The 115,343-nt window shown below is 66.1% G+C and carries 101 protein-coding genes and 1 tRNA gene (2 of these 102 running past the window's edge); 53 read left to right on the top strand and 49 right to left on the bottom strand.

Going from position 1 to position 115,343, the window contains the following annotated elements; all coding sequences use genetic code 11:
• Window positions 1-792: the 5' end (the start) of a DNA mismatch repair protein MutS gene (mutS, locus tag K9B35_RS03620; RefSeq protein ID WP_224920503.1), read on the bottom strand. Its footprint begins 1,785 nt before the window's first position; only the first 792 of its 2,577 coding nucleotides appear in the window; the start codon lies at window positions 790-792; the stop codon falls past the left edge of the window.
• A gap of 224 nt (window positions 793-1,016) precedes the next feature.
• Between mutS and K9B35_RS03615 the strand changes: the two genes are divergently transcribed.
• Both K9B35_RS03615 and K9B35_RS03610 read left to right on the top strand, forming a co-directional pair.
• On the top strand, window positions 1,017-2,504 hold the full coding sequence (locus K9B35_RS03615) for a hypothetical protein (protein WP_224920432.1): 1,488 nt from the start codon (window positions 1,017-1,019) through the stop codon (window positions 2,502-2,504).
• A 29-nt stretch (window positions 2,505-2,533) separates the two neighbouring features.
• Window positions 2,534-4,792, top strand: coding sequence for an NADP-dependent malic enzyme (locus tag K9B35_RS03610; protein WP_224920431.1), 2,259 nt, complete (start codon window positions 2,534-2,536; stop codon window positions 4,790-4,792).
• Window positions 4,793-4,799: 7 nt separating this feature from the next.
• Here K9B35_RS03610 and K9B35_RS03605 read toward each other — a convergent pair whose 3' ends face one another.
• Window positions 4,800-5,906: a lactonase family protein gene (locus K9B35_RS03605; RefSeq protein WP_224920430.1), complete on the bottom strand. Its 1,107-nt coding sequence runs from the start codon at window positions 5,904-5,906 to the stop codon at window positions 4,800-4,802.
• Between the two features lie 180 nt (window positions 5,907-6,086).
• Between K9B35_RS03605 and K9B35_RS03600 the strand changes: the two genes are divergently transcribed.
• Window positions 6,087-7,160: an AI-2E family transporter gene (locus tag K9B35_RS03600; protein ID WP_224920429.1), complete on the top strand. Its 1,074-nt coding sequence runs from the start codon at window positions 6,087-6,089 to the stop codon at window positions 7,158-7,160.
• Here the strand turns inward: K9B35_RS03600 and K9B35_RS03595 are convergent.
• The 3 genes from K9B35_RS03595 to K9B35_RS03585 form a co-directional block, all read right to left on the bottom strand.
• A complete protein-coding gene (locus tag K9B35_RS03595) occupies window positions 7,157-7,945 on the bottom strand; it encodes an SDR family oxidoreductase (RefSeq protein ID WP_224920428.1) in 789 nt (262 codons plus the stop codon). The two genes, K9B35_RS03600 and K9B35_RS03595, sit on opposite strands and share 4 nt — an antisense overlap.
• 14 nt (window positions 7,946-7,959) lie before the next feature.
• Window positions 7,960-9,105: an acyl-CoA dehydrogenase family protein gene (locus K9B35_RS03590; protein ID WP_224920427.1), complete on the bottom strand. Its 1,146-nt coding sequence runs from the start codon at window positions 9,103-9,105 to the stop codon at window positions 7,960-7,962.
• Between the two features lie 124 nt (window positions 9,106-9,229).
• Entirely contained in the window at window positions 9,230-9,388 is a 159-nt protein-coding gene (locus K9B35_RS03585; RefSeq protein ID WP_186456931.1) for a hypothetical protein, read from the bottom strand.
• Window positions 9,389-9,568: 180 nt separating this feature from the next.
• Between K9B35_RS03585 and K9B35_RS03580 the strand changes: the two genes are divergently transcribed.
• Window positions 9,569-10,951, top strand: a complete 1,383-nt coding sequence (locus tag K9B35_RS03580; protein WP_224920426.1) for a helix-turn-helix domain-containing protein — start codon at window positions 9,569-9,571, stop codon at window positions 10,949-10,951.
• Here the strand turns inward: K9B35_RS03580 and K9B35_RS03575 are convergent.
• Window positions 10,948-11,514: a hypothetical protein gene (locus K9B35_RS03575; protein WP_224920425.1), complete on the bottom strand. Its 567-nt coding sequence runs from the start codon at window positions 11,512-11,514 to the stop codon at window positions 10,948-10,950. The genes K9B35_RS03580 and K9B35_RS03575 overlap by 4 nt on opposite strands.
• 210 nt (window positions 11,515-11,724) lie before the next feature.
• Here K9B35_RS03575 and K9B35_RS03570 point away from each other — a divergent pair, with 210 nt between their 5' ends.
• The 6 genes from K9B35_RS03570 to K9B35_RS03545 all read left to right on the top strand — a co-directional run bounded on the left by K9B35_RS03570 (window position 11,725) and on the right by K9B35_RS03545 (window position 17,861).
• The gene (locus K9B35_RS03570; protein WP_224920424.1) at window positions 11,725-12,789 is read left to right on the top strand and encodes an efflux RND transporter periplasmic adaptor subunit; all 1,065 of its coding nucleotides are present in this window, start codon (window positions 11,725-11,727) and stop codon (window positions 12,787-12,789) included.
• Complete coding sequence (locus K9B35_RS03565) at window positions 12,789-15,890, top strand: efflux RND transporter permease subunit (RefSeq protein WP_224920423.1); 3,102 nt, start codon at window positions 12,789-12,791, stop codon at window positions 15,888-15,890. Before K9B35_RS03570 ends, K9B35_RS03565 begins: the two co-directional genes overlap by 1 nt.
• 29 nt (window positions 15,891-15,919) lie before the next feature.
• Entirely contained in the window at window positions 15,920-16,471 is a 552-nt protein-coding gene (locus K9B35_RS03560) for a TspO/MBR family protein (protein ID WP_224920422.1), read from the top strand.
• A 53-nt stretch (window positions 16,472-16,524) separates the two neighbouring features.
• Window positions 16,525-16,824, top strand: a complete 300-nt coding sequence (locus tag K9B35_RS03555; RefSeq protein ID WP_224920421.1) for an accessory factor UbiK family protein — start codon at window positions 16,525-16,527, stop codon at window positions 16,822-16,824.
• Between the two features lie 112 nt (window positions 16,825-16,936).
• Window positions 16,937-17,443 carry a YbjN domain-containing protein gene (locus tag K9B35_RS03550; RefSeq protein WP_224920420.1) on the top strand — a complete coding sequence of 169 codons (507 nt, stop codon included), beginning with the start codon at window positions 16,937-16,939 and terminating at the stop codon, window positions 17,441-17,443.
• Between the two features lie 52 nt (window positions 17,444-17,495).
• Window positions 17,496-17,861: a hypothetical protein gene (locus K9B35_RS03545; protein ID WP_224920419.1), complete on the top strand. Its 366-nt coding sequence runs from the start codon at window positions 17,496-17,498 to the stop codon at window positions 17,859-17,861.
• Window positions 17,862-17,915: 54 nt separating this feature from the next.
• Here K9B35_RS03545 and K9B35_RS03540 read toward each other — a convergent pair whose 3' ends face one another.
• Window positions 17,916-18,566 carry a hypothetical protein gene (locus K9B35_RS03540; protein WP_224920418.1) on the bottom strand — a complete coding sequence of 217 codons (651 nt, stop codon included), beginning with the start codon at window positions 18,564-18,566 and terminating at the stop codon, window positions 17,916-17,918.
• A 127-nt stretch (window positions 18,567-18,693) separates the two neighbouring features.
• Between K9B35_RS03540 and K9B35_RS03535 the strand changes: the two genes are divergently transcribed.
• Entirely contained in the window at window positions 18,694-19,503 is an 810-nt protein-coding gene (locus K9B35_RS03535; protein ID WP_412103433.1) for a pyrroline-5-carboxylate reductase family protein, read from the top strand.
• 60 nt (window positions 19,504-19,563) lie between these two features.
• A complete protein-coding gene (locus tag K9B35_RS03530; RefSeq protein WP_224920416.1) occupies window positions 19,564-20,187 on the top strand; it encodes a hemerythrin domain-containing protein in 624 nt (207 codons plus the stop codon).
• Between the two features lie 32 nt (window positions 20,188-20,219).
• Here K9B35_RS03530 and K9B35_RS03525 read toward each other — a convergent pair whose 3' ends face one another.
• Window positions 20,220-20,705 carry a MarR family winged helix-turn-helix transcriptional regulator gene (locus K9B35_RS03525; RefSeq protein ID WP_224920415.1) on the bottom strand — a complete coding sequence of 162 codons (486 nt, stop codon included), beginning with the start codon at window positions 20,703-20,705 and terminating at the stop codon, window positions 20,220-20,222.
• Between K9B35_RS03525 and K9B35_RS03520 the strand changes: the two genes are divergently transcribed.
• Window positions 20,704-21,852 (top strand): branched-chain amino acid aminotransferase, encoded by a 1,149-nt coding sequence (locus K9B35_RS03520; RefSeq protein ID WP_412103432.1) that lies wholly within the window; start codon window positions 20,704-20,706, stop codon window positions 21,850-21,852. The two genes, K9B35_RS03525 and K9B35_RS03520, sit on opposite strands and share 2 nt — an antisense overlap.
• Before the next feature lie 95 nt (window positions 21,853-21,947).
• Window positions 21,948-22,022: transfer RNA gene (locus tag K9B35_RS03515), tRNA-Gln, on the top strand.
• 24 nt (window positions 22,023-22,046) lie between these two features.
• On the opposite strand, the gene purU is transcribed toward K9B35_RS03515, so the two are convergent.
• From purU to K9B35_RS03485, 6 genes are all read right to left on the bottom strand, one after another.
• Window positions 22,047-22,904 (bottom strand): formyltetrahydrofolate deformylase, encoded by an 858-nt coding sequence (gene purU, locus K9B35_RS03510; RefSeq protein WP_224920413.1) that lies wholly within the window; start codon window positions 22,902-22,904, stop codon window positions 22,047-22,049.
• Complete coding sequence (locus K9B35_RS03505) at window positions 22,901-23,428, bottom strand: sarcosine oxidase subunit gamma (RefSeq protein ID WP_224920412.1); 528 nt, start codon at window positions 23,426-23,428, stop codon at window positions 22,901-22,903. Before K9B35_RS03505 ends, purU begins: the two co-directional genes overlap by 4 nt.
• A complete protein-coding gene (locus tag K9B35_RS03500; protein WP_224920411.1) occupies window positions 23,421-26,351 on the bottom strand; it encodes a sarcosine oxidase subunit alpha family protein in 2,931 nt (976 codons plus the stop codon). Before K9B35_RS03500 ends, K9B35_RS03505 begins: the two co-directional genes overlap by 8 nt.
• Complete coding sequence (locus K9B35_RS03495) at window positions 26,348-26,635, bottom strand: sarcosine oxidase subunit delta (protein ID WP_224920410.1); 288 nt, start codon at window positions 26,633-26,635, stop codon at window positions 26,348-26,350. The genes K9B35_RS03500 and K9B35_RS03495 overlap by 4 nt, the downstream gene beginning before the upstream one ends.
• Before the next feature lie 7 nt (window positions 26,636-26,642).
• A complete protein-coding gene (locus K9B35_RS03490; protein WP_224920409.1) occupies window positions 26,643-27,887 on the bottom strand; it encodes a sarcosine oxidase subunit beta family protein in 1,245 nt (414 codons plus the stop codon).
• 81 nt (window positions 27,888-27,968) lie between these two features.
• On the bottom strand, window positions 27,969-29,117 hold the full coding sequence (locus tag K9B35_RS03485) for an MFS transporter (protein WP_224920408.1): 1,149 nt from the start codon (window positions 29,115-29,117) through the stop codon (window positions 27,969-27,971).
• A 157-nt stretch (window positions 29,118-29,274) separates the two neighbouring features.
• Between K9B35_RS03485 and K9B35_RS03480 the strand changes: the two genes are divergently transcribed.
• The 11 genes from K9B35_RS03480 (at window position 29,275) to K9B35_RS03430 (ending at window position 43,310) form a co-directional block, all read left to right on the top strand.
• Window positions 29,275-29,907: a TetR/AcrR family transcriptional regulator gene (locus K9B35_RS03480; RefSeq protein ID WP_224920407.1), complete on the top strand. Its 633-nt coding sequence runs from the start codon at window positions 29,275-29,277 to the stop codon at window positions 29,905-29,907.
• Window positions 29,908-29,990: 83 nt separating this feature from the next.
• Entirely contained in the window at window positions 29,991-30,974 is a 984-nt protein-coding gene (gene pip / locus K9B35_RS03475) for a prolyl aminopeptidase (RefSeq protein ID WP_224920406.1), read from the top strand.
• A 3-nt stretch (window positions 30,975-30,977) separates the two neighbouring features.
• Window positions 30,978-32,357 (top strand): peptide MFS transporter, encoded by a 1,380-nt coding sequence (locus tag K9B35_RS03470; protein WP_224920405.1) that lies wholly within the window; start codon window positions 30,978-30,980, stop codon window positions 32,355-32,357.
• A gap of 212 nt (window positions 32,358-32,569) precedes the next feature.
• Complete coding sequence (locus K9B35_RS03465) at window positions 32,570-34,969, top strand: TonB-dependent receptor (protein WP_224920404.1); 2,400 nt, start codon at window positions 32,570-32,572, stop codon at window positions 34,967-34,969.
• A gap of 73 nt (window positions 34,970-35,042) precedes the next feature.
• Complete coding sequence (locus K9B35_RS03460; RefSeq protein WP_224920403.1) at window positions 35,043-37,448, top strand: S9 family peptidase; 2,406 nt, start codon at window positions 35,043-35,045, stop codon at window positions 37,446-37,448.
• 23 nt (window positions 37,449-37,471) lie between these two features.
• Window positions 37,472-38,590, top strand: a complete 1,119-nt coding sequence (locus K9B35_RS03455; RefSeq protein ID WP_224920402.1) for a dipeptidase — start codon at window positions 37,472-37,474, stop codon at window positions 38,588-38,590.
• Between the two features lie 9 nt (window positions 38,591-38,599).
• Window positions 38,600-39,070, top strand: coding sequence for an Lrp/AsnC family transcriptional regulator (locus K9B35_RS03450; protein ID WP_224920401.1), 471 nt, complete (start codon window positions 38,600-38,602; stop codon window positions 39,068-39,070).
• Window positions 39,071-39,177: 107 nt separating this feature from the next.
• A complete protein-coding gene (locus K9B35_RS03445) occupies window positions 39,178-40,194 on the top strand; it encodes a DUF1611 domain-containing protein (RefSeq protein ID WP_224920400.1) in 1,017 nt (338 codons plus the stop codon).
• Complete coding sequence (locus K9B35_RS03440; RefSeq protein ID WP_224920399.1) at window positions 40,187-41,191, top strand: dipeptide epimerase; 1,005 nt, start codon at window positions 40,187-40,189, stop codon at window positions 41,189-41,191. Before K9B35_RS03445 ends, K9B35_RS03440 begins: the two co-directional genes overlap by 8 nt.
• Entirely contained in the window at window positions 41,158-42,807 is a 1,650-nt protein-coding gene (locus tag K9B35_RS03435) for an N-acyl-D-amino-acid deacylase family protein (RefSeq protein WP_224920398.1), read from the top strand. The genes K9B35_RS03440 and K9B35_RS03435 overlap by 34 nt, the downstream gene beginning before the upstream one ends.
• Complete coding sequence (locus tag K9B35_RS03430) at window positions 42,795-43,310, top strand: Lrp/AsnC family transcriptional regulator (protein WP_224920397.1); 516 nt, start codon at window positions 42,795-42,797, stop codon at window positions 43,308-43,310. Before K9B35_RS03435 ends, K9B35_RS03430 begins: the two co-directional genes overlap by 13 nt.
• Before the next feature lie 39 nt (window positions 43,311-43,349).
• Here the strand turns inward: K9B35_RS03430 and K9B35_RS03425 are convergent, their stop codons facing one another.
• From K9B35_RS03425 to K9B35_RS03410, 4 genes are read right to left on the bottom strand one after another with little or no spacing between them, the layout of a single operon-like run.
• Complete coding sequence (locus K9B35_RS03425) at window positions 43,350-43,991, bottom strand: NrsF family protein (protein ID WP_224920396.1); 642 nt, start codon at window positions 43,989-43,991, stop codon at window positions 43,350-43,352.
• A gap of 2 nt (window positions 43,992-43,993) precedes the next feature.
• On the bottom strand, window positions 43,994-44,524 hold the full coding sequence (locus tag K9B35_RS03420; protein WP_224920395.1) for a sigma-70 family RNA polymerase sigma factor: 531 nt from the start codon (window positions 44,522-44,524) through the stop codon (window positions 43,994-43,996).
• 24 nt (window positions 44,525-44,548) lie between these two features.
• Window positions 44,549-45,013 carry a DoxX family protein gene (locus K9B35_RS03415; protein WP_224920394.1) on the bottom strand — a complete coding sequence of 155 codons (465 nt, stop codon included), beginning with the start codon at window positions 45,011-45,013 and terminating at the stop codon, window positions 44,549-44,551.
• A 27-nt stretch (window positions 45,014-45,040) separates the two neighbouring features.
• Entirely contained in the window at window positions 45,041-45,325 is a 285-nt protein-coding gene (locus K9B35_RS03410; protein WP_224920393.1) for a DUF2282 domain-containing protein, read from the bottom strand.
• Window positions 45,326-45,506: 181 nt separating this feature from the next.
• Between K9B35_RS03410 and K9B35_RS03405 the strand changes: the two genes are divergently transcribed.
• From K9B35_RS03405 to K9B35_RS03360, 10 genes are all read left to right on the top strand, one after another.
• Window positions 45,507-45,797: a hypothetical protein gene (locus tag K9B35_RS03405; RefSeq protein WP_224920392.1), complete on the top strand. Its 291-nt coding sequence runs from the start codon at window positions 45,507-45,509 to the stop codon at window positions 45,795-45,797.
• A gap of 76 nt (window positions 45,798-45,873) precedes the next feature.
• A complete protein-coding gene (locus K9B35_RS03400) occupies window positions 45,874-46,710 on the top strand; it encodes a DUF692 domain-containing protein (RefSeq protein WP_224920391.1) in 837 nt (278 codons plus the stop codon).
• The gene (locus tag K9B35_RS03395; RefSeq protein ID WP_224920390.1) at window positions 46,707-47,510 is read left to right on the top strand and encodes a DNA-binding domain-containing protein; all 804 of its coding nucleotides are present in this window, start codon (window positions 46,707-46,709) and stop codon (window positions 47,508-47,510) included. Before K9B35_RS03400 ends, K9B35_RS03395 begins: the two co-directional genes overlap by 4 nt.
• Before the next feature lie 154 nt (window positions 47,511-47,664).
• Window positions 47,665-49,968 carry a TonB-dependent receptor gene (locus tag K9B35_RS03390; RefSeq protein WP_224920389.1) on the top strand — a complete coding sequence of 768 codons (2,304 nt, stop codon included), beginning with the start codon at window positions 47,665-47,667 and terminating at the stop codon, window positions 49,966-49,968.
• Window positions 49,968-50,939 carry an MBL fold metallo-hydrolase gene (locus K9B35_RS03385; RefSeq protein ID WP_224920388.1) on the top strand — a complete coding sequence of 324 codons (972 nt, stop codon included), beginning with the start codon at window positions 49,968-49,970 and terminating at the stop codon, window positions 50,937-50,939. Before K9B35_RS03390 ends, K9B35_RS03385 begins: the two co-directional genes overlap by 1 nt.
• Before the next feature lie 10 nt (window positions 50,940-50,949).
• Window positions 50,950-52,065: an FAD-dependent oxidoreductase gene (locus K9B35_RS03380; protein WP_224920387.1), complete on the top strand. Its 1,116-nt coding sequence runs from the start codon at window positions 50,950-50,952 to the stop codon at window positions 52,063-52,065.
• Between the two features lie 10 nt (window positions 52,066-52,075).
• A complete protein-coding gene (locus tag K9B35_RS03375) occupies window positions 52,076-53,236 on the top strand; it encodes an MFS transporter (RefSeq protein ID WP_224920386.1) in 1,161 nt (386 codons plus the stop codon).
• A 2-nt stretch (window positions 53,237-53,238) separates the two neighbouring features.
• Window positions 53,239-53,805 carry a cupin domain-containing protein gene (locus K9B35_RS03370; protein ID WP_318245949.1) on the top strand — a complete coding sequence of 189 codons (567 nt, stop codon included), beginning with the start codon at window positions 53,239-53,241 and terminating at the stop codon, window positions 53,803-53,805.
• Window positions 53,805-54,698, top strand: a complete 894-nt coding sequence (locus K9B35_RS03365) for an NAD-dependent epimerase/dehydratase family protein (RefSeq protein ID WP_224920384.1) — start codon at window positions 53,805-53,807, stop codon at window positions 54,696-54,698. Before K9B35_RS03370 ends, K9B35_RS03365 begins: the two co-directional genes overlap by 1 nt.
• The gene (locus K9B35_RS03360) at window positions 54,685-55,458 is read left to right on the top strand and encodes an SDR family NAD(P)-dependent oxidoreductase (protein WP_224920383.1); all 774 of its coding nucleotides are present in this window, start codon (window positions 54,685-54,687) and stop codon (window positions 55,456-55,458) included. The genes K9B35_RS03365 and K9B35_RS03360 overlap by 14 nt, the downstream gene beginning before the upstream one ends.
• 179 nt (window positions 55,459-55,637) lie before the next feature.
• Here the strand turns inward: K9B35_RS03360 and K9B35_RS03355 are convergent, their stop codons facing one another.
• Genes K9B35_RS03355 through K9B35_RS03345 form a run of 3 tightly spaced genes read right to left on the bottom strand, consistent with a single transcriptional unit; the run spans window position 55,638 to window position 58,651 of the window.
• Window positions 55,638-56,588, bottom strand: coding sequence for a fumarylacetoacetate hydrolase family protein (locus K9B35_RS03355; RefSeq protein WP_224920382.1), 951 nt, complete (start codon window positions 56,586-56,588; stop codon window positions 55,638-55,640).
• The gene (locus K9B35_RS03350) at window positions 56,588-57,745 is read right to left on the bottom strand and encodes an alpha/beta hydrolase family protein (protein WP_224920381.1); all 1,158 of its coding nucleotides are present in this window, start codon (window positions 57,743-57,745) and stop codon (window positions 56,588-56,590) included. The genes K9B35_RS03355 and K9B35_RS03350 overlap by 1 nt, the downstream gene beginning before the upstream one ends.
• Window positions 57,746-57,748: 3 nt before the next feature.
• On the bottom strand, window positions 57,749-58,651 hold the full coding sequence (locus tag K9B35_RS03345) for a VOC family protein (RefSeq protein WP_224920380.1): 903 nt from the start codon (window positions 58,649-58,651) through the stop codon (window positions 57,749-57,751).
• Between the two features lie 104 nt (window positions 58,652-58,755).
• On the opposite strand from K9B35_RS03345, the gene K9B35_RS03340 reads away from it, so the two are divergent.
• Together K9B35_RS03340 and K9B35_RS03335 are read left to right on the top strand one after the other, a co-directional pair.
• The gene (locus tag K9B35_RS03340; protein ID WP_224920379.1) at window positions 58,756-59,655 is read left to right on the top strand and encodes a LysR family transcriptional regulator; all 900 of its coding nucleotides are present in this window, start codon (window positions 58,756-58,758) and stop codon (window positions 59,653-59,655) included.
• 217 nt (window positions 59,656-59,872) lie between these two features.
• On the top strand, window positions 59,873-61,780 hold the full coding sequence (locus tag K9B35_RS03335; protein ID WP_224920378.1) for a putative bifunctional diguanylate cyclase/phosphodiesterase: 1,908 nt from the start codon (window positions 59,873-59,875) through the stop codon (window positions 61,778-61,780).
• 27 nt (window positions 61,781-61,807) lie between these two features.
• Here K9B35_RS03335 and K9B35_RS03330 read toward each other — a convergent pair whose 3' ends face one another.
• Entirely contained in the window at window positions 61,808-63,016 is a 1,209-nt protein-coding gene (locus tag K9B35_RS03330; RefSeq protein ID WP_224920377.1) for a S1 family peptidase, read from the bottom strand.
• Window positions 63,017-63,276: 260 nt separating this feature from the next.
• Between K9B35_RS03330 and K9B35_RS03325 the strand changes: the two genes are divergently transcribed.
• The 5 genes from K9B35_RS03325 (at window position 63,277) to K9B35_RS03305 (ending at window position 70,456) form a co-directional block, all read left to right on the top strand.
• Window positions 63,277-64,578, top strand: a complete 1,302-nt coding sequence (locus K9B35_RS03325) for an SGNH/GDSL hydrolase family protein (RefSeq protein ID WP_224920376.1) — start codon at window positions 63,277-63,279, stop codon at window positions 64,576-64,578.
• Between the two features lie 78 nt (window positions 64,579-64,656).
• Window positions 64,657-65,661, top strand: a complete 1,005-nt coding sequence (locus K9B35_RS03320; protein ID WP_224920375.1) for a LacI family DNA-binding transcriptional regulator — start codon at window positions 64,657-64,659, stop codon at window positions 65,659-65,661.
• A gap of 119 nt (window positions 65,662-65,780) precedes the next feature.
• A complete protein-coding gene (locus tag K9B35_RS03315) occupies window positions 65,781-66,860 on the top strand; it encodes an alpha/beta hydrolase (RefSeq protein ID WP_224920374.1) in 1,080 nt (359 codons plus the stop codon).
• Window positions 66,861-67,023: 163 nt separating this feature from the next.
• A complete protein-coding gene (locus K9B35_RS03310; RefSeq protein ID WP_224920373.1) occupies window positions 67,024-69,135 on the top strand; it encodes a TonB-dependent receptor in 2,112 nt (703 codons plus the stop codon).
• Window positions 69,136-69,226: 91 nt separating this feature from the next.
• Window positions 69,227-70,456: an MFS transporter gene (locus K9B35_RS03305; RefSeq protein ID WP_224920372.1), complete on the top strand. Its 1,230-nt coding sequence runs from the start codon at window positions 69,227-69,229 to the stop codon at window positions 70,454-70,456.
• On the opposite strand, the gene K9B35_RS03300 is transcribed toward K9B35_RS03305, so the two are convergent.
• Complete coding sequence (locus tag K9B35_RS03300) at window positions 70,453-71,439, bottom strand: alpha/beta hydrolase (RefSeq protein WP_224920371.1); 987 nt, start codon at window positions 71,437-71,439, stop codon at window positions 70,453-70,455. The genes K9B35_RS03305 and K9B35_RS03300 overlap by 4 nt on opposite strands.
• A gap of 265 nt (window positions 71,440-71,704) precedes the next feature.
• Between K9B35_RS03300 and K9B35_RS03295 the strand changes: the two genes are divergently transcribed.
• A complete protein-coding gene (locus tag K9B35_RS03295; protein WP_224920370.1) occupies window positions 71,705-72,871 on the top strand; it encodes a glycoside hydrolase family 68 protein in 1,167 nt (388 codons plus the stop codon).
• On the top strand, window positions 72,871-73,755 hold the full coding sequence (locus K9B35_RS03290; RefSeq protein WP_224920369.1) for an ROK family protein: 885 nt from the start codon (window positions 72,871-72,873) through the stop codon (window positions 73,753-73,755). Before K9B35_RS03295 ends, K9B35_RS03290 begins: the two co-directional genes overlap by 1 nt.
• A gap of 18 nt (window positions 73,756-73,773) precedes the next feature.
• On the opposite strand, the gene K9B35_RS03285 is transcribed toward K9B35_RS03290, so the two are convergent.
• Both K9B35_RS03285 and K9B35_RS03280 read right to left on the bottom strand, forming a co-directional pair.
• Window positions 73,774-75,117 carry a neutral/alkaline non-lysosomal ceramidase N-terminal domain-containing protein gene (locus tag K9B35_RS03285; protein ID WP_224920368.1) on the bottom strand — a complete coding sequence of 448 codons (1,344 nt, stop codon included), beginning with the start codon at window positions 75,115-75,117 and terminating at the stop codon, window positions 73,774-73,776.
• 161 nt (window positions 75,118-75,278) lie between these two features.
• On the bottom strand, window positions 75,279-75,989 hold the full coding sequence (locus K9B35_RS03280; protein ID WP_224920367.1) for an arylesterase: 711 nt from the start codon (window positions 75,987-75,989) through the stop codon (window positions 75,279-75,281).
• A gap of 17 nt (window positions 75,990-76,006) precedes the next feature.
• On the opposite strand from K9B35_RS03280, the gene K9B35_RS03275 reads away from it, so the two are divergent.
• Entirely contained in the window at window positions 76,007-76,705 is a 699-nt protein-coding gene (locus K9B35_RS03275) for an ABC transporter ATP-binding protein (RefSeq protein WP_224920366.1), read from the top strand.
• Window positions 76,702-79,221 (top strand): ABC transporter permease, encoded by a 2,520-nt coding sequence (locus K9B35_RS03270; RefSeq protein WP_224920365.1) that lies wholly within the window; start codon window positions 76,702-76,704, stop codon window positions 79,219-79,221. The genes K9B35_RS03275 and K9B35_RS03270 overlap by 4 nt, the downstream gene beginning before the upstream one ends.
• Before the next feature lie 174 nt (window positions 79,222-79,395).
• Here the strand turns inward: K9B35_RS03270 and K9B35_RS03265 are convergent, their stop codons facing one another.
• Genes K9B35_RS03265 through K9B35_RS03255 form a run of 3 tightly spaced genes read right to left on the bottom strand, consistent with a single transcriptional unit; the run spans window position 79,396 to window position 82,623 of the window.
• Window positions 79,396-80,319: an alpha/beta hydrolase gene (locus K9B35_RS03265; protein WP_224920364.1), complete on the bottom strand. Its 924-nt coding sequence runs from the start codon at window positions 80,317-80,319 to the stop codon at window positions 79,396-79,398.
• 10 nt (window positions 80,320-80,329) lie between these two features.
• Entirely contained in the window at window positions 80,330-81,304 is a 975-nt protein-coding gene (locus K9B35_RS03260; protein ID WP_224920363.1) for a glycoside hydrolase family 43 protein, read from the bottom strand.
• Window positions 81,301-82,623 carry a sugar MFS transporter gene (locus tag K9B35_RS03255; RefSeq protein ID WP_224920362.1) on the bottom strand — a complete coding sequence of 441 codons (1,323 nt, stop codon included), beginning with the start codon at window positions 82,621-82,623 and terminating at the stop codon, window positions 81,301-81,303. Before K9B35_RS03255 ends, K9B35_RS03260 begins: the two co-directional genes overlap by 4 nt.
• 101 nt (window positions 82,624-82,724) lie before the next feature.
• On the opposite strand from K9B35_RS03255, the gene K9B35_RS03250 reads away from it, so the two are divergent.
• Genes K9B35_RS03250 through K9B35_RS03240 form a run of 3 tightly spaced genes read left to right on the top strand, consistent with a single transcriptional unit; the run spans window position 82,725 to window position 87,287 of the window.
• The gene (locus K9B35_RS03250; protein ID WP_224920361.1) at window positions 82,725-83,849 is read left to right on the top strand and encodes an aldose epimerase family protein; all 1,125 of its coding nucleotides are present in this window, start codon (window positions 82,725-82,727) and stop codon (window positions 83,847-83,849) included.
• An 8-nt stretch (window positions 83,850-83,857) separates the two neighbouring features.
• Entirely contained in the window at window positions 83,858-85,648 is a 1,791-nt protein-coding gene (locus tag K9B35_RS03245) for an IlvD/Edd family dehydratase (RefSeq protein ID WP_224920360.1), read from the top strand.
• A gap of 25 nt (window positions 85,649-85,673) precedes the next feature.
• Window positions 85,674-87,287 (top strand): alpha-N-arabinofuranosidase, encoded by a 1,614-nt coding sequence (locus tag K9B35_RS03240; RefSeq protein WP_224920359.1) that lies wholly within the window; start codon window positions 85,674-85,676, stop codon window positions 87,285-87,287.
• A 220-nt stretch (window positions 87,288-87,507) separates the two neighbouring features.
• On the opposite strand, the gene K9B35_RS03235 is transcribed toward K9B35_RS03240, so the two are convergent.
• The 4 genes from K9B35_RS03235 to araD1 form a co-directional block, all read right to left on the bottom strand.
• A complete protein-coding gene (locus K9B35_RS03235) occupies window positions 87,508-88,113 on the bottom strand; it encodes a DUF4291 domain-containing protein (protein ID WP_224920358.1) in 606 nt (201 codons plus the stop codon).
• Between the two features lie 81 nt (window positions 88,114-88,194).
• Window positions 88,195-88,629, bottom strand: a complete 435-nt coding sequence (locus K9B35_RS20330; protein WP_412103431.1) for a DUF6678 family protein — start codon at window positions 88,627-88,629, stop codon at window positions 88,195-88,197.
• Between the two features lie 110 nt (window positions 88,630-88,739).
• Entirely contained in the window at window positions 88,740-89,663 is a 924-nt protein-coding gene (locus K9B35_RS03230) for a Gfo/Idh/MocA family protein (RefSeq protein ID WP_224920357.1), read from the bottom strand.
• On the bottom strand, window positions 89,660-90,649 hold the full coding sequence (gene araD1 / locus K9B35_RS03225; RefSeq protein WP_224920356.1) for an AraD1 family protein: 990 nt from the start codon (window positions 90,647-90,649) through the stop codon (window positions 89,660-89,662). The genes K9B35_RS03230 and araD1 overlap by 4 nt, the downstream gene beginning before the upstream one ends.
• Window positions 90,650-90,771: 122 nt before the next feature.
• Between araD1 and K9B35_RS03220 the strand changes: the two genes are divergently transcribed.
• Window positions 90,772-91,518: a FadR/GntR family transcriptional regulator gene (locus K9B35_RS03220; protein ID WP_224920355.1), complete on the top strand. Its 747-nt coding sequence runs from the start codon at window positions 90,772-90,774 to the stop codon at window positions 91,516-91,518.
• On the opposite strand, the gene K9B35_RS03215 is transcribed toward K9B35_RS03220, so the two are convergent.
• From K9B35_RS03215 to K9B35_RS03175, 9 genes are read right to left on the bottom strand one after another with little or no spacing between them, the layout of a single operon-like run.
• Window positions 91,515-92,498, bottom strand: a complete 984-nt coding sequence (locus K9B35_RS03215) for an aldo/keto reductase (RefSeq protein ID WP_224920354.1) — start codon at window positions 92,496-92,498, stop codon at window positions 91,515-91,517. The two genes, K9B35_RS03220 and K9B35_RS03215, sit on opposite strands and share 4 nt — an antisense overlap.
• A 60-nt stretch (window positions 92,499-92,558) precedes the next feature.
• Window positions 92,559-94,865: a 2-hydroxyacyl-CoA dehydratase family protein gene (locus K9B35_RS03210; protein WP_224920353.1), complete on the bottom strand. Its 2,307-nt coding sequence runs from the start codon at window positions 94,863-94,865 to the stop codon at window positions 92,559-92,561.
• The gene (locus K9B35_RS03205; protein WP_224920352.1) at window positions 94,865-96,112 is read right to left on the bottom strand and encodes a CaiB/BaiF CoA transferase family protein; all 1,248 of its coding nucleotides are present in this window, start codon (window positions 96,110-96,112) and stop codon (window positions 94,865-94,867) included. Before K9B35_RS03205 ends, K9B35_RS03210 begins: the two co-directional genes overlap by 1 nt.
• A complete protein-coding gene (locus K9B35_RS03200) occupies window positions 96,109-97,290 on the bottom strand; it encodes a CaiB/BaiF CoA transferase family protein (protein WP_224920351.1) in 1,182 nt (393 codons plus the stop codon). The genes K9B35_RS03205 and K9B35_RS03200 overlap by 4 nt, the downstream gene beginning before the upstream one ends.
• Window positions 97,287-98,249 carry a CoA transferase gene (locus tag K9B35_RS03195; protein WP_224920350.1) on the bottom strand — a complete coding sequence of 321 codons (963 nt, stop codon included), beginning with the start codon at window positions 98,247-98,249 and terminating at the stop codon, window positions 97,287-97,289. The genes K9B35_RS03200 and K9B35_RS03195 overlap by 4 nt, the downstream gene beginning before the upstream one ends.
• Window positions 98,246-99,439: a CaiB/BaiF CoA transferase family protein gene (locus tag K9B35_RS03190; protein ID WP_224920349.1), complete on the bottom strand. Its 1,194-nt coding sequence runs from the start codon at window positions 99,437-99,439 to the stop codon at window positions 98,246-98,248. Before K9B35_RS03190 ends, K9B35_RS03195 begins: the two co-directional genes overlap by 4 nt.
• Complete coding sequence (gene dctP / locus K9B35_RS03185) at window positions 99,436-100,476, bottom strand: TRAP transporter substrate-binding protein DctP (RefSeq protein WP_224920348.1); 1,041 nt, start codon at window positions 100,474-100,476, stop codon at window positions 99,436-99,438. Before dctP ends, K9B35_RS03190 begins: the two co-directional genes overlap by 4 nt.
• A 3-nt stretch (window positions 100,477-100,479) precedes the next feature.
• Complete coding sequence (locus K9B35_RS03180) at window positions 100,480-101,784, bottom strand: TRAP transporter large permease (protein WP_224920347.1); 1,305 nt, start codon at window positions 101,782-101,784, stop codon at window positions 100,480-100,482.
• Window positions 101,774-102,310: a TRAP transporter small permease gene (locus K9B35_RS03175; protein WP_224920346.1), complete on the bottom strand. Its 537-nt coding sequence runs from the start codon at window positions 102,308-102,310 to the stop codon at window positions 101,774-101,776. The genes K9B35_RS03180 and K9B35_RS03175 overlap by 11 nt, the downstream gene beginning before the upstream one ends.
• Before the next feature lie 125 nt (window positions 102,311-102,435).
• On the opposite strand from K9B35_RS03175, the gene K9B35_RS03170 reads away from it, so the two are divergent.
• Window positions 102,436-102,918, top strand: coding sequence for a MarR family winged helix-turn-helix transcriptional regulator (locus tag K9B35_RS03170; RefSeq protein ID WP_224920345.1), 483 nt, complete (start codon window positions 102,436-102,438; stop codon window positions 102,916-102,918).
• Between the two features lie 43 nt (window positions 102,919-102,961).
• On the opposite strand, the gene K9B35_RS03165 is transcribed toward K9B35_RS03170, so the two are convergent.
• Window positions 102,962-105,661: a TonB-dependent receptor plug domain-containing protein gene (locus K9B35_RS03165; protein WP_224920344.1), complete on the bottom strand. Its 2,700-nt coding sequence runs from the start codon at window positions 105,659-105,661 to the stop codon at window positions 102,962-102,964.
• A gap of 134 nt (window positions 105,662-105,795) precedes the next feature.
• On the opposite strand from K9B35_RS03165, the gene K9B35_RS03160 reads away from it, so the two are divergent.
• Window positions 105,796-106,248, top strand: a complete 453-nt coding sequence (locus tag K9B35_RS03160) for a MarR family winged helix-turn-helix transcriptional regulator (protein WP_224920343.1) — start codon at window positions 105,796-105,798, stop codon at window positions 106,246-106,248.
• A gap of 37 nt (window positions 106,249-106,285) precedes the next feature.
• Here K9B35_RS03160 and K9B35_RS03155 read toward each other — a convergent pair whose 3' ends face one another.
• From K9B35_RS03155 to K9B35_RS03135, 5 genes are all read right to left on the bottom strand, one after another.
• Window positions 106,286-108,373 carry an acetate--CoA ligase family protein gene (locus K9B35_RS03155; RefSeq protein WP_224920342.1) on the bottom strand — a complete coding sequence of 696 codons (2,088 nt, stop codon included), beginning with the start codon at window positions 108,371-108,373 and terminating at the stop codon, window positions 106,286-106,288.
• Between the two features lie 131 nt (window positions 108,374-108,504).
• On the bottom strand, window positions 108,505-109,341 hold the full coding sequence (locus K9B35_RS03150) for a p-hydroxycinnamoyl CoA hydratase/lyase (protein ID WP_224920341.1): 837 nt from the start codon (window positions 109,339-109,341) through the stop codon (window positions 108,505-108,507).
• Window positions 109,342-109,371: 30 nt separating this feature from the next.
• Complete coding sequence (locus tag K9B35_RS03145; RefSeq protein ID WP_224920340.1) at window positions 109,372-109,899, bottom strand: DUF3237 domain-containing protein; 528 nt, start codon at window positions 109,897-109,899, stop codon at window positions 109,372-109,374.
• Window positions 109,900-109,903: 4 nt separating this feature from the next.
• On the bottom strand, window positions 109,904-111,328 hold the full coding sequence (locus tag K9B35_RS03140; RefSeq protein ID WP_224920339.1) for an aldehyde dehydrogenase: 1,425 nt from the start codon (window positions 111,326-111,328) through the stop codon (window positions 109,904-109,906).
• Window positions 111,329-111,361: 33 nt separating this feature from the next.
• Window positions 111,362-112,753: an MmgE/PrpD family protein gene (locus tag K9B35_RS03135; RefSeq protein ID WP_224920338.1), complete on the bottom strand. Its 1,392-nt coding sequence runs from the start codon at window positions 112,751-112,753 to the stop codon at window positions 111,362-111,364.
• Between the two features lie 58 nt (window positions 112,754-112,811).
• Between K9B35_RS03135 and K9B35_RS03130 the strand changes: the two genes are divergently transcribed.
• On the top strand, window positions 112,812-114,059 hold the full coding sequence (locus K9B35_RS03130) for an alpha/beta hydrolase family protein (RefSeq protein ID WP_224920337.1): 1,248 nt from the start codon (window positions 112,812-112,814) through the stop codon (window positions 114,057-114,059).
• Between the two features lie 136 nt (window positions 114,060-114,195).
• Here the strand turns inward: K9B35_RS03130 and K9B35_RS03125 are convergent, their stop codons facing one another.
• Window positions 114,196-115,176 (bottom strand): hypothetical protein, encoded by a 981-nt coding sequence (locus tag K9B35_RS03125; protein ID WP_224920336.1) that lies wholly within the window; start codon window positions 115,174-115,176, stop codon window positions 114,196-114,198.
• 63 nt (window positions 115,177-115,239) lie between these two features.
• Window positions 115,240-115,343: the final stretch of a LacI family DNA-binding transcriptional regulator gene (locus tag K9B35_RS03120; RefSeq protein WP_224920335.1), read on the bottom strand. It continues 889 nt past the right edge of the window; only the last 104 of its 993 coding nucleotides appear in the window; the start codon falls outside the window, past its right edge; it ends in the stop codon at window positions 115,240-115,242.

Genomic DNA, 115,343 nt, shown 5'->3' with positions numbered 1-115,343 from the left:
CAGGCTCTCGCGCGTCGCGGCGTCGATCGCCATGCACGCGCCCGACCGGGTGATCCGGGGCGGGCGCAGGAAGGGCAGGGCGCCCTTGGCGGTATGGTCGAGATAGGCGATCAGCCCACCCGCTGCGGCCAGTGCCGCGCGTCCGAACTGGCCGAACCCGTCGAGCGTCGCGACCCCGAACAGCGCCTTGATCCGCGCTTCGCCCCGGCTGCTGTCGAACTCGCCGCGTGGGCGTAACGTCGTCGCGAGCAGATCGGCGTCGCTGCCCTCCGCCACCACGATCTCGGCGGGATTGAGCTGGGCGAGCACCGCGCTTGCGGCCTCCGCGCTGCATTCCAGGATCTCGAACCGCCCGGTCGAAATGTCGGCCGCCGCGATCGCGACCTCGCCGCCAGCCTCACCGATCGCTGCACACCAATTGGCGCTGCGGCTGTCGAGCAGCGCCTCTTCGGTCAGCGTTCCGGCGGTGACGACGCGGACGATTGCGCGGGCGACCAAAGCCTTGGATCCGCCGCGCTTCTTGGCTTCCTCGGGCGTTTCGATCTGGTCGGCGATCGCGACGCGATGCCCGGCCTTGATTAGTCGCGCGAGATAGCCCTCTGCCGAATGCGCCGGCACGCCGCACATCGGAATCTTGTCGCCGCCATGCTCACCGCGCGAGGTGAGCGCGATGTCGAGGACATTGCTCGCAATCTTGGCATCGTCGAAGAACAGCTCGAAGAAGTCGCCCATGCGATAGAAAAGCAGGCAATCCTGCGATTCTGCCTTGAGCGCCAGATATTGCGCCATCATCGGGGTGGGGGGGGCGGTCATGCGTGACCGCTATCTCAAAATTCGCTGATTGCAATGGCTGTAACGGTGTGACGTGCCATGCGGTCTGAGCTAGTGGACGACGGATGCCGATGCCATTTCCACACTCCGTTCCGCCCGTATCCGGCATGCCTGAACATCGACCATCGGTCCTGCTCCGATGGCCGGCGGTGGCCATCATCTGCATCTTGTTTCTGCTACCTTGGTTGTTCGTTCGCATCCCACCGATCATCGATGTGCCGGGCCATATGGGCCGCATGGCGGTGGCGCTCGCGCCAAGCGACAGCGCGTTGCATCAGTTTTTTAGCTTTAACTGGGTTCCCGTCCTCAACCTCGGGAGCGATGCACTGATCGTAGCGCTTGCCCCGGTGCTGGGACTCATGGGCGCAACGTGGCTGGTTTGTGCGGCGACCCCCATAATCACCGCTCTCGGTGTCATCGCCATTGCCCGGACGCTTAATCCCCGGGGGGCTACGGGTCTGCCCTGGGCGCTGCTTTTCGTGATCAACTGGCCGTTCCTCTACGGCTTTCTCAACTATTCGCTGACCATCGGGTTCGCGTTATTGGCGGTAGCGCTGTGGTTCCGCCTTGAGCATCGGCTGGGTTTGCGGGCAGCACTGTTCCTGATTCTGCTTCCGTTGCTAATGGTGAGCCACGCGGTCGGTGGTGCGATGGCAACGATCGTCATTGCCGGCCAGGAAGCGGGGCGCCGTGCGGTGTGGCGGCGGGCCAAGTGGACGCTGGCGACGGCTAGAGATGTCGCAATTGTGCTGTGGCCGTTGTGCGGTGTCCTGGCTGGAGTGCTTGCCTGGATGTTCGTGGCACCGCCCAGCGGCGGCGAAACCCGCTGGCTGGTCAGTCTCAAAATCGATGCAGTGGTGATGGCGTTGCGCGACCAGAACATCATTCTGGACATGGGATCCATGGCAGCTGTCCTCGCTGTCCTTGTCATGGGAAGACGATGGGGTGCCCGATACCGAAACGGCACGCTGGTCCCGTTCCTGGCGGTTGCGAGCCTGGTCGTGCTTGCCCCGTCCGTGCTCAATTCCGCGCATCACATCGACACCCGGCTTGTCCCGATCGCGCTGATGCTCGCACTGGCGTTACAGGACTGGAGCGGGGTCGCGAGTAAGCGCCGCCGGTTCATCGCAGTGGCTGGGGCGATCGTACTCGTCGTTCGCTTGATCGTCACCACGGCGAGCTTCGTCGGCTACGAGCGAAGCTACGCCAGCGAGCTGTCCGCGCTCGATCAGGTTCGGCCCGGTTCCCGCATCCTCAGCTTCGTCGCAGTCGGGTGCAAACTGTCGGATTGGAAAAGGCACCGACTCGAACACATTTCCAATCTGGCTACGGTGACGCGACAATCCTGGGTCAATTCGCATTGGGAGATGGACGGCGTGAACATGCTGCAGGTCCGCTACCGCCCCGATCCGCTTTACTACAAGGACCCCTCTGAATTCGTGTTCCCTGAACGGTGCATCGACATGGAGGTGCCGATGGAACAGCGTAGTCGCCGGACATTGCGCGAGACATTGACGGTCGCGCCGGTCGACCGCGTTGACTATCTGTGGCTGGTCAACGCCCGCTTGCCGACTGATTATGCAGGCCCGCCGCTTGATAAGCTGTGGTCGAATGGACGCAGCGAAATCTATGCAGTGCGCCACCCGGTTCCCTTTCACGCCGACCGGCCCTAAAGAGCCAGCATATCGCTGCGGAGCCCCGAATGTCCGAAGAAGCCAATATCCAGTTTTCCGAGCGCGAGGCGCTGCTATTCCACTCGGAAGGCCGGCCCGGCAAGATCGAGATCATCGCGTCCAAACCGCTGACCACGCAGCGCGACCTGGCGCTTGCCTATTCCCCCGGCGTCGCTGTCCCTGTCCAGGCAATCGCCGACGATCCCGCGACGGCCTATGACTATACCGCCAAGGGCAACCTCGTCGCGGTCATCTCCAACGGCACGGCCATTTTGGGCATGGGCAATCTGGGGGCGTTGGCGTCCAAGCCCGTGATGGAGGGCAAGGCGGTGCTGTTCAAGCGCTTCGCCGACGTCGATTCGATCGATATCGAGCTGAAGACCGAGGATGTCGACCGCTTCATCGACGCGGTCGAGCTGATGGAGCCGAGCTTTGGCGGCATCAACCTTGAGGACATCAAGGCGCCCGAATGCTTCATCATCGAGCAGACGCTGCGCGAGCGCATGAATATCCCGGTGTTCCATGACGATCAGCATGGCACCGCGATCATTACCGCCGCCGGCCTGATCAACGCGTGCCTGCTCACCGGTCGCGTGCTCAGCGAGATCAAGGTGGTGGTGAACGGCGCGGGCGCTGCCGCAATCGCCTGCACCGAGTTGATGAAGGCGATGGGCGTGCGGCATGAAAATGTGCTGATGTGCGACCGTACCGGCGTCATCACCACCGATCGCGAAGGCGTGAACCAGTGGCAGTCGGCCCATGCCGCGACGACCGATCGCCGCACGCTGACCGAGGCACTGGTCGGGGCCGACGTGTTCCTGGGCCTGTCCGCCGCCGGCGCGCTCAAGCCCGAGATGGTCGTGGACATGGCCCCTGCGCCGATCATCTTCGCGATGGCCAACCCCGAGCCCGAGATCCGGCCGGAGCTGGCCAAGGCCGCGCGCCCCGATGCGATCATCGCGACCGGGCGGTCGGACTATCCCAATCAGGTCAACAACGTCCTTGGTTTCCCCTTCATCTTCCGCGGCGCGCTCGACGTGCGTGCGACTGCAGTGAACGAAGAAATGAAGATCGCCGCCGCCCGCGCCATTGCGGAGCTGGCGCGTGAGCAGGTACCGGAGGAAGTCGCGCTCGCCTATGGCAAGGCGCACAGCTTTGGCCCCGAATACATCATCCCCGCGCCGTTCGACCCGCGCCTGATGGAAGTCGTGTCGATGGCGGTCGCCAAGGCGGCGATGGATTCCGGCGTCGCGACCAAGCCGATCCTCGACATGGCGGCGTATCGCCACACATTGCGCGGTCGCCTCAATCCGACGACGTCGGTGCTCACCCTCGCGTACGAAGGCGCGCGCGCCCACCCCAAGCGGGTGATCTTTGCCGAGGGCGAAGAGGAAGTCGTGCTTCGCGCCGCGATCGCGTTCCGCGAGGGTGGCTATGGCACGCCGGTGCTGGTCGGCCGCGACGATGTTCCCGAACGCCTGCGCGCGCTCGGCGTCAGCGATCCCGATAGCTTCGAGCTGCACAACAGCCGCAATTCGCCGCTGGTGCCGGCGATGGTCGATTTCCTCTACAGCCGCCTGCAGCGGCGCGGCTATCTGCGCCGTGATTGCGAGCGGATGGTGAACCAGGATCGCAACATCTTTGGTTCGCTGCTGCTCCAGCTGGGCGAGGGTGATGTGATGATCACCGGCGTCACCCGCACCTATGCCCAGACGATGCGCGAAGTGCGCCGTGTGATCGATGTGGCAGAGGGGCGCACTGCGTTCGGCGTCCACATCATGGTCGGCCAGAGCCACACCGTGTTCATCGCGGACACGACAGTCAACGAGCGGCCGAATGCCGAGGAACTGGCGGACATTGCCGAACAGACCGCACAGGTCGCCCGCCGCATGGGCCATGAGCCGCGCGTCGCGTTCCTGAGCTATTCGACCTTCGGCAATCCCAAGGGCGCGTATCTCGAGAATATCCGCGATGCGGTGAAGGTGCTCGACGCGCGCGGCGTGGGCTTTGAATATGAAGGCGAAATGGCGCCAGACGTCGCGCTCAACCCGCGCCAGCTCGCCAACTACCCGTTCGCGCGCCTGTCCGGTCCCGCCAACATCCTGATCATGCCGGGTCTGCAATCGGCGCATATTTCCGCCAAGCTGCTGCGCGAGCTGGGCGGGGATGCGATGATCGGGCCGATGCTGGTCGGCATGGAAAAGCCGGTTCAGGTCGCCCCGATGACGAGCAGCGCGGGCGATCTGGTGACGCTGGCGGTCCTCGCGGCGGGTGGGATCGCGCGCTAAGGCCCGCCTATTCGGAGAGGAATACGACGCCGGGGATCGCCGGGCCGCGTGTCGGCTCGGCGAGGCGCCCGTCGGCCTGCACGCGCAGCACCGCGACATTGCCCGACCGTTCGTTGGCAACGAGCATCTCGCTGCGATCCTCTCGCAGCAGGAACAGCCGCGGCCAGTGCCCGCCGCAGCTGGCATGCTGCAACAGCCTAAGGCCGCCGGTGCGGTCGATGGCATAGACGGCGATGCTGTCATGGCCGCGATTGGACAGATACAGCCGCGTACCCGCGCGGTTGACTGCGATATGCGCGCCCGAAGACTGGCCTTCGAAACCGGCGGGGAGGGTGGAGAGCGTCTCTCCTCCGGTAAAGCTGCCATCGGGATTTGCGCCCAGCACCGTGACCGTGTTTGTCAGCTCCGCCAGCAAATACGCGACTGGCAGCTGCGGGTGCCAGGCGAGGTGGCGCGGCCCCGATCCGGGCGTGGCGCGATAGGCGATTGTGCTGCCCGTGATCCGTCCTGACGCAGGATCGACCCGATGGGCGAACACAGCGTCCGCGCCGAGATCGACAGCGTGGAGCATCCGCCCGTCCCGGCTGAACCCAACCCAATGGGCATGCGGTCCGGTCTGTCGGCGCTGGTTTGGTCCGCTGCCGCGATGCGCAACGCTCTGCGCCTCTCCGATAGGCAGCCCGGTTTTCCGGTCCAGCCGCCACAGCGTGACGTTGCCACTCGAATAGTTCGCCACGGCGAGGGTTCCCCCATCGGTGCTAAGCGCGGCATGGCATGGATCGGCTCCCAGCGTGGAGAACGTGCCGAGCCGGTTCAGTGCGCGGCCGTAGATTCCGAGCGCGCCTTCCTGTTGCTCCTCGAGCAGATAGCGCATGCGACCGTCGCGCGACGCCACGCCGAATGAGGCGTTGCGGATCGCAGCGAACGGGGTCCCCGCCGTCCAGCCTTCACCCGTGGCGGCCATCGGGACCACGCCCGGACCACCGCGGCTGGCATAGGTGCCGGCGATCAGGCGATCGGGTTCGCGGGTCAGGGCGACAGCAGGGGCGCCGACAAGGGCAAGGGTGCCAGCGACGAAGCTGCGGCGGGACGGCGCGAATGAGGAAGAGGTCATTGGCACTTGAAAGCCGTCCGCGCCCGCCGCGTCAACGGCGCTGTGGGTGGATGTAGGCATTCAGCGATTGGTGACGCAGGCGATACGGACCCGCTGGCGATGCAATGCGTTGCGCGTTACGACTGCGGCCACATGGCCTCGGTCCACCCCTCGCGCGAACTGCCTGGAGCACATCACCACATGACTACCCCAACGGACACGACCGCGAGCGATTTCCCGACAATCGGCCGGGTCGCGACGGTCACCGTCACGATTTTGGTGATCGTCGGCTTCGCATGGATGCTGCTCGAACTGTCGGGCTTTCTCATGCTGATCTTCGCGGCGCTGGTGCTGGCCGCGATTTTCGGGGTGATCACCCAGTCGGTCAGCCGCTTTACCGGGATGGGACGCGGCCCCGCGCTCGGGATTTCGGTGGTCCTGATCCTCGCGGTCTTCGGCGGCGCGTTTACGCTGTTCGGGTCGCAGCTCGCGGGGGAGTTCGACACGATTCAGGACAGCATCCCGCCGGCGATCGAACAGGTCCGCGCCTTCCTTGAGCGCGCCGGCCTGAGCGAGTCGGTGCGCAACATGGTCGAGCAGGGGAGCAGCGACGTGTCGCGCCTCGCCAGCCAGGCTGGGGGCTATGTCCTCACCGCCACGAACGGCATCGCCAATTTCGTGCTGGTGTTCGTCGCGGCGATCTTCCTCGCGAGCGATCCGGCGGTGTATCGGCGCGGCTTGCTGCTGCTGATGCCGCGCCGTGCCGAGCCGACGATGGCCGCGGCGCTCGACGATGCGTCGCGCGGCTTGCGCGGCTGGATGGTCGGGCAGGCGGTGTCGTCTCTCGTGGTCGCGGCGTTTACCTGGGCCGGGCTTGCGCTGCTCGGCGTGCCGGCGGCTGGTGGCCTTGGCCTGATCGCCGGGCTGCTCGACGTGATCCCGATGATCGGGCCGATCATCGCGGGGGTGCCGGCGGTGCTGCTCGCCTTTACCGTATCGCCGATGACCGCGCTGTGGACCGTCGTGCTGTTTCTGGTCATCCAGCAGATTCAGGGCAATTTCCTGCAGCCGATGATCCAGAAGCAGGCGGTCGATGTGCCCCCGGCGATCCTGCTGTTTGCCGTGGTCGCTGCGGGGCTGTTGTTCGGCTTCCTCGGCGTCCTCCTCGCCGCCCCGCTGACCGTCGTGGTGTTCGTGCTGGTCCAGCGCATCTATGTCAGGACCCTGCTGGGCCGGGAGATCAAGATCGCTGGCCAGAACGAGGCCGCGGACTAAGCGTCGATGCTCACCCCAAGCGATGCATTGACCAGCCCGCCGTCGACCACCAGCGTGTCGCCGACGACATAATCGCTCGCCCGGCTGGCGAGGAAGATCGCCGCGCCGGCCATGTCTTCGGGCGTGCCGACGCGGCGCATCGGGATGCGCTTGGCTACTTCGTCGCCATGGTCGCGGGCGGCGCGGTTCATCTCGCTGGCGAAGGCACCGGGGGCGAGGCTGGTGACGATGATCCCGTCGCGGATCAGGCGCGCGGCCATGCGCTTGGTCAGATAGATTAGCGCCGCCTTGGACGCATGATAGCTGTAGGTTTCCCACGGATTGAGCCGCAGGCCGTCGATCGAGGTGATGTTGATGACCTTGGACGGCGCGTTATGGCTGGCGCAGGCCTTGAGCAGGTCGTGCAGCGCCTGCGTCAGGAAGAAGGGCGATTTGACGTTGAGGTCCATGACCTTGTCCCAGCCCGCCTCGGGAAACTCAGCGAATTCGACGCCCCATGCCGCGCCGGCATTGTTGACGAGGATATCGAGATGCGGCTCGCGTTCGGCCAGCGCCGCGGCGAGCGCCTTGCAGCCTTCGACGGTCGAGACGTCCATCGGGAGCGGAATGCAGTTCGGGCCGAGTTCAGCGGCGGTCTCTTCGCACGCCGGAGCTTTGCGCGAGGAGATATAGACCTTCGCGCCCTGGGCGATGAAGCCTTCGGCGATCATCTTGCCGATGCCGCGGCTGCCGCCGGTGACGAGGGCGACCTTGCCGGTCAGGTCGAAAAATTTGCTGGTGTCCATGTCTCTCCCTTTCGTCAGCCGCCGCGCTTCAACGTCTCACGCGCGATGATCAGTTGCTGGATCTGGCTGGTACCTTCGTAGATGCGGAACAGGCGGACGTCGCGGTAGAGCCGTTCGATCCCGTAATCGGCGATATAGCCCGCGCCGCCGAAGATCTGCACCGCGCGGTCGGCGACGCGGCCGACCATTTCGGTGGCGAACAGCTTCGCCGCGGCGGACTCCAGCACCACGTCCTTGCCATCGTCCTTGGCCCGGGCAGTTTCGAGGACCAGCGCGCGGGCGGCGAGGCATTCGGTCTTGCTGTCGGCGATCATCGCCTGGATCAGCTGGTGCTCGGCGATGGGTTTGCCGAATTGCTTGCGCTCGGTCGCATAGGCGACGCAGTCGGCGATCAGGCGCTCGGCGACGCCGACGCTGACCGCGCTGATATGCAAGCGGCCACGGTCGAGCACGCGCATTGCAATCTTGAAGCCTTCGCCCTCTTCGCCCAGCCGGTTGGCGGCGGGGACGGGGACGTCGTCGAAGATCACGTCGGCGACTTTCGCGCCCTTTTGCCCCATCTTCTTCTCGGGCTCGCCGATCGACACGCCGGGCAGGTCGCGCGGGACGAGGAAGGCGGAGACGCCGCGTGCGCCGGGTTCGTCGCCGGTGCGGGCCATGACCGTGAACAGCGACGCCTTGTCGGCATTGGTGATGTAGCGCTTGGTTCCGGTGAGCCGATAGACGTCGCCATCCCGAACCGCGCGGGCCTTCACCGCGCCGCTGTCGCTGCCGACATCGGGTTCGGTCAGCGCGAAGCTGGTGACGATCTCGCCGGTGGCGATCTTCGGCAGCCATTCGGCCTTTTGTTCGGGGGTGCCGGCCATGACGAGGCCCTGGCTGCCGATGCCGACATTGGTGCCGAAGGTCGAGCGGAAGGCCGGGGTGGTGCGCCCGAGTTCGAGTGCGACGCGGCATTCCTCGACCATCGTCAGGCCCAGCCCGCCATATTCCTCGGCGATTGACAAGCCGAACAGGCCGAGCGCCTTCATCTCCTCGACGATGTGCGGCGGGATAGCGTCGGCTTCCTCGACCTCTGCCTCGAGCGGGCGCAGCCGTTCGGCGACGAAGCGACGTACCGTGTCGATCAATGCGTCAAAGGTCTCGGCGTCGAGGCTCATATCCGGCGATCCTGCTCCATACCCTGTTTTCGAATCGAGGGATTAGCAGGGGCAAATCGCGGACGCAAATGCCCGCCGGGGCAAGCCGGCGGGCATCGTTCCTCCCCAGGAAGGCGGGCCCGCGTCAGCCGAGACGGCCGAGGCGGTGATAGAGGTTGGCGAACTGAACCGAGCGGGGGTCGTCGGCGATCTTGCGCGTGTAATCGGCGACCGCTTCCTTGAGCAGGGCGAAGTCGGCGGTCGAGAAGACCGGGCGGGCAGTCGCGGGTTCGGGGGTCTTCATGAGCTTGCTCCTGTAAACTGTCGTGCATTCTGTATGACTCGCGAATGGCGATCCTGACAATTTTGATCAGGTGTCAGCGGGGTCACGGTGTAGATCGCGCATGACAAGCCGGTGGATGGTATGTAAATAATTGACACACTCTGATTGAGCAGAACATAGCAGGAACAGGGGCTGTAGGACATGGCTGAGCGCAAATTGTTCGCGGGGCATGCGGTGCGGCGGCTGCGGCGCGGGCAGGGGCTGACGCAGGCGGCGATGGCGGAGATGCTGGGCGTCTCGGCCAGCTATCTCAACCTCGTGGAGCGCAACCAGCGGCCCTTGTCGGCAACGTTGATGCTCAGCCTTGCTCAGGTGTTCGACTTCGACCCGCGCACGCTGGCCGCCGGCGATCCAGGCGGGGGTGAGGAGGCGATGCGGCGGCGGCTGGCCGATCCGCTGTTCGCCGATATCGAGATTGACCGCAGCGAACTGACCGAATGGCTCGCCGGTGCGCCGGGCGGGGCGGAGGCTTTTGCGCGGGCCTATGACCGGATCGGGGCGGGCGGGACGGTGGCGTCTGGAGATGCGGAGGATCCCGGCGCGGCGGTGCGGCGTGAGGTCGAGCGGTGGCGCAACCATTTCGCCGATCTCGACGCCGCCGCCGAAGCGCTGGCCGATGAACTGCGCATCGCATCGAGCGACCCATTCGGGGCGATGGCCGAGCGGCTGCGGGTCAAGCACCAGCTTTCGATCCGCGTCCTCCCGATCGAGGTGCTCGCCGGATTGCGCGTCCGGCTCGACCTGCATGCGCGCCAGCTGCAATTGTCCGAGGCGCTCGATCCGCCGAGCCGGGTGTTCGCGCTGGCGCGCCAGCTGGCGAGCGAGGCGCGCGCCGAAATCGAGGCGCTGGTGCGCGGTGCCGGGTTCGCCGACCGCGTCGCCGAGCGGCTCTATCGCCGCCACCTCGCCGGCTATTTCGCCGCGGCGGTAATGATGCCGTATGCCCGCTTCCTGCGCGCGTGTGAGGCGACCGGATATGACTTGGAACTGCTGCGCCGCCGTTTCGGTGCGAGCGCGGAGCAAGTGGCGCACCGGCTGACCACGCTTCAGCGCGTTGGCGCGCGCGGCTTGCCCTTCTTCATGCTGCGCGTTGATCGCGCCGGACAGGTGTCGAAGCGCTTTGCCGGGGCGAGCGGATCGCCTTTGGTCGAATCCGCCGTTCCGTGCCCGCTGCTCGACGCCTATGCGGCGTTCGCGCGGCCGGATGAGCGGATCGTCCAACTGGTCGAACTCGAGGACGGATCACGCTGGTTCACCAGCTCGCGCTGCGTCGCTCCGCCCGGCGGCTGGGCGGGGGCGGTGCGTGCGCGTTTCGTCGTGACGCTGGGTCTGGCGGCGGAGGCGGCGACGGGGCTGGCGGCTGCGCGGGGCCTCGACTTTGGGGGAGAGGCGGTGCCGGTGGGGCTGGGCTGCCGCGCCTGCACGCGCGAATGCCCGCAGCGCAGCGCGCCGCCGACGGGCCGCGCGATGCTGGTCAGCGAGCGCGAGGCGGGGGTCTCGCCGTTCGGCTTTGCGGCGGACTAGCGCCCTCGGCGACGCCATTCAGCATCGGGCATCGCTTCCGGGGGAACAAGGCGCTGTGCGAGCCGGTGGAACGGCATTCCGACATCCGGACCCACGCGATCGCCGATGTTAAGAGTGCGCTCGACCTTCCATCCCGGCCCCTGGGCGCGCAGCACGAGCTCAGTACCGTCGAGCGTCATGCCCTGCGTGGGGTCACGCTGCACGGCAACATCACGCGGTCCATCGGAATAGGGCGCGATCTCCTGAGCGAGACGGAGATAGTCGGAAGCCGGCAGTGCTTGGTCCCATGTTGCGATGATATCGTATCGATTGCAGGTGATTTGACGCCGCAGGTGCACGATCGCAAGGCGAGCGTCGCTTCGGACGTTCTGCCGCGACACGCGAATGACCCAAGCGTCTCCTGGATATTCCCGCGATGGCGTTGCGGCGAACTCGAGCGCGAAAACAAACGGACTGAGCGCTGGGAGCGCGGTGGAGTCGATCGCTGGTGGAAGAAACTGGGTCGGGCATGATTGCGCCTGCGCAGGGCTTGCAAGCAACATGAACCAGAGTGGAAGCAGCATCAGAATCTCCGTGCCTCGGGCGACGATGGTTGGCGCGCGCCGATAACACCGACCCGACGCAAAGCGGCCTGAGCTTAAACCGGCTGGTTGATTACGTCGACGATTGGAAACGCAGCGTTTCTTCGCAGGCGCAACAAATCTTGACACACTTTTGCGACAAGTTGGTTGGCATAGTTGATGTTCCCCCCGGTTGGTGTAGCGCGCTTTTCCATGCGAATGATTCTTGTTTTGGCGGCTTCGGCTGTGGTCCTGGCATCGTGCGGCGGCGGCGACGCCGCGCAGAAAAAGGGTCGCGAGGCGCCTCTGGTCACGCTGGGTGCTGTTCAATCAGCGCGTTTTGTCGAGCGGATCGATGCCGTCGGCACCGCGCGCGCCAATGAACAGGTCACGCTGACCGCACCGGTGACGCAGCGCATCGTTCGCCTCAATTTCGATGATGGCGCGTTCGTCAGCCGGGGTCAGGTGATCGCGGTGCTCGAGGCCGGGCAGCAAAATGCGCAATTGGCTCAGGCCCAGGCGCGGTCGCGCGAGGCGCAGCAGCAGCTCAACCGGCTCGAAGAACTCAAGAACCGTGGCTTTGCAACGCGTAGCGCGGTCGATGCGCAGACCGCGTTGGCGGGGCAGGCAAACGCGCAGGCCGCAGAAGCGCGCGCCGCGATCGGCGACCGGGTGGTGCGTGCGCCGTTCGGCGGCTGGGTGTCGTTGCGCAATATCTCCGCCGGTGCGGTGGTGAGCGCGGGGACCGAGATTGCGACGGTCAGCGATGTCAGCCGGATCAAGCTCGACTTCACCGTGCCGGAAACGCTGCTCGGGCAAATCCGCCCGGGGCAAGCCATCGTCGCGACTGCCGCGGCCTATCCCGACCAGCCGTTTCGCGGCACGATCGCTACGATCGACCCGGTGCTGAACCCGCAGACGCGCGCTGCTACGGTGCGCGCGGTGCTCGCCAATGGCGACCGCAAGCTCAAGCCCGGCATGCTGCTGACCGTCGCGATCGAGGCGCAGGCGCGCACCGCCGCTGCGGTCCCCGAACTGGCAGTGGTGGGTGAGGGCGAGCAGAGCTTCGTCTTCATCATCGAGAACGGCAAGGCAAAGCGCGTGCCGATCCGCACCGGCCTGCGCCAGAATGGGCTGGTCGAGGTTGTTCAGGGACTGAAACCCGGCCAGCGCGTCGTCACCGAAGGCGTGGTCAAGATCGCCGAGGGGCAGCAGGTCCGCACCGCGGGCGCGGGCAATGCAGCGCCCAAGGCGGCGGGTCAGGCCAAGGGTAACTGATGCAGATTTCCGACCTTTCGGTCCGGCGGCCCGTCTTTGCCGCAGTGCTGGCGATGCTGCTGACGATCGTCGGCGTGGTCGGCTATCTGGGCCTGTCGGTCCGTGAATATCCCGATACCGATCCGCCGGTCGTGTCGGTCGAGACCGCCTATACCGGGGCCGCCGCCAGCGTGATCGAGGCGCGGATCACCCAGCCGATCGAAGAGGCGCTGTCGGGGATCGAGGGAATCGAAACGATCACCTCGCGCTCGCGCGACGGCGTGTCGGACGTGTCGATCGAGTTCCGTCCGGGCCGTGACATCGATTCGGCCGCGAACGACGTGCGCGACCGCATCGGCAGCGTCGCCGAGGACCTGCCCGAAGAGGCGATTGCGCCTGAGGTGCGCAAGGTCGATGCGGACAGTTCGCCGATCCTGTTCCTCGTCATTTCGCGCCCCGGCTGGTCCCGGCTCGAGCTGTCGGATTATGTCGATCGCAACCTTGCCGACCGCTTCAGCACGATCGACGGCGTGGCGCGCGTGTTTGTCGGCGGCGAGGCGCGGCCATCGATGCGCATCTGGCTCGATGCGACCAAGCTCGCCGCGTTCGGCCTGACCCCGGCCAATGTCGAAACCGCGCTGCGCACGCAGAATGTCGAATTGCCCGCCGGGCGGCTTGAGGCGCAGCAGCAGAACCGCACGCTGCGTGTCGATCGCCCGTTCGGCAGCCCGGAAAGCTTTGCCGGGCTGGTCGTCGGGCGCGGGGAGGACGGCTATCTCGTTCGCCTGAGCGATGTCGCGCGGGTCGAGGTCGATGCCGAGAACCCGTACAGCACGTTCCGCATGAACGGCCAGTCGGCGGTGGGCCTGGGCATCGTGCGCCAGTCGGGCGCGAACACGCTGGAGGTCGCACAGGCCGCCAAGGACGCTGCCGAAGCGCTGAAGCCCGACCTGCCCGAAGGCATGACGATCACCGTCGGATCGGACGATTCGCTGTTCATCGGGCGTGCGATCGACGAGGTATGGAAGACGCTGGCTGAGGCCGCCATTCTGGTGGTTCTGGTCATCTTCCTGTTCCTCGGATCATGGCGCGCGACGCTGATCCCGGCGGTGACGGTTCCGATCTGTCTGCTCGGGGCGTGCGCGGTGCTATGGATGTTCGGCTTTTCGATCAACCTGTTGACGCTGCTTGCGCTGGTGCTCGCGATCGGTCTGGTGGTCGATGACGCGATCGTGGTGCTCGAAAATGTCTATCACCGGATCGAGGAGGGGGAGACCCCGCTGGTCGCCGCGTTCCAGGGCACGCGGCAGGTCGGGTTCGCGGTGATTTCGACCACGCTGGTCGTGTGCGCGGTGTTCGTGCCGATCTGTTTCCTGTCCGGCCAGACCGGATTGTTGTTCCGCGAGCTGGCGGTGGCGATGATCGGCGCAGTCGCCTTTTCCGGGTTCCTCGCGCTCAGCCTGACGCCGATGCTGTGTTCGAAGATGCTGCGGAAGGAAAAGCGCGGGCGCTTTACCGGTTGGGTCGATGACCAGTTCCGCAAGCTCGAGAATTTCTACAGCCGCTGGCTCGATCGCGCGATCAACAAGCCGCTGGTGCCGCTGATCGGCGTGCTCGCGTTTCTGTTTGCGGCGGGGGCGGGGTTCGTGACGCTCCAGTCCGAACTCGTGCCCGCTGAGGATCAGGGCATTGCGCAGGTACAGATCAGCGCGCCCGAGGGCACTGGTTTCGACCAGATGGACAGCTATATGCTGGGCGTGCAGAAGAAGATGCTGCCGCTGATCGAGGAAGGCACCGTCCGCACGATCATCACCCGCACGCCGGGCGGGTTCGGGGCGAGCGACGATTTCAACAGCGGCACCTTCATCGTCTTCCTCAAGCCATGGGAAGAGCGCGAGAAGTCGACGCAGGATATCGCGCAGCAGATCAACCGCATCCTCGCCGATGAGCCAGCGGTGCGCGGCAATGCGCAGGTCCGCTCGGCGCTGGGGCGCGGGCGCGGGCAGCCGGTCAACTTCGTGATCGCGGGCAACACCTATGAGGGGCTGGCCGCCGCGCGCGACCGCATCCTTGCCGCCGCCGCCAACAATCCCGGCATCATCAACCTCGATTCCGATTACAAGGAAACCAAGCCGCAGATGCGGATCGAGGTCGATACGACCCGCGCCGGTGATCTCGGCGTGTCGGTCAACGACGTCAGCCAGGCGCTGCAGACCTTGCTCGGCTCGCGCCGCGTCTCGACCTATCTCGATCGCGGCGAGGAATATCGCGTAATCGTTCAGGCGGATGCCGAGAACCGCTCGACGCTCGCCAACCTGGCGCAGATCCATGTCCGCGCGCGCGACGGCTCGCTAATCCCGCTGTCGAACCTCGTCACCACGCGTGAAGTGTCCGGGCCGCGCGATCTTGGCCGCTATGACAAGCTGCGCGCGATCACATTGTCGGGCGGTGTCGGGCCAGGCTATTCGCTCGGCGAGGCGCTGACCTTCCTTCAGGAACAGGCGGCGCAGTCGCCCGAAGTGTTGGCGGTCGGCTATCGCGGTGAGAGCCAGGCGTTTGTCGAAACCGGCGGGTCGATCCTGCTGGTGTTCGGGCTGACGATCCTGATCATCTATCTGCTGCTCGCAGCGCAGTTCGAGAGCTTCGTGCATCCCGGCGTGATTATCATGACCGTTCCGCTCGCGGTCGCCGGGGGCATGCTCGGGCTATTCTTCTTCGGGAAGTCGCTCAACCTGTACAGTCAGATCGGCATCGTCATGCTGGTCGGATTGGCGGCGAAGAACGGCATCCTGATCGTCGAATTCGCCAACCAGCTGCGCGACGAGGGTAAGAGCATTGCCGAGGCGATCCGCATCGCCTCGGCCCGCCGCCTGCGCGCGATCCTGATGACGTCGATCGCGACCGCCGCGGGAGCGGTGCCGTTGATGATCGCGAGTGGCGCGGGCGCGGGCGCGCGGTCGGCGATCGGCGTGGTGATCGTGTTCGGCGTGATGCTGGCGACGCTCATCACCTTGTTCCTGATCCCGATCCTGTATAGCAGACTTGCCAAGTGGACTGGTTCGCCCCAAGCCGTGAGCCGGGAGCTTGATGCGGCGATGGCATCGCCGCAACCGGCCGAATAGGCCGGGTCATACAGACTGGGGAGCGGGGAATGGAGATTGCGTCCAAGGGACAGCTGCGGCTGGCGTTTCTGCGCTGGGCGGTGGTGACGGTCCCGTTCATCCTGCTGCTCGGCTTCACCTCGGCGCGCATCGCTCCGACTGGGGCTGAGAACCTGTGGTACCAGATGCTCGAAAAGCCGCCGCAGACGCCCCCCGACTGGGCGTTTCCGGTCGCCTGGACCACGATCTACGTCCTGATGGGCCTTGCGCTGGCGATGATCATCAACGCGCGCGGTTCGAAGTTGCGTGGCCCGGCTTTGGTGCTGTTTGCGGTGCAGATGGGCGCGAACCTTGCCTGGTCGCCGCTGTTCTTTGGCATGCACCAGCCATTCTGGGCGTTCGTGCTGATCGGCGTGATCCTGGTGCTGGCGCTCGCGACGACGATCCTGTTCGGGCGTATCCGTGTCGGCGCGGCGATCCTGATGCTGCCCTATCTTGGCTGGCTGTGCTTTGCCGGGTGGCTGTGTTTCCAGATCGACCAGCTCAATCCGAACGCGGAAACTCTTGTCCCGGCGCAGTCCGCGCCCCAAATGAGTATCTGAATTGGCTTCAGCGATGCTGAAACGGATGCGGTGAGGCCGCGAAGGAACAAGACATGCAGAGCGACAACCGCATTTTCGACGATTTCGTAAAGTTCGTGAACGGCGCGGCCGGCACGATGGCCGGCATGGCGCGTGAGGGCGAGTCCGCCGCGCGTGAGCGGTTCAAGACGTTTGTCGGTGGCATGGATTTCGTTGCGCGCGACGAGTTCGATGCGGTGAAGGCGATGGCGGTTGCCGCACGCGACGAGAATGACGCACTGCGTGCCCGGATCGAGGCGCTCGAGGCGAAGCTGGGCGATGCTCCCGCAGCTGCGAAGCCCGCAAAGCCGAAAAAGGCCGCGCCGGGCGTCTGAGCCCCGCCTTTTCCACATCTATTTCCACCATGTTTACGCTAAGCTGCTTGTGCGGCGCGGCGAGGATTGGCACCAACTGCGCCAGGCAAGGGCCGGGCGGAGGACGACCGGAATGCTCGATGAGAGCGAATATGAGCGCGACGATGACGCCGCGCCGATCGACATGCTGGAAAGCTACTTCGCGGCGCATGGCTGGAGTCATACGCGCGAAGAGGACGAGGTCGTTGCCAAGGTAAAGGGCAGCTGGACCGAGTATGAGCTGCGCGCGATCTGGCGCGAGGACGACGGCGTGCTCCAGTTTCTGGCGTTCCCGGATGTCCGCATCCCGGACGAGCGCCGCGGCGCGATCTATGAGACGATCGGCCTCGTCAACGAACAGCTGTGGGTTGGCCATTTCGAATTGTGGTCGTCGAGCGGCATCCTGCTCTACCGCCACGCCGCGATGATACCGGGCGACGACGGCGCATCGATTACGCTGCAACACACCGAATTGCTGGTCGAAAGCGCGATCGATGAATGTGAGCGCTTTTATCCGGTGTTCCAGTTCGTCCTGTGGGGCGGCAAGTCGCCCAAGGAAGCGATTGCGGCGGCGCTAATCGAGACGCAGGGCGAGGCGTAAGGAGTAGATCGAGTTGGGGCGTCCAAGGGAGATCGTCTGGTTCGAGCGATTGATGTTGGGATCCCTGGCGCTCGGTATTTTCAACAGCTGGTTACGATGGCCCGAGTTGCTTGCAGTTTCGCAAGGACGAGTCGGTCTCGTTCTTGCGACGCAGCTTTTCACGCTAATCCTCCTTTCAGCACTCTATCTTTGGATCTCGCGCGGTCGCAGTGTTGTCGGCAAGTGGATTGCGATTACGTTGTTCGTGCTGGGAGTTCCGTTTTCAATTCTCGCTCATTTCCAGACTGGTATGTCGCCAATCGGCTTGATTTTTCTGGGTCAAACGATTGCAAGTCTTATTGCATTGGGGCTGTTGTTTAGTCGATCCGCGCGCCTTTGGTTTAAGGGCGATTGGGAATATTCGGGTGTTTTCGACTAGTCGATAAGGTTGAACTGATGGGCGGGCGCGCCCCGTCTGACGCGCCCGCTTCCGTTACCCCTCTGGCCCGATCGTCTTCACCACCTTGCCCTTGTCGTCGAGGAAGTCGATCGCCGCGCCGCCATCCGGCGCAACCTTGAGCATCAGGCGGGGCTTGCCGGTGGCGTCCTGCAGCATCACCACCGATGCCTTGTCGCGTGATTTGCCGACGAACAGGCGGGCCGCGCCCTTCGAGGCATCGGGGCGGATCGCGGCCTTACCCTTGGCCTTGGTGAACATGCTCTCGGCGCCGCGATCGGAGATGATCAGCGCGGCGGTGTCGCGGCTGCCATTGTCGGTCTGGACCAACTGCATGGTCTGGTCGTTCTCGTAGCGATCGAAGGTCAGGCTAGCCCCGGCATTGACCTTGTCGCCGTCCCTCTTGCCGGCCCAGATCAGGCCGCCATTCTCGGTCCCCTCGTCATTCATGAACAACATGCCGGCGGCAAAGGCGCGGTCGGGACGGGCGATCTCCTCGCCCTTGTAGAAGGCGCCGGGGAAGCGGCCCTTGCTGGCGATCACCAGTCGCAACGTGCCGTCGGGTTCGCGGACATTGATCCGCTCGACGTCGATCGTTCCGAACTTCTGCGGCTTGGTCGCCGCGACCAATGTCACCGCCGCGATCGTCACTGCCGCGCCCGTCACCAAACCCTGCCAATACGCCATTATTTTCCCCAAAATGATTACGCAGGTGAAACTTACCGACCGGTCAGTGCGGGTCAACCGCGAAGTCATCCGATAAGGCTTGACGCGTCGTTCCGCTTCTTTGAGGGCCGGCGCGGGCAATGGAGCAATGGCGATGACGACCCCCAACACCCTGTGGCTGATCGGCTGCGGCAATATGGCCGGGGCGATGTTGCGGCGGTGGATCGCGGCGGGGGCGGTGCGGGGGGAGGATGTGTTTGTCCTCAACCGCAGTGACCGTGCGCTGCCCGAAGGCGTGCGGCAGGGCAGGGCGTTGCCGGAAGGGGCGCTGCCCGATGCGGTGATGCTGGGGGTAAAGCCGCAGCAGATCGATGCCATTGCCGATCAGGTTGCGGCGCGGATTGCAGGCGTGCCGATGCTGGTGTCGATCCTTGCGGGGGTCGAGGAGGCGGCGCTGGCGGCGCGGTTCAAGGCTGGCTCGATTATTCGGGCAATGCCCAAACTGCCGGTGGAGATCGGGAAAGGCGTGGTCGCGCTGCATAGTGACAGCGCCGACGCCGAGGCGCGGGACCGGGCTGGCGCATTGATGGCGCCGCTGGGCCTCACCGAATGGGTCGATGCCGCGCGGTTCGATGCGGTGACGGCGCTGGCGGGCAGCGGGCCGGCCTTCGTCTATCGTTTTATCGATGCGCTGGCGGCTGCGGGGGCGGCGATCGGGATTCCTTCCGATCAGGCGCTCCGGCTTGCGCTGGCGACGGTCGAGGGCGGGGCGCTGCTCGCTGCGCAGGCCGCCGACACGCCCGCTGTGCTCGCCGACAAGGTTGCGAGCCCGGGTGGGTCGACGCGCACAGGGCTGGACATACTCGACGCCGATTCCGCGCTGGTGAAGCTGCTGACCGCGACGCTCGAAGCCTCGCAGCGTCGCAATGCTGAGATGGCCGCCGCCGCGCGCGGCTGACCGGAACGTCCAACCCCCTGAAAACGTTGTCGCGCCATAGTTCAATTCATGGAGGCGACGATGGCGACCAAGACTCAGAACGAGACGCGCGCAGATAACCAGACTCGCGACAGCAAGGGCCGGTTCAAGGATGAAGGCGGTAAGGGCAGCTTTGGCATGATCGCCGGCGCGACGGCGGCAGGCGCTGCGCTGGGTGTCCTCGCGATGCTCGGCCGCAAGGTCGCGGTGCAGTCGCCGACGGCGATGGCGGGCGATTGGATGGACGGCCTGATCGCCGAGCATAAGGCGGTACTCAAGCTGCTCGACGCGATCGAGGCGACCGACGACAGCGCAGTCGCGCGGCGCAAGCTGATGCTGACCCAGCTCAAGCACGCGCTGGCCAAGCATGCGATCGAGGAAGAGAATGTCATCTACCCGGCGCTGCGTGAAGCCGGGAAGATCGCCGAGGCGGACGAGCTGAACAGCGAGCACGGCTATGTGAAGCAGCACCTCTACGAGCTCGACAACATGCCGGCTGGCAGCGCGAGCTTTCTCGCGACGATCCGCACGCTGCGCGGCGAGCTGGAAGAGCATATGAAGGACGAGGAAGAGCAGTTGTTCCCGCAGTTGCGCGCGAGCCTGTCGGACGAGAAGAATGCGTTGCTGACCCGGGCGATGAACCGTGAAGGGTTCAAGGTGGCGTGAGCTGCTTAGCCCCTCTCCTTTGGGAGAGGGGCTTATTTCCCGCCGAGATCCGAAACCCGCTTGCGTTCGTCGGCCGGGATCAGCCCTTCGAGTACGGCCCAGAACCCCCCGACCGCTGCCTGTCCCGCCGAGGAGTAAGCGGCGGTCATTTTTTCGCGGAGTGCGTCGAACAGCTCCGCCTCCAGCCTTGTCCCTTCCGGAGTCAGCCGCAGCAGCCGCTGGCGCCGATCCTCGCGCCCCGGCCGTGTTTCGATCAGCCCGCGTTCGGTCAGGTCGGTCAGCACCCGCCCGAGCGATTGTTTGGTGATCGCGAGCAGCGAGATCAGTTCCCCTACCGTAATGTCGGGCTGGCGCGCGACGAAGTAGAGCGAGCGGTGATGCGCGCGGCCCAAGCCCTGCGCCGCCAACCCCTCATCGATTGAGCGCGTGAGGTGGCTGTAGCCGAAATAGAGCATCTCGACGCCACGCCGGATCTCGGCTTCGCGCAGGAATAACGGGGATGCAGTTGGGACAGCCATGTTGACCTGTTTTGCCATCCGCCTTAGGCGTGCGCAACCGCCGATTCAGGAGAGTGATGTGAGCAGCCTGACGTTTCACGTTGAAGCCAACCCGGCTCCCATCGATGCGAACGAGCGCACCCGCCTGCTTGCCGACCCCGGTTTCGGCAAGCTGTTCACCGATCATATGGCGATGATCCGCTGGTCGGATGCGAAGGGCTGGCACGACGCCAAGATCACCGCGCGCGGCCCGCTGATGCTCGATCCGGCGACCGCGGTGCTGCATTATGCGCAGGAGATTTTCGAGGGGCTCAAGGCCTACCGTCTCGGCGATGGCGGGACGGCGCTGTTCCGTCCGGAGCAAAATGCCCGTCGCTTCCGCGAGTCGGCGCAGCGGATGGCGATGCCCGAGCTGCCCGACGATCTGTTCATCGGATCGATCGAAGCGCTGGTGAAGGCGGACGCGGACTGGATCCCGGAGCTCGAGGGCGGATCGCTGTATCTGCGCCCGTTCATGTTCGCGAGTGAGGTGTTCCTGGGCGTGAAGCCGGCCAGCGAATATCTCTACCTCGTCATCGCCTCGCCCGCCGGGGCCTATTTCAAGAGCGGGGCAAAGGCGGTCACGATCTGGGTGTCCGACCACTACACCCGCGCGGCGCCCGGCGGAACCGGTGCGGCCAAGTGCGGCGGCAACTATGCCGCAAGTCTGGTCGCGCAGGCCGAGGCGATCAAGGAAGGTTGCGATCAGGTCGTGTTCCTCGACGCGGCCGAGCGCCGCTGGGTCGAGGAACTGGGCGGCATGAACCTGTTCTTCGTGTTCGACGATGGCAGCATCGTCACCCCGCCGCTCACCGGCACGATCCTGCCCGGCATCACGCGCGAATCGATCATCGCGCTCGCCCGTGAGCAGGGCATCACGGTGCGCGAAGAGCCCTATGCGATCGACCAGTGGGAAGCCGATGCGAACAGCGGTCGCCTGGTCGAAACCTTCGCCTGCGGCACTGCGGCGGTGGTGACCCCGGTCGGTCAGGTGAAGAGCCGTGACGGCGGCTTCACCATCGGCAGCGGCGGGCCGGGTCAGGTCACCGAAGCGCTTAAGGCGCGACTGACCGCGATCCAGCGCGGCGAGGCGCCCGACCCGCATGGCTGGGTGCATCGGTTCGGTTAACGGATTGCGGCACCGGTCCGGCGAAGCCGCAAAGGGAGTTAAACCCTCTTTTCATGCGGGGCGCGGCGCTTTAAGGGCGTCGCTTCCGACCATGCTGGGGCGTAGCCAAGCGGTAAGGCAACGGCTTTTGATGCCGTGTACCGAAGGTTCGAATCCTTCCGCCCCAGCCAAACAATTCGCGATATAGTTAGCTATCAGAGGACGACGGTCTGGTTGCCGTTGCCGAGGATGCGATGTTCGGCGTGCCAGCGAACGGCGCGGGAAAGCACCGATGCCTCGACCTCGCGGCCGATGGCAACCATCTCCTCCGCCGTTGTCGCATGGCTGACGCGGCGGACATCCTGTTCGATAATCGGGCCTTCGTCCAAGTCTGCGGTCACATAGTGCGCAGTTGCGCCGATGAGCTTCACACCGCGCGCTTTGGCTTGGTGATAGGGTTTCGCACCCTTGAAGCTCGGCAGAAAGCTGTGGTGAATGTTGATGCAGCGCCCGTCGAGGCTGGCCGCAAACTCGTCGGAGAGGATCTGCATGTACCGGGCGAGCACGGTCAATGCTGCCCCGCTTTCGCTGATAATGTCGAGGAAGCGCCGCTCTTGCGCAGCCTTGTCGGCGCGATCGACGGGCAAATGGTGATAGGGAATGCCGTGCCATTCGACCAGGGCGCGCTCTTGGTCATGGTTGGATACCACTCCGACGATGCGGATTGGGAGCGCGCCGATTGCGACCTTGTGGATCAGGTCGATGAGGCAGTGGTTGAATTTCGATACCGCGATTAGCACCGGCATCGGTTCGGCGATGTCGTGGACTTCCCAATCCAGGCCGAGCGTGACGATCGCCGGGGCGAGGTGGCGCGGCAGGTTGGCAATCGCGGCCCGATCGCTCGCCAGCTCGGTCCGCACGAAAAAGATGCCGCTGTCGGGATCGCCATAGATCGCCGCTTCGCGAATATCCCAGCCATTGCGCGCGAGCAGCGACGTGACGGTGGCGAGGATGCCCGGCTGGTCGGGACAGCGGAAACGCAGGACGCAGCGCGTGCCGGGGGGATGGGTCATAGCGGGGGCCGGTCGCTGCGCGCGATCAGCTCGATCAGATAGGGCGCATAGCTCTGGTCGGCGATCAGCCGATAGTGCGGCGCGTCGCCCGTCCGCGCGACGAACACGCCGATATCGCCGAACCGCGTGCGAACGGCGCAGCCGCACGGCATCGTGGTCTCGCGCAGATCGAGCGCAGTATAGGCTGCAAGGCAGGCGGTTGCCGGAGCTCCCTCCAACTGCAGCGCGATCACCCCATCGGTCACGTCAAGGATCAGGGCGGTTTCGCCGTGCATCGCGGCGTTAATCCGGGCAGCCATCGCCGGGCCATCGTCCACGGTCCCGGTCAGCAGCCACTCGCCCGGGGCAATGGCCGCGAGCAAATGGCGATCGGCCGTGGTAAAGCGCTGTGGCGACGGCGGCGCGACACCGAGCAGTGCCGCCAGTCGGTCGCCCGCATCGGGTGCATCGCGAATCTGAAGCTTGATCACGCTCAGGTCACGGTCGAGTCGGCACCATGCGGGCAGGGTGGTGGTGTCAGGCATCAATCCGGGCTCCTGCGGGATCATAGCTGCATACCGGGACGATGCGCGCTTCCCGCCATTTGCCGAGGTCCCAGATGCGTACATCTTCCCCGATCCGTGCCTGTCCCCGCGCGACCATCGCCAAGGCCAGCGGTTGGCGGAGCGTCGGCGACCAGATGCTCGACGTCACCCAGCCCTCGCCGGGCCGCGGCTGGATGGTCCCGGCGGGAAGCACATGCGCGCCGATGGGGAGAGGGTCCGGATTGCCGTCGGTTGCGGTGAGGCCAACAAAGCTGCGGCGGTCCTCGCGCAGCCCGTCGGGGCGAAGCGCTGAGCGGCGACCGACGAAATCCATCGGCTTTTTCCGCATGATTTCGCCAAAGCCGATATCCTGAGGCAGCGTCGTGCCGTCGGTGTCCGCGCCGATGTGGAGATAGCCCTTCTCGACCCGCATCGTCATCAGCGCCTCGACCCCGAACGGGGCGATCCCTTCGACGGCGCCGGCGGTCAGCAGCGCGTCCCACAGCGCCTCCGCGTGGCCCCATGGCACGGCGACCTCGAACGACAATTCGCCGGTGAAGCTGACCCGCGCAATGCGGGCCGCAGTCCCCGCAACGGCACCCTGTTTCGCGGTCATGTGGGGGAAGCCGTCGCGCGATACATCCATGCCGCCTGCCAGTCGCTCCAGCACTGCCCGCGACCGCGGGCCGACGACGTTGGCGACCGCCCAGCATGCCGTGACATCCTCGACCAGTACCCGCAAACTCGTCCACTCGCACTGCAGCCATTCGCGGAATAGCTCGGTAACGGCGGCGGCATGACCGCTGGTGGTGCCGACGAGGAAATGATCCTCGGCGATGCGGGTGACCACGCCATCGTCGAACACCACGCCGTTCTCGGTCAGCAGGATCGCGTAGCGGCAGCGCCCGGGCTTCAGCGTGCCGATCCGGTTCACATACATGCGATCGAGAAATTCGGCGGCGTCGGGGCCTTTGACCTCGATCTTGCCCAATGGCGACGCTTCGAAGACGCCAACGCCATTGCGCACCTGCGTCACCTCGCGGTGGACCGCATCAGCTTCGCTCTCGCCGGGGCGCGGATAGGCGGCGGGGCGCATCCAGCCGCCATACTCCTCGAACGTCGCGCCCTGTGCCGCGTGCCAGCGATCCATCGCCAGGTAACGGCGCGGACGCAGCCCATCGCCGACGCGGTGGCCGGCGAACACGCCGAACGGGACCGGATCATAGGGCGGGCGGAATTTGGTGGTGCCGATCGCCTCCATCGGCTTGCCGAGCACAGCGCCGAGGATGCCGATACCGTTGACGTTAGAGGTCTTGCCCTGATCGGACGCCATGCCGAGCGTGGTGTAGCGTTTGAGATGCTCGACCGACCGGAAATTCTCGCGTGCGGCGAGCGCGATGTCCCCTGCGGTCACGTCATTCTGGAAATCGACCCAGGCGGCATCGTCGGGGGCGGCGCCTTCCGAGATCGACCACAAAGGCGGGTGAGGGGCTTCGGGCGTGCGCTGCGCTGTTCCGTCGCGTGCGGCCCGAAGCGTCGCTTCGGTCTGAAACTCGCCGGCCGCTCCGCCGATGCTGCGCTGGAGGCTCGCGTGCTCGGGAACGAAGCTGTGCAGGCCGGGGTCGAGCGTCAATCGCCCACCACCTTGCGAATGGAGGTGCACTGCGGGGCTCCAGCCGCCGGACATGAGCAGGAGGTCGCACGGCAAGGTTACGGTCCCGCCGACGATACGCCCGCCCGGAAAGACCCGCCCGACCCGCATCGCGCGGACAGCCTTGCGCCCGATCGCCTCTGCCGGTGCGGTGCGCAGGTGGACGGCGATGCCGAGCGCTTCGGCGCGCGCGATCAGCCTGCTGGCGGGATCGGGGCGAGTATCGAGGATGGCGGCGACCTTCGCTCCGGCCTCGGACAGATCGAATGCGGCATACCAGCCGCTGTCGTTAGTGGTTGCGACGACGATCTCGCGCCCGGCGACCACCGCGTGGCGATGGAGATAGGCGCGCGCTGCGCCGGCGAGCATGACGCCGGGGCGGTCATTGCCCCGGAACACCAAAGGCCGCTCGATCGCGCCGGTTGCAAAGATCAGTTTGTCGGCGCGGACCCGCCACAGCCGTTGGCGCGGGCCGGTGCGTTCGGCGATCGGGAGATGATCGGTCAGTCGCTCGCACAGCGAAACCAGCCCATGATCATAGTGCCCGGTGGCCAGTGTCCGGTTCATCAGCGTGACATTGGGCAGTGCGGCGAGGGAGCGGAGTGTTTCCTTGATCCACTCTTGCGCGGGCCGGCCCTCGATAGTCTCGCGCGTGCCGGCCAGCCTTCCGCCCCAATGCGCGCCGCCGGTGACCAGCATGACCGACTGGCCGGAGGCCGCCGCATGCTGCGCGGCGGCAAGACCGGCAAGACCTCCGCCGACGACCAGCACGTCGGTATGCGCGGTGGCCTGCGCGTAGCTGTCGGGATCGGGGAGGTGCGGCGAGGCACCAAGACCGGCAGCCTTGCGGATCAGCGGTTCGAACAACTGCCAGCTCGGCCACATGAAGGTCTTGTAATAGAAGGCTGCCGGGATGAAGCGCTTGAACGCGCCATTCACCGCCATCAGGTCGAAGCGCAGGCTGGGCCAGGCGTTGACCGGCGCGGCGTGGAGCCCGTCGTAGAGCTCGATATAGGGCGCCTTCAGGTTCGGGCTGGCATGCGCGCCGGTTTCGAGCTGAACGATAAAATTGGGTTCGTCGAGCCCGGCGGCGATCAGCCCGCGCGGGCGGTGATATTTGAAGCTGCGCCCGATCATCCGCTCGCCCGACGCCAGCAAGGCAGAGGCGAGCGTGTCGCCCGCATAGCCGCGGTATGTTCGGCCTTCCCACTGGAAGGTCACCGGGCGAGCGCGGTCGATCGCTCCGCCATCCGACAGGCGATAGCCGCTCATCGCTGCCCCTCCGGCGCGGGGCGGGGGTCGGTGATCCCGTACACGGCGGTGATGCGATGCGTCACCGTGTCGCGCGCGACGTTGAACCACAGGCCGCAGCCGAAGCGATGGTGCCAGCGCTCAAAGCTCGCCCCCTGCGCATTGTCGCGGTGGAACAGATAGTCGGCCCATTCCGCGTCGTCGGTCGCCTGCGGATCTGGCGGGCGCACGATCGGGCTTTCGCCGCCACAGCGAAATTCCAGTTCCGCGCGCGGGCCGCACCAGGGACAGTCGATCAGCAGCATGGAGTCCTCAATGGGCGATGCCGGAGGCGCCGGATTCGTCGATCAGCGCCCCGGTCCGAAAGCGATCGAGCGCGAAGGAAGCGGCGAGCGGATGCGCCGCGCCGGTCGCCATGTGATGCGCGAGGCAGTATCCGCCGCCGGGGATCGCCTTGAACCCGCCGGTGCCCCAGCCGCAGTTAAGGTACAGGCCCTTAATCGGGCTCTCGCCCAGGATCGGGGTGGAGTCCGGCGTGACATCGACGATGCCCGCCCATTGGCGGAGCAACCGGACGCGCGAGAACTGCGGGAACAGGTCGATCAGGCCCGCTGCGGTATCCTCCAGCACGGGCAGGCTGCCGCGCTGAGCATAGGACGGGAACAGGTCGAGTGCGCTGCCGATCACCAACTCGCCCTTGTCAGACTGGCTGAGATAGGTGCCGGTGGACGGGGCAAGCACCACCGTGTCGAGCACCGGCTTCAACGGCTCCGACACGAATGCCTGGAGCGCGTAGGATACGATCGGCAGGCGGAACCCGGCACGCTTCGCCATCACGCTGCTATGCCCCGCCACCGCCATGCCGACGCAATCGGTCGCGATGTCGCCGCGGCTGGTCTGAAGCCCGACGACCCGGCCATCGCGCAGATCGAAGCCGGTCACTTCGCAATTCTGGATGATGTCGACCCCCAGCGCGTCGGCGGCGCGGGCATAGCCCCAGGCGACGGCGTCGTGGCGCGCGGTGCCGCCGCGCGGCTGGAACAGACCGGCGACGATCGGAAAGCGCGGGGCGGGGTTCAGGCCGGGGATGCGGCGCTGGACTTCGTCGCCCGCATGAAACTCGGCATCGACCCCGTTGAGCCGCATCGCATTGACCGAGCGGCGCAGCATCTCGACGCCATGCCGGTCATGCGCAAAGCTCCACATGCCGCGCTGCGAGAACATGATGTTGTAGTTGAGCGCGCGCGACAGCCCTTCGTACAGGGTCAGCGAGAAGTCGTAGAAGCGCGCGCTTTCCGGGAAGAAATAGTTCGACCGGATCACGGTGGTGTTGCGGCCAGTATTGCCGCCGCCGATCCATCCGCGCTCCAGCACCGCGACATCGCGAATGCCGTGGTGCGCGGCGAGATAATAGGCAGTCGCGAGGCCATGTCCGCCGCCGCCGATGATCACCGCCTGATAGCGTTTGCGCGGCTCGGCATCGCGCCACGCGGGCGTCCAGTTGCGTTGCCCGGTAAGGCCCGCGCGCAGGAGTGACCACGCCGAGTATCGTGTCACTTGCGCCGCTCCCCCCTGCTTCCTGCGAAACACGATGCATAAATACACAAGTGTATTTGTGCAATGGCCGAATGGCGATTTTCAGGCTGGAGCGGGCTGCGTAGTGGCGAGCCGGCGGGCGACCAGTGGCATGCACAGCGGGATTGTGAGGACACAGGACAGAAAGCCGAGAATCCCTAGCATCGAATACGACCCAAAATCGGCAACCAGGCCGCCGATCGGTGCGCCGATGGCAAAGGCGAAGCGCTCCCAGCCGCCGCCCATCGTCCCGGCGCGACCCGACGGGTCGATTGCCGCGGCGACCCCCAGGAACACCGAATATTGGTACATGTAGAAGATCCAATAGGTCAGCACGCCGATCGCGAACATGACCGCCCCGGTCGCGAACCCCATCAACAGGCACGAGACACCTGTGCCAATCAGCCCGAAGACCATCGACGCGACCCGCGGCGCGCGTCCGCCGAGCCATGCGGCGACGACCGTCCCGGCAATGCCGCACAGCGCGCTCAGCGACAGGATCGTCGCCGTGGTGGTGGGCGCGATCTCCAGCCCCTTGGCGATCCGCTCGGCAAAGCTCCACAGCGCCCCGGTGCCGAGCGAATAGCCCGCCCACATCAGCATCAGCGCCAGGATCGCGGGCTGGCGCAGCAGCCCGCCCGCATGGATCGCCGGCAACTCCGTCCGCGCGCGAAACGCGAGCATCATCGGCATGGTGATCAGGATCGCGAGCGCGACCGCGAGGAAGGCGCCCATCCGCCCGAGATGGATGCTCGCCAGCGGCATCACGAACATCAGCGCGACGACATAGGCGACCGCGCCGCCATTGCCGATCGCATAGACCCGGTCGGGGTTCGCTGCGGTGGATCCACCGGTGATCGTGGCGGCGAAGACCAGCCCATATCCGGTGCCGGCCAGCGCCGCGAAGACCAGCAGCAGTGCGAACGACCCCGGCATGAAATACATCAGCACGTGCGCGCCCAGCGCCAGCGTCGCCCCGATCATCGCAACGGTGACCGAGCGTGCGCGGTGGATGAACGGGGCGAGCGCGATCATCGACAGCGCCAGCGCGCCGATCTGGAAAAAGCCGAACAACCCGGCCTCACGGCCGTTAAGACCGAGGTCCATCAGCGCGCCGACCTGAAGCGGCATGGTCGAAGTGCCGATATGTGCGATGCCGTTGCCGATCACGACGGCGGCGATCAATGCGAGGCTGTCGGTTCTGCGTGCCACCCTGTTCTCCCCGATCTCACGGCGCGGCAGGCTGCCCGTGTCGATTTCCGTCAAGAAATACATCTATGTATTGACATGTCCAGCCTCTCCCGACAGCGGCATCGCGCACCAGTAGCGGCGATTGACCCCGCGCGTGGTTATCCGGCAATGAGGCACTATGGCTGAGAATAAAGCGACAGCGACCAAGACGGGGAAGGGTGCTGGCAAGACGGGCCGAACATGGCGCCGTACTCCGCCGCCGGACCATACGCCCTCGACTCAGGAATGGATCGATATCGCGCGCCGCACCTTGATTGAGGACGGCATTGTCGGCGTAAAGATCGACCGGCTCGCCAAGACGGTAGGTGTGACGCGCGGCGGGTTTTACTGGCGGTTCAAGGATCATACCGAGCTGCTCGACGCGCTGCTCAAGGACTGGCGAGCGAGCAATACCCAGCCGATGCTGGACGTGCTTGCCGCATCCGGCACGGTCGAGGAACGACTGTCGCGGCTGGCGCATCTCTATATTTCCGAACAGGGGTTCAGCCCGGCCTATGACCGCGCAGTACGCGCCTGGGCCAATCTGTCGGCAGAGGTTGAGGCGGTCGTGCAGGAGGTCGATGCGGTCCGGATCGATGCCATCCAGGCCGTGTTTGCCGAGGGCGGGTACAGCGAAGACGACGCGATGATCCGCGCCCGCATCGTCTATTTCCACCAGGTCGGCTATTACGCGACCGGCCTCAAGGAATCGCTCGAACAGCGGCAGGACCTCATTCATCGCTATGTGAAGGTGTTTACCGGCCGCGATTGAGCGGAGCGGATCACGCCGCCTTGACACCGACCATCTAACCGCTGAAACAATACACATCTGTATTGTCATGGTGGGATGGCGGAATGCACCAGTCGGAACTGCGCGGCCTGTATCCGGAGATCGAACCCTATGCGAGCGGGATGCTCGATGTGGGGGACGGGCATCAGCTCTATTATGAGCGGGTCGGGACGCCCGGCGCCAAGCCTGCGATCTTCCTGCATGGCGGGCCGGGCGGTGGCTTTGCTGCGTCGCACCGCCGCCTGTTCGACCCAGCACGCTATGATGTCCTGCTGTTCGACCAGCGCGGCTGTGGGCGATCGACGCCGCATGCGGGCCTTGAGGACAACACCACCTGGCATCTTGTCGCCGATATGGAGCGGTTGCGCGAACTGGTCGGGGCGGAACAGTGGCTGGTGTTCGGCGGATCATGGGGATCGACGCTTGGGCTGGCCTATGCGCAGACCCATCCGGAGCGCGTCAGCGCGCTGGTCCTGCGCGGGATCTTCACCGTGTCGCGCGCCGAGATCGACTGGTTCTACCGCTTCGGCGTGTCGGAAGTGTTTCCTGAAAAATATGCACGGCTTCAGGCGCCGATCCCGGAGGCGGAGCGCGGCGATCTGGTCGCCGCGTATCGCCGCCGCCTGACCGGCGACGATGCAGCGGCGCAGATCGAGGCGGCGCAGGCGTGGACGCGTTGGGAGTGCGAGACCTCGACACTCTTGCCCAATGCGGCGCTCGACGCGCTGTGGCGGGACGAACGCTATGCGCTGGCCTTTGCCCGGATCGAAAATCACTATTTCACCCATGGTGCATGGCTGGAGGACGGCCAATTGCTGCGCGACGCGGGCCGTCTGCGCGGCATCCCCGGCGTGATCGTTCATGGCCGCTACGACCTGCCATGCCCGGCGACCTATGCCTATGCGCTGCACAGCGTCTGGCCGGAGGCGGAGTTTCACCTGATCGACGGGGCAGGGCACGCCTATTCCGAGCCGGGGATTCTCGACCAGCTGATCCGTGCGACCGACCGCTTCGCCGATGCGGACGCACCGGTCTGGACGGATATCTAGCGCGTGGCGGGGGCAGCGCCTGTTCGGTCGCGTGACACGCTCTGGGGGCATCCCAAGGGCCTCGCCTATCTGGCGTTTGCCGAGGCGTGGGAGCGGTTTTCCTTTTACGGCATGTCGGCGCTGCTGCTGCTCTACATGCTTCAGCATATCCTGACGCCGGGAGTCGCGGAGGGTGTCGCAGGCTTTGCCGGGCTGCGCGCTGGACTGGAGGGGCTGACCGGGCCGCTGTCCAATCAGGCGTTCGCCAGTCAGGTGTTCAGCCTCTATACGGGCCTGGTCTATTTCACCCCGATCTTCGGCGGGTTACTGGCGGATCGCTGGCTGGGGCAGCGCCGCACGGTCCTGCTCGGCGCTGTGCTGATGGCGGTCGGCCATTTCCTGATGGCGTTCGAGGGCAGCTTCCTGTTCGCCATCGCGTTCCTGATCGCGGGGACCGGCTGCCTCAAGGGCAATATCTCGGTCCAGGTCGGCTTTCTCTATGGCGCCGATGAAGCCGGGCAGCGGACCCGCGCATTCGCGATTTTCTCGGCCGCAATCAATGTCGGCGCGTTGCTCGGTCCGCTGCTGTGCGGCGTATTGGCGCAGCTCTATGGCTGGCATGTCGGGTTCGGTGCGGCGGGCGTGCTGATGCTGATCGCGCTGGCGACCTATCTCAGCGGCTGGAAGCATCTTCCCGCTGATCGGCGGCGGCCGCGGGATGGGGCGGCGCGTCAGCCGCTTAACCAAGACGATTGGCGGCGTGTTGCCGCGCTGATCTTTCTCGGTGTGATCAGCATTCCGGCTTGTGCGGCCTATTTCCAGGAGATGAATGCAGGCCTGTTGTTCATCGACGCATCGGTGGAGCGGAGCCTGTTCGGATGGACCGTGCCGACCGCATCGTTCAATTCACTCGACGGGCTGTTCTGCATCGTCGCGGTGCCGGTGTTGATCGCGCTTTGGCGTTGGCAGGCGCGGCGCGGGCGTGAGGCAGGTGAGATGTCGAAACTCACCATCGGCTATTTCATCATCGCGGGTGCGAATCTGATGATGATCGTGCCCGCCGGCTGGGCCGACCGGGGCGAGAGTGTCGGGGCGATTTGGCCGGTGCTGCTCTACGGACTCAACGCGCTCGGCTTCACCTTCTATTGGCCAACCCTGTTGGCATTGTTCTCGCGTGCAGCTCCGGCGCAGATCAACTCGACGATGATGGGGACAGTATTCCTGTCGGTGTTCCTCGGCAATTTGCTCGTCGGTCACGTCGCCACCCTATGGGAGACGATGCCGCATGCCAGGTTCTTTGCGCTGAACGCCGCATTCGCGGGCGGTGCATGCCTCGTCATGCTGGTCGTCGCGCGGCCGGTTTCGCGGCTGCTGGTCGCAAGAAACTCCGCCGAAACTCCGTGAAATTTCGATGACGGTTTATTGACAATACATTGATGTATTGTACAACGACTCACGTGGGGGTTGAGAGGGCTTAAGAGGCGGCGGGGACCGTCAGGCCATAGCGTTTCAGCCGCGCGGACGCCGTTCGCGCGGGCGGGACGATGCAGCTCAAGCGTCATGGTTTCCGTTGCGTCGCAGCGGCGTGTTCCGGCTCAAATAAAGAGGAGGATAGTGTGGCACTAAGGGGGGTAATTGCGACCTTGGTCGCGGGCGTATCGACGCTCGGCTTCAGTTCGGCGGCTGCCGCACAGGACGCTCCGGTTGCGGCGAGTGATGTTGAGGAAGTCGTCGTCACGGCGCGCTTCCGCCAGGAGTCGGTTCAGGACATCGGCGGCAGCGTCACGGCGCTGGGCGGCGATGATCTGCAGAAATCCGGCATCGTTGATTTCGAGGATCTGGCGAACCGCGTTGCGGGTGTCGAGATGCTCGACCGCGGTCCGAACACCAATGAGATCAACATCCGCGGCGTGACCAACAGCACCCAAGTGTCGGGCAATGCGCTGCAGCCGCTGGTTTCGATCCTGGTCGATGATATCTCGGTCGCATCCTCCTCGGCATCGCAGCGCGACTTCAACTTCTTCGATTTCGATCGCGTTGAAATCCTGCGCGGGCCGCAGCCGACCTATTTCGGTGAAGGCGCGATGGGCGGCGTGATCCGCTATTTCGCGGCCGATCCCGATCTTGATGGCAAGACCTTCACCGGCACGTGGAGCGGCGGCGCGAGCGTCACCGATCATGGTGGCTTCAACTATCGCGTGGAGAATGCGACCAGCCTGATCCTCGTCCCCGACAGGCTCGGCGTTCGGTTCGTCGGTTTCTACCGCAAGGACGACGGCTACATCGACAATCTGGGCCTCAACCAGAAGGACATGAACGACTTCGAATCCTATGGCGGTCGTGCGATCATTCTGGCGAAGCCGACGGACAATCTGACCATCCGCCTCGCCGCGCATGTTGGTCGTGACGATATCGGCGAATTGAGCTTCATCGAGCCGACCACGATCGGCGACAGCGTCGGCAGCGAAGATCTGATCGCGCCGTCGCTCAGCCTGATCGACGGGCTTAATCAGGACGATTTCGAGCTCTATAGCGGCAAGCTCTCGTATAATTCCGGCCCGATCACGGTTGAATCGATCACCGGCCTGTACCAGCGCCGGCGTCAGGCGGAGACGTTCAGCTCGGCCTATACCTATGGGTTCCAGGGTTTCTTCAACGCCTTTCCGCCGTTCGACACGGCGAGCAACCTGCTGTCGTCCGACCTGACGGCGATCGCCCAGATTCAGAGCAAGGAGCGCGCGGTTTCGCAGGAATTCCGCTTCGTCACCGACTTCGACTCGCCGCTCAACATCGTCGCGGGCGCGTATTTCCAGGACACCAAATCGACCTCGACCGCGCTGGTTTCGGGTGATGGCTATGCCAACATCACCGACACCGGATCGACCGAGATCGAACGCAGCACGACCCAGACCGACACGCGCCAGTTCTCGGGCTTTGTCGAGCTGAGCTATGCGGCGACCGACCGGCTGCGGCTGTTTGCCGGGGCGCGTTACGTCAACGAGAAGGTCACCTCGACCCTCGTCGAATCCTTCGTCATCGGTATCTTCTCGCCGATCTTCACCAATCCGGCGGACATCTTCGCCCCGATCTACTTCCCGGTGCCAAACGACGTCGATGCGCTGAACGCGCCGGGCGGACCCGGCACCAGCTTCGACTTCAAGCTCAACACCTTCCTGCCGCGCGTTGCGATCGAATATGACGTCAATGACGACGTCATGGTCTATGGCACGCTCGCTCGCGGCGTCCGCAATGGCGGATTGAACAGCCCCTTCTCCGCGCTCGGCTTCGGCCCGGTCGGGTCGCAGGCGTTCAATGACGCGCTGACCTATGACCGGGACGATGTCGTCACCGGCGAAATCGGCGTGAAGTCGCGCCTGATGAACGGTGCGCTGACGCTCAATGTCGCGGCGTTCTACTCCGACTTCGACAATCCACAGATCGGGATCAGCAACCCCGGCGCGCTCACCGCGAACGGGCCGCAGCTGCGGATCTACGGGATCGAGGTCGAGGGCAGCTACAAGGCGAGCAGCAACCTCTCGCTGTTCTTCAGCGGGAACCTGACCGAGGCCGGCTATAGCGAGGGCATGTCGGTGTTCGCGGTCGCCGGTGCGCCTGCGGACTATCAGGATCTCGCCAAGGGCAACCGTCCGCCGAACGTGCCCAAGGTCTCGTTCTCGACCGGCGCGGACTTCAACTATCCGCTGGGCAGCGACGATCTGGAACTCACCGGGCAGGTCGCGTTCCAATATATCGGCGAGCGTGAAACCTTCCCGCAGAACTTCGCTACGGGCAAGCTGGGGAGCATGGAAATGCTCAACCTGCGCGTCGGGCTTGAGCGGAAATGGTGGTCGATGACCGCCTATGTCACCAATGTGCTCAACGATCTGGAGCTGCAGGCGACGACGATCCCGACCAGCTCGGCGCGGCTGGTCAACGGGGTGCTGGATGGCCCGTTGTCGTCCGCCTTCATCAATCGCCCGCGCACGGCTGGCCTAACCTTCACCGTGCGCTACTAAGGAAGCTCCTATCGGCGGCGGCTCGCGCATGACGCGGGTCGCCGTTCCTTGTGACAGGCTGGGGACTGTATCGATGCTGTTCGTTGTCGGGCGTATTCTGGTGGCGATGTCGATCGCGGGCGGCCTCGCCTTGGCCCCGCCAGCGGCAGCGCAGAGCGACGCCCCGGTAACCGTGGCGGATGTCGAGCGCGCATCCACCTTCTATCCCGCCAATGTCCGCAAGCTGGTGCGCAATGCCGCGCCGGTGCCCAACTGGAACGGGGCCAGCGACTATTTCTGGTATCGGCATGAGATTGAGGGCGGCGTCCGCTTCGTCACCGTCAACGCCGCGACCGGCAAGGCCGAGCCGGCGTTCGATCACGCGCGCGTGGCCGCGATGCTGTCGCGCGAATTGGGGCGCACGGTCGTGCCGGGGCAACTGCCGTTCGGGTCGATCCGCTATTCGTCCGACCTCAAGACGGTATCGTTCACGGTCGGTAAGCAGACCTTCGCGTGCAACCGCGCAGCGACCAATTGCCGCACCGAAGCCGCCGCCGCGCCCGACCCGGCGTCGGTCTCATCGCCGGACGGACGGCAAGTCCTGTTCGAGCGCGACCACAATCTGTGGCTGCGCGAGACCGCGACCGGCGCGGAACGTGCGCTGACCCGCGATGGCAGCGCCGAGTTCCCCTATCGCTACACCGCGTTCAAGACGACCTATGTCGAGGAACGGCGGGGCGAGGCCGTGCCGGTCTATCCCGGCGCGACCTGGTCGCCCGACGGGCGGTATGTCCTCGCGATCCGCACCGACAATCGCGGGGTCAAGACCGCGCCTTATGTTACCGAATTTCTCCCGCCGGACGCGCCGCGCCCGATCGCGCACCAGATGCCGATGCCGACGCCCGCCGACGCGCCAGAGAAGCGCTTCGCGCTGGTACTGATCGACCTCATGGACGGCGGCACCGTTCCGGTCGATGGCGGGGCATTGGGGTTCAACGACTATGCCCCTCATTGGGCGCTGGTCGGCGAGCCGGGCTGGGATATGGCCGACAATGCGCTCTACCTCGCCACGTCGACCCGCGATTCCCGCGCGCTCGGGCTGGTCGCGATCGACCTCGACACCGGCAAGAGCCGGACGGTGGTGGAGGAGCGTGACGCGCAGTTCCTCAACCTCAACCCGTTCGACTATCACGTCCCCAACGTCCGCCTGCTGGCGAAGCGGGGCGAGATCCTGTGGTGGTCGCAGCGTAGCGGGTGGGGGCACCTCTACCGCTACGACGCCAAGACCGGCGCGCTCAAGAATGCGGTGACGACCGGCGACTGGTCGGTGTTCGACATCGTCCGCGTCGATGAGGCGGCCGGGCTGGTCTATTTCACCGCTGGCGGGCGCGAGGCGGGGCGCAATCCCTATTATCGCCACCTCTACCGCGTTGCGCTCGACGGCGGTGCGCCGCAATTGCTGACGCCCGAGGATGCCGATCACAGCTTCACCAACTATCCCGCGCGTGGCCTGAACGGGCATTGGGACACGCCTGCGGCGCGCTTCTCGCCGAGCGGGCGCTACGTCGTCGATACGCATTCGACGATCGCGACGCCCCCGGTGACGGTGATCCGCGCCGCTGACGGGCGTTTGGTTGCCAAGCTGGTCGAAGCCGATGCGAGCGCGTTGCGCGCGACCGGCTGGACGCCGCCCGAGCGGCTCGTCGCCAGGAGCGCTGACGGCAAGCACGACATTTATGGCGTGCTGCTCAAGCCGACCAAATTCGATCCTGCAAAGCGCTATCCGGTGATCGAGCAGATTTATGCCGGCCCGCAGGTGTCGTTCGCGCCACAGGGCTTTACTGACGCGCTGGCCGGTCGCGCCGCCTATATGCAGGCGCTCGCGGAACTCGGCTTCGTCATCATCGTCCAAGACGGACGGGGTACGCCGCGCCGGTCGCGTGATTTCCATATGTCGCCGATGGCGGATGAGGATTCGATCGCGCTGTCCGATCATGTTGCAGGCATCCGCGCTGCTGCGCGCAGTCGGCCCTATATGGACCTCGACCGGGTCGGGATCACCGGCATTTCGTTCGGCGGCTATGCCTCGGCGCGGGCGGTGTTCCTGTTCCCGGACTTCTACAAGGCGGCGGTGTCGATCGCCGGGCCGCATAATTACCGCACGATGATCTCGTCAATCTCGCTCGAGCGGTTCTTCGGCGTGCCGGGCGAGGCGGGCGACACCTATACGCGGGTCGACAATCTGCACCTCGCCAACCGGCTTCAGGGCAAGCTGATGCTGGTCACCGGCGATATCGACCAGAATGTGCCGCTCAACCAGACGGTCGCTTTGTCGGACGCGCTGATCAAGGCGGGCAAGGAGTTCGATCTGGTGCTGGTGCCCAATGCCGCGCACGATGTCGGCTATCACCCCTATGTCGCGCGGCGGCTTGGCGGTTTTTTCCTGCGGCACCTCAAGGCGCAGGAGCCGCCGGTGCCGTTCGCGCAACCGTCGAAATAGATCTGGCTGGTGGAGACTGAATCGTGACGACTGACATGAACCGCCGCGGCATGATGAAACTCGCTGGCGGAGGCCTGTTTGCTGCGGCGACCGGGGCTGCGACGGCCGGCTCAGCGACGCAGCTCGCCGCTGCGCCCGCGACCACGCCGATCGTCGTGGATGGATGCAGCCCATCTGCACCGACCGCCAATTATCTTTCGCTGCTGCGCAAAGGCGGGGTGGATAGCTGGAGCATCTCCATGCTCCCGACCCTGCTGCAGATGGCGGCGCTGCACGAGTTTGTCGACCAGCACTCCAAGGAGGTTGGCATCGCCAAGACCGCCGGCGACATCCGCCGGTTGAAGGCGGAGGGCAAGATCTCGCTCACGATCGGCTGGCAGGAGGCCGATCTCTTCGCGATGAAGGGCGAGAGCGACTGGTGGTCCAAGCCGCCCAAGACGACGATGCGCCTGTTTTACGAAGCCGGGCTGCGCGTCGTTGGCCTGATTTACAACCTCACCAACCAGTTCGCCGGAGGCTGCCTGGACCCGCATATCGGCCTGACCAAGGCAGGGCGTGTGATGGTTGCCGAGATGCAGAAGCTCGGCATCCTGGTCGATGTCGGCGGGCATATGGGCGAGCAGTCGAGCCTCGACGTCATCGCGATGGCCGAGCGTCCCGTAGTGTGCACCCACTCGAACCTCGCCGCGCTCAATCCCAACCCGCGCAACACGTCGAACCGGGTGATCGAGGGGATTGCGAAATCCGGAGGCCTCTTCGGCGTCAGCGCGATCGACCCGTTCATGAGCTGGAGCAGCGCGGATGCGGGCAAACGCACCCAGCCCAAGGTCCGCGCCAATGTGAGGCGCTATGTCGACGAGCTGGACTATTTGAAGACGCTGGTGGGGGTCGATCATATCGGCATCGGCGGCGACTTTACCGTGGGCTCGACCTCGAAAATCGTTCCCGACGAGTCCTTCGCCTTCCCGCCAGAAATGACGTACGTTCAGGATCCGATCCAATATGCACAGGGGTTCGAGGATATCTCCAAACTCCCTGCGGTTCGCGCGGAGATGGTCGCGCGTGGCTGGCGCAAGGACGAGATCGACAAGGTGATGGGCGAGAACTGGATGCGCGTCTATGCGGCGACCATCGGCGCCTGATCCCTGTCGATGAGCCGCCCGATTGACCGGCTCGACGTCAAGATCTTGGCGGCGCTCGAACGCGATGGGCGGATGACCAAGGCGGACCTGTCGAAGGTGGTCGGCCTGTCACCCACGCCGTGCGGCGCGCGGGTCGCCAAGCTTGAGGCGGCGGGGTTCATCAAGGGTTATCACGCCGACATTTCGGTCGAACGGATCACGGGGCTGAGCCGCTTTACCGTATCCGTCAGCATCCGCGAATGGACGCCGGACGCCGCGCGTCGGTTCGAGGAAATGGTCGCGGCCATCCCGCAGATTGCCGAGTGCGATGCGGTGTTCGGGTCGGTCGATTTCGTGATGTTGCTGTACGCGTCCGACGAAGATCATTGCCGTGCGTTGCTCGCGCCGCTGGACGCGATTGGGATCGACTGCACGCTGTTGCCGGTCGCGCGGTCGGTGCGTGCGCCGCACGCCGTTCCGCTGACGGGGCTACTGGGTTGAGCGTCGTGACCGATAGTGAAAGCTGCTGTTTCGGCGGGTCAATTCAGACGCAATTGCGGGGCGCTTTGCACTAGCTGAATTGGCGCAACTTCTAGTCGAGGGATGACATGATCGAACTGCGCAAACCCTATGTCCTATTCGTCGGCGACGTCGCCAAGCCGCTCCATGCCAAGACCGGCTTTGGCATCCGCGACTGGGCGCGCGACGCATGTCTCGGCCAGTTTCGGCTGAGCGACCAGGCGGCGGACCTGGGCCTGCCCGACCTCGATGTCGCGACGGCGGTCCGACAAGGCGCGGGTTCACTGGTCGTCGCGGTCGCGCCGGTCGGCGGGCAGATCCCGGCGGCGTGGCATGCTGCCCTGATCGCGGCGGCGCGCGGCGGGCTCGACATCGTCAGCGGGATGCACACGCGGCTCGCGGACGTTCCCGGCCTGGCGGATGCTGCGAAGGCGGCAGGCGCGCGATTGATCGACGTCCGCGTGCCGCCCGCCGGCATCACGACCGCAACCGGCCGCAAGCGCACGGGCAGGCGCGTCCTCACCGTCGGCACCGATTGCGCGCTCGGCAAGAAATACACCGCGCTGGCGCTGACGCGGGCGCTGCGTGACGCCGGTGCGGACGTGGATTTCCGCGCGACTGGCCAGACCGGGATCATCATTGCAGGTGCGGGCATCCCGATGGACGCGGTGGTTTCCGATTTCATCGCCGGCGCAGCTGAGGCGCTCTCGCCCGACGCCGACGAGAATCATTGGGACGTGATCGAAGGGCAGGGGGCGATCCATCACCCCGCTTTCGCCGGGGTGACGCTGGGGATCATCCATGGCTCACAGCCCGATGTGCTGGTGCTGTGCCACGAGCCGGGCCGCACGCATTTCCACTCGATGACCGGATTCCCGCTGCGTTCGCTGACCGAGGTCGCCGAGACTTGCCTTGCCGCCGCGCGGGTGACCAATCCGGCGGCGCGGCTGGGGGCTGTCAGCCTAAACACCGCGCAACTGGACGATGCTGCCTGTGCCGATGCACTCGCGCGCGCCAGCGAGGAGATGGGGGTTCCGGCCTTTGACCCGATGCGCACATCGATGGACCGCGCGGTCGCGTCGATCCTGGGGCGCCCCCATGACTGAGCGGCGCTGCACACTGCATATCGCGGTCGAGAGTTTTCCCTTTGTCGAGCCGTTCCGCATCGCGGGCTATGTCTTCGACGGACAGGACGTCGTCGTGGTCACCCTCACCGATGGCGAGCATGTCGGTCGTGGTGAAGCGTCGGGCGTCTATTATCTCGACGAAACCCCGGAACGGATGATCGCGCAGATCCAGGCCCAGCGCGACCTGATCGAGCGCGGGGTGAGCCGCGACAGGCTGCGCGCGGCGATGCCGCCGGGCGGCGCGCGCAATGCAGTCGACGCGGCGCTGTGGGATCTGGAGGCGAAGCGTAGCGGGCAACCCGTATGGCAGCTTGCTGGCGTCCCAACGCCCCGGCCGCTCGCCACCACCTTCACGTTGAGCGCCGACGAGCCCGACGCCATGGCTGCCCGCGCGGCATCCTATGCCGATGTCCGGCACATCAAGATCAAGCTGACCGGCGACGTGCCGCTCGACAGCGCGCGGGTGCGCGCGATCCGCGCCGCGCGGCCTGATGCCTGGCTCGGCGTCGATGGCAATCAGGGGTTTGCGCGCCACGATCTGGTGCCGCTCATCAGCATGCTGGTCGAGCAGCGCGTGTCGCTGCTGGAACAGCCGGTGCGGCGCGGACGCGAGGCCGATTTGGACGGCATCAAATGCCCGATCCCGGTCGCAGCGGATGAAAGCGTGCTGACGGTCGGCGACATCCCTCGGCTGGTCGGGCGGTTCAGCGTCGTCAACATCAAGCTCGACAAATGCGGCGGCCTGACCGACGCGCTGGCGATGGCGGACGCGGCGCGGCTGCACGGTCTCGACGTGATGGTCGGCAACATGGTCGGCTCGAGCCTCGCCATGGCTCCTGCCTTTGTGCTGGGTCAGCTTTGCGACATCGTCGATCTGGACGGTCCGATTTTCCTGAAGAGCGACCGCGAGCCATCGGTCAGCTACGTCAATGGCCTGGCGTCGTGTCCGCCCGCGCTGTGGGGCTGGCCGGCATGAAGTGGCGGCGGATCGCAGCGAGTGGCGCGGCCCTGCTCCTGCTCGGTGCGGGACCGGCTCCGGCCTATGATATCGTCATCCGGGGCGGCCGCGTGCTCGACGGGGCGGGTAACCCGTGGGTCCGCGCGGATATCGGCATCAAGGATGGCCGGATCGCGAAGATCGGGCTCATCACCGCGCGCGGTGCGAAGGAGATCGACGCGACCGGTCGCTACGTTGCCCCCGGCTTCATCGACATGATGGATCAGTCGGGCAGCGTGTTGCTCGCGCACGGCGCGGCTGAGAACAAGCTGCGGATGGGCGTGACGACGCTCATCGGGGGGGAAGGGGGCACGCCGGTCCCGGCGGACGCGATCCCGCGCTACTTCGACGACCTGGCAACGCGCGGGATCGCGGTCAATTTCGGCACCTATTACAGCGCGACCCAGGCGCGGGTTGCGGTGATGGGCGACGGCGCGGGCGCACCAACCCCGGCCCAGCTTGAGCAGATGCGCGGGCTGGTCGATCGCGCGATGCAGGCGGGCGCGTTCGGGATCAGCACCGCGCTGATGTATCCGCCCGACCGCTTCCACGCGACCGAGGATCTGGTTGCACTCGCCAAGGTCGCTGCAAAATGCGGCGGCTTCTACGCGACCCATATGCGCGACGAGAGCGCGCGCCTGCTGGACAGCGTCGATGAGGCGATCCGGATCGGCGAGGACAGCGGCGCCAAGGTTGAGATTTTCCACTTGAAGGCCGCCTATGCCCCCGGCTGGGGCACGCTGATGCCGCAGGCGATCGCCCGCATCGCCGCCGCGCGCGACCGCGGGGTGGACGTCGCTGCGGACCTCTATCCCTATACCGCTGCTGGAACCGGACTAGAGGGGACGGTGCCGGGGCATGTGTTCGCGCAAGGGTTTGAGGCGGGCCTGGCCAAGCTGCGCGATCCTTCCCTGCGCGCTCAGTTGAAGCGCGAGGCAGCCGCAGGATCGGTCCCCGGCTGGTCAAGTCTGATCGAGGCGGCGGGTGGCTGGCAGAACATCGTCCTTGCCAATGCGCACCAGCCGGACATGCTGCGCTTCCACGGCAAGAATTTCGTCGAGATTGGCGCGGCGCTGAACAAGGACCCCGCCGATGCCGCATGGGATATCCTGCTCGCCGCGCTGCCCAACCGCGCCTTCGCCCTCTATTTCGTGATGGACGAGGGCGATATCGAATCCGCGATCCGCCAGCCCTGGATCAGCATCGGCAGCGACGGCGCGGCGGCGGCGGTGCTGGGCGAACTCGACGGCATGGGCCTGCCGCATCCGCGCTCCTACGGCACCTTCGCCCGCGTGCTCGCCCACTATGTGCGCGAGCGGGGCGTGCTGTCGCTGGAGGATGCGGTTCGCAAGATGACGTCATGGCCTGCGCAGCGCATGGGGCTCAGCGACCGGGGACTGCTCCGCGAAGGGCTGCGCGCCGATGTGGTCATCTTCGACGCGGCGGCAGTCGAGGATCATGCGAGCTGGGCCGCGCCGATGCGGCCCGCGACCGGCATCGCCGATGTGATCGTCAACGGCGTGCTGACGCTGGATCAGGGCCGGCATACCGGCGCGCGCGCGGGGATGGTGCTGCGCCATCGATGCGGGAGATGACCTGCGCGCCGCTCGACCCGCTCGACCTTCAGATCCTCGCGGCGCTGGCGCACGACGGTCGAATCAGCAAGGTCAGGCTCGCCGAGATCACCGGCCTGTCGCCGACCCCCTGCGCGATGCGGATCGAGCGGTTGGAGCGTGCGGGCTACATCCGCGGCTATCATGCGGACATCGATATCGAACGGCTAGGCAATCTCAGCCAGTTCATCGTGATGGCGAGCCTCCGCAATTGCACGGCCGAGGCGGCCCGTCAGTTCGAGGCGATCGTCGCGACGACCCCGAACATCGTCGCATGCGATGCCGTGTCCGGGTCGAACGACTATGCGATGCGCATCTTTGCGCGCAATGTCCGCCATTACCACGCAACGATGGCGCCATTCCTGACGATGGAGATCGACTACACCACCTATCCGGTTTCAAAGACCGTAAAGGATCGCACCCGACTGAACGTTACGGACCTGATTGACGCGCCGCCTCCCAGCTCCTCAGTCGACCACGACTAAAGCAATCCAAAGTTTCACCGCCGATGCTGCTGCGATCGTTTACCAGCGGATACAGCGGGGGACGATGAACCGTCCCATGGTTGCCGACACCGCGACTGGCGCGACGTGCCAGATGCCGAGATGAGCGATCGTGTCCACCGGGCAGGACAGGCCCCAGGCGAAGCTGCCGAGCGCGCCGGCGGCGATGCCGGTATAAAGTCCGGCGACATTCGGCGCGACTGGTGCGCCGCGGCGTAGCCAGATTAGCAGCGCAACGGCGACCAGCAGTCCGCTCGCGGTGCCGAAGAGGAAGCAGTGAAGCCCGTCGGCGGCGTGTTCATGCCCCGCCAGATTGCCCTCAATCGCCATGAACAACAGCGCGGTCACCGGCAGGAGCGCGAGCGCGGCGAGCAGCCAGCGTGCGCCGTCCCGCCGAGCGCCGACCCGAGGCACAGCCATCCGCACCACCGCGCGTGCAGAGGCGAGCCCGACCAGTCCGATCAGGCCGTTGGCGATGAAGAAGATCGCCGCCGCTTGCCCCTGCGCCGGTCCGGACCATAGGCCCTGCACCAGCGCAACGACCGCGATCGTCACGGCGGTCGCCAGCGCGATCAGCGCCAGGCCATGGGCCATCCGGATGGGACGAACGGGTTCCAGCGCCTCGGCAAGCTGGGCAATCAGGGGGGACGTCGGGCGGTCCATGGTCAGTCGGCCTTTTCTACGAGCGCGGAGAGCTTTCTCAATCCGCGATGAATGTTGACTTTGATCAGGCTTTCGCTCTGACCGCTTCGCTCGGCTGCCTCGGTGACGGACAGCCCCTTGATCTTGACGAGGTCGATCGCCTCGCACTGGCGCTGGGGCAGGTGGACGAACAGCCGCTCCAGGCTCATCCGCGCCAGGACTGCCTCTTCTTCGCTGTCCTCAGCCGAGTCCTGATCCTCCAGCGCGCCCTCGCTGACGCGGTACACGCGGCGCAGATGGTCGATCCAGCGATAGCGGGCGATGGCGGCAAGCCAGGGGAGGAACGCCCGCGTAGCGTCCCAGGTCGCCCGTTTGGCGTGCAGCGCCAGCAGCACGTCCTGTACCAGATCATCGAGCTGGGCTGGCGCGACGCGTCGGCGAAAATAGCGCTCCAGCCAGAGCTGCGCTTCGGTGAGCAGCACCGTGTAGGCGCGCCGGTCGCCCGCCTGCGACGCGATCATCAGCCGCGCGAAGGTGGCTTCATCAGCAATCATCGCCGCCCTCCCGTGCCCGCATGCTCAGCCCCGCTTCGGCCGCCGACCGCCGATGACTGCATCGAGCGACAGCGCGCCGCCGCCGCGGACGATCAGTATCATGGCCAGCGCGACCCACAGGATATGCGTCGTCCACCAGGCTTCGGGATAGACGAAAAACTGGATGACGAGCGTCATTCCGAACAACGCGGTCGCCGACAGGCGCGTGGCCAGTCCGATCAGCAGTAGCGCAGGGAACAGATGCTCCCCCGCAGTCGCCAGCGGCGCGGCGATGTCGGGCGGTAGCGGCACCGCAGCATATTCATATTCGAATAAATAGCGGGTGGCGTCGCTGATCTCGAACCAGCTCCCCTCGACCAATTTGCTGCGGCCCGCGCGCCAGAACATTCCGGCGAGCGCGACCCGCACCATTAGCAGCGCAACGCTCTCTGCCGTCCGCGAGGCAAGCAGCGTCACCACCCGATCGTATAAAGATGCGATGCGCTGCATGTCGATGTCCTGTCTCTCAGCGAAGGGTCAGCGCTTGACCGGGGTCAGCGAACCAGCGCCTTTGGGCGTCTTGGTCTTCTCGCAGCTGCCCTTCGCGACCAGTTTCCAGGCGTTGCCCTGATAGTCGCGGGTCGACGTGCCGGCGCAGCTGGTGCCTGGGCCAGCCGCACAGTCATTCTGGCCCGCCTTCGCGATGCCGTAGCATTTCTCCATCGGCGGTTTCTGCGCAGCGGCAGGGGGCGCAGTGAGCGCGGCGGCCATTCCGGCGGTCGCGGCGAGCCCGGCGATGCGGGCGAGGGTGGAAGCATTCATGGTCATCGTCTCCGGGGTTTGAGGATGCCGACGCTGCGGATCGGCACAGCCCCTCATTCGCCGGGGTCGGGGCGGCGGTTACAGCCGGATGAAAAATGTTGCGGCTGTAACCGCAGCATTGCCTGCGGCGAACTGGTCGATGTGCGCTTCCGCACGACGTTCAATTCAAGGGACTAGCGACATGAAGACCGCAACGCGCACCGCCGCATCCATCGCCGCCACCGCAGCCGCCATCGCGCTGGGCTCGTTCTCGGCCTTTGCCGCCGACACGCCTGCTGGCAGCAAGGGCCGCGCGATCGGGGCGAAGGACACCGTCCATTGCTACGGCCTGCACAGCTGCAAGGGCCAGTCCGACTGCGCGACCGCCGAGCATCAGTGCAAGGGCCAGAATGCGTGCAAGGGCCATGGCTTCAAGGCGATGAAGGCGGGTGAATGCCTATCGAAGGGCGGGACGATCGGCGATCTCGGCTGATCCCGCCCGGTCCGGCGGGCCGCCCCCTTACCCTGGCCCGCCGGACCGATTTCTTCAGCCGTCGAGGAATGATGCGATGACTTCACTAAGCCCCTTTGGCGGCTTCGGCCTCGGCCTGCGCCGCGACCATTATCGCGACTTTCTGGAGGGCGATGTCGCGGTCGATTTTGTCGAGGTGATCTCGGAAAACTTCATGGTCGATGGCGGGCGTCCGCTGCGTATTCTGGAGCAGGTGCGCGCGAAGCTGCCCGTCATCCTGCACGGCGTGTCGATGTCGATCGGATCGGCGCATGGCCTCGACCGCGACCATCTCGCCCGGCTGCGGATGCTGGCCGACCGGATCGAGCCGCTATGGGTGTCCGATCATCTGTGCTGGACCCGCACCAGCGCGCACAACAGCCACGATCTGCTGCCGATGCCGCTGACCCGCGCGGCGCTCGACCTGGTCTGCGACAAGATCGATCGCGCGCAAGAGGGGCTGGGCCGCGCGATGCTGTTCGAAAATCCGTCTAGCTATCTGTCCTTTCCGCAGGACGAATATGCCGAATGGCAATTCCTCGCCGAGATGAGCCATCGGACCGGGTGTTTCCTGCTGCTCGACATCAACAACATCCATGTCAGCGCATGCAACCACGGCTTCGACCCGCTCGACTATCTGGCCGGGATTCCCGTCGACCGGGTCCGGCAGGTGCATCTGGCCGGGCACACGCCGGGCGAGATCGTGATCGACACCCATGATCGCCCGGTTTGCGAGGCCGTTTGGACGCTGTTTGGCCGGGCGATGCCGATGCTCGGGCCGGTGGCGGTGATGATCGAGCGCGACGATGCGATCCCGCCCCTGTCCGAACTGTTGGCCGAACTCGATCAGGCGCGCAGGATCGCCGCCGCCACGCCGATCGAGGCCGCAGCATGAGCGCGCTCGCCCGGCTTCAGGACGCCTTTCTTGCCTGTCTGCACGATGACGACGCGCCGCTGCCGCCCGGCTGGGATGCCGCGCGCGCGGCGGGGATGGCGGTCTATCGCAACGCCTATCGCGCCCGGCTGATCGACGTACTGGGCGAAAGCTATCCGCGGACCGCGCGGCTGGTTGGTGCGGATGCATTTGAACGGGCGGCGGCGCACCACCTGATCGCTCATCCGCCGTCGGCCTGGACGATCGACCGGGCGGGCGCGGGGTTTGCGCAAACCTGCGCCGAATTGTTCGCCCATGATGCCGATGTGGCGGAAATCGCGTGGCTGGAATGGGCAATGCACTGCGCATGGACGGTTGCGAATGATGTACCCCTGACAGGGGCGGAACTCGCTGCCGCGACATCGCATCTGGGCGCCGACCAATGGGAAGCGCTCAGGCTCGGGCCCATTGCGGGGACGGCGTTGCGGCCGGTTGCGTATGACCTCGCCAAACTGTGGCAGTCGCTCGACGGCGCGGCGCGCGCGCCGGTCGTCGAACGGCTCGACGAACCGGGCTGGGTGCTGACCTGGCGTGAGGGGGAGCAGCCCGTCTTCGTGCTGATCACGCAGGCCGATGGCAGGGCGCTGGACGCGTTGGTCCGGGGTGGCACCTTTGGCGAGCTATGCGCGACCTTGGCCGAGGAATTCGGCCCGGCGGACGCGGCCGCGACGGCAGCAGCGATGCTGCGCCGCTGGATCGAGTTGGGCGTTATCCGCGCGGTTGACACTGTCCCCGGTCGATCACAAGTTCGGCGCCGGTGATGCCGTCCGCGCGGTCGGACGCGACGCGCACTCAATGCATCAATTTCATTTGTGCGGATGCATAGAAACAATTCATTATGATAATCCATTCGGTTTGACCATCCTCAATGCAGAGGCGCGCTCGTTGAAGCGGCGCCCATGGGAGGGTTGTCTGATGAAAAAATTGCTTCTTGCGGGGACCGTGATCCTCGTCGCCCATGCTTCCGCCGCGCTGGCGCAGGACGCACCCGCCGCGCCGACCGCGACCGAGGAAGCCGAAGGGCTTCAGGATATCGTCATCACCGCGCAGCGCCGATCGGAGTCGTTGCAGCGCGCTGCCGTTGCCGTGACCGCCGTGACCGGTGACGACCTTGCCCAGTCGGGCATCACCGAAACCGCCAATCTCGGCAAGCTCGTCCCCTCGCTGGTGGTCCAGCCGACCGGCGGCACGACCAGCTTCTTCCTGCGCGGCGTCGGTACCAACTCGCAGAACTCGTTCTCGGAGAACGCCGTCGCGTTCAACTTCAACGGTGTCTATGTCGGCCGCCCGACCGCGCCGGCCGGCGTCTTCTACGACCTGGAGCGGGTCGAGGTGGTCAAGGGGCCGCAGGGTACGCTGTATGGCCGCAACGCGACTGGCGGCGCGATCAACGTGCTCCCGAAAAAGCCGATTCTCGGCAAGTTCGGTGGCGAGGCGCTGTTCGAATATGGCAATTACGACAGCAAGAAGGGTTTCCTCGCGCTGAACGTGCCGATCGGTGACAAGGTGGCGCTGCGCGTCGCCGGGCAGATCGTCGATCGCGATGGCTATATCTCCGACGGCTATGACGACGACAAGGGTGAGGCGGTGCGCGCGTCGCTGCTGATCGAGCCGTCGGATCGCTGGTCGATGACGCTGGTCGCCGATTACTACAACCAGCATGGCAAGGGTTCGGGCGCGGTGCTGCTGCCCGAGGCGCGCTACACCGTGCCAGCGCTGGAGGACCGCGTCAGCGTCTCCGATCCGCGCGCGCAGGCAGCGGTCCGTCAGCTTGCCTCCACGATCTTCGCGCCGCCCTTCTGCGGTGGCGCGGGCGGCTTCGTGACCAGCGGCTGCGTTGCGCTCGCTGGCACCGACGGCTTCCTCGACAACAAATTCTACGGTGTCAGCGCGACGGTGGTCGGCGATCTCGGCTTCGGCACGCTGACCGTGGTTCCCGCCTGGCGGCGTTCGGACGTCAATTTCCGCACCTATCTGCCCGGCTTTGCGGGCGACATCACCGATCTGGCTGAGCAGACCTCGGTCGAGGTGCGGCTGGCATCGAACGATGACGGGCGGCTGCGCTACGTCCTCGGCGGCTTCTATTTCGGCGAGAATCAGGAAACGCTGAACTTCTTCCGTCAGGGCAACATCTCGACCACGCGCTTCACCCCGCGGCTCAACACCGAGAGCGTCGCTGCGTTCGGCCAGCTAACCTTCGACCTCAGCGACAGCCTGCGTCTCGTCGCGGGTGGCCGTTACACGCGGGAGGACAAGAAGCAGTTGACCTCGACCGCTGCGGGCGGTCTGCCCGGCCCGGTCCAGCCGCCGCTGAGCGCGCCGTTCACCGGCAGCCTGAGCTTCGAGAAGTTCACCTGGAAGGCGGGCGTCGAGTTCGACGCAGGGCCGGCGTCCCTGGTCTATGCCAATGTCGCGACCGGCTTCAAATCGGGCGGCTTCTTCGTCGCGCAGCCGCCGAACAACACGTTCGAGCCGGAATCGCTGACTGCCTACACCGTGGGCGCGAAGAACCGCTTCTTCGACAACAAGCTGCAGCTGAATTTCGAGGCGTTTTATTGGGACTATAAGGACCAGCAGATCACCTTTGTCGGCGGCGTACCGACCGGCAACGGGGTGTTCGCGCAGGGATCGATCACCGTCAATGCGGGCAAGTCGCACATCTATGGCGCCGAGTTCGAGGCGCGGTTCGCGCCCAGCCGCAATGACCTGTTCAACCTCAACGTCCAGTATCTGAAGGGCAAGTATGACAGCCTGGTCACGGCGAACTTCTCGCCGACCGGGGCGCCTGTCACGACCGGCTGTCGCACGCTGGGCAGCCGCGCGGCCAATCCGGGCGTCAACAACGCGCGCTTCTACGACATCGACTGTTCGGGCAAGCCGACGGTCAACTCGCCTGAGTGGGCGATCAATGTCGGTTATGAGCGGACGTTCGAGCTGACCGGCGACCTCGACTTCATCGCGGGTGCGCGGGCGAACATCGAGAGCAGCCGGTTTATGAACTCGAACTACCGCCCTGAGGAAAAGCAGGACGGGTTCGTGATGGCCGATGCGTTCGTCACGCTGCGCAGCCAGCAGGGGTGGAGCGTCACCGGCTTCGTCAACAATTTGACCGATGAGGTCGTGCTGGCCCGTGCAGGCACGCGTCCGATCCTCGACTTCCCGGTCGGCACGCTGCGTCCGCCGCGCACCTATGGCGTCCGCGTCGGGTTCGACTTCTGATGCGCGTGTCGCTTCTGGGGCTGGCGGTTGCGGCGGCACTCGCGGCATCGCCCGCGATCGCACAGCAAGCGCCGCCCCAGGGCGACGCGTTCATCACACTCGGCACGATGGGCGGACCGGTCGGGAGCCGCGACCGGTCCCAGCCCGCCAACGCATTGGTGCACGACGGGCGTGTCTATCTGGTCGATGCCGGGGACGGCGCGGTCCAGCAGCTAATCAAGGCGGGCTATCAGCTGCCCCGCTTGCGCGCGGTGTTCCTAAGCCACCTTCACACCGATCATACCGGCGGCCTGTCGGCGGTGCTGGGGCTGCGCAACCAGACGAATGTGGCCGAGACGGTCACCGTCTATGGCCCGCCGGGTACGCGCGAGCTCGTCGCCGGGATGGTCGCGTCGATGCAGCCTGCGGCACGCGTCGGTTATGGCATTCCGGGCCAGCCCTGGGCGCCGCCTGCCGATACCGTCGCCGTGATCGAGCTGAACGATGGCGACAAGATTGCGGTCGATGGGATGACCGTGACTGCGGCGCAGAACAGCCATTACGACTTCGCGCCCGGCAGCGTCGAGGACCGCAATTACAAGTCGCTGTCGCTGCGCTTCGATATGCCCGGCCGGTCGATCGTTTACACCGGCGATACCGGGCCGAGCGCGGCGGTGGAAAAGCTGGCGAAAGGCGCGGACCTGCTGGTCAGCGAGATGATCGACATGACCGCGACGATGGCGACGGTTGCGCGCAATTCGCCGAACATGCCGGCCCCGGCCAAGCAAAAGCTGGAGCAGCATCTGTCGACCCATCACCTGACGCCCGAAGCCGTCGGCGATCTCGCCGCGCGCGCCGGGGTGAAGGCAGTGGTCATCACGCACTTCGCGGGCGGCACTCCCGATCCCGTCCGCACCCAAGGCTATATCGCCCAGGTCCGCGCCCGCTTCGCCGGGCCGATCACCCTCGCCAACGACCTCGACCGTTTCTGAGAGACTGAACATGAAATCCGGCAATATTCTCGTCATCGGCGGCGGCATTGGCGGCCTGACCGCCGCGATCGCACTGCGCGCCAAGGGCTTTGACGTCACGGTGATCGAGCGCGATCCCGACTGGTCGGTCTATGGCGTCGGCATCATCCAGCAATCGAACGTGATCCGCGCGATGTCGCAGCTGGGGCTGATCGACGAATATGTCGCATCCGGCGTCGGGTTCGACGCGGTCGAGATTTTCACGCCCACCGGCGTCAAGGTTGCGCGCGTACCGACCCCGCGACTGGTCGACGGCTATCCCGCGAATATGGGGATCGGCCGCCCGGCGCTGCACAAGATTCTGGGTGACAGCACGATCGCCAGCGGCGCGAAGGTGCTGCTGGGCGTGACTGCGACCGAACTGAACGATGATGGCGACGGCGTCGATGTGACGCTGTCCAATGGCGAGAGCGCGCGCTTCGATCTCGTGATCGGTGCGGACGGCGTCTATTCGCAGACCCGCGCCATGCTGTTCCCGGACGTAGGCGGGCCGCAATTCACGGGGCAGGCGGTGTGGCGCTACAATCTGCCGCGCCCGGCCGATCTCGACGCGCTGCAGGCGTATAACGGGCCGACCGGGGTCGGGCTGGTGCCGATCTCTGAAGACCTGATGTACATCTATGTGACCACGCCCGAGCCGGACAATCCGCGCTACCCGCGTGAGGGGCTGGCGGCGTTGATGCGGTCGAAGATGGCGAATTGCGCGCCCTATATCCGCGAGCTGTCCGAGCTGGTCACCGATGACCATGGCGTCGTCTATCGCCCGCTCGAAGGGATGATGGTCGAGGGTGACTGGCATCGCGGGCGCATCGCGCTGCTCGGCGACGCGGTCCATGCGACCACGCCGCATCTGGGGCAGGGCGCGGGCATGGCGATCGAGGACAGCCTGGTGCTGGCCGAAGAGCTGGTGCGGCACGATGATGTCGAGACTGCGCTGACCGCCTATCGCAACCGCCGCTTCGACCGCTGCGCCTATATCGTCCGCTCCAGCCTTGCGATCTGCATGGGCCAGATCGGCAAGGGGCCGCCGGTCGATAACGCCAAGGCGACGCACGAGATGTTCGAAGTCGTCGCGCAACCGATCTGAGGAACGAGCCATGACCCAGCAAGCGACGACCCGCCATGGCGTGATCCTGATGCTCACCGCCGTGATGCCAACCATGGCGATCATCGCGCTGGTGCCGGTGTTGCCGCTGTTGCTGCGCGAATTTGCCGATGTGCCGGGCGCGGCGGTGTTGGTGCCGATGGCGCTGACGATTCCCGCTTTGTGCGTGGCGCTGTTTTCTCCGCTCGCCGGCTGGCTGTCGGACAAGGTTGGGCGCAAGCGGCTGCTGATCGCTGCGCTGGTCGGCTATGCGGGCTTCGGCCTGTTGCCGCTGATGCTTGAAGATCTGCGCATGATCCTCGCTGCGCGCGTGGCGCTGGGGGTGACCGAGGCGATCATCATGACGGTCGCGACGGCACTGGTCGGCGATTACTTCACCGGCGAGCGGCGCGAGCGCTGGGTGTCGATCCAGATCGCCACGGCGAGCGTCAGCGCGATCGTGCTGATCGCGGCGGGCGGCGCGCTGGGCGAGGCATTGGGGTCGCGCGGGCCGTTCTGGCTGTATCTGCTTGCGCTTCCCGTGGCGCTTGCCGCCGCGATGATTCTGTTCGAACCGGCCAAGACTGTCGCGACTGCACCCGCAGCGGCGGGCAAGGCGCAGGGCATCGCGATGCTGGTCGCGATCACCTTTGGCATCGGGATGCTGTTCTACACGCTGATCGTCCAGCTGGGTCCGGTGATCGAGGCGACGGGGGTTACCTCGCCCGCTACGATTGGCCTTGCCGGTGCGGCGGCGAACCTCGGCGTGATGGCGGGGTCGATGCTGTTCGGGCGGCTCAAGGGCTGGTCGGGCGAGACATTGTTGTCGATCGGGCTGCCGCTGGTTGCGCTCGGCTATGTCGGCATCGCGCTGTCCGATAGCTTCGCACTGACTGCGGCGTGCGCCGTGGTGATCTCGATCGGCAATGGCCTGATGCTCCCGACGATGCTCGCCTGGGTGCTGCGTCGCCTGCCGCCCGAGACGCGCGGGCGCGGGACGGGCGTGTGGACCGGCTCCTTCTTCCTCGCGCAGTTCGTCGCGCCGATCGTCGCGGTTGCGCTGTCGGGCGTACTCGGCGGCCTGTCGGGCGTCTTCCTCTTCTATGCCGCTGCGGCAGCGATTGGCGCGGGTGTCGCGCTGCTGCGCCGTAGCCCTGTCACTCAAGGAGCATGACTATGACCAAGCCCGTTCGCCGCGTTGTCACCGGCCATGACGCGAGCGGTCGCGCGATCATCCAGGAGGATGGCGCCGCACCGCGCGTGCAGCAGATCGGCGGACCGTCGGGGCCGATGTTCCACGAGGTCTGGAACACGCAGTCGACCCCGGTGCTGCTCGACGCCGCATCGGGCGAGCCGCATGAGGACGGCATCAAGCTCGCCCCGCCCAAGGGTGGCACCCGCATCCGCGTGCTCGACATACCGCCCGAGAATGATGAGATCCGCACCATGTCGCCCGAAGAGGCGCAGGCGCATTTCGCCGAGGTCGGCGCTGGCGACGCGTCGGCGCATTCTGGCGAGGGCAGCCGCCACGCGCTGATGCATCGCACCGAGACGATCGATTACGGCATCGTGCTGGAGGGTGAGTTGGTCCTGATCATGGACGAGGGCGAGGTCACCGTGCGCGCGGGCGACATCGTGATCCAGCGTGGCACCAACCATGGCTGGTCGAACCGCTCGGACGCCAATTGCCGGATCGCCTTCATCCTGATCGACGGCGAGTTCGCGCCTGAGCTCAAGCGGTAATGTTGCTGGCGATCACCGGCGCGGCGGGGTTCGTCGGCCGGGCGGTCGTGCGCCAGCTTGCCGAACAGCACCCGGAGGTCGAGCTGTTGCTCGCCGATCGGGAGGTGGCTGGGTTCGGTGGGTATGAAACGCTTGCCGGTGACCTCACCGACCCGGCGGTCATCACCGCGCTGACGGCGCCGCGCATCGATGCTGTGCTGCACCTCGCGGCGCTTCCGGGCGGTGCGGCCGAGCGCGATTCCGCTGCGTCGCGGGCGATCAACCTCGATGTCCCGCTGGCGCTGATCCAGGCGATGCGCGGCCGCCGGCTGGTGATCGCGGGGTCGATCGCGGTGTTTGGCGGCGCGCTTCCTGCTTTGGTGGACGATGCGACCGTGCCGATGCCGGCCAGCGTCTATGGCACGCACAAGCGCATGGTCGAGCTGGCCTTTACCGATGCGGTACGACGGGGGGTGGCTTCCGGTATCGCTTTGCGCCTGCCCGGCATCGTCGCGCGACCGGCGGCAGCGGGTGGATTTGGGTCGGCGTTCCTAAGCGATGTCTTCCACACCGCTCTGGCCGGAACGCCGCTTTGCGTGCCAGTGGCTGCTGACGCGACCAGCTGGTTGATGTCGGTGCGATGCTGCGCGGCCAATCTGGTTGCGGCGGCGCTGAGCGAGCGGACGGCGCAGGAGGCGGTGACGCTTCCCGCGCTGCGTGTGACGATCGCTGATCTTGTTGCCGAACTGGCGCGCCATGGCGATGTCTCCGGCATCCGGTTCGAGGAAATTCCGGCAACGCGCGCCACATTCGGGAGCTATCCCGACCTGGCTACCGCGCGCGCCGATGCGCTTGGCTTTCGACATGACGGCAGCCTGACGCAGCTGGTGGAGACGGTGCTTGCCGACCTCTGACGCTTTGTCCGCCTTCCGCCTCGATGGGCGAACCGCGCTGATTACCGGGCCGGTGCGCGGGATCGGGCTGGCGATTGCGCGGATGTTCGCGGGCGCAGGGGCGCGGCTGGTGCTGGCTGATGTCGATGCGGCGGCGTGCAATGCGCTCGCCGAAGAGCTGGGCGGTATCTCGATCCCGACCGATGTCGGCGACGCGGCCGCGTTGGCGAAGCTGGCGGAGGAGGCCGAGGCGCAGACCGGCGGCATCGATATCCTCGTCTGCAACGCCGGCATCGCCGGACAGGCATCGCCGATGCACGCGATGGACGAGGCGGAGCGTGAGCGGCTTTACGCGATCAACCTGCTCCACCCGCTGCGGCTGACCGGGCAGATCGCGCCGGCGATGGCGGCGCGGGGGCAGGGGAGTATCGTCCTGCTGTCGAGCATTGCCGGGCTGCGCGGCAATGCGATGCTGGGGCACTATGGGATGACCAAGGCGGCGCTGGCGCAGCTTGCGCGCAACCTGGCGGTCGAATGGGGACCGTCCGGGGTGCGCGCCAATGCGATTGCGCCGGGGCTGATCGAAACCGACTGGGCGGGCGCGATCCTGTCGAGCCCGGAGCGCGCCGCGCGGCGGCTGGGGATGACCCCGCTCCGCCGCGCCGGGTCGCCGGACGAGGTTGCCGCGACCGCGCTCTACCTCGCCAGCGATGCGGGCGGGTTCACTACCGGCCAGACCATCGTGGTCGATGGTGGGACGGTGATTTCCGACGGGAGTTAGGCGGCGACTCGCCCCTCCCTGAAAGGGAGGGGTCGGGGGTGGGTGCGCGCGTCTGCGCGCCGAAAAAACTCAAACAGGCGGCTCGGCAAAACAGCAGCAAGCGAGGCATCGAGCCCCGCTTGCTGCTAAACCCACCCCTTGCCCCTCCCTTTCAGGGAGGGGAGACCGAAGGATGCTCCCTACCCCTTCACTACAAGCTGATCGGTCGCACCAAAGGGCGACACATCGCCGCCCGCCCGCATCGCCACACGGCTGCCGAACGACAAGAACGGGGTTTGCGGCGCGCCATGGGCGATCATCTCGATCGCGCGGCGTTCGGACATACAGGTCGATCCGACCGTCTCATGCTCAGCATTGGACACGGTGCCCGATCCGATGATCGTGCCAGCGGGCAGCGAGCGGGTGCGTGCGGCGTGGGCGATCAGCTCGTGAAAGCCGTAGCCCATTGCTGCGCCATTCGGGCTGCCGAACCAGGTGCCATCGACCTCGACCGTCAGCGGCAGGTGGACGCGGCCGTCGCGCCAGGCGTCGCCCAGCGCGTCGGGCGTGACTGCGAACGGTGCGACGCTGCATGCGGGCTTGGCCTGCACCCAGCCAAAGCCGGTCTTCATTTCGGGGATCGCAATCGCGCGCAGCGACCAGTCGTTGATCAGCACCACCAGCCGGACATAGGCCAGCGCCTCGTCGGCAGAGCAGCCCATCGGCACATCGCCGGTGATCACGCCGAACTCGCCCTCGAAATCGATCCCATCGGCCTCGCTGGGCAGCGGCACATCGGCGGTCGGGGCGATGAATTCGTGGCTCATTCCCTGATACATCAGCGGCAGGTCGGTCTCGATCGGCGCATGGCCAAAGGCGAGCTGCATCAGCGCGCCGTGATTGGCGAAGGCCGATCCGTCGAGCCATTGCCAGGCGCGCGGCAGCGGCGCGGCGAAGTCGTCCGGCTGGACGCCTTCGCCGCTCTCCGCCGCCTGCGCCGCTGCGTGCAGCGCGGGTTGTGCCGCATCCCAATCGTCGAGCGCGGCCTGCAGCGTCGCATAAGCCGCGACCGGCGCAACGCGTGCGCCGTCGCGGCTGACCGCGACCAACGTCCCGTCGCGCCCGCCGCGCCGCAGCGTTGCGAGACGCATCAGGACAGCTTTCCGCCAAGCGTGTCGGCGAACCAGTCGGCGATATAGTCGCGGCCGAAGCTCATATTGTCGGCACCGACATGCTCGACACCGCCCTCACGCTCGGTGAACAGCTTGAGTTCGCGGCGGGGCGAGTTGATCAGCTGGTCATAGCAGTCCTGCGCATAATCGACGCTGATCTGCCGGTCCTTGGCGCCATGGGTGACGAGGAAGGGGACCTTCACGCCGCCCATATGGCCGTTGAGGTTCATGTCCTCCGCCTTGGCGAGGAAGTCGTCCATGTCCTTCGCACCGAACGCCCAGATGACGTGCGCCCAGTAATGCGGAACCGGATTCTCGCCCTCACGCTTCAGGCGCTTCTGCTGCACCTCGGCCCAATTGTGGTTGGCACCCCAGCATGCGCCGCTGGCGAAGCGCGGTTCATAGGCGACCGCGCGCGGGGCGAAATGGCCGCCGAGCGAGATGCCGGTCATGCCGATGCGCTTGGGATCGACGTCGGGTTGGGTTTCCAGCCAGTCGATCGCCTTGCTCGCCCAGTTTTCGCTATGCGGATCGACGGGCAGGTTCTGCAGGCGGAGCGCCTCGCCGGTGCCCGGCTGGTCGACGCACAGGGTCGAGATGCCGCGCTTGGCCAATGCCTCGGGCAGGTGCGACCAGTAGAGCAGCTCCTTGCAGCTATCGAGGCCGTTGCAATAGACGACCACCGGATGCGGACCCGGCCCTTCGGCGCGGGTGTAGAGCGCGGGCATGGTGCCGGTGCTGAGCGGGATTTCGACGCGCTCGCGGTTGATCGACCCCAGCCGGGTCGAGCGCGCGAAAGTGTCGAGTGCGCGGGCATAGGTTTCCTCGCGTCCCGGATGGCCATGGCCCTGCATCCGCTCGGCAACCAGCAGGTAGAGCGACGCGCGCTCGAGCTTGTCGGAGGCGGAGAAACCGCGACCTGCGGCCTCATCCTCATCCGCCAGGCCGATCAGCTTGTCGCCCATCTCGACCCATTTGGCCATGAACTGCGGCGTGCCGGCGTCCGAACCGGACGCAGCGGCATCCTTGATCGGCTGGCACATGTCGACGATCTCGCCGATGCGCCCGCCGCTTTCCAGCGCGATCGCGACCGACAGGTTCCAGATATAGTTCGGGAAATATTCAAACAATGCCATGACTTAAGCCTCCGCTGCCTGGAACAGGCCGGCATCGGCCTCGGGATGCGGCATGGTCTGCGGGCCGCCGACGCCGACGCCCCACTGGTCCATGACCTGCGGTCCGGGAACATGGACCTGATCGACGTGGTTCTCGAAATCGACCTCTTCCAGCTCCGACGTGTACTCGACCGCAAAGCCGCTCGGCGTGGTGAAGTAGCTGAAGGTGTTGTTGCCCGCCGTGTGCCGCCCCGGGCCCCAGCGGATATCGGTGCCCTTTTTGCGCAGCCGGCTGATGCCGCGCATCATGTCGTCCACGGTCAGCATGTCATAGGCGACATGGTTGAGACAGGCGGGTCCGGGCAGGAGCGCGATGCGGTGATGCGCGCTGTTGCAGCGCAGGAAGCACATGAAATCGCCCAGCCAGTCGCTGACGCGGAAGCCCAGCACATCGACGAAGAACTTCACCATCGCCTGATGATCGGGCGAGTGGAGCACGATATGGCTGATCTTCTGCGGCACGCCGTCCCAGCGCACCATCTCGCGGCTCGGTCCGCGCGCGACGTCGCTCGAAATTTCGAACGGCAGGCCATCGGGGGAGAAGAAGCGGAAGCCATAGCCGCCGCCCGGCGCGGTCAGGTCGCGCGGGGCGTGGATGATCTGGCACCCGGCGTCTTGCACCTTGGTGTGCAGTGCATCGACATCGCCACGGCTGTCCGCTGCCAGCGCGATCACGTCGATCCGCTTGGTGTCCGCCGCGCGCAGCCGGACGACATGATGCTCGTCATGCCCCTGCGCCTTGAAATAGACCATGCCGTCGTCCGACGGGACCGATTCCAGCCCCCAGACATCGGCGTAGAAGGCGCGTTCTTCTTCCAGCGCCGTGACCGCATATCCGACATAGCGGATTTCGCTTACCTTGCTCATTCATCCTGCTCCAGCATGTGTTGGGTCCGATCTAGGCGCGCGGGTCGTCATTGAAAAAGTGATTGTTTTGATCCATAAACATTCATTTAGCGAATGGATGGGCGATGCGCTTCAAGGGACTGGACCTCAACCTGATCGTCGCGTTCGAAGCGCTGATGAGCGACCGCAGCGTCTCGCGCGCGGCGGAGCGGCTGAACCTCAGCCAGCCGGCGATGAGCAATGCGCTGGCCCGGCTGCGTACCTATTTCGGCGACGACCTGCTGATCGCGCGCAACAAGCGCATGTATCCAACGCCCTTCGCCGAAACGCTGTTGCCGCAGGTGCGACTGGCGTTGCAGACGATGGAGGGCGTGATCGCGACCTCGCGGCATTTCGATCCCGCGACGACGAACCGGACGTTCCGGATCATGACGTCGGACTATATCGCGACATCGATCCTGTTCCCGATCGTGACGCGACTTGCGGACACCGCGCCGGGCGTGCGGATCGAGCTGCTGCTGCCCAGTCCGCGGCGGATCGAACTGCTCGAAAGCGGCGGGATCGACCTGCTGATCACGCTGCAGGAATATGTGACGCCGGAATTGCCGTCGGAGCGATTGTTTGAGGACGCCTATTGCCTCGTCGGTCGTGTGGGCCATCCGGCGCTGACTGGCACGCCGACGCTGGCGGCGATGCTTGACCATGCCCATGTCCATGTCGCGATCGGGGACGAGCGGCTGCCGAGTTTCGGTGACGCCTATCTCGACCGCATGGGGATCCAGCGCCGCATTGCGATGATCGCGCCCAATTTCGGCATGCTCCCGTGGCTGCTTCAGGACACCGACTGGCTCGCGCTGATCCAGGGGCGGCTCGCGGCACAGCTGGCGCGCAACTTCCCGCTGGTCGCCGTCGCACCGCCGCTGCCGATCCCGCCCTTGGTGGAGATGGCACAATATCATGTGACGCGCAGCAACGATCCTGGGCTGCGCTGGCTGATCGACCTGATCCGCGGTTCGGCCGCCTGAGCGCGTTTGCGTCGTCAAGGCGATGATGGTCTGCATCGCGTCCTAACCGCGCGGTTCCCTTCTATAACGTACCATCTGGCCCCTTTGCCATCGTACAGAGGAGCGAAGTCGAGATTGACTGGGCCATGCTGAAACCGGGGCAGGTGGGCTTGGGATGAGATTTCGTCGACTAAGGAGACGGCTCCAAGGCCCGCGCAGTTCGCGGTCGCTCGTGCTCGTGCAGTACAGCGCGCTGCGTGGCCAGGTTCCGTTCATGTATGCGCTGATGATCGTCAATGCGGCGTTTCTTGGCTTTGCGATCTTCGAACAGGTTCCGCTGGCGCTCAGCGTCGGCGCCCCCATCCTGCTGTCCTGTATGGCGATCGCGCGCGCACTGGTCTGGCTCCGCCGCACGCCGGGTTATCCGAAGATTGCGCGCATCCGGCGCTATCTGCGCGTGACAACCATGTTTGCCGCTGTGCTCAGCGCTGCCTTTGGCGGTTGGGGCCTCATCCTGCTTGATTTCGCGAACCCGTCCCAAACCTTTGCGATTGCGCTCTACATCTTCGTCGGAGCGATTGGCTGCTGCTACTGCCTGCAGACGCTGCCCGCCGCCGCACGGCTGGTCCTGCTCCTGGGCGCGCTTCCGGTGACGGTCCGGCTGCTGGTCTCCGGCGACTGGTACTTGGTCGGGGTCGGTGCAAATTTCGCGTTTGTCTCCGCGCTGATCGGTCGGATGCTGAACCGCTATCATCAAGGCTTCATCGAGGTCCTCAATTCCCGGTCGGAAATGCTGGTTGAGCAGTCCCGCGCCCGGCAAGCCGAACGTGAGGCGCAACAGCTTGCCTATGCGGACGCGCTGACTGGCCTGCCCAATCGCCGCGCGCTCAGCGAACATCTGGCTGGCCTGCGCTTCCTCGGCTCAGACCGCTCAATGGCACTCATCGCTATCGATCTGGACCTGTTCAAGGACGTCAACGACGTCCACGGCCACCTGACGGGTGATCGCCTGCTCGTCGCGGTGGCCGAATGCCTGACCCGGATCGTGGGCGGCTCAGGCACCGCATATCGCCTGGGGGGCGACGAGTTCGCGATCACGCTGGAGATCGCGGGCGCGCACTCGACGGAGCCGCAAACTCTGGCCGGGCGGATCGTCGACGCGCTTGCCACCCCGTTCCGGATCGATGGATTGGTCCATCATATCGGCGGCAGCGTCGGGATATCGCTTTTCCCGTCCGACGCGATCGACAGCGAGACGCTGATGCGGCGCGCAGATATCGCGCTCTATCAGGCCAAAGCCCATGGCCGCTCGCAATATCAGATGTTCGAACCGGCGATGGATGCAGAGATCGTGCGACGCTCGGCGCTGGAGCAGGAGTTCCGGCGCGACCTCCTATCCTGTGCGTTTCGCCCCTATTATCAGCCGATCGTCGACCTGCGGACGCAACGGGTGACCGGGTTCGAGATGCTGGCCCGCTGGCACCGCGCCGATGGTCGCGATGTTGGCCCATGCGAATTCATCCCGATCGCGGAAGAATGCGGTCTGGTCGGAGACCTTATGCTCATGTTGCTTGAGCAGGCGTGCGAAGATGCGCGGGCATGGGGCGACGACCTGATCCTGTCGATCAACGTGTCGCCAACCCAGCTCAAGGATCGCTGGCTGAGCGAGAAGATCCTGAGCGTGCTGACACGCGCCGGATTGCCGCCGCGCCGCCTGAAGCTGGAGATTACGGAGAATGCGCTGATCTCCGAGCCTGAACACGCCAAGTCGGTGGTCGAAAGTCTGAAGAACCAAGGCGTGTTGCTGGCACTCGACGATTTCGGCACCGGCTATTCCTCGATTCAGCATCTGCGCATCCTGCCGTTCGACAATGTGAAGATCGATCGATCGTTCATCACCGACATGGAACATGACCCGGAGGTCCGGCGGATGGCGGTGTCGATGATCCAGCTGGCATCGAACCTGGAACTGTCGGTCGTCGCCGAGGGCATCGAGAGCGAGGCGACGCTGGAAATCCTCCGCGAAGTCGGTTGCGCCGAAGGCCAGGGTTATCTGTTCGGTGAGCCGGTCGATAACGCAGGCGCGCTGGCGCTGCTCGACCGGCAGGCGCAGCGATTGGCAGGACGGGTGCGGCAGGCCGGTTAAGCGCTCATACCGGCGATCGGCAAGGCGTTATCGCGGTATGTTGACCAATAGGGACCAGGGCGTGGGCAGATAGTCGAGCGACATGTAGAAATAGAAGGCGCACGAGCCATCCGGGCGGAAGGTCGCGCCCTTGACGATGCCCAGTGCGGTCGTGCCGCTGAACACCGGTCCGCCGCTGTCCCCTTGTTTGCAGGTCGGACCTGCTACCGCGACCCAGGTCGGCAGACAGAAGCCGCCGCACAATTCGCCCGCCGGGGCGAAGTCGAGCAGGGTCACTTCGGCGCAGCTATAGCCGGTCGATTCGCCGCGATGGCACACAAAGTCTCCGGCGCGCGTGCTCGACTTGCTGCGCTGGCCTTCGACCGGGCGCTGGATCGTGCGCGCGGTATCGGCAAAGAAGAGCGGGCGGGCAGGGGCCGGACCGGCGTGAATCTGGACGTCGTGATAGCCCCAGCCCCATTGCCCGACAAAGCTGAGCGGGGTGGCGCGGCGCTGGGGGTCGAAATAGCTCAGATCGTCGAGGCAATGCGCCGCCGTGGTGATGCCGGTGCGCGCGCCGTCGGTGACGAGAAAGCCGCTGGTGCAGCGATAGCGCTTGCCGCTCGCCGGGTCGGTCCCGTCGAGCCGTCCACCGCCCTGCGGCCCGAGATTGCGGTCGACCTGATCGAGCGCGCGGACCTGAACCGGCACGCCGGTCAGCTCGGTCAGCCGCGCATCGAGTGCCGCAGCGCCGCCCGCCTTGGCCACCGCGGTGCTGCCCGCGATCACGACCAGTTCGCCGGTGCGCGGATCGACGCCCATCGACGGATTGCTTTGCACTGCCGCCCGGATCGCCGCCTGATGGTTGGTCAACGCCCACACCACGCGCTCGCGGCTGGCCTTTGCCCCCGTGCGAAACTGGACGGGGACCCGCATCCCCCCGGCTTCGACCCAGCGCTGCGAGACCGGGGCATTGCCGGTCAGATAGACGATGAAGCGATAGTCGGGGCGATGCTGGATAGAGATGCCGGCGAGCCGATCGCGGTAGCGTTCCGCGATGGCGTCGATCGCTGGGACGCTGTCATGCTGGGCGCTCAGGCGGCGGATCGCCTCTGGCAGGGGCACGCTATAAATGCGGGCATATTCCTGCGCATCCTGCGCCAGCGCGGCACCGCGCGTCTGAACGGTTTGCGCGACGGCGGGCGTCGCGGTCAGCAGTGCGCATAGCAGCAGGAGCCACAGTCTGTTCGAACCCATGGCTTCGCTTACAAGACCTGCGGCCTCGCGAAAATAGCGAGCCTCGCCAAAGTCGGTTTCGGTCGGGCGCGGGTGGAGATGGGCGAATGAAGGCGAACCGCCCGCCGCAGCGTTCGCCGTTCGGGTGATATGTGTGAAGTCCACTGCGCGCTTGCGGTGCCGTCACAAGCAGCCTAGGTGCGCGGACTAGACGAAAGCAATCGATTGCAGTGCTTCATGCTGCCGTTGCGAACGTCGAATGACATAGGTGGAGGGGCGCAATGATGATCGGATCGCGGATCAGGAATGCCGCATTGCTGTTTGGCGTGGTGGCGCTCGCGCTCGGATCGCCTGCACAGGCAAAGGATCGCTGGATCAGCGCCTGGGGCACCGCGCAACAGCTCGCGCCGATGCCGCCGCCCCGCATGCCGCCGCGTCCTGCGGGCGAGACGCGCCCCGCGCCGCCGCCGCCTTCTGGCCCGTCGCCGATCCTCCCGACGCCCGAGCGGTTGAGCGACCAGACGGTCCGGATGATCGTGCGCCCGACGATTGGGGGCAGCATGCTGCGGATCCAGTTTTCCAACGCATCGGGCGGTGAGCCGGTGCGGATCGGGCGCGCGGGGATCGCAAAGAGCGCGGGCGACTCCGCGATCTTCGCCGGCACAGCACGCGCGCTCAGCTTTTCAGGGCAGGGGTCAGTCACGATCCAGCCCGGCGCGGTTGCGATCAGCGATCCGGTCGCGCTCGACGTCGCGGCATTCGAGTTGCTGGCGGTGTCGATCCATTTGCCCGACGACACGGCGGTCAACACGCTCCACCCGCTGGGCCTGCGCACCACCTATATCGCGAAGGGCGACCGCACCGGCGACGCGGACTTGACCGGGGCCGAGACCAACCGATCCTATTTCTGGCTGAGCGGAGTTTCCGTGCAGGCGGAGGCCAGGGCCGGGACGATCGTCGCGTTCGGCGATTCGATCACCGATGGCTATGGGACAACCCCGGATACGGGGCGCGCCTGGCCCGACCTGCTCGCCGATCGCCTGCAGAGGTATGCGGGCACCCGGCATCTGTCGGTCGTGAACATGGGCATTTCGGGCAATCGCGTGCGGCGCGACGGCGCGGGGTTATCCGCACTCGCGCGGTTTGACCGCGATGTGCTGGCGCGGCCCGGCGTGCGCTGGGTGATCCTGCTCGAAGGGATCAACGACATCAATTTCGCCGCGATCCCGGGCATCCCGGCGAGCGAGGCAGTGACGGCGGAGGATCTGATCGCCGCCTATGTGCAGTTCATTGATCGCGCGCATCTGCACGGGATCAAGGTGATGGGTGCGACGATCGCGCCGACCGAGGGGACGTGGCTGTACAGCGAGAAGACCGAGGCACTGCGCCAGGCGGTTAATCGCTGGATCCGCACCAGCGGCAGGTTCGATGCTGTGGTCGATTTCGACGCGGCGCTGCGCGATCCGGCCCGCCCCACGCGGCTCAACCCGCCCTTCAATCCCGGCGATCATGTCCACCCGAACGATCCGGGCAATGCCGCGATGGCGGAGGCGATCGATATTGCGCGGTTCCTGCGCGACTAGTTTGCAACCGGGGACGGGCTTGTTGCAAAGGGGGCCTCGCGACCCTATCCCCGTGGATGCGTTAGGGGGAGGCCGAATTTGACGCGCAAGATCAAGACCATCTACGACCTTGCCGAACTTGCGGGCGTATCGGCGGCGACCGTGTCACGCGCTCTGGCGGGCAAGACGATGGTCAATTCCAAGACCTCCGAACGCATCCGCAAGCTCGCCGAGAAACACGACTTCCGCCCCAGTGCGCTCGCCCGCAATCTGCGCACCAAGCAGCGCGGCGCGATCGGCGTGGTCGTGCCGCTCGGCCATGATCGCGGCCAGCATCTGTCCGACCCGTTCTTCATGACGCTGATCGGCTATCTCGCCGACGAACTAAGCGAGCGCGGGTTCGACCTGATGCTGTCGCGCGTCATTCCCAATCAGGACAATTGGCTGTCGCGCCTGATCGATGCCGACCGCGTCGATGGCTTCATCATCGTCGGTCAGTCGGACCAGTCACAGGTGCTCGACCGGATCGCGGCCGATTATCTGCCGCTGGTCGCATGGGGCGGGTTCGTTCAGGGGCAGATCCATTGTTCGGTCGGTACCGACAATTTCCTAGGTGGGCGGCTTGCCACCCAGCATCTGATCGATCGCGGATGCCGCAAGATCGCGTTCCTCGGCAACACTCAGGCGATCGAGCCGTCGCTGCGCCTCGAAGGGGCCAAGGCCGCAATCGCTGCACAGGATGGGATCAGGCTGGTCGATGCGACGACCCATTTCGATTCGGAAGTGAGCGGGTCGGATATCGACGCGTTTCTCGACCAGTCCGACATTCTGCCCGACGGTATCTTCGCCGCGTCCGACCTGATCGCGCTGACCGCGATTCAGGTGCTGGCGACGCGCGGCCTGTCGGTGCCGGGGGATGTGCGGGTTGTCGGCTATGACGATCTGTATCTCGCCCGGACCAGTGCGCCACCGCTCTCGACGGTGCGTCAGAATCTGGCGGCAGGGGCCGCGCATCTTGTCGACAGCCTGATGAAGCGGATCGCCGGCGACGCGACCGGATCGACCATCCTCAACCCCGAACTGATCGTTCGCGAGTCCAGCTAGCGGCGCTGCACGTTGGCCATCTACGACTTTGGTGGAGTTGACTTGCAATCGATTGCTAATAGGATGTCGCCATAACGGACCTGAGTCCGAAGCGAACGATAGCCGGTTGGGAGAGTGTGATGCGCGCAAGGATTTCGGCCTATTGCGGAGCCGCGTTGCTCACCATCGCCTGTGCCCCCGCCGCGTTCGCGCAGCAGGCGCCGCCGCCGGTCCAGCTCACCGCCGAGGATGAAGCGAAGCTGGCGCCGATCGCGCCGGAACTGCGTGCCGGCGCGCGCATGGCGCTCGGCTTTTCCAAGATGATGGGGACGATCGACGAAGCGATGGTGCTCGCGTCGCGCAAGCGCGGCGGCGGGCCGCCGGTGCCCCCGCGCCATGCCGACATTCCGGTCGAAGAGAAGATGATCCCCGGCCCGACTGGCGCGCCGCAGGTCAAGCTGTTCGTGATCAACGCCAAGGCGGGGACCAGCCGTCCCGGCATCCTCCACACCCATGGCGGCGGCTATATTATCGGCACCGCCGCGACCGATGTGCGGCGCCTGCAGGACATGGCGCGCGAGCTGGACGCGGTCATCGTCAGCGTCGAATATCGCCTGGCCCCCGAAACCACGTTCGAAGGGTCGATCGAGGATAATTACGCCGGGCTGCGCTGGATGTACCAGAGCGCCGCCGAACTGGGCCTCGACCGCAGCCGCATCGCGGTGACCGGGGAGAGCGCGGGTGGAGGCCATGCTGCGTTGCTCGCGATCACCGCGCGTGACCGCAAGGAAATCCCGATCGCGTTCCAGGCGTTGGTCTATCCGATGCTCGACGACCGCACCGGCGGCGCGGTGAAGCTGCCTGCGCATATCGCCACGGTCGGGTGGAGCGGGTCCGAAAACCAATATGGCTGGAAGGCGTTTCTTGGCCAGCAGCCGGGGACGGACAAGGTGCCCGCGCGCGCCGTGCCTGCGCGCACGCCGAACCTCGCGGGGCTGCCGCCCGCATTCATTCAGGTCGGTGGCGTCGATCTCTTCGTCAGCGAGGATATCGATTATGCCCGGCGGCTGAACGAGGCCGGGGTGCCGACGGAGTTGCAGGTAATTCCGGGCGCCTATCACGGCTTTGACCAGTTATCGGCGGACTCGCCCCAGGCAAAGCAGTTCACGCGCGCGAAGATCGAGGCGCTGCGCCGCGCCTTTTCCCGTCCGGCAAAATAGCCGGAAGGGGTGTGGCGGTGACCGGATGGTTTGCGCAGCAAACGATTGCATAATCCGTCCAATATTTAGGGCTCTGGTCCCGATATGAACCCGCCGCATTGCCTTGACGATATCCGTACGCAGATTTATGCAATCGATTGAAAAAATAACCGGGGAGAGGAAGATGAAGCGTTTTTGCACGACAGTTGCGTCCATCGCGGTCGCAAGCGTTCTGGGATCGGCACCAGCCTTTGCGCAGAGCGAGGCGGCCGGGCAGGAGGCTGAGCGGCCCGCCGCGTCCAGCACCGAAGAAGTCGTCGTCACCGCGCAGAAGGGCGGGGCGCAGGCACTTCAGGAAGTGGCGCTCGCCATTCAGGCATTCGACGGCGAGGAGCTGAAGGAGCGCAACATCAGCACCATCGGCGACCTGGTATCGAGCGTGCCGGGCGCGTTCGAGGGGTTCCGCCAGTCCAACGGATCGCGCTTCTACAATCTGCGCGGCAGCGTGACGCAGAATGGCGACTCGCCGATCGGCTATTATCTCGATGACGCACCGTTCATCGTCACCAATTTCGGCATCGCCCCGCCGGTGCGCTTCCTCGACATCGATCGGGTCGAAGTGCTGCGCGGGCCGCAGGGTACGTTGTACGGCCAGGGGTCGTCGGGCGGCGTGTTCATCTTCCGCACGCGCGATCCGAACCTCAAGGATTTCGACTATGCGTTCGAGGCGGAAGCGTCGCAGACGCGCGGCGCCGACGGCCTGAACTATGGCGTGGCCGGCGCATTGTCGGTACCGATCATCAAGGACATGCTGGCGGTGCGCGTTAGCGGCGGCTTCTCGCGCGATGCCGGCTGGGCCGATGCCTATTATGGCCCGTTCGACGGGACGCCCGACGAAACCGGCGTCAATGTCGCGAAGAATGACGACATCCGCGTCGTCGCGCTGTTCCGCCCGGCGGACAACGTCAACATCCGCGCGCAATATTGGAAGTTCCGCCCGCGTCAGGGCTTCACCGGCTTCACTGCATCGGTCAACCCGCCCTATTTCCAGAATACGGCGGGGCAGGAGGGCTTCTCGAACGGCGATTTCACGCTGTACAGCCTGACCGCGACGGTCGATTTCGACGCCTTCACGATCACCAGCGCGACCAGCCAGCTCGACGGCGTGTTCGGGATCAACATCCCGCTCTCGCCCTCCGGCTCCTTCTCCAGCCAGTTCCTGCCGAGCATGTTTTCGCAGGAATTGCGGGTGAATTCGAACGGCAGCGGGCCGTTCAAATGGGTCGTCGGTGCGTCCTACCAGAACGGGTCCGGGCCGCAGGAAAATACACTGACGCTGCCGGTCGTGGTCATCAACGCCGACAACGATACGCTGACCGAGAATTACGCCGTCTTCGGCGAGGTCAGCTACGAACTGTTCGATGGCAAGCTGGTGCCGTTGGTCGGGCTGCGTCAATATCATGACGACCGCGCGTTCGCAGACGCGACCGAAACGCTTCCGACCACGAAGGATGTGACCACCTGGCGGGCCAATCTGTCCTATCTGCCGACCGACGATCTGACGATGTTCATCTCGGCATCGACCGGTTTCCGTCCGGGCATCGTCCAGTCGCGGGTGCAGGTTCAGTCGGTGGACGGGGCGGGCGTGCCGACGGGGGTTGTGCTTGAGCCGGAATCCTCGACCAACTACGAATTCGGCCTGAAATGGCGCAGCGCCGACCGGTCGGTGAATATCGGCCTCAACCTCTATCAGCTCGAATACACCAACCTGCAAACCTCGGTCACCGGGTCGATCCAGGACGTCAATGGCTTTGCCAATTTCGGCGATGCGAAGACCAAGGGCGTTGACCTGGAGCTGCGCTGGAAGACGCCGCTCAAGGGCTTCGACCTCGGCTTTGTCGGCAATTTCAACGACAGCAAATATACCCGCGTCAATCCGATCGTCGCGGCGGCTCAGCCGCTGTTGCGGCCCGGCGCGCGCCTGACCAACACGCTGTCGAACAACTTCCGCGTCGACATGGGCTACAATGGCGAGATCGCGGATGGGGTGAACATGTTCGGCAATTTGTCGCTCAGCCACAGCGGCGACCGCTTGCAGGGCAATGGTATCCTGGCGCCATCCTATAACGTGATGGCTCTGACGCTGGGCGTCCGGTACGGCGATTACGAGCTGGCGCTGATCGGCAACAACCTGACCGACGAGCGTGGACCGACCTTTGTCGGCACCACCGGCCCGTTGTCGGGATCGGGGCCGACCCCGCGCACGATCGGCCTTCGCTTCCGGGTCACGCCCTGACCGCAAGCGGAACTGCGGGAAGGGCGGGGGGCCATGCGCCTCCCGCCCTTTCCGTTCTTGCAGCCGGTAAACTGATGGATTGGAGAGCGGGATGAACGATCAGGCGGGACGGGACGGCGCGGCGACGCTGCTCAAGGCACTGGTGTTCCTGATGTTCGCGATGTTCGCGATGACCACCGACTCGGTCGGCACGGTCATTCCCGAAGTCATCCGCGAGTTTCAGCTCGGCCTGACCGCCGGCGGATCCTTCCAATACGCCACGATGGCGGGGATCGGCATCTCCGCGATCGCGCTCGGCTTCCTGGCCGACCGGATCGGGCGCAAGGCGACGATCCTGATCGGCCTGGTCCTGTTCGGGGTCAGCTCGGCGTTGTTCGCCGCAGGGCATAGCTTTCTGTTCTTCACCAGCCTGTTGTTCATCTCCGGCATCGGCATCGGCATCTTCAAGTCGGGCGCGTTGGCGCTGATCGGCGACCTGTCGCGCTCGACCGGCGAGCATGCGCGCACGATGAACCTGATCGAGGGGTTTTTCGGCGTCGGCGCGATCATTGGGCCGGGCGTCGTTGCCTATATGCTGCTCAACGGTTCGAGCTGGAAATGGGTGTACATCATTGCCGCGATGCTGTGCGCGCTGCTCGTGCTGGGTTCGGCGGTTGCGCGCTTTCCCCGCCCGATCGTCACGCGGACCGAGCCGGTGCGCGCGAGCGAAGCGATCCGCATGGCTGGCGATCCACCCGCGCGCTTCTTCGGCACCGCGCTGATGCTCTATGTCGGGGCAGAGGCGGCGATCTATGTCTGGGCACCGACCTATCTTGCCGACTATTCGGGGTCGTGGCTGTGGCTGGCGGCCTATGTCGTGTCGATCTTCTTCGTGCTGCGCGCGGCGGGGCGGTTCCTGGGCGTGTGGCTGTTGTCGCGGTTTGACTGGGCGAGCGTGATCTTCGTGTGCAGCGCGGCGATGGCGGCTTTGTTCTGGGTCGCGGTGATCGGCGGGCGGGAGGTCGCGATCTTCGCGCTGCCTGCCACCGGCCTGTTCATGTCGGTGCTGTATCCGACGATCAATTCGACCGGCATCAGCTGTTATGACAAGGGGCGGCACGGGTCGATCGCCGGGCTGCTGCTGTTCTTCACCTGCGTCAGCGCGGTGCTGGCGCCGCTGGCGATGGGCGCGCTGGGCGAATGGCTGGCGGACAGCCGCTATGCGATCCTGCTCGGCGCGGTGTTTGCGACCTTGCTGACGTTACTGTGCGGCTGGAACAAGTCGCGTGCGCCGTTCGCCGCACTGCTCGCCCAGCGCGACGCCGACGACTACCGCGTTTAGGCCATATGCCGGTCGAGCCAGGCGGCGAACAAAGCGGGCCATTGCCCCGCCGGGGTCTCGGGACGCCCAACGCCGAAGCCATGATTGCCCGCCTCGAACAGATGCAGCTCGACCGGGCGGTTCGCGGCCTGAAGCGCCCGCAGCATGATCATGCTGTTCTCGGCCGGCACCGCCTTGTCGTCGAGTGCGTGGACGAGAAACACGGGCGGCGTTTGTGCGGTGACATGCAGCGCCGGGGAGCGCTTCGCGATCAACTCGGCGGTGGGTGCGTTGCCGAGCAACCGCATCGCGGACTCACCATGCGTCACCGGCGCGGTGACGCTGATGACGGGGTAGATCAGCGCTATCGCTGCGGGCCGGGCATCGAGCGCATCGGTGGCATCGCGCGGTGCATAGGCCTGCTCGGCAAAGCCGGTCGCGAGCGTCGCGCCAAGATGTCCGCCCGCCGAGAAGCCGACCGCCGCGACCTTGGCCGGATCATAGCCGAAGCGGCTGGCATTGGCGCGGATCACGCGAATCGCGCGCTGGGCATCCTGCAATGCCACGTCTTCGCGGTTGGCCCAGCCTTCGTCGGGCAGGCGGTAGGTGAGGACGAACACCGTGTATCCGCGCGCGGTCATCGCGCGGGCGACATCAACGCCTTCGTTGAGGATCGAGACGAAGGTGTAGGCACCGCCGGCGATCGACAGCAACGCGCGGCCATTCGATTTTTCCGGGCGAAACACGCGCAGCATCGGCTTCTCGATGTTGCGGACCATGATGTCGGGCCAGTCGGCGGGCACGTCACGCGCGGTATAGCCGCCAGCGGGCGTGCCGTTCGGCCAGAGCGGGATTTGTTCGGCATCGATCCACGCGCGTGGCATCGGCGGGAGCTTGGGGAATTGCGTAGCACCGGCCATGGTCGCGCCTGCACTCAGCGTCGCCAGCCCTGCGGCCCCGGCCAGAAATCCGCGCCGTCCGATCGGCCCCTGCTTCGCGTGCATCCATCCTCCTTGTCCGGGCAATTGTCGCTGATCCCGGTAGCGCGGATACAAGCGGTTCGGCGAGCGCGTTGCAAGCATGATTCACAATCGATTGCGAAATCACGCAAAACGCGGCAAGGATCTGGTGCAATCGATTGTGGATACGGACGCTCCGCGATAGGGATGTCGCAGGACAAGGGAGGATGGAATTGAACCGGCAAATTGAGATGATCGGCCTGATTGGCTCTGCCGGTGATGCTCCAGATCATTGCGGGCGAACGATGCGATGAGCGCGGTCGAACAATCGCCGATCGCGATTGCCGCGCACGCCGGTGCGGCGGTGTCATGGACAGCGGATCATCTTCATGCGCTCGCCGCCACCCGGCACGACCGCGCGCCGCTGATCGGCGACGCGGATGTGGTGCGGATCGCGCCCGACCTCGACATCTGGGACGCCTGGCCGGTGCAGGACGCCGATGGCGGGCCCTCGGCGCTGCCCGGTGGACAGACATTATGGATGGCGCTGGGTGCGCCGCGGTTTCCTGATCCCGATGAGCGCCACGGCCATGCCCGGATTCACCTGATGCTGCGCGATGCGACGGGCTGGCAACCGCTCGGCCCGGCGATGCCCGACGGATTTTCGCCGGGCAGCCGCGAATGGTCCGGGTCCGCGCTCCTCGCAGCCGATCGCCGCACGCTGACGCTGTTCTTTACCGCGACCGGGCGGCGTGGCGAGGCGACGCCGACCTTCGAACAACGTCTGTTCCGCGCCGACGCAACGCTGGCCCGGGTGGATGGCGCCTATCGCCTGACCGACTGGCGCGGGCTGGACGAGTTCGTGGTTCGCGATCCCGCGCATTACATGGCGAGCGATGCGGGAAGCGGCGCCGTCGGCACGATCAAGGCGTTCCGCGATCCGGCCTATTTCCACGATCCGCGCGATGGGCGGCACCATGTGTTCTTCGCGACCTCGCTCGCCGGTTCGGCATCGGCGTTCAACGGCGCAGTCGGTTGGGCGACTGCGCGCGACGACACGCTGGCGCAGTGGAACATCCGCCCGCCGCTGATCAGCGCCGATACGCTGAACAACGAGCTCGAGCGGCCGCATGTGCTCTTCCATCAGGGCCTCTATTATCTCTTCTGGTCGACCCAGCGGCACGTCTTCAACCCAGATGGCCCGACCGGTCCCACTGGCCTCTACGGCATGGTGTCCGATCGCCTCGACGGCGGCTGGCGTCCGCTCAACGGCACGGGCCTCGTGTTCGCCAACCCTGACGCCGCGCCGAAACAGGCCTATAGCTGGCTGGTATTGCCCGACCTTCAGGTGACCAGCTTCATCGACGCCTGGGGGAGCGACGGCAGCGACGCGAACGCCCGCCGCTTCGGCGCGACCTTTGCGCCGATGCTGCGCTTGCGGTTGCAGGTCGATGAGGCAGGGCTGGAGACGGAGTGATGAACCGCTATGCGGGGATTGAGCTAGGCGGGACCAAGGCGATTGCCGTGCTGGCGGAAGGCGACGCGATCGTCGAGCGGCGCAGCATCCCGACCGGGGAGCCGATCGCGACGTTAAGCGAGCTACGCGCGATCCTTGACCAATGGGCGGGAGCGGGCGCGCTAGCCGGCCTCGGCATCGCCAGCTTCGGCCCGATTCAGCTTGACCCGCGCGATCCGAAATTCGGCCAGATCCTCGCAACGCCCAAGCCCGGCTGGACCGGCGCGCCGGTCGCAGCGATGCTGGGCGAGGGGCTTGGTTGTCCCGTCGCGATCGACACCGACGTCAACGGCGCGGCGCTGGCGGAGTATCGCTGGGGCGCGGCGATTGGCTGCGACAGCCTGTGTTATCTGACGATCGGCACGGGGCTGGGCGGCGGACTGCTCATCGGCGGACAGCCCGTGCATGGCGCAATGCATCCCGAGATCGGCCATATCCGGTTGCGCCGCGTCGCGGGTGACACCTTCGCCGGTAACTGTCCATTTCATGGCGACTGTATCGAGGGGCTGGTGTCGGGACCTGCACTTGCCGCGCGCTTCGGCGTGGATCCAGCCACAGCATCCGACGCCGACCCGATCTGGCGCCACGTTGCCGCCGATATCGCCGAGCTGTGCTGCGCGATCCTGCTCACGACCTCTGCGCGTCGGATTTTGTTCGGCGGCAGCGTGGCGCTCTCGCGCGCATTCATCCTGCCCTGGGTGCGCGAGATTGTCGTCGCGCAGCTTGAGAGCTATCTGCCCTTCGTCACCAGCGAAGCGGTCGGTGAGATCATCCGGCCCGCGGGCCTCGGCACCGATGCCGGGCCGCTCGGCGCGATCGCGCTGGCGCAGGCCGCGTCGCACTGAGCGACGCGGCCCGACCGCTTACTTCGCCTCGACCGTGTCGATCAGGTCGAGCAGCCCGTTGACGATCGCGCTCTCGGCGCATCCGGGCTTCAGCCGCGACGACACCACCTCGAACGTGTTGTAGGCGAACGCCGCGTCGTTCGGGATATAGCCCGACGGTGCCATGCCATTGGTGATCGTCGTCATCATGCTGTGCTTGAACGGCGATTCGCGCTTGAAGCGCTGGGCGATGGTCGTGAACACCTCGGCATCGACCCCGCCGATCACCGTGTCGCCGATCTTGAGCAGGCTTAGGCGGATGCTGACCGGGGCGGCATCCTCATAGGTCCCGGCATAGCCCGCGCGGCCCTTGTCTAGCCGCTTGCGGCCGGGACAAGTGACGCTGGTCTGCGCGCCCTGAATCCGTGCCTCCGCGACGGGCCGCTCGAGGCTGGCGCGGCTGACATGCAGCACTTCCTCGCCCAGCATCTGGCCCATCGATTTCACCATCTGCTTCTGCTGTTCCATCAGCATCGCGACGCGCGGGTTCTTGCGGTCCATGCCGGTGCCGCCGGGTGGCATCGCGTTGCTGATATCCTCGCCCCGCGCGGCATAATCGGCGGTGCGGATCGCGCGCAGATCATAGGTCTGGTTGAAATAGATCGGGTTCTGGTCGCCCGCCGCGCCGTTGGAATAGACCGCGACCGCGTCACCGCCGAGCGACTGTTCGATATAGTTGGACGCCGCGCCCGGCAGGTCGGCGCTGACCAGATCGAGATTACCGGTCAGCACGGCGTGGACGCCATAGTTGAAATAGACCGCGATCGGCGCGCCCTCCAGCGTTTCGAACCGGACGACTGCGACGGTCTTGTCTGACACGCCCTCATAATTCGGCCCCTCCCACCAGCGGCGGTTGGTGGGGTCGATGAGGTTGCGGTTGATGTTCACATACGAAACGCCGGTGCCATAGGCCATGCGCGCCGGCTTGGTCGCCGCCGCAGCCTTGCGGATCGCGTCGAAAATCTGCGCCTCATACGCCGTGCCCCGCATCCACGGCGCGCTATGCGTGTGGCTGGCGGTCAGCAGCAGCTGGCTGGTCGGGATCTTGAGCTCGCGCTCGACCCGTGTGGCCACGTTCTGCCACGTCTCGGTCATGATCGCCCCGGCATCGACCGTCACCATCGCCGCCCGCGTCTTGCCGTCATCGACGACGATCGCGCGGACGTTGAGCGGGTCTAGCACGCCGAGCATGTTCTTGGGCATTTCGGCCGCGCTGGGGGTGATGTCCACCTTCGCCGCGCCCACTTTGAGCGCCTGGGCCGAAGCGGGCAGGGCGACGCAGAACAGGGTGGCGGCACAGGCCGCGCGAAGCTCAATCTTCATGGCAAGACATCCCGTTGGAGCCGAGGACAGACGGCGGCAGATCGGCATGCACACGCATGTTCAGCATTCCTCTCCCCGCCCAACGACCGCTTTATGCAATCGATTGCTGTCGTGATAAGCGGGGGTCTCGCGCATGGCAACCCAAAACGCAGTTTGGAAGGTCAGTCCTGCTTCAGCGCCTCTGCCACCAGCGGGGTGACCCGTCCGACAATCTTGGTCAGGCCCTGCGGATTGGGGTGGATGCGGTCCGGCAGCATCAGCGTCTGATCGGTCACCACCTGATCGAGGAAGAACGGATACAGCACCGCATCATAGCGCTTCGCCAGATCGCCATAGATCGCGTTGAACGCATCGGCATAATCGCGGCCCATGTTCGGCGCGGCGATCATGCCGGTCAGCATGATCGGGATGCCGCGCTTTTTCAGCTCTTCGCAGATCGCGGTCAGGTTCGCGCGCGTCTCGGCCGGGTCGATCCCGCGCAGCATGTCGTTGCCGCCGAGGTTCACCATCACAAGGTCCGGCTTGCGATCAAGCCCGTCGAGCGTGAAGCCCAGCCGACGCAGTCCCGCCGAGCTGGTGTCGCCCGAAACCCCGGCGTTGCGCACGCTCGCGGCGATCCCGCGGGCGGCAAGCGCCTTTTCGAGCTGCGCCGGAAAACTCTCCTGCGGCAACACCCCATAGCCCGCATAGAGGCTGTCCCCGAAGGCCACGACGAGGCGCGTGTCGGCTTTCTCCGCGCCGGCCCTCGCGACCGCAGCCGGGGTCGGCGGGGTGGCCAGCGACTGGTTCGCCGCATCATTTTCGCCCGAACAGGCGCTCAGCCCTTGGAGGAGCAGCACCGCGCCCGCATATGAGGCTAGCTTATTGGTCAAGGACGTCTTCTCCACACATGTCGATCGAACCGGTGGCGGATATCGCAATCCGCGCGCGCAATGTCACCCTGACGCTTGGAACGCGCGAAGCGCCGACCACGATCCTGAAGGGAATCGACCTCGATATCGCGCGCGGTGCCAGCGTCGCGATCCTCGGCCCGTCGGGGTCGGGCAAGTCGTCGCTAATGGCGATCCTGTCGGGGCTGGAGCAGGCGAGCGGTGGCACCGTAAGCGTTGCTGGCATTGCCTATGACACGCTGGACGAGGACGGCCTTGCCCGTGCGCGGCGCGGGCGGGTTGGCATCGTGTTGCAGGCGTTTCACCTGCTCCCGACGATGACCGCGCTGGAGAATGTCGCGGTGCCGCTGGAGCTGGCCGGTGCGGACGACGCCTTTGCGCGTGCCGGGGCGGAGCTGGAGGCGGTCGGCCTCGGCCATCGCCTGACCCATTACCCGGTGCAGTTGTCGGGCGGCGAGCAGCAGCGCGTCGCCATCGCCCGCGCGGTGGCCGGGCGCCCCGAGATCATCTTTGCCGACGAACCCACCGGCAATCTCGACGGCACGACCAGCGGCGTGATCATCGACCTGTTGTTCGAACGCCAGCGCGCGGCGGGGGCGACCCTGCTGATCATCACCCATGACCCCGCGCTCGCCAGCCGCTGTGACCGCGTGCTGACGATGCGCGATGGCGTGATCGTCGCGGACAGCGCCGCGTGAGGGCGCTTGGCTGGCGCGCGGCGTGGAGCATCGCGCGGCGTGACCTGCATGCCGGGTTTCGCGGGCTGCGGTTGTTGCTCGTCTGTCTGTTCCTTGGCGTCGCGACGCTGGCGACGATCGGCAGCCTGACCGCGTCGATCACCGGCGAAATTTCCGCGCGGGGCCAAGTGCTGCTCGGCGGCGATGTCGAGGTCGCGATGACCCAGCGCCAGGCATCGGCGCAGGAGCGCGCGGCGTTCACCGGTCTGGGGACCGTCAGCGACACGATCCGCACCCGCGCAATGGCGCGGCGCGCGACGCCGACTACCGGCGCGCCCGATGCGGTGCTGACCGAACTCAAGGGCATCGATACCCGCTATCCGCTCTATGGCAGCCTGACGCTGGAGCAGGGTCGCTACGCGCCGCTTGCGCCGGACTCGGTGCTGATCGGGCGCTCGCTATCCGAACGGCTGTTGCTCAAGACCGGCGACCGCGTACGTTATGGCGATGCGGAGTTTCGCGTTGCCGGCCTCATCGCCGACGAGCCCGATCGGGTGGGGGAGGGGTTCACGCTCGGCCCGGTGGCGATCGTGTCGCTCGACGGATTGAAGCGCACCGGGCTGCTCCAGCCGGGTGCGCTGTATGAAACCAAATACCGCATCCGCCTGAACCCCGGTGTCGTGCCGAGCGAGGCGGTCGATCAGCTCAAGGAGCGGTTCCCGACCGCAGGCTTCGAATACAAGGACCGCGACCGCGCGGCCCCCGGCGCGGTGCGCTTCTTCGAGCGGATGGGCCAGTTTCTCGCGTTGATCGGCCTTGCCGCATTGGTGATCGCCGGGATCGGGGTGAGCAACGGCGTCGCCTCCTATCTCGGGCAGAAGCGCGGGGGGATCGCGACGTTCAAGATCCTTGGCGCGACCTCGGCGGACATCAGCCGCATCTATCTGCTTCAGATCGGCGCGGCCGCGCTGATCGCAGTGCTGGCCGGGCTGGTGGTCGGCGCGGTGCTGCCGATCGCATTCGTTGCGCTGGCGGGCGACTTGCTGCCCGTCGCGCCGGGTTTCGGCATCCATCCGCTGCCGCTGGCGACCAGCGCGGCCTATGGCGTGCTGATCGCCTTTGCCTTCGCGATGCCGCCGCTGGCGCGCGCGCGCACCCATCCCGCCGCCGCGCAGCTGCGTAGCGGCGTGGAGGAGGGGACGCGCATTGATCGCCGCAGTACGTTGCTGGTCGCGCTGGCCGGCGCGCTGGTGGTGACGCTGGCACTGGTCACGGCGCGCGAGCCGATCTTTGCCGCCGCGGTGCTGGGCGCGGTGGCGCTGGTCCTGCTGATCCTGCTCGGCATCGGCGTGCTGATCCGTCGCGTGTCGGCAAAGCTCCCGCGTCCGCGCCGCCCGTTGCTGCGGCTGGCGCTCGCAAACTTGCACCGGCCCGGCGCACAGACCGTCGCGCTGGTGATCGCGCTCGGGCTCGCGCTGACGCTGTTCGTGACCCTCGCCGCGATCCAGACCAGTCTCGATGCCGAGATCGAGCGCGCGGTTCCCCAGCGTGCGCCGAGCCAGTTCGTGCTCGATATCCCGTCCGAATCTCGCGACGCCTTTTCCACGCTGGTGAAGCGCGAGGCGCCTGAGGCCAAGCTCAACATCGTCCCCGTGCTGCGCGGCACGATCACCGCTTACGGCAAGACCCGCGTCGCCGACCTCAAGACCCTGCCCGAAGGCGCATGGTTCCTGCGCGGCGAGCGCGGCGTGACCTATTCCGACGTGTTGCCGCAGGGCAGCGAACTGGTCGCCGGGCAATGGTGGGCCAAGGACTATGCCGGACCGCCTTTGGTGTCGCTCGACCGCGAGGCGGCGACTTTACTCAACCTCGGCGTCGGCGACATGATGACCGTCAGCATCCTCGGGCGCGAGATCGAGGCGCGGATCGCGTCGCTGCGGCAGGTCAATTGGGACACGATGGGGTTCAACTATATCCTCGTCTTCTCGCCCAACACGCTCGCGGCCGCGCCGCACAGCCTGACCGCGACGATCGATATGGAGCCGAAGAACGAGGGCAAGGTGTCGCGCGCGTTGCTCGGCGCCTTCCCATCAGCCTCGATCATCGCGGTGAGCGAAGTGGTGGGACAGGTGCGCACGATCCTCGACCAGATGGCGACCGCGATTTTGTTGTCGGCGTCGGTGACGATCCTGGCCGGCATCGCGGTGCTGGTCGGTGCCATCGCCGCGTCGCGACAGGCGCGCAGCTATGACAGCGTGATCCTCAAGACGCTGGGTGCGACACGGCGGCAAATCCTTGCGGCGCAGGCGCTGGAATATGCACTGCTTGCGCTGACCCTCGCGCTGTTGGCGCTCGGGCTGGGTGGACTGGCGGCGTGGTACGTCATCACCGGCGTGTTCGAGTTTGGCTGGGCACCAGACTGGACCATCGTCGCGGCGACGCTGGGCCTCGGCGCGCTGCTGACGCTCGGCATCGGGTTGCTCGGATCGTTGCCGGTGCTCTCGGTGCGGCCGTCGCAGGCGCTGCGGAGGCTGTAAGCTATACAGACACTCAATTCCCCTCCCTGAAAGGGAGGGGCTAGGGGTGGGTTTAGCGGCGGGCGAGGCTCGATGCCTCGACCTCCGCTTTGAAACTTGGCGTCCAGTCTTTGCAGCGCGCAGACGCGCGCACCCACCCCCAACCCCTCCCTTTCAGGGAGGGGGGCAAAAGGCCTAGCTACCGCTGCGCTTGAGATAGCCGTGCATTGCCATCCAGCGGGCGAAGGCGTCGAACCAGCCGGTGCTGGTCGTCTCCTTCGGATACATGCCGAAGCCATGGCCGCCCTGTTCGTAGAGGTGGAACTCCACCGGCCGTTTGGCGGTGCGCCACGCGTTGATCAGGCCATAGTCGATGTTGCCGAACAGCGGATCGTCCGCCGCCAGCGCGACGAACAAAGGCGGCGCGTCGGCGGGTATCGTCATCGTCGAGAGCGGGCCGTAGATGTTGCCGATGAAGGCGGGCTTCGCATCCACGCCCGCGACGGTCGTGGCCATCGTCAGCATCGCGCCGGCGGAAAAGCCGACCATGCCGATCCGGTCGGGATCGACCTTCCACTCCCCGGCACGCTTGCGCACCAGCGCGAAGGCGGCGCGCGCGTCGGCGATCTGTGGCGTTAGCCCAGCCAGCTGCGCGTCGGGGGAGGGGCGGGCGGGGCGTGCGGCGCCGGAGAACATCTGGCGCATTGATGCCTCGAACCCGGCCATGTCGGCGGGGGTCTGGTTGAGCCGGTATTTGAGCACAAACGCGGCGACGCCACGATCGGCCAGCGCCCGCGCCACGGCCCAGCCTTCATTCTCCATCGACAGCGTGCGGAAGCCGCCGCCGGGCGCGACGATCACGGCGGAGCCGGTCGCCTTGGCCGGGTCGGGCAGGAAGGGCGTCAGCGTCGCCTGTGTCACATTGCGCGCGAACACGCTGCCATATTGGCTGTGCCAGCTTTCGGGATTGGTGCCGCCGGGGAGTGCGCCGGTGTCGAGCGGGATTGCGCCTGGCTGGGCGGGGATCGCGATCGGGGTCATGCGGTCGCTCTGCGCCTGTGCGGGCAGCGCGGCGGCAAGGAGCGTGGCAACGGCAAGTGCGGACGCGCGGAACAGCATGGCGGTTCTCCTACTGGGTCGGCGGGGCAGTCACGCCCGCATCGGTCTGGGTGACGGGCAGCATCAGGCCGTTGGCGTCGTAGTGCAGATGCTCGACCGTCACCGCGCGGCGGCCGAGCGCGCCTTGCTGTTCGCCGATGGTGAGCGCTGCATTGTGCAGGAACAGGTACCAGCTGCCCTTGAACTGCGCGATGCCGGGATGGATCGTGAAGCTGTTCTTGCCAGAGCCCGTCAGTTCACCGCGATACGTCCACGGCCCCGTGATCGACGGAGCGGTGGAGTAGGAGACACGCTCGTCGGTATGCGTCTTGCGGTCCAGCGAGGCGTAGGTGAGGTAATAGAGGTTGCCGCGCTTGTGCAGCCACGGACCTTCCTCGAAATGCGGCGGCGTAATCTCGGTGATCGCGCCGTCGATCTCGATCATGTTGGGCTTGAGCTTGGCGATGTACGCCTGACGATTGCCCCAGGCGATCCACGTCGTCCCGTCATCGTCGGTGAACACCGTGGGGTCGATATCCTCCCAGCTATGCGTGCCCTTCGGCGTCATGCTGTTGGTGATCAGCGCCGACCCCTTGGCATCGACGAATGGCCCGGTCGCTTTGTCAGACACCGCGACCGCAATCGCCTTGCCCGGATTGCTGTCGTCATGCTCGACCGCAGCATAGAACCAGAATTTGCCGTTCTTCTGAATCGCCTGAGCCGCCCAGGCGTCCTTCTTCGCCCATTTGAAGTCCGCGACGTTCATGATCGGACCATGATCAGTCCAGTTGCGCATATCGGTGGTCGAATAGACCAGCCATTCGCGCATGTTGAACATCTCGTCGCCGCGCGCCTGATCATGCCCGACATAGAGGTACAGACGGTCGCCGACGACCAAAGGCGCGGGGTCGGCGGTGAACTTGTCGCGGATGATCGGGTTCGATCCCGGTACCGGCGTCGTCTGGGTCAACGCCAGTGCGGCGGCGAGGATTGCGGCGCGCATCATGCGGCGTCGCCCTCGGCCAGCGGCTTCGATCCCCATAGCGCGTACCAGAGCACATAGAGTTCACAAACGGCGGTCAGCAGGAACGACATCTGCAACCCGAAGCTGTCGGCCAGCCAGCCCTGCGCCGCGACCAGCGCACCGCCGGCGATCGCCATGATCAGCAGCCCGGAGGCTTCCTCGGTGTAGCGGCCGAGCCCCTTGATCCCGAGCGTGAAGATCGTCGGGAACATGATCGAGTGGAACAGCCCGACCAGAATCAGTGACCACATCGCCACCGGACCATCGGCGAACACCGTCACCAGCATGACGATGAACGCCCCGACGCTGAAGCACGCCAGCAGCGTCTCCGCCTTGATCCAGCGCATCGCAATGGCGCCCGCGAACCGCCCGACCATCATGCCCAGCCACATCAGGGTGAGATACCGCCCCGCCTGCTCGGTCGTCAGGTTGGCGATCTCGGGCTGCGCGACGAAATTGACGAACAGATTGGCGACGCCGATCTCCGCGATCAGATAAATGAAGATCGCAGGCACGCCCCAGACAAGGTTGCGGTGCGCCCACATCGGGTGCGTCACGAAGCGGCTCCAGGCCGATCCGGTCTTCGCCACGCCATCGCTGATCCGCGCCGTCGCCTTGCCCATTGCGGGGAGCGGGAAGCGCCCGATGATCAGGGCAAGAATGACCAGCACCAGTGCGACCAGCCCATAGGGCAGGATCACCGACTGCGCGTCCGCCAGCCGCTCCGCCTGTGTCAGCACGCGGCCCTGTTCGGCGGTGCCGCCGACCGATCGGCCAAGGATCAGATAGGCGCCGAACAACGGCGCGAGCACGGTGCCGAGCGAGTTGAACGCCTGCACCAGATTGAGTCGCGCGGATGACGTTTCGGCCGGCCCGATCACCGCGACATAGGGGTTGGCCGCGACCTGCAGCAGCGTGATCCCGCTGGCGATCACGAACAACATGGTCAGCGTCACGCCATAGGACGGGATGCTCGCCGCCAGCATCATGCCGAGCGACCCGGCGGCCATGATCAGCAGCCCGGTGACCAGCGACTTTTGGTAACCGATCCGCTCGATCAGCCGCGCCGAGGGGATCGACGCGATGAAATAGGCGATGAACCACACGCTCTCGATCAGCGTCGTTTCGGTGTAGTTGAGGTCGAACACGCTGCGCAGATGCGGCAGCAGCGTGCCGTTGATGACGGTGATGAACCCCCACATGAAAAACAGGCTGGCGAGCAGGGTGAGTGCCGGGCGGTAGCTGCGCGTCGCGGCCCCATCGCCAAGCGGAATCGTCGCGCCGACTGGTGAAACTGCCATCATCCCCTCCACGCCCGGCAATTTGCTTGCCCGTTATTTTGTCGGAGTATAAGCAAGCGCTGCGACCGTCAATCCTGCGACGGCGAACGGGGAGTGGGATGATGAAGGCGATGATGATCGCGGCGTTACTGTGCGCGTCGGCAACCCCTGCGCTCGCTGCGGACGCGGTGCGCAGCGAAGCGGGGAAGCTGGCCGACGGCACGCTGGTCGAGGCGGTGACGCTGAAGAATGATCGCGGCGTTTCGGCGCGGATTCTCACCTATGGCGCGACACTGCAATCGCTGGTCGCGCCCGACCGCGCTGGCAAACCCGCGGAAGTCACGCTCGGCTATGACAGCGTCGCCGAATATGAGGCAAAGCCCGCCTATTTCGGCGTCACGGTCGGCCGCTTCGCCAACCGCATCGACGGCGGACGCTTCTCGCTCGATGGTCGCGCCTATCAGCTGACCCAGAATGACAAGGCCAATTCGCTGCACGGCGGCGTCCAGGGCTTCGACAAGCGCAACTGGCGGATTTTGTCGGTGTCGAGCGGCCCCACCGCGCGCGTCGTCATGGCGCTGACCAGCCCCGATGGCGACCAGGGCTATCCGGGCAAGCTTGAAGTCACGATCACCTACACGCTCGACGATGCGGGCGACCTGACGATCCAGTTCGATGCGGCGACCGACAAGCCGACCATCGTCAACATGACCAACCACGCGCTGTTCAACATGGCCGGCGACGGCGCGCCCGAGGGCACGTCGCGTCAGCTGCTGACCATCCCGGCGCGCGCCTACACCCCTGTCGATGCGGCGCTGATCCCGACCGGCGAATTGAAGCCGGTCGCGGGCGGCGTGTTCGATTTCCGCCAGCCCCGGCTGATCGCCGAAGGGCTGCGCGACGGGCGCGATCCGCAGATCGTCGCGGGGCGCGGCTATGACCATAACTGGGCACTCGACAAGGGCCAGACCGCGACGCCGCAGCTCGCCGCGCGGCTCGAGGATCCGGTGTCGGGCCGGGTGCTGGAAGTGCTGAGCACCGAGCCGGGGCTGCAATTCTACAGCGGCAATTTCCTCGATGGCACGGCGGCGGGGCGCAGCGGGCGTATCTATCGCATGGGCGATGGGCTTGCGCTGGAGCCGCAGAAATTTCCCGATGCGCCGAACAAGCCCGCCTTCGCCTCGGCCCGCGTCGATCCGGGCAAGCCCTATCGCCACGTCATGATCTACCGCCTGTCCACCCGCTGAGTTTCCCGATGACCACCGACACACCGCTGCGCTCGCGCGCCTGGTTCGATAACCCCGACAATATCGACATGACCGCGCTCTATCTGGAGCGCTACCTCAATTTCGGCCTCAGCCTTGACGAGCTGCGTTCGGGCAAGCCGATCATCGGCATCGCGCAGACCGGATCGGACCTCAGCCCGTGCAACCGCCACCATCTCGTGCTGGCCGAGCGGGTGCGGGAGGGGATCCGCGAGGCGGGCGGGATTGCGATCGAGTTTCCGGTCCATCCGATCCAGGAAACCGGCAAGCGCCCGACTGCGGGGCTCGACCGCAACTTGGCCTATCTCGCGCTGGTCGAGCTGCTGTACGGCTACCCGCTCGACGGGGTGGTTCTGACGATCGGCTGCGACAAGACGACGCCGGCGTGCCTGATGGCGGCGGCGACAGTCAACATCCCCGCCATTGCGCTGTCGGTCGGGCCGATGCTCAATGGCTGGCACAAGGGCGAGCGCACCGGGTCGGGCACGATCGTGTGGAAGGCGCGCGAGATGATGGCGGCTGGCGAGATCGATGCGGACGAATTCATCCGCCTCGTCGCCTCCTCCGCGCCCTCGACCGGCTATTGCAACACCATGGGCACCGCGACGACGATGAACTCGCTCGCCGAGGCGCTGGGCATGTCGCTGCCCGGATCGGCGGCGATCCCCGCGCCGTATCGCGACCGGCAGGAAGTGGCCTATCGCACCGGCCTGCGCATCGTCGAGATGGTGCGGGAGGATATGAAGCCCTCCGACCTGCTGACGCGGCAAGCGTTCCACAATGCGATCCGGGTCAACACCGCGATCGGCGGATCGACCAATGCCCCGATCCACCTCGCCGCCATTGCGCGCCATATCGGGGTCGAGCTGCCGATCGACGACTGGCAGACGATCGGGCGCGACGTGCCGTTGCTGGTCAACCTCCAGCCCGCGGGCGAGTATCTTGGCGAGGATTATTACCGCGCCGGCGGGGTGCCTGCGGTGGTTGCGCAGCTGATGCGCCACGGGCTGATCCATGAGGATGCTCCGACCGCCAATGGCCGGACGATCGGTGAGAATTGCCGCGACGCCACGATCGAGGACGAGCGGGTGATCCGTCCGTTCGAGGATCCGATCCTGCGCGATGCCGGGTTCCTCGTGCTGCGCGGAAACCTGTTCGATTCGGCGATCATGAAGACCAGCGTGATCTCCGACGATTTCCGCGCGCGTTACCTGTCCAATCCTGACGATCTGGAGGCGTTCGAGGGACCGGTGGTCGTGTTCGACGGGCCGGAGGATTATCACCAGCGGATCGATGATCCTGCCCTTGGCATCACGCCGGAAACGCTGCTGATCATGCGCGGGGCGGGGCCGATCGGCTACCCCGGCGCGGCCGAGGTCGTGAACATGCGGCCGCCCGACTATCTGATCACCAACGGCATCCGCGCGCTGCCGTGCCTGGGTGATGGGCGGCAATCGGGGACGAGCGGCAGCCCATCGATCCTCAATGCCTCGCCCGAGGCGGCGGCGCTGGGCGGCCTCGCGCTGCTGCGCGATGGCGACCGGGTGCGGGTCGACCTGCGCGCGGGGACCGCCAACATGCTGGTCCCCGATGCCGAGCTGGCCGAGCGCCGCCGCGCGCTCGAGGCGGCGGGTGGCTTTCCCTACCCGGCGTCGCAGACCCCGTGGCAGGAAATCCAGCGCAATCTGGTTGGCCAGATGGAGGGCGGGGCGATCCTGGAGGGCAGCGAAGCCTATCAGCGTATTGCCCAGACCCGCGGCCTGCCGCGCGACAACCACTGACCGAACGCAGCGGAGGGAGAGGATGATGAAGCACTTCATGCTGGCAGGATCGCTCCTCGCCACGGCAGTCCCGGCCCTCGCGCAGCAGGCCGAGGCTCCGGTCACGGTGACGGTTCAGGCGGACAAGGCGGGGCCGAAGATCAACCGCCATATCTTCGGCCAGTTCGCCGAGCATCTCGGCACCGGCATCTATGGCGGGGTGTGGGTCGGGGCGGACTCCAAGATCCCCAATGTCCGCGGCATCCGCAGTGATGTGGTCGCGGCGCTGAAGCAGATCAGCGTCCCCAATGTCCGCTGGCCCGGCGGCTGCTTCGCCGACGAATATCACTGGCGCGACGGCATCGGCGATCCGGCCAAGCGGCGGGTGACGGTCAATTCCAACTGGGGCGGAGCGATCGAGAATAACGCGTTCGGAACGCACGAGTTCTTCGACTTTATCGAGCAGATCGGGGCCGAAGCGTTCGTGTCGATCAATGTCGGATCGGGCAGCTACAAGGAGGCTGCCGACTGGGTCGCGTACATGACCGCCGACACGCGCAACACGGCGGGGCAGGAGCGCGCGGCGAACGGGCGGACCGAACCGTGGAAGATCCGCTTTCTGGGCATCGGCAACGAAAGCTGGGGCTGTGGCGGCAACATGCGGCCTGAACATTATGCCGATGAGCTGAAGCGCTACGCCCGTTTCGCGCGCAACTATAACCCCGCGCAACAGAGCTTCCCGAACCCCGCCAACCCGTCGGCACCGCTGCCGAATCCCGACCAGATGCTGCGCGTCGCGGTCGGCCCCAGCGATGGCGATACCGCCTATACCGAAGGGGTGATGAAGGCGTGGCAGGGCCGCGACTGGAGCTGGAGCATCGAGGGGCTTTCGCTGCACAGCTACACGCTGGTGAAATGGCCGCCGGTCTATGATTCGGTCAATTTCGCCGAGAAGGAATATGCCGAGCTGATCCAGTCCACGCTGCTGATCGACGAGCGCATTCGTAGCCATTCGGCGATCATGGACAAGTACGATCCCGACAAGAAGGTGCCGCTGATCGTCGATGAATGGGGCGTGTGGCTGGCCAAGCTGCCCGGCACGCCCGAGGGGTTCCTGCAGCAGCAGAATTCGCTGCGCGACGCGATCATCGCCGCGCTCAACTTCAACATCTTCGCCCGCCATGCCGATCGCGTGCAGGGCGCGAACATCGCGCAGATGGTCAACGTCCTTCAGGCACTGATCCTGACCGACGGGCCAAAGATGGTGCTGACCCCCACCTATCATATCCACAAAATGTACCGGCCGTTCCAGGACGCGACGCTGGTGCCGGTGAGCTTCGGCGCGGGCGAGTATCGCGAGGGCGCGGTGACATTGCCACGCGTCGATGCGGTGGCGGTGCGCGCGGTGGATGGGAAATTGTGGCTGTCGCTGGTCAATCTCGATCCGGCGCGTGTGGCGGAGGTCCGGCTGGAGATCCTGGGCGTAAGGGCGAAGTCTGCCGCCGGGACCGTGCTGACGGCCGCGAAGGTCAATGCGGTGAACAGCTTCGACGCCCCCGATGCAGTGAAGCCTCAGCCGATTGCAGGCCGGGTCGCGGGTAGCTCGGTGACGGTGCGTCTGCTGGCCAAGTCGGTGACGATGCTGGAGATCGTGGAATAGTCTGTCATCCGTCGCTCCTGAAAAAGCGGGGCGGGTGCAGCTGAAACTGACGAAGCTACGGGCAACGCACGCTATTCTGTCAGCTTTGGGCGGGATGCAGGCTGCGCAATGAAAATCGAAAAGGGCGTCCGCGTTCGGCATCGGACATTGCAGATATGGCGGGTCGGGGCTTGTAGGAAAGGGCTTTAACTCGCTTCTTGGCTGGTCGGCGGACCTGCAACTAATGTGGGTTCACCATGAGCGCCAGAAGCTCTGGCTTCGTGACAAGATACTCTTCTTCCATCGGAAGGAGTCGCTCAGCCTGTTCGAAACTCCCCGTATCGATCAAGCCATGCATTTCGTGGGCAAGAGCCGTAATGTCTTCAATGCTGACGATCCAGTCGCGGACATATCGTTCGAGCGCTTCGCTTTCGAGCCCCATTTGCAGCGAGCGGTGCGGAAGGGGGCGAAGTAACAGGTCGCGTTCGGGGTCCCATTGAACCCGAACGGGATGCCGTTTCTTGAACCGTATCCACTCGTCGTCGGTCATGCTTGGGTCGCGGTGGCTTGAACAGCCGTGCGCCAATGCCCACTCGAACCCGTCCCGAGTGATATCGATGGCAAGGATGCGCGTTTGTCCCGCATCCTTGAAGCCCCACCCGGCACGGTACATCATCCAGAGGAATGATGGTTTGATCCACGTCATCCGTGTCATGCTGAATGGCGGGGACACGAAAGTTCCGTTCGCCAGTGCGGCGTCAGCAATATCATCACGGTAAGCCTGGTAGACCCGTATCGTTCGCGAATTGAAGACTGCGCGGATCTGGCGAGGTGGAATGGCGGTCATATTTTCTGGCAGTTCTCTTGGGTCTGCTTTCGGGCGGGCGCGTGTAGGGCGAGAATTGGGTGGTAGGCGGATGGGCCGCCGTTATTGGTAGCCCGTGATTTTCAGGCCGTCCGGCGTGTCTTCCAGTGGGAACTGTCCAACTCGCCCCAACGCTGCCCTTATTGTCGTGAAATCCTGAGGCGTTCCCTGTTCCGCCAACCCGGCTAAGTTGCATGTCACTACGGTAGCGGGGATTACCAACCACTCGATAGATCGAAGCTCGATGGGTCCAAACTCGGGCGTATCGACCCATTGTGGTGGACTCCAAAAGCTATTCGCCCCGGGCCATCTCATGTGCCGTCGCTCGGGTTCGTTAGCGTCAACGAACTTGATCACCACTAAGCTTGGTTGCCAATCAGAGTCATTCACTGCCGCGAATAACTTACGCCATTTAATGTCCGACATGAGCGCGTGACTGAACCTCTGGCGGGTGAACCGGCTCAGCCGCTCCAAATCCTGACGGGTGTGGACGCTCATAGACTGACTCTGCACGCCCCTACGAATGTCTGCAATGGAGTCGTTAGCTGACAGTCTGCTCTCGTCGCCTGCCCCCACCCCCTCCATTGCAGGGAGGGGGCGTTGCCGGCTCACTCCTCGAACGGTTCGACCACGCAGTGCCGCCCGCGCAGAAACGCATCGGCGACGAGGCGGAAGGGGGTGGTGTCGAGGTCGCTCGCGCCCGCAGCGATCAGCCGAGTGAACTGCGCGTAGAGCGCGGGATATTCGCGATCCTCACCGCTGCGCGTGCCATCGGGCAGGGTGAGCTCGGCCCCGCCACGTGCCAGCCGTAGCGCGCCGTCAGCGGTCTCGATCTCGATATCCCAGCTTTGCGGGCCGGTCTGGCGGAAGTCGAAATCGGCGTCGATCGGCGCGCCACAGCCTGTCTCGAGCGTCAGGCGCGCGGCGATGGGGGCGTGGCGGTTGCTCGGTACCTCCAGCTCCGCGTCGCGCAGCAGCAGCGAGCCGGGCAAGATCTCGGTCACGATCGACAGCGCGTTGATCCCCGGATCGAACACGCCGAGCCCGCCGGGTTGCCAGATCCATTGCTGGCCGGGATGCCACACGCGGACATCCTCGCGCCAGGTGATCGTGCCGCGCAGGATGGTGCGCCCCGCCAGCCATGCGCGCGCCTCCGTCACACCGGCGGCGCAACGCGAATGCCAGGCGGCGAACACCGTCACCTTCGCCTCCTCCGCCAGTGCTTCCAGTGCCGCTGCTTCGGTCAGACTGGCGGCCGGGGGCTTTTCGAGTAGCACGTGCAGCCCGTGGCGCAGCGCGGTGGCGGCGACGCGGTGGCGCACCTGTGGCGGGGTGCACACCGCGACCGCATCGACCGCGATCCCGCTCGCGAGCAATGCCTCGATGCTATCGAAGCCGGGGACGCCGCCCAGCACCGCGCCGTCGGCGCTCGCGGTCGCGACCAGTGTGAAGTTCGGGTCGGCGGCGATGGCGGGGAGGTGCTGGTCGTGCGCGATCTTGCCGAGGCCGATCAGGGCGATCCGGATCGTCACAGCGCGCGCACCGTCACGGCCTCAGGCTCCGCACGCGCCAGCGGGTTGCGCAGCGGGAGCGTAAACGGCGCGGCCTCGATCTCGAACACATCGCCGGGCTGGGTCGCGATGCCGTCACTGAACGACAAGGTCGCGGTGCCGAAGAAGTGGACGTGCACATCGCCGGGGCGACGGAATCCGGCATATTTGAAATGGTGATGCTCCAGATTGGCGATGCTGTGCGACATGTTGGCCTCGCCCGTCAGGAACGGCTTTTCCCACAGCACCGCGCCATCGCGTATAATCCGGCTGGACCCGCGCACGTCCTGCGGCAGATCGCCGACCAGCAATTCCGGCCCGAGCGCTGCCGGACGCAGCTTCGAATGGGCGAGCCACAGGTAATTGTGCCGCTCGGTCACATGGTCGCTGAATTCGTTGGCGAGGCAGAAGCCGATGCGGTGCGGGGTGCCGTCGGGGCCGATCAGGTAGATGCCGGCCAGTTCCGGCTCCTCGCCGCCATCCTGCGCGAAGGCGGGCATCGTCAGCGGCGCGCTGATGCCGACCAGATGCGCGCCATCGCCCTTGTAGAACCATTCGGGCTGTTGCCCGACCGCGCCCGGCGCGGGCTTGCCGCCCTCCAGCCCCTCGAGGAACATGCGCATGGAATCGGTCAGCTTCTCGCCCGCAGCGGCGGCGCGGTGCATCTTGTCGCGCCCCTCTGCCGAGCCGAGATGGGTGAGGCCGGTGCCGGTCACCACGACATGGGCTGGGTCGATATGGTCGATGGGCGCGAGCAATTCGCCTGCCGTAGCCGCGGCGTCCAGATCCACAGCGTCGTCAAAGCCAGCTTCCTCTAGCGCCGCCGCAAGGCCAATCCCGCGCCCAATCGCCGCCTCCGCAAGGCTCCGAACATCGCTGAAACCGCGCACGAAACGCGCCGCGCCGTCGGTCGCGGCGATCACCCGGCGCGCGCCATCTGGCGCGCGGTGTTGAAGCAAACGAACCATGTAACCTCTCCCTTTTGTCGATAATTAGTCGGACATAATCCGAAAGGGAAGTTCATCCTGCGCATTGCGGGGGCGAATGTTGGGGCCTAATCAGACCGCTCCCAACAGAGAGGCGACAAGGATTGAAGCTGGACGATCCGTCCGAACCCGGCGAACCCAAACGCGAGCGCAGCACCGGCCGCCGGCTGCGCGGCGCGGTCGCGCATTATCTTGGCCGCGCGATCGTCAGCGGCGCGATTGCGCCGGGCGAGCGGCTGACCGGGGAGGTCGCCAATGCCGAGGCGCTCGACGTGTCGCGCAGCGCCTATCGCGAGGCGATTCAGGTGCTTACCGCCAAGGGGCTGGTCGAAAGCCGGACCAAGGCGGGCACGCGGGTCCAGCCGCGCAGCCGGTGGAATCTGCTCGATCCGGACATCGTCGCCTGGGCGTTTTCGGGGGAGCCGGATCCGGGATTTATCCGCGACCTGTTCGAACTGCGCGCGATCGTCGAGCCGGCTGCGGCGCGGCTGGCCGCGATACGGCGCGACAAGGACGACATCGCCGCGCTTAAGGGTGCGCTGGGCGGCATGCGGCGGCACACGCTGGCGACCGAGGCGGGGCGCGATGCCGACCGCGCGTTTCACGATGCGCTGCTACAGGCGACGCATAACGATGCCCTGATCACGCTGAGCGCCAGCATCGGCGCGGCGGTCAACTGGACCACCCGGTTCAAGCAGCGGACCAAGGCACTTCCGCGCGACCCGGTGCCCGATCACGCGCGGGTGAGTGACGCGATCATCGCGGGGGATGCGGACGCGGCCGAGGCGGCGATGCGCGCGCTGGTCGATCTGGCGTTTGAAGATACGCGCGCGGTGCTGGCCGAGCCCTAAAACTCCTCGGTATCGATCTCCGCCTGCGTCGCTGCCGGGTAGCGCGGCCCGGCGATCGCGTCGGGCGCGAAGATGCGGTCGAGTTCAGCCAGCACCTCGCCGGGCAGCGGTTCGACCGGGGTCGCGAAATTCTCAGCAAGGTGCGCGGGTGCGGTGGTGCCGGGGATGGCGACGATGTGCTCGCCCTGCGCAAACACCCATTGCAGGCAGAGCTGCGCCGGGGTGATGCCACGTCCGGACGCGATGCGTCGCAGCTGTGCGAGCAGGTCGAGATTGCGTGCGAAATTCTCGGGCGTGAAGCGCGGCATCATGCGGCGGATGTCACGCTCGCCCAGCGCGTCCGGCGAGGCCAGCGCGCCGGCGAGGAAACCGCGCGCGACCGGGGAAAAGGCGACCAGAGTCGTGCCCAGCTCCGCGCACGCCTCCAGCACGCCCAGTTCGACGTTGCGTGACCACAGCGAATATTCATTCTGCACCGCCGCGATCGGATGCACCGCATGCGCGCGGCGCAGCGTCGCGGCGGACACTTCGCTCAGGCCAATCGCGCCGATCTTGCCCGCCTCGACCAGCCGCGCGAGTTCGCCGACCGACTCCTCGATCGGCACGGATTTGTCCCAGCGGTGGAGATAGTAGAGGTCCACATGGTCGGTGCGCAGTCGGGTCAGCGACTGCTCGATCGTCGTGCGCAGCGTTTCCGGGCGTCCGTCGATCACGCGCTTCCCGTCGACGCCAGTCATCCCGCATTTCGACGCGAGGAAATAGTCATCGCGGCGATGCGCGACCGCCTCACCGATCAGGCTCTCGTTCGCGCCGAACCCGTACAGTGCGGCGGTGTCGAGATGGTCATAGCCGAGGTCGAGCGCCTGATTGAGCAACCGGATCGCATCTTCGCGCGCGGGCGGGGTGCCATAGGCGTGGCTGAGCGACATGCAGCCGAGGCCGACCGGGTTGACGGTGGAGGATGCAAGGCGGCGCTTCATGGGACACTCCGATACAGATTGCCGCCGCTCACTGACCCGCCCGATGCCTGCTGGCAAGCCTCAGCCGCGCCGTGCGGCATAGGCGCTGACCGGCCCTTCGAGGAATGCGGCGATCTGGCGATCCACCGCGTCACCGTCGCTCGCCTCGCGGTTATAATTGTCGAGGTCGAGGCTCAGTACCGGCACCCCCGCACGGCGCAGCGCGCGTAGCACGAACGGGTCGGCATCGCTCAGCGCCACCGCGCCGTCGACGGCGTGGCTCTCCGCCTCGCGGACATGCCATGCCCCGGCCCAGGTCGGCATGCGCAGCTCGTCGCCCATCGTCACGAAGCGTGCGGCGAGCGCGCGCAGCGGGTCCTGCCCGGGCGCGGTGCGGCGGATATAGCCATCGGCGGCGAGCGCGAGGTACATCGACCAGACGAGCACCGCGCCATGGCTCTGCTCCCAGCGCTGGGTGAAGCCCATGTCGCTCCACATGCCGCGCCCGACCCACATCAGGCGCAGTTTCTCGTTCGCGCAGGCGGCTTCGCCCGCTTCGTGCCGCGCCTTGACCTCGTGATAGAAATCCCGCGCCGCGTCGCGCGCCCATGCGGTCCCGCGATGCCATTGCGGCACCATCGTTGCGGGCATGGTGTCGCTGATCGACACCGGGGCGGGGTGCGCGCCGGCGATCAGGTCGCGGGTCTTGCGGTAATAATCCTCCTGCTCGTTCACCAGATCCATGATCCGGGCGAAGCGGTCGGGGTCGAAGCGGCGGTCGGTACTCGCCTCGATCCGCGCGATCACCGCGCGCAGTTCGGCGGTCATCAGGTCGAGCCGTTCGGGCTCGATCGCGCTGTCCCAATCGTCGTGCAGGCGGTCCCACCAGTCGACCGGGAAGTCGATGCGGCTTTCGATGCTGCGCTCGAACAGGAACGGCTCCGCACCCGTTTCGCGCGCCCAATGGTCGAAAATGCGCGGTGTTGCATCGGTGCCGAGCGGCGCCTGAACGAAGGCCGGGCGGGGGAGGCCGCCCCATGGTGCCTGTTCCGCGTCCACGTCGAACATCGCAGCGATCCCCTGCGCGCTATAGGCCTCGGCATCGCTGGGGTAGCCATGGTCGCGCAGTAGCTGGAAATAGCGCGGCGATTGCTGCTTCGCGGCAACGATCGATGCCCACCATTGGTTGACGACGAACGGTACGTCCATTGCACGCAGGATTTCCTGCGGCGAGTTGGCGTTGACGATGGCGAGTGGTGCGCCCGCCGCAACGGCGTCGCGCACGCCCTTGAACCAGTCGCGCTGATACGCGCCGAAGCTGGCGATCGAGGCCAGCGACTTGCGGCTGCGGCGGCCATCCTGCGGACGCGGCGCGGCACGCGGTGCGCCAGCGGTGGGGGCAGGGGGCGGTGGCGCACCGATCCGCTCGACTGCCAATCCGGCGGCTTCGAGTGTGCGCGCGAAATAGCCCGCATCCCATGCCGCCGCTTCGTCGCCGACGGATTCGACGATCACCGCGCGGGCGATCCCCAGTGCTTTCATCCGCGCGATCGCCGCGCTGGCACGCTCGGTTGCCGGCATCAGCTTGCGGGGGACCAGCCGGGCGGGGTCGGACAGGCCGTCTAGCGTCAAGGGGCTATCGGCCCAGCCAGCGACCAGCGGGTCGCCCCAGTCCTGATCGTCGGCTTTGGCATCCAGGCCACGGGCGTCGAGATCGCGCGCCCGCGCCGTGGAGAAGTGGGGAGAGCCAAGGACGAACACCGGCTCGCCGGTGGGTTCGCCCGGAACACGCCCGACCAGCTCCAGCCATTCCGCAGCCGGAAGGGCGTGCGCCGCACCGATCGCGGCGATCCGCATCACGCCCGATAGGCGCGTCATCGCCGCCGGACGCGCACGCTCTTCGGCGGCACATGCGGCGAGGTGATCGGCATCAACACCGCCGAGCCAATCGACGAGCTGGGCAATTCGCGCCGCATTATAGGAGCGGCTGGACTCGCGCGGCTGGTGCCCGAAATCGAGCATATGGATCGGCCGCTCGGCAATATCGCCCGCGCGGATCAGGTCCCGGACTGTCGCGAACAGCTGCGGCAATTCGCTATCGGCATGGGTGAACATCAGCGGGGTGCCGCTCGCATCGCCGACGATCTGCTGCAAGAGCGACCGGCCACGCTGCGACAGCGTGCCGTCGCCCGCCAGCGTATCGGCATCGGGCGTCGCGCCGGGGCGGGGGACCATGCGCACGGGCGCGCGACCGGCGGCGCGGAGCAGCGCATAGGGTGCGTCCTGCCCGAGCACCCGGATCACCGCCTGCCCCTCGGAACGCAGCCGCTCCGCCACCGCGCCGGGATCGTCGCACGCCGCGATCAGCTGTGCAGCTGCGTCCTGCATCAGATCACGCCCCGTTCGCGCAACGCGGCGATGCGTTCTGCATCATAGCCCAGCGTGGTGGCGAGCACGCGGTCGTTATGCTCGCCGACCAGGATCGGGGTCACATCATCAAAGCCGGTGTCCGCATCGGAAAAGACGATCGGGATGCCGGCGGTGCGCAGATTGACCTGCGAGCTATAGCTGGGGTGCGCGACCGGCACTGCCTCGTGCCGCGCAACCACGCGCGGGTCGTCCAGTGCGTCTTCCGGGTGGCGAACGGGCGCGACGGGCACGCCCTCCGCCTCCAGCACCGCGACGACATGCTCGACGCTGTGCTGGCGCGACCAGCCGTTGATCGTCTCCTCCAGCACCACCGCATTGGCAACGCGGCTGTCGCGATTGGCGAAGCGCGGGTCGTCCGACAACTCGGGCCGCCCCATCGCGCGGAACAGGCCCTGCGCCAGCTTCTCATGCACCGCGACCACCGCGACATAGCCATCGGCGCACTCGAACACCCCGAACGGCGACAGCCGCTGGACGGTCAGGCCGGTGCGCGCCTGCATCCCCGCCGCGGCCATTGCCGACCAGTTCTCGATCGCGACGAAGCTGGTCAGTGCGCCGAGCATCGACACGTCGATATGCTGGCCTATGCCGGTGCGGTGGCGCTGCTCGAGCGCCGAAAGGATGCCGATCACCGAGAATACCGGCGCGAGCATGTCCGCGATCGGAATGCCGATGCGCACCGGCGGCTCGCCCGGCCCACCGCTGGCATACATCGCGCCCGACAGCGCCTGAATGATGATGTCCATCGCCTTGCCCCCTTCCGGCGCGGTCGCGCCAAAGCCGGACAGCGAGCAATAGATGATGCGCGGATTGGCGGCCTTCGCGGCCTCATATCCGACGCCCAGCCGCTCGGCGGTGCCGGCGGTGAAATTCTCGACCACGATATCGGCGGTGCGGACGAGGTCGAGGAACACCTCCTTCGCCTCGGGCGATTTGAGGTTCAATGACACGCCAAGCTTGCCGCGCGCGCGGGTCAGATGGCTGATTGAGACATCGTCCTCATGCTTGCGCTCGACGGTGATGCCGTCGCGGCCGACATAGGGGCTGTTGTCGCGCGCCAGATCGCCTCCCTTGGGGTCCTCGACCTTGATCACCTCCGCGCCCAGCCCGGCGAGCAGCAGGGTCGCGTAGGGTCCGGCAAGCGCGCGGGTCAGGTCGATGACGCGCAGCCCTTCAAGCGGGCGTTCGCGGGTGGCTTCGGTCACGGGAGTCGTCCTTCAAGTGCAGCGGCCTGCGCCGCGGTGTAGCCTAGGGTCGCCAGCACCTCCGCCGTATCGGCACCCGCAGGACGGGCGACGGCGGCGGGGCTGGCGGGGGTGTCGGAAAGGCGGATCGGACAGCCGGTGTGGCGCACCGTCCCGCCGCCGGGTGCGGGCAGATCGATTATCATGCCGCGCGCGTGGTTGTGTTCGTTCTCCATCGCCTGCGCGACGGTAAGGATCGGCGCAAACTGCGTGCCCGCCGCGTCGAGGATGGTGAGCCATGCATCGCGCGGTTTTGTCGCCATCACCTGCGCGATGCGGTCCTTCATCGCGGGCCAGTTCGCCCGATCCATCTGCTTGTCGGCAAGGTCGGGCAGGCCGATCGTCTCGACGAAGATGCGCCAGTAGCGCGGCTCCATGTCGGTCGTCACCAGCCACTCGCCATCGGCGCAGCGCCAGATGCCACTGTCCGCGCGGTGCATCCCTTTGGGCGGTGTCTGGGCGAGGTCGGGGTTGCGCGAGAGGATGTTGCCGATCAGTGCGAGCGACGCGTCGGACATGGCGATGTCGACTTGCTGCCCCTTGCCAGTGGTCGCGCGCGCGATGACGGCGGCGAGGATGCCGATGACAGCGTTCGATCCGCTCAGCAGGTCCGCGACGGGAACGCCGGGAAAGGCCGGTCGCTCGGGGTCTTCGCCGATCCGCGACAGCGCGCCAGCGATGGCGAGCGCGACCGGATCATGGCCGGGCTTGCGCGCATACGGGCCAGTCTGGCCGCACAGAGTGACCGAGCAATAGATCAGCCGCGGGTTGCGCGCCGCCATCTCCGGCCAGCCATAGCCCATGCTCTCCATCACGCCGGGACGGTAATCCTCGACCAGGATGTCCGCCTGATCGATCAGCTTCAGGATCGCCTCGCGGCCATCGTCGCTGCCGGGATCGATCAGTACGCTCTTCTTGCCGCGCGCGAGGATGTCGTGCGCGCGCAGCCGGGCATTTTCCTCGTCCGACAGTCTGTCCCAACCGAACACCTTGCGCTGCTTGGCGAGCTCGCGCGGGTTTTCGATGCGGATGACCTCGGCGCCCAGATCGGCGAGCAGCCAGGTGCAATAGGGGCCGGGGAGGAACTTGCTGAAGTCGACGACCTTGAGGCCGGCCAGAGCACCTTGGCTTGCGGTCATTGCCCGTCCTCCAGCGACGACACCCACAGCCTGCCGGGCAGCTTCACGCCGTCGACATCGCGCCACAGCCCGCGCGCGGCGAGATGCTCGCTCGCCAGCGCGTCGGCGGGCGTGTCGATCCACGATAGGCCGAGCCCGTTCGCCTGCGACATTGCACCAAGCTCCGCACGGGTGTGTTTGAGGAAAAAGGCTTCGACCACCGCCTCCCATGCGATCAGCGTCTCGCGCGGCATGTCGGCGACCAGGATCGCGTCCCAATCGACTGCGGCGAGCGGCCCGGCGGCGTCGCCCATGGCCTTGACCATGCCGCGCATCATCGGCTGGTTGTCGACCAGTGCCCAGGTGACGAAGCCGTCGGCACAGGGCCAGATCTGCCGCACGCCGGACTTGCCGCGGATCAGCAGATTGCCGGTGCGGTTGCCGACGCGCCCGGTCCATTGCCAGGTCAGCGGCTCGCGATAATTGGCGAGGACGGCGGACTGATAGGCGGACACTTCGACCAGCTGCCCGCGACCGCTCGCCGCGCGGGCATGAAGCGCGGTGAGCGCGCCGATCACCGCCTGAATGCCGGCGAGCGCATAGGCCTGTTCGCCGGGCAGCGTCAGCGGCGCGCGGTCCGGGTCGCCGATGATCGTCATCAGGCCGGAACGCGCCATCAGCGTCAGGTCGGTTTCGGGGCGTCCATCATTGGGGCCGCCGGGACGGAAGGGGGCGACGACCACGTCGATCAGCTTGGGGTTGGCGGCGGCTAGCGTATCATGGTCGCGACCGGGATTGCGGAACAGGATATCGGCGGTGGCGAGCAGCGCGTCGACGTCGCCGGTCTGCTTGCCATGGTCCCATGCCGCGTCGCCCTGCTCGGTCCGCACGACGCGCGCGCCGAGTTCGGCGAGCATCCGCCCGGCGAGTTCGCCAAGCCCCTCGGTCAGGTCAACGATGGTGAGGTGCGCGAGCATCATGCGAGTGCTCCCGCGTCGGTGAGGTCGCGGACCTCGGCCTCGCTCATGCCGAGCAGGTCCACGAACACCGCATGGTTGTGCTCGCCCAGATTGGGCGGCGCGCCGACGCGGATCGCGCTGTCGGAAAAGCGCAGCGGCGGGCCGGGAATTTCGGTGTCGCCGAGCTTGCTGTGCGTGACCGGGTGGTAATGGCCGCGTTCGATCAGTTCGCGGTCGGTGAACACGTCGCGGCCGTCATTGACCGGCTCGGCGGGGATACCGATCGCGGCGAGCCGGTCGGCAAGGACGCGCTTGTCCTGCCCGCGCGTCCATGCCGAGAGGGCAGCGTCGAGGTCATCCTCATGCGCCTTGCGTCCGGCCAGCGTGGCGAAGCGCGGATCGGCGATGCCAGCGGCCTGCGCCAGTACGGCCCATTCGGCGTCGCTGCGCACCGCGATCGCGACCCACTGGTCCACGCCCCGCGCCGGATAGGCACCCTGCGGCGCGCGGTGGGGCGAGCGGTTGCCGGGCTTCCCGCCGCTGCCGGTCTGTTCGGCGGCGAAGCGGTCGGCCATCACGTGGATCAGCGGCTCGGTCTGGCTGATGTCGATCAACTGGCCTTCGCCGGTCTGGCGGCGATGTTCGAGCGCGGCGAGCGTCGCGACCGTTGCGAACATCGGCGCGACGACATCGCCATAAGCGAACGGCGCCATATGTGGATCACGGTCGGGCCAGCCTGACAGCGCCGCCATGCCCGACAGCGCACCCGCCGAATTGCCATAGCCGCGCATCGTGCCGAGCGGCCCCTTGCGCCCCGCGACGCTGACGCTGATCTGGATGATGGCGGGGTTGATCGCCCTCAGCGTGTCGAAGCTCAGGCCGATCCGATCCATATACCCATGGCTGAAATTCTCGACCACGATGTCGGCCCAGGCGACCAGCTTCTTTGCGACCTCGATACCGCGCGGGTCGTTGAGGTTGATCGTCACGCCGAGCTTGCTGGTGTTGGTGATGGCGAAAAAGGTCGAGGCATCGGGATCGCGGCCGGGGGTCGCGAACGGAGGGGACAGGCGGCCCAGATCCAGCCGCTTGCGCGATTCGATCTTGATTACCGTGGCGCCCATATCCGCCAGATCCTTGGTCGCGCGCGGCCCCGCACCGACCCAGGAGAAATCGGCGACCTTGACGCCTTCGAGGGGGAGGTTGCTCATCGTCCCGCCACCTTCGCGCTACACTGAATATCGCCGCCCGCGATCAACCGCTGTGCTTCCTCATAGATCGGCACCGCATCGATCCCGATCTTGCCCAGCCGCTCGGCCTGAATGCGCGCATCCTTGTTGTAGAGCGCGTCGAACGCGCGCTGTTCCGGCGCGGGGATGCTGGAGAAGGTGATCCCTTCCTTCTTCCCGTAATCGATCCCCGCCTGCTCGGCCTTGAGCAGCTGGCGGTTCAGCGCTTCCTCCCACACCTTGCGCCCCTCGGTCAGGATCGCCTGCAGGTCGGGCGGGAGCGTGCGCCAGGTCTTTTCCGACATCGCCCGCGCGGGATAGGCACCGCGGCTGAAGCGGATGGTGGTAAAATGCTTCGCCACCTCGGCAAAGTGCAGGCTGCGGATCGTGTCGGCGGGGGCGACGACGCCGTCGATCACGCCCTTGGCCAGCGCCGAATAAACCTCGCCCATCGGCATGTTGACCGGGTCCGCGCCCAGTTGCTTGAGGATGTCGACCGCATCGCTCTGCGCGCGCAGGCGCAGGCCCTTGAAGTCGGCGAGGCTGCGGATCGGCCGGTCGCGCGTCAGCACGCCGGGGAAATTCCCGCCCTGCACCGCAAGCACATGCAAGCCGTGCAGCTCATTCTCGAAATGCGGGAAGCGGTCGGCCAGGCAGTCATATACCGCCACCTGATCGGTGATCGTCCTGATCCCGCCATAATAGGCCGCCTGCCCGCGCAGCAGATGCGCGCCGCCCTTCGAGTAAATCGGGGTGATCAGGCCGATATCGGCAACACCGTGGCGCACCTCCTCCATACTCATATCCGACGAGATCAGCGCGCCGGACCAGAATGGCTTGAACGCGATGCGCCCGCCGCTCTTCGCCTCGACCCATTTCATCCACTCCTGATCGGCCAGACCGAACGGGTGGGTGGGGGTGTAGGGGCTGGCATAGGTCAGCACATGCTGCGCGGTCGGCTGCGGCGCGACGCTGCATCCGGCGAGCACGAGCGCGGCGAGGATCAGTGGCAAACGCATCGGTCAGGCCCCCATCACGCTGGGCAGCCACAGCGTCACCACCGGAAAGGCGATGATCATGGCAAGGTGGAAGAAATCGGCGATCAGGAACGGCACGATCCCGCGGAATATCTGCCCGAGCGGAATGTCCTTGCCGATCGCCTGGATGACATAGACGTTAAGGCCGAGCGGCGGGTGGACGAAGCCGATCTCCATCGTACGGACGAGGAAGATGCCGAACCAGATCGGGCTGTAGCCAAGCTCCAGCACGATCGGCAGGAAGATCGGCGTGGTCAGCAGCATCAGCGCCAGGCCATCGAGGAACGACCCCAACACCAGCAGCATCAGCGCGATGACGATCACGACCACGATCGGGCTCGCATCCATCTCGCGCACGGTGGTCGACATCAGGTCGGCGATGCCGGTCACGCTGATGAAGGTCGCAAACAGGATCGCGCCGAAGATGATCAGGTAGATCATGCCGGTGGTCGACAGCGTCTTGGCGAAGCTGTCGGCGATCGCCTCGCGGTTGAACGCGCCACGAATGCCCATCAGGATGAAGGCAACGATGACGCCGACCGATGCGGCCTCGGTCGGGGTGAACCACCCGATCATCAGCCCGCCGATCACGAACACGACCAGGATGAGGATGTCGATGATGCCGAGCAGCCCGCGCATCCGGTCGCGCCAGCCGACGCGCGCCGAGGGAGGACCCAGCTCGGGCTTGAACCAGCACAGGATCGCGATGGCGATCATGTAGAACAGCGCCTGGCTGAACCCCGGGATGATCGCGGCGGTGAACAGGCGACCGATCGAGACTTCGGCGATGATTCCGAACACGATCAGCGCGCCCGAAGGCGGGATCAGTGCGCCGAGCGTGCCGCCCGCGGCGAGCGCGCCTGCTGCAAAGCCCGGATTATAGCCCGCACGCCGCATCTCCGGCAGCGCCGCAGAGCCTACGGTCGCGACGGTTGCGAGGCTCGACCCGCTGATCGCGCCGAACCCGGCACAGCCGGCGATCGATGCGAGGCCAAGCCCTCCGCGCCGATGCCCGACGAACCGCGCGGCGACATCGAAAAAATCCCGGCTCGCCCCGGCGGCAAAGCACAGATGCGCCATCAACAGGAACAGCGGCAGGACGCCCAATTCATATTTGTTCGCGACCTCGAACACCACCACGCCCGCCTTCACGAGCGCGGCTTCGGGCGAGAGCATCACCATCAGGCCGACCACGCCGGTCAGCGCGAGGCTGACGCCGATCGGCACGCCAACGGTGAGCAGGCCGAGCAGCGCGAGGATGCCGATCAGGCCGATCAGTTCAGGCGCCATGACCAGCCTCCGGCGTTTCACGGGTAAAGGCATGGCGAACGAACAGGATCGCGACGAACACCAGAGCTGCGATCATCAGCAGCCGGAACCAGCGCAGCGGAATGTGCAGCAGCTCCGACCGCTCATGCCCGTTCCACAGGTCGCCGAGCAGGATCAGCGATCCTGCGGCGAGCAGCAGCACGGCGAGCGCGCCGAGCAGATTGGCGATCCGCGCCAGCATCGCGCGGCGGGCAGGGGAGAGGCGGTCGGTCAGAATATGCACCGCAGCATGGCCGCGCGACAGCGTCACCGCGACCATCGACGATGCGGCGATAAACACGATTGCCGCCTGCACGATCTCGATCGACCCGATCAGCGCGAACCCGGTGTGGCGGCCCAGCACCGCAATCGAATCCGCCGCCGTCGCCAACATCAGCCCGGCCGAACCGATATAGAATGCCGTCTTGCCGGCAATTCCCGTGACCGGGGCAGGGGGCGGCTCTTCGTCGTGCAGCGGCGCTGCTGCGTCGGTGATCGGGTCGGACACGCCTTGCCTCTCCTGATTGACAGCCTCTCGCTGGGGCGGTCTAACTGAATGGTAGGATCAAAACCGTAGATATTTTCAACCATCTGTCAATTGCACGAATGGCAAATGGCGACAAGGGGACACACGTGACGCAACTGCGCTCGAAAACGCCGGACGAACACGCAGCCGAAAACGGGCTGAAGCTCGGCCGGTTGGGCGATTATGTCGGCTTTCGCATGCGCCGCGTCCAGAACCAGCTGTCGGCCGATTTCGCCGCAGCGAGCGCGCATTACGGCATCCGCGCCGGCCTGTTCTCCTCGCTCGCGCTGATCGAGGCCAATCCGGGGCTGTCGCAACAGGAATTGTCGAGCACCGTCGGCCTCGACAAATCGATCACGGTCCAGATCGTCGACGAGCTGGAAAAGCGCGGCTGGGCGAAGCGCGAGCGTTCGACCGTCGATCGCCGCCGCCACGCGCTGACCATCCAGCCCGAGGGCAAGAAGACGCTCGATGACCTCTTCAACATCATGAAGGGGGTCGAGGCCGAGGTGCTGGCACAGCTCAGCGCCGAAGAACGCCCGATTTTCGACGCCGCGCTCGACCGGATGTACGCCGTCTTCCATCGCTGAACACAGGCGTCCGGGGGCAGCGCAAACCGCCCCCGGCACCCGCCTACATCCGGAAGCGCAGCGACGCGGCGAGCACGCGCCCGATCGGGTTGGCCGCCGACGGATCATAGCCGCCACCGCCATTCAGACCCGGCGCCACGTTCACATAGGGCGGCTGGAGGTCGAACAAATTGCGCACCTCAAGCCCGAGCTCGACCCCGCCGAACAGCGACTTCGCGCCCATTTCACCCAGGTTCCAGCTGACCGCCAGATCGATCGGGGTGTAGCTCTTGACCTTCTGATTGGGGTTGATCGCGGTGTTGGTATAGCCACCGACATGGGTCGCGGTCAGCTGTACCCGCATCGGCTCATAATCCCACACCACGCTGCCGCGCGCCTTGAACTTGAGCGGGTTGTAGATCGTGTTGAGGCGGCTGCGCGGCGTGCCTGCGGGCGACACGGCGGTCTCATAGTGGAAGAGATAGGCGCCCGCCGCGTTGAAATTGAACGTGCCCGCGTTCTCGGTCGGGACGCGCCAGTTCACCACGAAGTCCATGCCGCGCGTGGTCGACTGACCCAGATTGTTGTTCCGGCCATCGACGAACAGCGTGACATTGTTGGGATCGCCGCCTGGGAATGTGCCGCGCGCCAGCGTCACACCCTGTGACAGCAATTGCAGTACGCGATCACGCGCCGCCGTGCCGCGCAGGATGATGCCCGTCCCGGAAAATTCGGACTCGCGCGACAGGATGGCGAGGTCGGCAAGGTAGCTGTCGACCTGATTGATGTACTTCACGTCCCAATAGGTCGCGCTGACCCGCAAATTGGGCGTGACGTCCCAGTCGCCGCCGACCGACCAGGTGGTCGCCTCTTCGGGCGCAAGGTTGGTGTTCGGCCCCGAATAGGCAAAGCCGGTCAGCGGCGCGCCGCCGGCCGGGTTCTGATAGCTCTGGCCGAACAGATTGTTGCTGTTGCCGTAAATCTGCGAGATCAGCGGCGCGCGGAACGATGTGCCATAGCTGCCGCGCAGCACCAGCCCGCGCACCGGAGACCAGTTGACCCCGAACTTGGGATTGGTGGTGTCGCCGACATCGGAATATTTGTCGTAACGCACCGCCGCATTGATCTCGAGCCGCTCGAACCCGGCGGTGGCGTTGCCCGATCCGAAGATCGGCACCAGCAACTCGGCATAGGCGGAATCGACCCGGCGCGAGAACTGGCGGAAGGTGACCGCCGTACCCGCCGCGCCGCGTGCCGAACCCAACCGCGTCTCGATCTCCTGACCTTCATAGCCCGCAGCGAGCTTCACGCTGCCGCCCGGCAGATCGACGATCGACCCGTTGATCCGCGCTTCATAGCCGTTGAAGTCGTTCAGCGTCGGCGACAGCGTGAGGAAGTTGCTGATCGCTAACAGAGTGGCCGCAGACGTGCGGCCAAGGCCATAGGGGTCGAACGCGGTCGCAGGGTTGCTGCTCGCCAGCGCCGCGTTCAGCGCGGTCGCGTTGAGCCCACGCACCTGATCCGACTGGTCATTGCCGCGGCCATAGGTGAACAGACCCTCCAGCTCCCAGTCGCCGGGCAGCTTGAAGCGGACGCCCGGCGTGACCTGCCAGTTCTCGGCAAAACCACGCGAGACGTCGCGGGGCAGGTCGTTGCGGAAATTATAGTCGATCGTGTAGCTCGTGCCGGCAAAGCCGGTCGGGCGGACGAACCAGGCATTGGTCTGTGGCACCGTCAGCGTCGAGCTGAAATAGGCCGGAAGCCGCTCATATTCGCGCTTGCTGTAAAACCCGTCGGCGAACACCGTGAACCAGTCGGTGACTTCGAACGTCGCAGTGCCGTTGACCGAGTTATAGGTCTGCTTCGGGAACAGATCCTGCCCGACCAGATCGTCACAGCTGTTGACCGTGCCTGCAACCAGGCTGCCGACATTGGCCGGGGTCAGCTGCCCCGGCATCGCATAGGCGACACCGCCCGCACGCAACGTGCCGGGTGCGCAGCGCGTGACGCGATAGTCATTGCCGCCAAACGCGCGCTGATCGGAGCGGAAGAAGGAGCGGTCATCGCCACTGAGGTTGGAACGGCGCGAATGTTCATAGGCCAGCATCACCTGACCCCGGTCCCATACCTTACCGACCGCAACGCCGACCTGATATTCGTCGAAATCGGCGCCCCAGCCGCCGCGTGCGGTCGCCTCGATGCCGTTGAGCGTGCGGCGCGGGATCAGGTTGACGACGCCGGCAATTGCGTCGGAGCCGTAGATCGCCGACGCGCCATCCGCGACGACCTCGACACGCTCAAGCCCGAGCGTCGGAATGACCGAAGGTTCGAATGCGCGGCTGTTGTTCACCGCGCGGTGCCCGTCGACCAGAATCAGCGTCGCATAGGGGCCGATGCCGCGCAGGTTGATCGTGTTGCCATAGGTGATGTTGCCGCTGCCGCCGCCCTGCGCGCGCGAATTTTCGCTGACGCCAAGGTCGAGGACCTGCGGGATCTGCTGAATCAGGCGATCGGTGCTGATCGCTCCAGCCGCGGTGATATCCTCGCGGCCCAGCGCGATGACGGTCGAGCCGACCGGTGCTGCGCCACGCAGGCGGCTGCCAGTGACGATGATTTCGGATGATGCCTCGGCATCGGCCTGCTGCGTTTCCGGCCCGGCCGGCGAAGCCTCGCCGCTGTCCTGCGCGAATGCGGGCGCCTGCGTGGCGAGCATGATCGCCAAAACACTCCCGGCACAGCGCAACTGTCGTCCGAATCCAGCCATTGCATCCTCCCACCATGTATCGGTCGTTATCGACTCGAATAGATATGAACACAAACAATCCGTATCGTCAACGTTATCGCTCTGGATGGATGCCCGCATTGACGAAGTGGCTGAAATCGTGCTCACGCTTGGGCATGGCAGGGGAACAGGAACAGGTCGGCGCGCTCGGGCCGCTGGTCGGCTATCATTTGCGTCGCGCCTTTGGCGCCTTTGCGGCGGATTTCGCTGCGGCGATGGACGGGACTGGCATGCGCCAGGTGCTGGTCGGCATCCTTGCGGTCGTGTCGGGCAGCCCCGGGATCAACCAGGGCGCGGTCGGCCGTGTGCTCGGGATCAAGCGCGCCAATATGGTGTCGCTGATCAACGAGCTGGTCGATATGAAGCTGATCGCGCGGGTCATCGACCCGTCCGACCGCCGCGCCTTTTCGCTGACCGTCACCGATGCGGGGCGCGCGATGCTGACCGATTGCCTCGCACGGATCGAGGCGCATGAGCGCGAGATGCTCGCCGGATTGAGCGAGGCCGAGCGTGCGACGCTGCTCGACCTGCTCGGCCGCATCGAACGCCGCGATCCGGCGGCGGGTTAGTTCTGCAATTTCCCTCTCCCACAAGGGGGAGGGGAGCTTAATCGGCCAGGATCAACGCATCCAGCGCGACGACACCCTCACCCTTGGGATAGACCACCACCGGGTTGAGATCGATCTCACGGATCGACGGCGTCCCCGCCAGCACGCGACCAAGGCCCGCGATCAGCCGCGCCACCGCGTCGACGTCCAGCGCCGGCGATCCACGATAGCCGTCGAGGAGCGCGCCTTGCTTTAGCGCGCGCAGATCCGCGACGATCGCGTCATGCGGCAGGTCGTGCGGGAGCAGGCGAACGTCGTGGAGCAACTCAGCGGTCACCCCGCCGAACCCGGCGAGGATCACAGGCCCCCATTCCGGGTCGTTGCGCGCGCCGATGATCAGCTCAACCCCGCGCTTGCCCATCGCCTCGACCTGGGCGCCGTCGAGCGCGATGGCTGAATCATAGGCCGCAACATTGCCGTACAGCCGCTCCCACGCCGCCTCCAGCGCGGCATCGTCGGCGATGTTGAGGATCACCCCGCCCGCGTCGCTCTTGTGGCTCAAGTCCGCCGACTGCGCCTTGATCGCGACCGGATAGCCGACACGTGCAGCAATCGCCTTGGCTTCCTCCGCGTTCGCTGCAAAGCCGCCAGCGGGGAAGGGGATACCGACCGGGCCGAGCAGCTGCTTCGCCCGATATTCGGGGATGACGCCCGATGGCAGGTCGAGCGCCACCGGCGCGGCATCCGCCGTCGCAAAATCGCGTTCGGCGCGCTTGCCCAGATGCCGCAGCGCGCGGAACGCGCGGTCGGGTGAGGGGAAGTACGGCACGCCGATCGCGCGCAGCCCGTCGATATATTCCGCCGGCACCTCTGCCCCGTCATCGATCCCGGCGAAGATCACCGGCTTGTGCGGGTTGAGGGCCGTCACCGCATCGATGATCGCGGGGAATTTGCGCGCACAGGTCGCCGGGTCGGTCTGGATGATGCCGAACACCAGCGCCGCGAAGTTGTCGTCCTCCAGCAACGGGATCAGCGTGCGGCGATACAGGTCGGGATCGACCAGCGCCTGCGCGGTCAGGTCCATCGGGTTCGACACCGGGATGAAATCGGGGATCGACGCGCGCATCGCCTCCGCCGTCGCACCATCCATCGCGGGCAGGTCGAGGCCGATACTTTCCGCGAGATCCAGCGTCAGCGCCTTGAACGCGCCGCTCTCGGTCAACACCGCGGTTCCGCCGCGCCGGACCGGCTTGGCGCGCACGGCGAGCTCGACGACATCGCCCAGCGCTTCGAGGCTGTCGACCAGCACCACGCCGGCGCGCTCGACCTTGGCCTTCATCAACTGCCAGTCGCCCGCCATCGCGCCGGTATGCGTCGCCGCACTCTCCCGCGCCGCGCTCGACGTGCCCGGGTGAAGCAGGACGATATGCTTGCCCGCCGCGCGCGCCTTCTCCGCCAGCGTGAGGAACCGCGCAGGCTTGCGAAACTGCTCGACGATCATCGCGATCGCCGGAGTGGCCGGGTCGTTCAGCAGATGCTCGACATAATCTTCGACGCCCGATGCGGCTTCGTTGCCGGTCGACACCGACACGGTGATCCCCAGCCCCTTGGCCATCAACGTCGTGCCCAGCACCACCGCCATCGCGCCCGACTGGCTGACGATGCCGACTGCCGGTTTGCCGGTCAGGTCCAGCACCGGCGTCTCGACAAAGGTCAGCGGCACGCCGGCAGCATAGTTGACCATGCCAAGGCAATTCGGACCCTCGACCACCATGCCATGTTCGGCGGCGATCCGCGCGACCTCCGCCTGCGCTGCCAGCCCTTCCTCGCCCCCCTCGGCAAAGCCCGCCGAGAAGATGATCGCCGCGCCGACCCCGCGCGCCACCAGCGCCTGCACGGCGCCCAGTACCGCCGGTCCCGGGATCGCCAGCACTGCGGCATCGACGCCGTGCGGCAATTCGTTGATCGACTTGAGGCACGGCCGTCCGTCGATGTTATCGCGCTTGGGATTGATCAGGTGGATGTCACCCGCATAGCCATGCCGCTCAAGGTTGCGCAGCACGGAGTTGCCCAGCGCACCGGGCGTCGGGGAAGCACCCACGATCACGACCGAACGCGGAGAGAGCAGGCGGGAAAGGTCGGGCATTGTTCACTCTTTCAAGCCCCTCCCCTTCAGGGGAGGGGTTGGGGTGGGGCAGTCAATCTTGGCGACAGTCTCGGTGAGACTTCACTGCCCCACCCCCAACCCCTCCCCTGAAGGGGAGGGGCTTAACAGCCTCAAGCCTTCACGCGGTCCTTGTCGTACGCCCCCAGGCCCGGCTTGTAGCTCTTCTCGTCAATGAACTGGCGAATGCCTTCCTTGCGGCCTTCATTGTCGTACGAGTTCGCCGCTTCCTGCGCGCGGATCAGATAATCCTCGGCCTCGTCATAGGTCATCACCCCGACGCGGCGCACCGCGTCCTTGGTCGCCTTGAGCGCGACCGGGTTCTTGCCCAGCAGCACCTTGGCCACCTCGGTCACGCGGTCCTTGAGCGCGTCGAGCGGCAGCGCTTCGTTGACCAGGCCCCAGTCGGCGGCGGTCTTGCCATCGATATTCTCGCCCATCATCGCATGGTACATCGCCTTGCGGAACGGGAGCAGTTCGGTCGCCACCTTGGTCGCGCCGCCGCCGGGCAGGATGCCCCAGTTGATCTCCGACAGGCCGAACTTCGCCTCTTCCGCGGCAAAGGCGAGATCGCACGCGAACAACGGGCCATAGCCGCCGCCAAAGCACCAGCCATTGACCATCGCGATCGTCGGCTTCTGGTACCAGCGCAGGCGGCGCCACCAGCCATAGCTTTCACGCTGCGCCTTGCGCGTGCCCTTGAGGCCATCGGCCTCGGTCTCGCGGAAATACTCCTTAAGGTCCATGCCCGCGGTCCACGCCGGGCCTTCGCCCGACAGGACAAGCACGCCAACATTCTCGTCATGCTCGAGGAGGTCCAGAACCTCCATCATGTCGCGGTTGAGCGTCGGGCTCATCGCGTTGCGCTTGTCGGCACGGTTGAACCGCACCCAGGCAATGCCGTTCTCGACATCATAGGCGACGACGCCGTTGGCACTCAGTTCCGTCATAGTCATGTCCCTGTTGGGCGCTGCTTGCGCCTATTCGACGATGTAGAAATCGATCACGACGTGATCGGGCATTCGGATGCCGCGTCCAACCAGCACCTTGGTACGCAACCATTGGTGCGCGCCGGGGGGCGGGTCGAAGCTGGCGGCAGAGCGGAAATAATAGCTGCCGGGATCGACCTTCTCGCCGCGTGCGATCTTGTCGGTCACTTCGGGGCTGGCGACGCGGACACCGACATTGTGGATGCCGATCACCGCGCCATCGGCGGCCTTGAGGAAGTAGCGCGCCTCGACCTTCGTCACCCCGCCGGCATGGATCGCCTGCCAGTCGCCGCCACCCGCCAGCACCGACCCGGTCAGGCGTGGGCCGGTGATGGTGCCGCCGGTGATCGGGATGAACCGCTTGCGCGCGCCATCGATCTCGCCCTGCTCGACCGGGGCCGCCACCTCGACGCGCGCCGAAAAGGCGTAGGTGAGGGTGGGGGCAGGGGCGGACTGGCCAGCGGCCAGTCCGACGCCCGCAACCGCGGCAAGCACAACGGAAGGGAAGAACGCGCCCATCGGATCAAATCGGATAATGGCCCGGCTGGGTCTCGATCGTGATCCAGCGCAGCTCGGTGAAGCTGTCGATCCCGGCCTTGCCGCCAAACCGGCCATAGCCCGACGCCTTGACCCCGCCGAACGGCATCTGCGCCTCGTCATGCACGGTCGGGCCGTTGACGTGGCAGATGCCGGATTTGATCTGCTTCGCGACCTTGAGGCCACGCGCGGTGTCGCGGGTGAACACCGAAGCCGACAGGCCATATTCGGTGTCATTGGCCAGTTCGATCGCATGTGCCTCATCGCGCGCGCGGATCACGCCGACGACCGGGCCAAAGCTCTCGTCGCGGAACAGCTTCATGTCGGGCGTCACCTTGTCGATGACATGCGCGGGCATCAGCACGCCATTGGCGTCGCCGCCATTCACCTGCACCGCGCCATGCGAAACCGCGTCTGCGATCAGCGACTTGCAGTGATCGACGGTCTTCTGATCGACCACCGCGCCGAGCGGGGTCTTGCCCTCGCGCGGGTCGCCGACGGCCATCGTCCCGACCTTCGCCGCGAACTTCTCGACGAACGCATCGGCAACCGCGTCGACGACGATGATCCGCTCGGTCGACATGCAGATCTGGCCCTGGTTCATGAACGCGCCGAACGCCGCGGCCTTCACCGCCTCGTCCAGATCGGCGTCTTCGAGCACGATCAGCGGCGCCTTACCGCCGAGTTCCAGCAGCACCGGCTTCAAATGCTCCGCCGCGCGCTTGGCGATGATCCGGCCGACTGCGGTCGATCCGGTGAAGTTGATGCGGCGGACATGCGGGTTGTCGATCAGCGCGCCGACGATCTCGGGCGCATCGGCCGGGGCGTTGGTGACGATGCTGACCGCACCCTTGGGCAGCGCTTCGTCAAACGCTTCGGCGATCAGGCTGTGGGTGCGCGGGCATTGCTCGCTCGCCTTGAGCACCACGGTATTGCCGCACGCCAGCGGCACCGCGACCGCGCGCACGCCCAGGATGATCGGCGCATTCCACGGTGCGATGCCCAGCATCACGCCGACCGGCTCGCGCAGCGCCATGGCGATGCAGCCGGGCTTGTCGGACGGGATCACCTCACCGCTGATCTGCGTGGTCAGCGCCGCAGCCTCACGCACCATGCCGACCGCCAGCATCAGGTTGAACCGCGCCCAGCCCTCGGTCGCGCCGATCTCACCCATCATCGCGTCGACGAACTGATCGGCTTTCGCGGCAAGCGCATCGGCGGCCTTGCTCAGCGCTGCACGCCGCGCATTTGGGCCAAGCGCCGACCATGCGGGGAAGGCCGCAGCGGCTGCTTCGACTGCCGCATCGGCATCCGCGACACTGAACGCTTTCGCCTCAGTCGCGACCGTTCCGGTCACAGGGTTCAGACGGGTAAAGCTGACGCCGGGGGCCGGCGGTGCGATCGTAGCCATGATCCTCTCCTCTATATTGTTATGCTATATAACCTACACTTTTGCCGTGCAAGCCGCTTGATCGATCAGGGTGTGTGCTGGCTTTTCCGCTGGAAACGCAAGGATTTGAAGGGCCAGCGTTCGTGCTGAACCGGGGGCAATCGGCTGCGCCGCATGGCCAGCGCAATCGATGAATTTGGCGATCAGCGACTCATCGTCCATCGGCCGGTCGGGGTGTCCGGCGGCCTGCATCACGCGATGGGTGAGGGTGGTGCCGTCATCGAGCGTGACCGTCAGCGATCCACTCGCCGCTTCGCTCCGCCCCCAGTCGGGATTGCGCCACTCGACCACCTTGTGCGCCAGCGTCCGCGTCGCTGGATCGGCGATGCGCGATGCGGAAAAGCTGTCGAGCGTCACCGCGCCGTCGATCAGCGCTGCGGCGACGGTATAGGGGATCGAGAATTTCGCCTCGATCGCGCGGGTCGGCTCGGCTTTCACCGGCTGCGGGCGGATCAGCATCTCCTGGATCGGTCCGGTCTCCGCCTCGATCCGCACCACCCGCGCGGGATCCACCCGGTCGCGCAGCACTAGCGCCGCTTCGATATAGGGATGCGTCCCCCGGCACGCCGGCCAGGGCTTGAAGCTGACCTGATCGCCGAGGAATGTCTCGCCCAGACAGTCGAGCAGCGCGTCGCGGGCTGCGCCCCCGCCATAGATCGCGAAGAACCCCGCACGCCCCTCCAGCGGCTCGGCAAACGCTGTCGCACCGGTCTCCGCCAGCAACGCTGCTTCGACCGCCGCGCGCGCCGCCAGCCCCTCGCGCACGCCCCGGATCGGCGATGCTGCGTCGTATTTGATCTCGCTCGGAAAGCTGCCCTGCAACAGCGCCAGTCCCATCGCATGCCGGATGCCATCGCCATCCAAGCCGATGAACCGCGCGCACGCCGCCGCAGTGGCGATTAGATTGACGAGCGGCGGTGGGTACCAGCCGCCTTCCTCATACGGACGCGGTGCCGCGATCGACAGGCGGCAGGCAAGATCGCTCCCCGCCGCCATCGCGACCAGAAACTCCCCGAACGCCAGCTCCGGCCGCGCATCCGCCAGCGCCAGCAGGGCAGGGACCAGCGCCGCATTGGGATGCGCCGGCCCGGCATCGAACGTGTCCCCGAAATCGAGCTGATGCGCGAGTGCGCCATTGGCGAGCGCCGCCAGCGCCGGGGTGCTTGAGCCGAAAAACCCGATCAGCCGCGACGGGCCGGGTACCGCTTCGGCATGGCGGCGATAGGGCACAGCATCCTCGCCCAATCCCGTTGCACCCAGCGTCACGCCGACCGCATCGAGCAGCGCGCGCCGCGTCGCATGCCGCGTTGCTTCGGGCAGCGCATCGAGCGTCAGTTCCGCGAAATGCGTCGCGATCCTCGCCGAAATAGCTTTATCACAAAACATTCTATGCAAACGCTTTCATCGGCTTTATCGGAAACGCAAGCAAAAACGGGAGAGAGCGATGCGGACGGGCGCGATTGCGGCGGTAACGATGCTGGCGATGACGCTGCCGGGGTCGGCGCGACAGGAACAGACCCTGCCCGGCGGCGCTAGATGGTCAGCGGAAGTCCCGGCCAACTGGAACGGCACCCTGTTGCTCTACAGCCGCGGCTATTCTCCCAGCGCCGGCAACCCCGATCCAGCCCCCAAACAGCACCGGCAGGCGCTGCTCGACGCCGGCTATGCCATCGCCGGGTCGGACTATGGCAGCGGCGGCTGGGCGCTCGAACAGGCGGTCCCTGCCCAGCGCGCCACGCTCGCCGCCTTCGCCGCCAAGCACGGCAAGCCCAAGCGCGTCATCGCCTGGGGCAGCTCGATGGGCGGCCTCGTCAGCACCGCGCTGGCCGAGGCAAGGGGCAGCGGCATCGACGGCGCCGCGCCGATGTGCGCGTCGATCGGCGGATCGCTCGGCATGATGAACATGGCGCTCGACGGCGCCTATGCCTTCCGCGCCCTGATCGCTCCCGATGCGGGCATCCGCGTCACCGGCATCGACGACGACCGCGTCAACGGCAAGCGCGTCGCCGATGCGCTGGCAGAGGCGGCAAAGACCCCGCAAGGCCGCGCGCGCATCGCACTCGCCGGTGTGCTGGCGGGCATCCCCGACTGGACCAGCCGCGACAAGCCCCAGCCAGCGCCCACTGACCACGCCGCGCAAGCCGCGGAGATCGCCAAATCCTTCGTGATGGGCGTCTATCTCCCCCGCACCGATCAGGAGGCACGCGCGGGCGGAACGTTCAGCTGGAACACCGGCATCGACTATCGCACCCAGCTTGCCCGCTCCGGTCGCCGCGCGATGGTCGCGGCGCTGTATCGTGAAGCGGGGCTGAAGCTAGACGCCGACCTCGCCACGCTCAACGCGGGCCAGCGCATCGCCGCGGACCCCAAGGCGGTCGCCTATATGCGCGCCAACTACACGCCCAACGCCCGCCCGCTGGTCCCGCTGGTCGCGGTGCAGACGATCGGTGATGGCCTGACCGCCCCGGCGATGCAGCGCGGCTATGCACAAGCGGCGCGTGGCGATGTGAAGAGCCTGTACGTCAACGCCGCGGGCCATTGCACCTTCGACACCGCGACCGTGCTCGCGACGATCCGCTATCTCGACACGCGCATCGCCACCGGCAAATGGCCGCAGACCCCCGCCGCCTTCGTCCCCCACCAGCCCGCCCCGATGCTCCGCCCGTGCTGGCGCGGGGAGCAGTGTCGCTGAACTAAATGATCCTCCACCGCCAGGGGGAGGAAGGGGAGCCCTCACCGGATACGCGCCATCGCCAGCGCATCGCCGTCCTCCCCCTCCGACGCCTTCGGCGCCACCTCCCCCTTGCGGGGGAGGATCAGCTGCCCTCTCAAATCCCCTTACGCTCGATCTTCCACTTCGGGTCTTTGCACAGCCCGCAATCGGCACCCGTGAACAGCTTCCCCGCCTCGGAATCGCCGCGCAGTTGCCAGTTGAGCCACGCGACCGAGAAGCGCCCGACATCGCCGCCATTATTCTCGCGGAACGTCCCGCCATGGCCGACATCGCCATCGACCAGCGCAACCGGGATATGCGTAATCCGGGAATAGTCGTCGGTGCCGTTGGGCCAGGCAACATCGCCCTTGCCGCCCAGCACATAAAGGGTCGGGGTGTGCAGCGCCTTGAGCATCGCCTTGTCCACCGTCATCCCGGTGATCGCCTGCTTCCCGTCGTTGAACACGCCGCTGTTATGCATCAGCACGGTCTTGATCCGCTTGTCCGCACCCGCCGCGATCGCCTGTAACCCGCCACAGCTATGCCCGGCGACGGCGACCTGCGCGGGATCGATCAGCCCCTTGTAGCGGCTACCATCGCGAGCATTCTCGGCCAGCGCCCAATCAAGCCCCTTGAGTACGTCCGCCGACGTCGTCGGCGGCTGGGGCAGGCGTCCGGTGGCTGGATCAGGACCGCGCGCTGCGGCATCGGCCGGGCGGGGCAGGGCGCCGGGGCCGCTGTAAATCTTACCCGGCGCGACCACCAGATAGCCATAGGAGGCAATCTGCGCGAGGTGATGCCGCGCGCTCGCCCCATCGGCGGCGCACCCGCCATTGCCCCAGATCACCACACCGAGCTTCTTGCCGCCCAGCTTCGACAAGTCGGCGGGGCGATAGACGGTGTGCTCGGGCAAGCTGGGGTCAGCTTCCTTGATCGCGGCATAGGGGCCCGTGCCGGGCGAATCCGCGCGCTTGGCATCGGCGGCGCGCATTTCCGCCATCCGCCGCGCGGCTTCGGGGTCTGGCTGCGGGGCCGTCTGCGCAAGCGCGGTGCCAGCCATCAGCGCCAGTCCAAGCGCCATCATCCCGATCCGCATCGTCACTCTCCCAAGGTTGTTATGCGGGAAAACTAACTCACCGATGCGGCGATGCAAGCCCTTTCATGCACTCTCTCGCGCAATCACCCGAAAGCCGACATCGATCCGTGTCTCGATCTCTTTCCCTGCCGCACGCGCGCGCAGCACCCGCATCACTTCCCGCGCGA

Origin of the sequence: Sphingomonas sp. R647 (assembly GCF_020177055.1) — a bacterium.
Lineage (GTDB): Bacteria > Pseudomonadota > Alphaproteobacteria > Sphingomonadales > Sphingomonadaceae > Sphingomonas.
The sequence above is the reverse complement of the archived record's forward strand: the minus strand, read 5'-3'. Positions and strand labels throughout refer to the sequence as shown.

Coding starts and splice junctions, on each gene's coding strand:
- K9B35_RS03420 (WP_224920395.1), bottom strand. CDS start 44,524: ATGATTGCTGATGAAGCCACCTTCGCGCGGCTGATGATCGCGTCGCAG.
- K9B35_RS03570 (WP_224920424.1), top strand. CDS start 11,725: ATGCGAATGATTCTTGTTTTGGCGGCTTCGGCTGTGGTCCTGGCATCG.
- K9B35_RS03150 (WP_224920341.1), bottom strand. CDS start 109,341: ATGACGGAACTGAGTGCCAACGGCGTCGTCGCCTATGATGTCGAGAAC.
- K9B35_RS03410 (WP_224920393.1), bottom strand. CDS start 45,325: ATGAATGCTTCCACCCTCGCCCGCATCGCCGGGCTCGCCGCGACCGCC.
- pip (WP_224920406.1), top strand. CDS start 29,991: ATGCACCAGTCGGAACTGCGCGGCCTGTATCCGGAGATCGAACCCTAT.
- K9B35_RS03440 (WP_224920399.1), top strand. CDS start 40,187: ATGACTGAGCGGCGCTGCACACTGCATATCGCGGTCGAGAGTTTTCCC.
- K9B35_RS03125 (WP_224920336.1), bottom strand. CDS start 115,176: ATGCGGATCGGGATGATGGCGCTTGGACTGGCGCTGATGGCTGGCACC.
- K9B35_RS03565 (WP_224920423.1), top strand. CDS start 12,789: ATGCAGATTTCCGACCTTTCGGTCCGGCGGCCCGTCTTTGCCGCAGTG.
- K9B35_RS03390 (WP_224920389.1), top strand. CDS start 47,665: ATGAAAAAATTGCTTCTTGCGGGGACCGTGATCCTCGTCGCCCATGCT.
- K9B35_RS03550 (WP_224920420.1), top strand. CDS start 16,937: ATGCTCGATGAGAGCGAATATGAGCGCGACGATGACGCCGCGCCGATC.
- K9B35_RS03165 (WP_224920344.1), bottom strand. CDS start 105,661: ATGGCTGGATTCGGACGACAGTTGCGCTGTGCCGGGAGTGTTTTGGCG.
- K9B35_RS03300 (WP_224920371.1), bottom strand. CDS start 71,439: ATGCACGCGAAGCAGGGGCCGATCGGACGGCGCGGATTTCTGGCCGGG.
- K9B35_RS03330 (WP_224920377.1), bottom strand. CDS start 63,016: ATGGGTTCGAACAGACTGTGGCTCCTGCTGCTATGCGCACTGCTGACC.
- K9B35_RS03605 (WP_224920430.1), bottom strand. CDS start 5,906: ATGACCTCTTCCTCATTCGCGCCGTCCCGCCGCAGCTTCGTCGCTGGC.
- K9B35_RS03590 (WP_224920427.1), bottom strand. CDS start 9,105: ATGAGCCTCGACGCCGAGACCTTTGACGCATTGATCGACACGGTACGT.
- K9B35_RS03200 (WP_224920351.1), bottom strand. CDS start 97,290: ATGACCGCAAGCCAAGGTGCTCTGGCCGGCCTCAAGGTCGTCGACTTC.
- K9B35_RS03130 (WP_224920337.1), top strand. CDS start 112,812: ATGCGGACGGGCGCGATTGCGGCGGTAACGATGCTGGCGATGACGCTG.
- K9B35_RS03250 (WP_224920361.1), top strand. CDS start 82,725: ATGAAGGCGATGATGATCGCGGCGTTACTGTGCGCGTCGGCAACCCCT.
- K9B35_RS03415 (WP_224920394.1), bottom strand. CDS start 45,013: ATGCAGCGCATCGCATCTTTATACGATCGGGTGGTGACGCTGCTTGCC.
- K9B35_RS03575 (WP_224920425.1), bottom strand. CDS start 11,514: ATGCTGCTTCCACTCTGGTTCATGTTGCTTGCAAGCCCTGCGCAGGCG.
- K9B35_RS03430 (WP_224920397.1), top strand. CDS start 42,795: ATGCGGGAGATGACCTGCGCGCCGCTCGACCCGCTCGACCTTCAGATC.
- K9B35_RS03365 (WP_224920384.1), top strand. CDS start 53,805: ATGTTGCTGGCGATCACCGGCGCGGCGGGGTTCGTCGGCCGGGCGGTC.
- K9B35_RS03135 (WP_224920338.1), bottom strand. CDS start 112,753: ATGTTTTGTGATAAAGCTATTTCGGCGAGGATCGCGACGCATTTCGCG.
- K9B35_RS03215 (WP_224920354.1), bottom strand. CDS start 92,498: ATGAAGCGCCGCCTTGCATCCTCCACCGTCAACCCGGTCGGCCTCGGC.
- K9B35_RS03325 (WP_224920376.1), top strand. CDS start 63,277: ATGATGATCGGATCGCGGATCAGGAATGCCGCATTGCTGTTTGGCGTG.
- K9B35_RS03235 (WP_224920358.1), bottom strand. CDS start 88,113: ATGACCGCCATTCCACCTCGCCAGATCCGCGCAGTCTTCAATTCGCGA.
- K9B35_RS03255 (WP_224920362.1), bottom strand. CDS start 82,623: ATGGCAGTTTCACCAGTCGGCGCGACGATTCCGCTTGGCGATGGGGCC.
- K9B35_RS03560 (WP_224920422.1), top strand. CDS start 15,920: ATGGAGATTGCGTCCAAGGGACAGCTGCGGCTGGCGTTTCTGCGCTGG.
- K9B35_RS03345 (WP_224920380.1), bottom strand. CDS start 58,651: ATGAGCAAGGTAAGCGAAATCCGCTATGTCGGATATGCGGTCACGGCG.
- K9B35_RS03595 (WP_224920428.1), bottom strand. CDS start 7,945: ATGGACACCAGCAAATTTTTCGACCTGACCGGCAAGGTCGCCCTCGTC.
- K9B35_RS03295 (WP_224920370.1), top strand. CDS start 71,705: ATGAGCGCGGTCGAACAATCGCCGATCGCGATTGCCGCGCACGCCGGT.
- K9B35_RS03520 (WP_412103432.1), top strand. CDS start 20,704: ATGTTGACCTGTTTTGCCATCCGCCTTAGGCGTGCGCAACCGCCGATT.
- K9B35_RS03500 (WP_224920411.1), bottom strand. CDS start 26,351: ATGAGCGGCTATCGCCTGTCGGATGGCGGAGCGATCGACCGCGCTCGC.
- K9B35_RS03275 (WP_224920366.1), top strand. CDS start 76,007: ATGTCGATCGAACCGGTGGCGGATATCGCAATCCGCGCGCGCAATGTC.
- K9B35_RS03450 (WP_224920401.1), top strand. CDS start 38,600: ATGAGCCGCCCGATTGACCGGCTCGACGTCAAGATCTTGGCGGCGCTC.
- K9B35_RS03610 (WP_224920431.1), top strand. CDS start 2,534: ATGTCCGAAGAAGCCAATATCCAGTTTTCCGAGCGCGAGGCGCTGCTA.
- K9B35_RS03460 (WP_224920403.1), top strand. CDS start 35,043: ATGCTGTTCGTTGTCGGGCGTATTCTGGTGGCGATGTCGATCGCGGGC.
- K9B35_RS03385 (WP_224920388.1), top strand. CDS start 49,968: ATGCGCGTGTCGCTTCTGGGGCTGGCGGTTGCGGCGGCACTCGCGGCA.
- K9B35_RS03285 (WP_224920368.1), bottom strand. CDS start 75,117: ATGAAGATTGAGCTTCGCGCGGCCTGTGCCGCCACCCTGTTCTGCGTC.
- K9B35_RS03160 (WP_224920343.1), top strand. CDS start 105,796: ATGGCAGGGGAACAGGAACAGGTCGGCGCGCTCGGGCCGCTGGTCGGC.
- K9B35_RS03310 (WP_224920373.1), top strand. CDS start 67,024: ATGAAGCGTTTTTGCACGACAGTTGCGTCCATCGCGGTCGCAAGCGTT.
- K9B35_RS03315 (WP_224920374.1), top strand. CDS start 65,781: ATGCGCGCAAGGATTTCGGCCTATTGCGGAGCCGCGTTGCTCACCATC.
- K9B35_RS03525 (WP_224920415.1), bottom strand. CDS start 20,705: ATGGCTGTCCCAACTGCATCCCCGTTATTCCTGCGCGAAGCCGAGATC.
- K9B35_RS03195 (WP_224920350.1), bottom strand. CDS start 98,249: ATGATGCTCGCGCACCTCACCATCGTTGACCTGACCGAGGGGCTTGGC.
- K9B35_RS03355 (WP_224920382.1), bottom strand. CDS start 56,588: ATGCGTCTCGCAACGCTGCGGCGCGGCGGGCGCGACGGGACGTTGGTC.
- K9B35_RS03600 (WP_224920429.1), top strand. CDS start 6,087: ATGACTACCCCAACGGACACGACCGCGAGCGATTTCCCGACAATCGGC.
- K9B35_RS03190 (WP_224920349.1), bottom strand. CDS start 99,439: ATGAGCAACCTCCCCCTCGAAGGCGTCAAGGTCGCCGATTTCTCCTGG.
- K9B35_RS03580 (WP_224920426.1), top strand. CDS start 9,569: ATGGCTGAGCGCAAATTGTTCGCGGGGCATGCGGTGCGGCGGCTGCGG.
- K9B35_RS03380 (WP_224920387.1), top strand. CDS start 50,950: ATGAAATCCGGCAATATTCTCGTCATCGGCGGCGGCATTGGCGGCCTG.
- K9B35_RS03340 (WP_224920379.1), top strand. CDS start 58,756: ATGCGCTTCAAGGGACTGGACCTCAACCTGATCGTCGCGTTCGAAGCG.
- purU (WP_224920413.1), bottom strand. CDS start 22,904: ATGACCCATCCCCCCGGCACGCGCTGCGTCCTGCGTTTCCGCTGTCCC.
- K9B35_RS03400 (WP_224920391.1), top strand. CDS start 45,874: ATGACTTCACTAAGCCCCTTTGGCGGCTTCGGCCTCGGCCTGCGCCGC.
- K9B35_RS03350 (WP_224920381.1), bottom strand. CDS start 57,745: ATGGCATTGTTTGAATATTTCCCGAACTATATCTGGAACCTGTCGGTC.
- K9B35_RS03395 (WP_224920390.1), top strand. CDS start 46,707: ATGAGCGCGCTCGCCCGGCTTCAGGACGCCTTTCTTGCCTGTCTGCAC.
- K9B35_RS03585 (WP_186456931.1), bottom strand. CDS start 9,388: ATGAAGACCCCCGAACCCGCGACTGCCCGCCCGGTCTTCTCGACCGCC.
- K9B35_RS03265 (WP_224920364.1), bottom strand. CDS start 80,319: ATGCTGTTCCGCGCGTCCGCACTTGCCGTTGCCACGCTCCTTGCCGCC.
- K9B35_RS03140 (WP_224920339.1), bottom strand. CDS start 111,328: ATGGCTACGATCGCACCGCCGGCCCCCGGCGTCAGCTTTACCCGTCTG.
- K9B35_RS03405 (WP_224920392.1), top strand. CDS start 45,507: ATGAAGACCGCAACGCGCACCGCCGCATCCATCGCCGCCACCGCAGCC.
- K9B35_RS03555 (WP_224920421.1), top strand. CDS start 16,525: ATGCAGAGCGACAACCGCATTTTCGACGATTTCGTAAAGTTCGTGAAC.
- K9B35_RS03260 (WP_224920363.1), bottom strand. CDS start 81,304: ATGATGCGCGCCGCAATCCTCGCCGCCGCACTGGCGTTGACCCAGACG.
- K9B35_RS03540 (WP_224920418.1), bottom strand. CDS start 18,566: ATGGCGTATTGGCAGGGTTTGGTGACGGGCGCGGCAGTGACGATCGCG.
- K9B35_RS20330 (WP_412103431.1), bottom strand. CDS start 88,629: ATGAGCGTCCACACCCGTCAGGATTTGGAGCGGCTGAGCCGGTTCACC.
- K9B35_RS03370 (WP_318245949.1), top strand. CDS start 53,239: ATGACCAAGCCCGTTCGCCGCGTTGTCACCGGCCATGACGCGAGCGGT.
- K9B35_RS03530 (WP_224920416.1), top strand. CDS start 19,564: ATGGCGACCAAGACTCAGAACGAGACGCGCGCAGATAACCAGACTCGC.
- K9B35_RS03545 (WP_224920419.1), top strand. CDS start 17,496: ATGTTGGGATCCCTGGCGCTCGGTATTTTCAACAGCTGGTTACGATGG.
- K9B35_RS03480 (WP_224920407.1), top strand. CDS start 29,275: ATGGCTGAGAATAAAGCGACAGCGACCAAGACGGGGAAGGGTGCTGGC.
- K9B35_RS03505 (WP_224920412.1), bottom strand. CDS start 23,428: ATGCCTGACACCACCACCCTGCCCGCATGGTGCCGACTCGACCGTGAC.
- K9B35_RS03425 (WP_224920396.1), bottom strand. CDS start 43,991: ATGGACCGCCCGACGTCCCCCCTGATTGCCCAGCTTGCCGAGGCGCTG.
- K9B35_RS03495 (WP_224920410.1), bottom strand. CDS start 26,635: ATGCTGCTGATCGACTGTCCCTGGTGCGGCCCGCGCGCGGAACTGGAA.
- K9B35_RS03240 (WP_224920359.1), top strand. CDS start 85,674: ATGAAGCACTTCATGCTGGCAGGATCGCTCCTCGCCACGGCAGTCCCG.
- K9B35_RS03535 (WP_412103433.1), top strand. CDS start 18,694: ATGGCGATGACGACCCCCAACACCCTGTGGCTGATCGGCTGCGGCAAT.
- K9B35_RS03305 (WP_224920372.1), top strand. CDS start 69,227: ATGAACGATCAGGCGGGACGGGACGGCGCGGCGACGCTGCTCAAGGCA.
- K9B35_RS03180 (WP_224920347.1), bottom strand. CDS start 101,784: ATGGCGCCTGAACTGATCGGCCTGATCGGCATCCTCGCGCTGCTCGGC.
- K9B35_RS03145 (WP_224920340.1), bottom strand. CDS start 109,899: ATGGGCGCGTTCTTCCCTTCCGTTGTGCTTGCCGCGGTTGCGGGCGTC.
- K9B35_RS03375 (WP_224920386.1), top strand. CDS start 52,076: ATGACCCAGCAAGCGACGACCCGCCATGGCGTGATCCTGATGCTCACC.
- K9B35_RS03155 (WP_224920342.1), bottom strand. CDS start 108,373: ATGCCCGACCTTTCCCGCCTGCTCTCTCCGCGTTCGGTCGTGATCGTG.
- K9B35_RS03210 (WP_224920353.1), bottom strand. CDS start 94,865: ATGCAGGACGCAGCTGCACAGCTGATCGCGGCGTGCGACGATCCCGGC.
- araD1 (WP_224920356.1), bottom strand. CDS start 90,649: ATGGTTCGTTTGCTTCAACACCGCGCGCCAGATGGCGCGCGCCGGGTG.
- dctP (WP_224920348.1), bottom strand. CDS start 100,476: ATGCGTTTGCCACTGATCCTCGCCGCGCTCGTGCTCGCCGGATGCAGC.
- K9B35_RS03445 (WP_224920400.1), top strand. CDS start 39,178: ATGATCGAACTGCGCAAACCCTATGTCCTATTCGTCGGCGACGTCGCC.
- K9B35_RS03290 (WP_224920369.1), top strand. CDS start 72,871: ATGAACCGCTATGCGGGGATTGAGCTAGGCGGGACCAAGGCGATTGCC.
- K9B35_RS03245 (WP_224920360.1), top strand. CDS start 83,858: ATGACCACCGACACACCGCTGCGCTCGCGCGCCTGGTTCGATAACCCC.